101 protein-coding genes and 22 pseudogenes are annotated in these 115,343 nt (G+C 41.8%); 47 read left to right on the top strand and 76 right to left on the bottom strand.

Going from position 1 to position 115,343, the window contains the following annotated elements:
• Nucleotides 1-85: 85 nt before the first annotated feature.
• Nucleotides 86-1,312 carry a glycoside hydrolase family 10-like protein gene (locus RAM70_RS02930; RefSeq protein ID WP_312672220.1) on the bottom strand — a complete coding sequence of 409 codons (1,227 nt, stop codon included), beginning with the start codon at nt 1,310-1,312 and terminating at the stop codon, nt 86-88.
• Nucleotides 1,313-1,400: 88 nt separating this feature from the next.
• Nucleotides 1,401-2,528 carry an ABC transporter permease gene (locus RAM70_RS02925; RefSeq protein WP_190381512.1) on the bottom strand — a complete coding sequence of 376 codons (1,128 nt, stop codon included), beginning with the start codon at nt 2,526-2,528 and terminating at the stop codon, nt 1,401-1,403.
• A gap of 84 nt (nt 2,529-2,612) precedes the next feature.
• On the opposite strand from RAM70_RS02925, the gene RAM70_RS02920 reads away from it, so the two are divergent.
• Nucleotides 2,613-3,542 carry a 2OG-Fe(II) oxygenase gene (locus RAM70_RS02920; RefSeq protein ID WP_312672219.1) on the top strand — a complete coding sequence of 310 codons (930 nt, stop codon included), beginning with the start codon at nt 2,613-2,615 and terminating at the stop codon, nt 3,540-3,542.
• A gap of 74 nt (nt 3,543-3,616) precedes the next feature.
• Here the strand turns inward: RAM70_RS02920 and RAM70_RS02915 are convergent, their stop codons facing one another.
• Nucleotides 3,617-5,815, bottom strand: a complete 2,199-nt coding sequence (locus RAM70_RS02915; protein WP_312672218.1) for a phosphoketolase family protein — start codon at nt 5,813-5,815, stop codon at nt 3,617-3,619.
• 130 nt (nt 5,816-5,945) lie between these two features.
• Between RAM70_RS02915 and RAM70_RS02910 the strand changes: the two genes are divergently transcribed.
• From RAM70_RS02910 to RAM70_RS02890, 5 genes and pseudogenes are all read left to right on the top strand, one after another.
• Entirely contained in the window at nt 5,946-7,439 is a 1,494-nt protein-coding gene (locus tag RAM70_RS02910) for an SLBB domain-containing protein (RefSeq protein ID WP_045361027.1), read from the top strand.
• A gap of 120 nt (nt 7,440-7,559) precedes the next feature.
• On the top strand, nt 7,560-7,751 hold the full coding sequence (locus RAM70_RS02905) for a hypothetical protein (protein ID WP_045361025.1): 192 nt from the start codon (nt 7,560-7,562) through the stop codon (nt 7,749-7,751).
• Between the two features lie 46 nt (nt 7,752-7,797).
• Nucleotides 7,798-8,757 (top strand): aldo/keto reductase, encoded by a 960-nt coding sequence (locus RAM70_RS02900; RefSeq protein ID WP_045361023.1) that lies wholly within the window; start codon nt 7,798-7,800, stop codon nt 8,755-8,757.
• A 156-nt stretch (nt 8,758-8,913) separates the two neighbouring features.
• Nucleotides 8,914-9,146: pseudogene (locus RAM70_RS23065) on the top strand (IS1634 family transposase); the annotation flags it as partial.
• Nucleotides 9,147-9,198: 52 nt separating this feature from the next.
• Entirely contained in the window at nt 9,199-10,536 is a 1,338-nt protein-coding gene (locus RAM70_RS02890; RefSeq protein ID WP_312672211.1) for a helix-hairpin-helix domain-containing protein, read from the top strand.
• A gap of 3 nt (nt 10,537-10,539) precedes the next feature.
• Here the strand turns inward: RAM70_RS02890 and RAM70_RS02885 are convergent, their stop codons facing one another.
• Nucleotides 10,540-10,665: a hypothetical protein gene (locus tag RAM70_RS02885; RefSeq protein ID WP_274518359.1), complete on the bottom strand. Its 126-nt coding sequence runs from the start codon at nt 10,663-10,665 to the stop codon at nt 10,540-10,542.
• On the opposite strand from RAM70_RS02885, the gene RAM70_RS02880 reads away from it, so the two are divergent.
• The gene (locus RAM70_RS02880) at nt 10,651-11,685 is read left to right on the top strand and encodes a M42 family metallopeptidase (RefSeq protein WP_312672209.1); all 1,035 of its coding nucleotides are present in this window, start codon (nt 10,651-10,653) and stop codon (nt 11,683-11,685) included. The two genes, RAM70_RS02885 and RAM70_RS02880, sit on opposite strands and share 15 nt — an antisense overlap.
• On the opposite strand, the gene RAM70_RS02875 is transcribed toward RAM70_RS02880, so the two are convergent.
• Together RAM70_RS02875 and RAM70_RS02870 are read right to left on the bottom strand one after the other, a co-directional pair.
• Complete coding sequence (locus RAM70_RS02875; protein ID WP_190381889.1) at nt 11,682-12,173, bottom strand: hypothetical protein; 492 nt, start codon at nt 12,171-12,173, stop codon at nt 11,682-11,684. The genes RAM70_RS02880 and RAM70_RS02875 overlap by 4 nt on opposite strands.
• Before the next feature lie 16 nt (nt 12,174-12,189).
• Entirely contained in the window at nt 12,190-12,399 is a 210-nt protein-coding gene (locus tag RAM70_RS02870) for a hypothetical protein (protein WP_288002300.1), read from the bottom strand.
• A 142-nt stretch (nt 12,400-12,541) separates the two neighbouring features.
• On the opposite strand from RAM70_RS02870, the gene RAM70_RS02865 reads away from it, so the two are divergent.
• Complete coding sequence (locus RAM70_RS02865; RefSeq protein WP_312672206.1) at nt 12,542-14,119, top strand: hypothetical protein; 1,578 nt, start codon at nt 12,542-12,544, stop codon at nt 14,117-14,119.
• Here the strand turns inward: RAM70_RS02865 and RAM70_RS02860 are convergent.
• From RAM70_RS02860 to RAM70_RS02805, 13 genes and pseudogenes are all read right to left on the bottom strand, one after another.
• Nucleotides 14,099-14,263: pseudogene (locus tag RAM70_RS02860) on the bottom strand (IS66 family transposase); the annotation flags it as partial. The gene RAM70_RS02865 and the pseudogene RAM70_RS02860 sit on opposite strands and share 21 nt — an antisense overlap.
• A 128-nt stretch (nt 14,264-14,391) precedes the next feature.
• A pseudogene (locus RAM70_RS02855) lies at nt 14,392-14,577 on the bottom strand (IS66 family transposase); the annotation flags it as partial.
• Nucleotides 14,578-14,732: 155 nt separating this feature from the next.
• Nucleotides 14,733-15,444: pseudogene (locus RAM70_RS02850) on the bottom strand (IS1 family transposase); the annotation flags it as partial.
• Nucleotides 15,445-15,665: 221 nt separating this feature from the next.
• Nucleotides 15,666-15,752 (bottom strand): transposase-like zinc-binding domain-containing protein, encoded by an 87-nt coding sequence (locus RAM70_RS23060; protein ID WP_422392696.1) that lies wholly within the window; start codon nt 15,750-15,752, stop codon nt 15,666-15,668.
• Between the two features lie 49 nt (nt 15,753-15,801).
• Nucleotides 15,802-15,948, bottom strand: a complete 147-nt coding sequence (locus RAM70_RS02845) for a hypothetical protein (protein ID WP_190381879.1) — start codon at nt 15,946-15,948, stop codon at nt 15,802-15,804.
• Nucleotides 15,949-15,951: 3 nt separating this feature from the next.
• Nucleotides 15,952-16,122, bottom strand: coding sequence for a hypothetical protein (locus tag RAM70_RS02840; protein WP_190381878.1), 171 nt, complete (start codon nt 16,120-16,122; stop codon nt 15,952-15,954).
• A gap of 52 nt (nt 16,123-16,174) precedes the next feature.
• Nucleotides 16,175-17,609 (bottom strand): annotated as a pseudogene (tnpC, locus tag RAM70_RS02835) (IS66 family transposase).
• 124 nt (nt 17,610-17,733) lie between these two features.
• Nucleotides 17,734-18,486, bottom strand: coding sequence for a hypothetical protein (locus RAM70_RS02830; protein ID WP_045361010.1), 753 nt, complete (start codon nt 18,484-18,486; stop codon nt 17,734-17,736).
• Between the two features lie 182 nt (nt 18,487-18,668).
• On the bottom strand, nt 18,669-19,712 hold the full coding sequence (locus RAM70_RS02825) for a DNA cytosine methyltransferase (protein ID WP_312672204.1): 1,044 nt from the start codon (nt 19,710-19,712) through the stop codon (nt 18,669-18,671).
• Nucleotides 19,713-19,970: 258 nt separating this feature from the next.
• Nucleotides 19,971-21,632, bottom strand: coding sequence for an NAD(P)H-quinone oxidoreductase subunit 4 (locus RAM70_RS02820; protein ID WP_045361001.1), 1,662 nt, complete (start codon nt 21,630-21,632; stop codon nt 19,971-19,973).
• Nucleotides 21,633-21,756: 124 nt separating this feature from the next.
• Entirely contained in the window at nt 21,757-22,458 is a 702-nt protein-coding gene (locus RAM70_RS02815; RefSeq protein ID WP_045361000.1) for an ABC transporter ATP-binding protein, read from the bottom strand.
• Nucleotides 22,459-22,812: 354 nt separating this feature from the next.
• Nucleotides 22,813-23,550, bottom strand: coding sequence for a septal ring lytic transglycosylase RlpA family protein (locus RAM70_RS02810; protein ID WP_045360999.1), 738 nt, complete (start codon nt 23,548-23,550; stop codon nt 22,813-22,815).
• Nucleotides 23,551-24,535: 985 nt separating this feature from the next.
• Nucleotides 24,536-25,252, bottom strand: coding sequence for a DUF8619 family protein (locus RAM70_RS02805; RefSeq protein ID WP_312672201.1), 717 nt, complete (start codon nt 25,250-25,252; stop codon nt 24,536-24,538).
• A 692-nt stretch (nt 25,253-25,944) separates the two neighbouring features.
• Here RAM70_RS02805 and grrP point away from each other — a divergent pair.
• A complete protein-coding gene (grrP, locus tag RAM70_RS02800) occupies nt 25,945-26,844 on the top strand; it encodes an extracellular substrate binding-like orphan protein GrrP (RefSeq protein ID WP_045360997.1) in 900 nt (299 codons plus the stop codon).
• 14 nt (nt 26,845-26,858) lie between these two features.
• A complete protein-coding gene (gene grrA, locus RAM70_RS02795; RefSeq protein ID WP_045360996.1) occupies nt 26,859-27,233 on the top strand; it encodes a GrrA/OscA1 family cyclophane-containing rSAM-modified RiPP in 375 nt (124 codons plus the stop codon).
• 59 nt (nt 27,234-27,292) lie between these two features.
• On the opposite strand, the gene RAM70_RS02790 is transcribed toward grrA, so the two are convergent.
• The 4 genes from RAM70_RS02790 to RAM70_RS02775 form a co-directional block, all read right to left on the bottom strand.
• Nucleotides 27,293-28,393 carry an alkene reductase gene (locus tag RAM70_RS02790; RefSeq protein ID WP_045360995.1) on the bottom strand — a complete coding sequence of 367 codons (1,101 nt, stop codon included), beginning with the start codon at nt 28,391-28,393 and terminating at the stop codon, nt 27,293-27,295.
• Between the two features lie 642 nt (nt 28,394-29,035).
• Entirely contained in the window at nt 29,036-30,880 is a 1,845-nt protein-coding gene (locus RAM70_RS02785; protein ID WP_312672196.1) for an AAA family ATPase, read from the bottom strand.
• A gap of 83 nt (nt 30,881-30,963) precedes the next feature.
• Entirely contained in the window at nt 30,964-32,865 is a 1,902-nt protein-coding gene (locus RAM70_RS02780) for an ArsA family ATPase (RefSeq protein WP_080754334.1), read from the bottom strand.
• 12 nt (nt 32,866-32,877) lie between these two features.
• Complete coding sequence (locus RAM70_RS02775; protein WP_190380341.1) at nt 32,878-33,561, bottom strand: GvpL/GvpF family gas vesicle protein; 684 nt, start codon at nt 33,559-33,561, stop codon at nt 32,878-32,880.
• A 92-nt stretch (nt 33,562-33,653) separates the two neighbouring features.
• Between RAM70_RS02775 and RAM70_RS02770 the strand changes: the two genes are divergently transcribed.
• Complete coding sequence (locus RAM70_RS02770) at nt 33,654-33,986, top strand: gas vesicle protein (RefSeq protein ID WP_045360991.1); 333 nt, start codon at nt 33,654-33,656, stop codon at nt 33,984-33,986.
• Nucleotides 33,987-34,109: 123 nt separating this feature from the next.
• Here RAM70_RS02770 and RAM70_RS02765 read toward each other — a convergent pair whose 3' ends face one another.
• The 10 genes from RAM70_RS02765 to gvpA (RAM70_RS02720) form a co-directional block, all read right to left on the bottom strand.
• On the bottom strand, nt 34,110-34,373 hold the full coding sequence (locus tag RAM70_RS02765; protein ID WP_002796986.1) for a gas vesicle protein GvpG: 264 nt from the start codon (nt 34,371-34,373) through the stop codon (nt 34,110-34,112).
• Between the two features lie 14 nt (nt 34,374-34,387).
• Nucleotides 34,388-35,122 carry a gas vesicle protein GvpF gene (gvpF, locus tag RAM70_RS02760; RefSeq protein ID WP_045360990.1) on the bottom strand — a complete coding sequence of 245 codons (735 nt, stop codon included), beginning with the start codon at nt 35,120-35,122 and terminating at the stop codon, nt 34,388-34,390.
• A 15-nt stretch (nt 35,123-35,137) separates the two neighbouring features.
• Complete coding sequence (locus RAM70_RS02755) at nt 35,138-35,611, bottom strand: gas vesicle protein K (protein WP_045360988.1); 474 nt, start codon at nt 35,609-35,611, stop codon at nt 35,138-35,140.
• A 200-nt stretch (nt 35,612-35,811) separates the two neighbouring features.
• Complete coding sequence (locus RAM70_RS02750) at nt 35,812-35,946, bottom strand: hypothetical protein (RefSeq protein ID WP_274518358.1); 135 nt, start codon at nt 35,944-35,946, stop codon at nt 35,812-35,814.
• Between the two features lie 63 nt (nt 35,947-36,009).
• Nucleotides 36,010-36,318 (bottom strand): hypothetical protein, encoded by a 309-nt coding sequence (locus RAM70_RS02745; protein WP_045360987.1) that lies wholly within the window; start codon nt 36,316-36,318, stop codon nt 36,010-36,012.
• Nucleotides 36,275-36,685, bottom strand: coding sequence for a gas vesicle protein (locus tag RAM70_RS02740; RefSeq protein ID WP_287999815.1), 411 nt, complete (start codon nt 36,683-36,685; stop codon nt 36,275-36,277). Before RAM70_RS02740 ends, RAM70_RS02745 begins: the two co-directional genes overlap by 44 nt.
• Before the next feature lie 30 nt (nt 36,686-36,715).
• Complete coding sequence (gene gvpN / locus RAM70_RS02735; protein WP_045360986.1) at nt 36,716-37,756, bottom strand: gas vesicle protein GvpN; 1,041 nt, start codon at nt 37,754-37,756, stop codon at nt 36,716-36,718.
• A gap of 1,335 nt (nt 37,757-39,091) precedes the next feature.
• Nucleotides 39,092-39,730 carry a gas vesicle protein GvpC gene (gvpC, locus tag RAM70_RS02730; protein ID WP_045360983.1) on the bottom strand — a complete coding sequence of 213 codons (639 nt, stop codon included), beginning with the start codon at nt 39,728-39,730 and terminating at the stop codon, nt 39,092-39,094.
• A 442-nt stretch (nt 39,731-40,172) separates the two neighbouring features.
• Complete coding sequence (gvpA, locus tag RAM70_RS02725; protein WP_002735503.1) at nt 40,173-40,388, bottom strand: gas vesicle structural protein GvpA; 216 nt, start codon at nt 40,386-40,388, stop codon at nt 40,173-40,175.
• A 374-nt stretch (nt 40,389-40,762) separates the two neighbouring features.
• Nucleotides 40,763-41,005, bottom strand: coding sequence for a gas vesicle structural protein GvpA (gvpA, locus tag RAM70_RS02720; RefSeq protein WP_425311603.1), 243 nt, complete (start codon nt 41,003-41,005; stop codon nt 40,763-40,765).
• A gap of 638 nt (nt 41,006-41,643) precedes the next feature.
• Between gvpA (RAM70_RS02720) and RAM70_RS02715 the strand changes: the two are divergent.
• Nucleotides 41,644-42,214 (top strand): annotated as a pseudogene (locus tag RAM70_RS02715) (IS701 family transposase); the annotation flags it as partial.
• 297 nt (nt 42,215-42,511) lie between these two features.
• Here the strand turns inward: RAM70_RS02715 and RAM70_RS02710 are convergent.
• Nucleotides 42,512-43,369, bottom strand: coding sequence for an IS5 family transposase (locus tag RAM70_RS02710; protein WP_312675779.1), 858 nt, complete (start codon nt 43,367-43,369; stop codon nt 42,512-42,514).
• Nucleotides 43,370-43,512: 143 nt separating this feature from the next.
• On the opposite strand from RAM70_RS02710, the pseudogene RAM70_RS02705 reads away from it, so the two are divergent.
• A pseudogene (locus RAM70_RS02705) lies at nt 43,513-44,574 on the top strand (ISKra4 family transposase).
• A gap of 39 nt (nt 44,575-44,613) precedes the next feature.
• Nucleotides 44,614-45,333: pseudogene (locus RAM70_RS02700) on the top strand (transposase); the annotation flags it as partial.
• Nucleotides 45,334-45,630: 297 nt separating this feature from the next.
• Here RAM70_RS02700 and RAM70_RS02695 read toward each other — a convergent pair.
• The 3 genes and pseudogenes from RAM70_RS02695 to RAM70_RS02685 form a co-directional block, all read right to left on the bottom strand.
• Entirely contained in the window at nt 45,631-45,951 is a 321-nt protein-coding gene (locus RAM70_RS02695) for a hypothetical protein (protein WP_312672184.1), read from the bottom strand.
• 62 nt (nt 45,952-46,013) lie between these two features.
• Nucleotides 46,014-46,694, bottom strand: a complete 681-nt coding sequence (locus RAM70_RS02690) for a hypothetical protein (RefSeq protein WP_312672183.1) — start codon at nt 46,692-46,694, stop codon at nt 46,014-46,016.
• Between the two features lie 452 nt (nt 46,695-47,146).
• Nucleotides 47,147-47,941: pseudogene (locus RAM70_RS02685) on the bottom strand (IS701 family transposase); the annotation flags it as partial.
• Nucleotides 47,942-48,065: 124 nt separating this feature from the next.
• Between RAM70_RS02685 and RAM70_RS02680 the strand changes: the two are divergent.
• The 4 genes and pseudogenes from RAM70_RS02680 (at nt 48,066) to RAM70_RS02665 (ending at nt 51,385) form a co-directional block, all read left to right on the top strand.
• Nucleotides 48,066-48,923, top strand: a pseudogene (locus RAM70_RS02680) (IS5 family transposase).
• A 152-nt stretch (nt 48,924-49,075) separates the two neighbouring features.
• Nucleotides 49,076-50,137, top strand: coding sequence for an ISKra4-like element ISMae42 family transposase (locus RAM70_RS02675; RefSeq protein WP_080754230.1), 1,062 nt, complete (start codon nt 49,076-49,078; stop codon nt 50,135-50,137).
• 281 nt (nt 50,138-50,418) lie between these two features.
• Nucleotides 50,419-50,781, top strand: a complete 363-nt coding sequence (locus tag RAM70_RS02670; protein WP_312672182.1) for a helix-turn-helix domain-containing protein — start codon at nt 50,419-50,421, stop codon at nt 50,779-50,781.
• A gap of 19 nt (nt 50,782-50,800) precedes the next feature.
• On the top strand, nt 50,801-51,385 hold the full coding sequence (locus RAM70_RS02665) for an IS630 family transposase (RefSeq protein WP_312672180.1): 585 nt from the start codon (nt 50,801-50,803) through the stop codon (nt 51,383-51,385).
• Between the two features lie 59 nt (nt 51,386-51,444).
• Here RAM70_RS02665 and RAM70_RS02660 read toward each other — a convergent pair.
• The 3 genes and pseudogenes from RAM70_RS02660 to RAM70_RS02650 all read right to left on the bottom strand — a co-directional run.
• A pseudogene (locus tag RAM70_RS02660) lies at nt 51,445-51,920 on the bottom strand (IS701 family transposase); the annotation flags it as partial.
• 517 nt (nt 51,921-52,437) lie between these two features.
• Nucleotides 52,438-52,707, bottom strand: a complete 270-nt coding sequence (locus RAM70_RS02655; RefSeq protein WP_312672178.1) for a hypothetical protein — start codon at nt 52,705-52,707, stop codon at nt 52,438-52,440.
• Between the two features lie 392 nt (nt 52,708-53,099).
• The gene (locus RAM70_RS02650; protein WP_312672176.1) at nt 53,100-53,531 is read right to left on the bottom strand and encodes a hypothetical protein; all 432 of its coding nucleotides are present in this window, start codon (nt 53,529-53,531) and stop codon (nt 53,100-53,102) included.
• A gap of 207 nt (nt 53,532-53,738) precedes the next feature.
• Between RAM70_RS02650 and RAM70_RS02645 the strand changes: the two are divergent.
• A pseudogene (locus RAM70_RS02645) lies at nt 53,739-54,953 on the top strand (ISL3 family transposase).
• Here RAM70_RS02645 and RAM70_RS02640 read toward each other — a convergent pair.
• The 3 genes and pseudogenes from RAM70_RS02640 to RAM70_RS02630 all read right to left on the bottom strand — a co-directional run bounded on the left by RAM70_RS02640 (nt 54,887) and on the right by RAM70_RS02630 (nt 56,901).
• On the bottom strand, nt 54,887-55,498 hold the full coding sequence (locus RAM70_RS02640; protein WP_312672174.1) for a hypothetical protein: 612 nt from the start codon (nt 55,496-55,498) through the stop codon (nt 54,887-54,889). The pseudogene RAM70_RS02645 and the gene RAM70_RS02640 overlap by 67 nt on opposite strands.
• 525 nt (nt 55,499-56,023) lie before the next feature.
• Nucleotides 56,024-56,449, bottom strand: a pseudogene (locus RAM70_RS02635) (transposase family protein); the annotation flags it as partial.
• Between the two features lie 101 nt (nt 56,450-56,550).
• Nucleotides 56,551-56,901 (bottom strand): helix-turn-helix domain-containing protein, encoded by a 351-nt coding sequence (locus RAM70_RS02630; protein ID WP_376750876.1) that lies wholly within the window; start codon nt 56,899-56,901, stop codon nt 56,551-56,553.
• 231 nt (nt 56,902-57,132) lie between these two features.
• Between RAM70_RS02630 and RAM70_RS02625 the strand changes: the two are divergent.
• A pseudogene (locus RAM70_RS02625) lies at nt 57,133-57,339 on the top strand (IS1 family transposase); the annotation flags it as partial.
• Here RAM70_RS02625 and RAM70_RS02620 read toward each other — a convergent pair.
• Together RAM70_RS02620 and RAM70_RS02615 are read right to left on the bottom strand one after the other, a co-directional pair.
• Complete coding sequence (locus tag RAM70_RS02620) at nt 57,324-57,701, bottom strand: hypothetical protein (RefSeq protein ID WP_312672172.1); 378 nt, start codon at nt 57,699-57,701, stop codon at nt 57,324-57,326. The pseudogene RAM70_RS02625 and the gene RAM70_RS02620 sit on opposite strands and share 16 nt — an antisense overlap.
• A gap of 588 nt (nt 57,702-58,289) precedes the next feature.
• A complete protein-coding gene (locus tag RAM70_RS02615) occupies nt 58,290-58,466 on the bottom strand; it encodes a hypothetical protein (RefSeq protein WP_312672170.1) in 177 nt (58 codons plus the stop codon).
• 69 nt (nt 58,467-58,535) lie between these two features.
• Here RAM70_RS02615 and RAM70_RS02610 point away from each other — a divergent pair, with 69 nt between their 5' ends.
• The 3 genes and pseudogenes from RAM70_RS02610 to RAM70_RS02605 form a co-directional block, all read left to right on the top strand.
• Nucleotides 58,536-58,766, top strand: coding sequence for a hypothetical protein (locus tag RAM70_RS02610; RefSeq protein ID WP_376750875.1), 231 nt, complete (start codon nt 58,536-58,538; stop codon nt 58,764-58,766).
• Between the two features lie 2 nt (nt 58,767-58,768).
• Nucleotides 58,769-59,029 carry a hypothetical protein gene (locus RAM70_RS22850; RefSeq protein WP_376750874.1) on the top strand — a complete coding sequence of 87 codons (261 nt, stop codon included), beginning with the start codon at nt 58,769-58,771 and terminating at the stop codon, nt 59,027-59,029.
• Between the two features lie 313 nt (nt 59,030-59,342).
• Nucleotides 59,343-59,435, top strand: a pseudogene (locus RAM70_RS02605) (response regulator); the annotation flags it as partial.
• Here RAM70_RS02605 and RAM70_RS02600 read toward each other — a convergent pair.
• Nucleotides 59,436-59,618 (bottom strand): hypothetical protein, encoded by a 183-nt coding sequence (locus tag RAM70_RS02600; protein ID WP_190381875.1) that lies wholly within the window; start codon nt 59,616-59,618, stop codon nt 59,436-59,438.
• A gap of 276 nt (nt 59,619-59,894) precedes the next feature.
• Here RAM70_RS02600 and RAM70_RS02595 point away from each other — a divergent pair, with 276 nt between their 5' ends.
• The 4 genes from RAM70_RS02595 (at nt 59,895) to RAM70_RS22845 (ending at nt 63,901) form a co-directional block, all read left to right on the top strand.
• The gene (locus RAM70_RS02595; RefSeq protein ID WP_312672167.1) at nt 59,895-61,466 is read left to right on the top strand and encodes a hydantoinase B/oxoprolinase family protein; all 1,572 of its coding nucleotides are present in this window, start codon (nt 59,895-59,897) and stop codon (nt 61,464-61,466) included.
• Between the two features lie 154 nt (nt 61,467-61,620).
• Nucleotides 61,621-62,667, top strand: a complete 1,047-nt coding sequence (gene tsaD, locus RAM70_RS02590; RefSeq protein ID WP_045359418.1) for a tRNA (adenosine(37)-N6)-threonylcarbamoyltransferase complex transferase subunit TsaD — start codon at nt 61,621-61,623, stop codon at nt 62,665-62,667.
• Nucleotides 62,668-62,787: 120 nt separating this feature from the next.
• Nucleotides 62,788-63,669: a tRNA pseudouridine(55) synthase TruB gene (gene truB, locus RAM70_RS02585; protein WP_045359415.1), complete on the top strand. Its 882-nt coding sequence runs from the start codon at nt 62,788-62,790 to the stop codon at nt 63,667-63,669.
• 25 nt (nt 63,670-63,694) lie between these two features.
• A complete protein-coding gene (locus tag RAM70_RS22845; RefSeq protein ID WP_376750907.1) occupies nt 63,695-63,901 on the top strand; it encodes a hypothetical protein in 207 nt (68 codons plus the stop codon).
• A 258-nt stretch (nt 63,902-64,159) separates the two neighbouring features.
• On the opposite strand, the gene RAM70_RS02580 is transcribed toward RAM70_RS22845, so the two are convergent.
• The 4 genes from RAM70_RS02580 to RAM70_RS02565 all read right to left on the bottom strand — a co-directional run bounded on the left by RAM70_RS02580 (nt 64,160) and on the right by RAM70_RS02565 (nt 67,840).
• Nucleotides 64,160-64,432: a hypothetical protein gene (locus tag RAM70_RS02580; protein ID WP_045362989.1), complete on the bottom strand. Its 273-nt coding sequence runs from the start codon at nt 64,430-64,432 to the stop codon at nt 64,160-64,162.
• Nucleotides 64,433-64,532: 100 nt separating this feature from the next.
• Complete coding sequence (hisC, locus tag RAM70_RS02575) at nt 64,533-65,579, bottom strand: histidinol-phosphate transaminase (RefSeq protein WP_045362987.1); 1,047 nt, start codon at nt 65,577-65,579, stop codon at nt 64,533-64,535.
• Nucleotides 65,580-65,670: 91 nt separating this feature from the next.
• Entirely contained in the window at nt 65,671-66,891 is a 1,221-nt protein-coding gene (ispG, locus tag RAM70_RS02570) for a (E)-4-hydroxy-3-methylbut-2-enyl-diphosphate synthase (RefSeq protein WP_045362985.1), read from the bottom strand.
• A 34-nt stretch (nt 66,892-66,925) separates the two neighbouring features.
• Nucleotides 66,926-67,840, bottom strand: a complete 915-nt coding sequence (locus RAM70_RS02565) for an alpha/beta fold hydrolase (protein WP_045362981.1) — start codon at nt 67,838-67,840, stop codon at nt 66,926-66,928.
• A gap of 425 nt (nt 67,841-68,265) precedes the next feature.
• Here RAM70_RS02565 and RAM70_RS02560 point away from each other — a divergent pair, with 425 nt between their 5' ends.
• Together RAM70_RS02560 and lysS are read left to right on the top strand one after the other, a co-directional pair.
• Entirely contained in the window at nt 68,266-68,835 is a 570-nt protein-coding gene (locus RAM70_RS02560; RefSeq protein WP_045362977.1) for a TIGR04376 family protein, read from the top strand.
• 106 nt (nt 68,836-68,941) lie between these two features.
• Nucleotides 68,942-70,663, top strand: a complete 1,722-nt coding sequence (lysS, locus tag RAM70_RS02555; protein ID WP_190381536.1) for a lysine--tRNA ligase — start codon at nt 68,942-68,944, stop codon at nt 70,661-70,663.
• A gap of 190 nt (nt 70,664-70,853) precedes the next feature.
• Here lysS and RAM70_RS02550 read toward each other — a convergent pair whose 3' ends face one another.
• Together RAM70_RS02550 and RAM70_RS02545 are read right to left on the bottom strand one after the other, a co-directional pair.
• Nucleotides 70,854-72,500, bottom strand: a complete 1,647-nt coding sequence (locus RAM70_RS02550) for a DUF3685 domain-containing protein (protein WP_190381535.1) — start codon at nt 72,498-72,500, stop codon at nt 70,854-70,856.
• 58 nt (nt 72,501-72,558) lie between these two features.
• Entirely contained in the window at nt 72,559-72,999 is a 441-nt protein-coding gene (locus RAM70_RS02545; RefSeq protein WP_004268517.1) for a Fur family transcriptional regulator, read from the bottom strand.
• 530 nt (nt 73,000-73,529) lie between these two features.
• Between RAM70_RS02545 and RAM70_RS02540 the strand changes: the two genes are divergently transcribed.
• A complete protein-coding gene (locus tag RAM70_RS02540; protein WP_312672161.1) occupies nt 73,530-74,126 on the top strand; it encodes a PEP-CTERM sorting domain-containing protein in 597 nt (198 codons plus the stop codon).
• 617 nt (nt 74,127-74,743) lie between these two features.
• Here the strand turns inward: RAM70_RS02540 and RAM70_RS02535 are convergent.
• A complete protein-coding gene (locus RAM70_RS02535) occupies nt 74,744-75,214 on the bottom strand; it encodes a DUF29 domain-containing protein (RefSeq protein ID WP_312672160.1) in 471 nt (156 codons plus the stop codon).
• A gap of 74 nt (nt 75,215-75,288) precedes the next feature.
• Between RAM70_RS02535 and RAM70_RS02530 the strand changes: the two genes are divergently transcribed.
• Nucleotides 75,289-75,714: an IS630 transposase-related protein gene (locus tag RAM70_RS02530; RefSeq protein ID WP_312672158.1), complete on the top strand. Its 426-nt coding sequence runs from the start codon at nt 75,289-75,291 to the stop codon at nt 75,712-75,714.
• Here RAM70_RS02530 and RAM70_RS02525 read toward each other — a convergent pair.
• Nucleotides 75,648-76,862 (bottom strand): annotated as a pseudogene (locus RAM70_RS02525) (ISL3 family transposase). The gene RAM70_RS02530 and the pseudogene RAM70_RS02525 overlap by 67 nt on opposite strands.
• A gap of 245 nt (nt 76,863-77,107) precedes the next feature.
• On the opposite strand from RAM70_RS02525, the gene RAM70_RS02520 reads away from it, so the two are divergent.
• The 3 genes from RAM70_RS02520 to RAM70_RS02510 are packed head-to-tail and all read left to right on the top strand — an operon-like array spanning nt 77,108 to nt 78,116.
• Nucleotides 77,108-77,590, top strand: a complete 483-nt coding sequence (locus tag RAM70_RS02520) for an IS630 family transposase (protein ID WP_235614858.1) — start codon at nt 77,108-77,110, stop codon at nt 77,588-77,590.
• Nucleotides 77,591-77,607: 17 nt separating this feature from the next.
• The gene (locus RAM70_RS02515) at nt 77,608-77,853 is read left to right on the top strand and encodes a transposase (RefSeq protein WP_312675775.1); all 246 of its coding nucleotides are present in this window, start codon (nt 77,608-77,610) and stop codon (nt 77,851-77,853) included.
• Between the two features lie 17 nt (nt 77,854-77,870).
• A complete protein-coding gene (locus tag RAM70_RS02510) occupies nt 77,871-78,116 on the top strand; it encodes a transposase (protein ID WP_376750906.1) in 246 nt (81 codons plus the stop codon).
• A 367-nt stretch (nt 78,117-78,483) separates the two neighbouring features.
• Here the strand turns inward: RAM70_RS02510 and RAM70_RS02505 are convergent, their stop codons facing one another.
• Both RAM70_RS02505 and RAM70_RS02500 read right to left on the bottom strand, forming a co-directional pair.
• Nucleotides 78,484-79,911 carry a phosphoglucomutase/phosphomannomutase family protein gene (locus tag RAM70_RS02505; RefSeq protein WP_190381496.1) on the bottom strand — a complete coding sequence of 476 codons (1,428 nt, stop codon included), beginning with the start codon at nt 79,909-79,911 and terminating at the stop codon, nt 78,484-78,486.
• Between the two features lie 68 nt (nt 79,912-79,979).
• The gene (locus RAM70_RS02500) at nt 79,980-80,324 is read right to left on the bottom strand and encodes a hypothetical protein (RefSeq protein ID WP_312672156.1); all 345 of its coding nucleotides are present in this window, start codon (nt 80,322-80,324) and stop codon (nt 79,980-79,982) included.
• A 354-nt stretch (nt 80,325-80,678) separates the two neighbouring features.
• Here RAM70_RS02500 and RAM70_RS02495 point away from each other — a divergent pair, with 354 nt between their 5' ends.
• The 5 genes and pseudogenes from RAM70_RS02495 to RAM70_RS02475 form a co-directional block, all read left to right on the top strand.
• Nucleotides 80,679-81,512: a photosystem II manganese-stabilizing polypeptide gene (locus tag RAM70_RS02495; protein WP_288000037.1), complete on the top strand. Its 834-nt coding sequence runs from the start codon at nt 80,679-80,681 to the stop codon at nt 81,510-81,512.
• A 129-nt stretch (nt 81,513-81,641) separates the two neighbouring features.
• Nucleotides 81,642-82,877 (top strand): DNA methyltransferase, encoded by a 1,236-nt coding sequence (locus tag RAM70_RS02490; RefSeq protein WP_312672154.1) that lies wholly within the window; start codon nt 81,642-81,644, stop codon nt 82,875-82,877.
• A pseudogene (gene tnpC, locus RAM70_RS02485) lies at nt 82,874-84,309 on the top strand (IS66 family transposase). Before RAM70_RS02490 ends, tnpC (RAM70_RS02485) begins: the two are co-directional and overlap by 4 nt.
• 125 nt (nt 84,310-84,434) lie before the next feature.
• A pseudogene (locus RAM70_RS02480) lies at nt 84,435-85,669 on the top strand (RNA-guided endonuclease InsQ/TnpB family protein).
• Nucleotides 85,670-85,680: 11 nt separating this feature from the next.
• Nucleotides 85,681-86,365: pseudogene (locus RAM70_RS02475) on the top strand (IS30 family transposase); the annotation flags it as partial.
• Here RAM70_RS02475 and RAM70_RS02470 read toward each other — a convergent pair.
• The 3 genes and pseudogenes from RAM70_RS02470 to RAM70_RS02460 form a co-directional block, all read right to left on the bottom strand.
• Nucleotides 86,357-86,806 (bottom strand): annotated as a pseudogene (locus RAM70_RS02470) (helix-turn-helix domain-containing protein); the annotation flags it as partial. The pseudogenes RAM70_RS02475 and RAM70_RS02470 overlap by 9 nt on opposite strands.
• A gap of 299 nt (nt 86,807-87,105) precedes the next feature.
• A pseudogene (locus RAM70_RS02465) lies at nt 87,106-87,282 on the bottom strand (helix-turn-helix domain-containing protein); the annotation flags it as partial.
• Between the two features lie 73 nt (nt 87,283-87,355).
• The gene (locus RAM70_RS02460) at nt 87,356-88,633 is read right to left on the bottom strand and encodes a recombinase family protein (RefSeq protein WP_045363009.1); all 1,278 of its coding nucleotides are present in this window, start codon (nt 88,631-88,633) and stop codon (nt 87,356-87,358) included.
• A gap of 216 nt (nt 88,634-88,849) precedes the next feature.
• Between RAM70_RS02460 and RAM70_RS02455 the strand changes: the two genes are divergently transcribed.
• Nucleotides 88,850-89,239, top strand: coding sequence for a SpoIIAA family protein (locus RAM70_RS02455; RefSeq protein ID WP_045362950.1), 390 nt, complete (start codon nt 88,850-88,852; stop codon nt 89,237-89,239).
• A 102-nt stretch (nt 89,240-89,341) separates the two neighbouring features.
• Nucleotides 89,342-91,060 carry a methyltransferase domain-containing protein gene (locus RAM70_RS02450; protein ID WP_045362947.1) on the top strand — a complete coding sequence of 573 codons (1,719 nt, stop codon included), beginning with the start codon at nt 89,342-89,344 and terminating at the stop codon, nt 91,058-91,060.
• A 110-nt stretch (nt 91,061-91,170) separates the two neighbouring features.
• Here the strand turns inward: RAM70_RS02450 and RAM70_RS02445 are convergent, their stop codons facing one another.
• The 8 genes from RAM70_RS02445 to RAM70_RS02410 all read right to left on the bottom strand — a co-directional run bounded on the left by RAM70_RS02445 (nt 91,171) and on the right by RAM70_RS02410 (nt 100,297).
• A complete protein-coding gene (locus RAM70_RS02445; protein ID WP_312672150.1) occupies nt 91,171-94,311 on the bottom strand; it encodes a BPTD_3080 family restriction endonuclease in 3,141 nt (1,046 codons plus the stop codon).
• A gap of 29 nt (nt 94,312-94,340) precedes the next feature.
• Entirely contained in the window at nt 94,341-94,670 is a 330-nt protein-coding gene (locus tag RAM70_RS02440) for a XisI protein (protein ID WP_004162692.1), read from the bottom strand.
• Nucleotides 94,658-95,074: a XisH family protein gene (locus RAM70_RS02435; RefSeq protein ID WP_312672147.1), complete on the bottom strand. Its 417-nt coding sequence runs from the start codon at nt 95,072-95,074 to the stop codon at nt 94,658-94,660. Before RAM70_RS02435 ends, RAM70_RS02440 begins: the two co-directional genes overlap by 13 nt.
• Nucleotides 95,075-95,265: 191 nt before the next feature.
• A complete protein-coding gene (locus RAM70_RS02430; RefSeq protein WP_159292797.1) occupies nt 95,266-95,484 on the bottom strand; it encodes a DUF2283 domain-containing protein in 219 nt (72 codons plus the stop codon).
• 10 nt (nt 95,485-95,494) lie between these two features.
• Nucleotides 95,495-95,749 carry a DUF4258 domain-containing protein gene (locus RAM70_RS02425; protein ID WP_312672143.1) on the bottom strand — a complete coding sequence of 85 codons (255 nt, stop codon included), beginning with the start codon at nt 95,747-95,749 and terminating at the stop codon, nt 95,495-95,497.
• A gap of 65 nt (nt 95,750-95,814) precedes the next feature.
• The gene (locus tag RAM70_RS02420) at nt 95,815-96,042 is read right to left on the bottom strand and encodes a type II toxin-antitoxin system Phd/YefM family antitoxin (RefSeq protein WP_045362936.1); all 228 of its coding nucleotides are present in this window, start codon (nt 96,040-96,042) and stop codon (nt 95,815-95,817) included.
• A 68-nt stretch (nt 96,043-96,110) separates the two neighbouring features.
• Complete coding sequence (locus RAM70_RS02415) at nt 96,111-96,674, bottom strand: hypothetical protein (protein ID WP_045362934.1); 564 nt, start codon at nt 96,672-96,674, stop codon at nt 96,111-96,113.
• An 11-nt stretch (nt 96,675-96,685) separates the two neighbouring features.
• Nucleotides 96,686-100,297, bottom strand: coding sequence for a DUF559 domain-containing protein (locus RAM70_RS02410; RefSeq protein ID WP_312672142.1), 3,612 nt, complete (start codon nt 100,295-100,297; stop codon nt 96,686-96,688).
• A gap of 106 nt (nt 100,298-100,403) precedes the next feature.
• Here RAM70_RS02410 and RAM70_RS02405 point away from each other — a divergent pair.
• Together RAM70_RS02405 and corA are read left to right on the top strand one after the other, a co-directional pair.
• A pseudogene (locus tag RAM70_RS02405) lies at nt 100,404-101,582 on the top strand (RNA-guided endonuclease TnpB family protein).
• A 122-nt stretch (nt 101,583-101,704) separates the two neighbouring features.
• Complete coding sequence (corA, locus tag RAM70_RS02400) at nt 101,705-102,865, top strand: magnesium/cobalt transporter CorA (RefSeq protein ID WP_045362932.1); 1,161 nt, start codon at nt 101,705-101,707, stop codon at nt 102,863-102,865.
• Nucleotides 102,866-102,924: 59 nt separating this feature from the next.
• Here the strand turns inward: corA and RAM70_RS02395 are convergent, their stop codons facing one another.
• From RAM70_RS02395 to RAM70_RS02375, 5 genes are all read right to left on the bottom strand, one after another.
• Nucleotides 102,925-103,101 (bottom strand): hypothetical protein, encoded by a 177-nt coding sequence (locus RAM70_RS02395; protein ID WP_008199960.1) that lies wholly within the window; start codon nt 103,099-103,101, stop codon nt 102,925-102,927.
• A 141-nt stretch (nt 103,102-103,242) separates the two neighbouring features.
• Nucleotides 103,243-104,067: an ABC transporter permease gene (locus tag RAM70_RS02390; protein ID WP_045359832.1), complete on the bottom strand. Its 825-nt coding sequence runs from the start codon at nt 104,065-104,067 to the stop codon at nt 103,243-103,245.
• Nucleotides 104,067-104,576, bottom strand: coding sequence for a tetratricopeptide repeat protein (locus RAM70_RS02385; RefSeq protein ID WP_045359834.1), 510 nt, complete (start codon nt 104,574-104,576; stop codon nt 104,067-104,069). The genes RAM70_RS02390 and RAM70_RS02385 overlap by 1 nt, the downstream gene beginning before the upstream one ends.
• Before the next feature lie 24 nt (nt 104,577-104,600).
• On the bottom strand, nt 104,601-105,113 hold the full coding sequence (locus RAM70_RS02380; RefSeq protein ID WP_312672139.1) for a hypothetical protein: 513 nt from the start codon (nt 105,111-105,113) through the stop codon (nt 104,601-104,603).
• A 112-nt stretch (nt 105,114-105,225) separates the two neighbouring features.
• Nucleotides 105,226-105,711, bottom strand: a complete 486-nt coding sequence (locus tag RAM70_RS02375; protein WP_002769830.1) for an allophycocyanin subunit alpha-B — start codon at nt 105,709-105,711, stop codon at nt 105,226-105,228.
• A gap of 232 nt (nt 105,712-105,943) precedes the next feature.
• Between RAM70_RS02375 and RAM70_RS02370 the strand changes: the two genes are divergently transcribed.
• The gene (locus tag RAM70_RS02370; RefSeq protein ID WP_190356574.1) at nt 105,944-106,729 is read left to right on the top strand and encodes a slipin family protein; all 786 of its coding nucleotides are present in this window, start codon (nt 105,944-105,946) and stop codon (nt 106,727-106,729) included.
• 155 nt (nt 106,730-106,884) lie between these two features.
• On the opposite strand, the gene gorA is transcribed toward RAM70_RS02370, so the two are convergent.
• Nucleotides 106,885-108,237, bottom strand: a complete 1,353-nt coding sequence (gorA, locus tag RAM70_RS02365; RefSeq protein WP_312672133.1) for a glutathione-disulfide reductase — start codon at nt 108,235-108,237, stop codon at nt 106,885-106,887.
• A 175-nt stretch (nt 108,238-108,412) separates the two neighbouring features.
• Here gorA and dacB point away from each other — a divergent pair, with 175 nt between their 5' ends.
• Nucleotides 108,413-109,837 carry a D-alanyl-D-alanine carboxypeptidase/D-alanyl-D-alanine endopeptidase gene (gene dacB / locus RAM70_RS02360; protein WP_312672131.1) on the top strand — a complete coding sequence of 475 codons (1,425 nt, stop codon included), beginning with the start codon at nt 108,413-108,415 and terminating at the stop codon, nt 109,835-109,837.
• A gap of 219 nt (nt 109,838-110,056) precedes the next feature.
• Complete coding sequence (gene glgA, locus RAM70_RS02355) at nt 110,057-111,535, top strand: glycogen synthase GlgA (RefSeq protein WP_312672130.1); 1,479 nt, start codon at nt 110,057-110,059, stop codon at nt 111,533-111,535.
• Between the two features lie 211 nt (nt 111,536-111,746).
• Here the strand turns inward: glgA and RAM70_RS02350 are convergent, their stop codons facing one another.
• From RAM70_RS02350 to trmB, 3 genes are read right to left on the bottom strand one after another with little or no spacing between them, the layout of a single operon-like run.
• Complete coding sequence (locus tag RAM70_RS02350) at nt 111,747-112,547, bottom strand: tetratricopeptide repeat protein (RefSeq protein WP_045359844.1); 801 nt, start codon at nt 112,545-112,547, stop codon at nt 111,747-111,749.
• 19 nt (nt 112,548-112,566) lie between these two features.
• On the bottom strand, nt 112,567-113,175 hold the full coding sequence (locus tag RAM70_RS02345) for a hypothetical protein (RefSeq protein ID WP_190381441.1): 609 nt from the start codon (nt 113,173-113,175) through the stop codon (nt 112,567-112,569).
• A 33-nt stretch (nt 113,176-113,208) separates the two neighbouring features.
• Nucleotides 113,209-113,844, bottom strand: a complete 636-nt coding sequence (gene trmB, locus RAM70_RS02340; protein WP_312672127.1) for a tRNA (guanosine(46)-N7)-methyltransferase TrmB — start codon at nt 113,842-113,844, stop codon at nt 113,209-113,211.
• A 65-nt stretch (nt 113,845-113,909) separates the two neighbouring features.
• Between trmB and RAM70_RS02335 the strand changes: the two genes are divergently transcribed.
• On the top strand, nt 113,910-114,998 hold the full coding sequence (locus RAM70_RS02335) for a metallophosphoesterase family protein (protein ID WP_287999420.1): 1,089 nt from the start codon (nt 113,910-113,912) through the stop codon (nt 114,996-114,998).
• Nucleotides 114,999-115,343: the final 345 nt, after the last annotated feature.

Genomic DNA, 115,343 nt, shown 5'->3' with positions numbered 1-115,343 from the left:
TTTTTCTTAATTTAAAGATAAACTTAAGAAACTATAGCTAGGTTAGGGCAATAATTTCGCTTAAAATCAGCAATTTTACCTAATTTTAGCTAGGATTAGCAGACTGGAGTATTTCCCGAAAAATCCTGCGTCGATAGGAAGGAGATTCATTACTCATATTCCATAAAGTTTCGTAGAAAAAGAAAGAAACGCCAAAATTTTCTTGTCTCGATTTTTCCACTTGTTGAGTAATATTAACCATCGGAATCGGACGACCTTTTAAACCAGATAAAATCCCAATAGCCACGGGAATAGATTCTCTAGCTTGCTGTAATTCTGGTTGCGATAATTCCCAGTCAAAGGCGTTCATATCAGTTCGATACACTTGCACTACTAATTCATCAATCAAGTTTTTTTCTTGCCATTTTTGCCAATCTAAAAGATAGGATTCTAGGGAGAAAGTGTAGGGATTAGGAGATAGGGAAATAATCGCTCTAGGTTGCTGCTTTTTAATCGTCTGGGCTAAACTATTCATATAGTCAGTAATTTTATCGGCCCGCCATTGAATCCATGCTTTATCTTGGTAATCTTGCGGTGGTAATTGTCCAGAATGTTCCCTTTGATAGAGCTTAATCGTGGTTTCATCATAGCCAAAATCGGCGGGATAACCAAAATGGTCATCAAACTGAATTCCTTCTATATCGTAGTTAGTAATAATCTCGCTGACTAAATCGGTAATAAAGTTTTGTACTTGCGGATGTAAGGGATTTAACCACACACGTTGATGCACTTTTCCTTCCCACCAAATCACACTTTTATCCTGTCTTTGGGTTAACCAATCGGGATGTCGTTTGGCTAATTCTGAATCCGCAGGAGCCATAAAACCAAATTCAAACCAGGGAATAATTCTTAATTTTTTCCGATGACCTTGGCTAATTATTTCCTCTAAAAAGTCGCGATTTTTTAAAGACTTATGGGGATCGATCGCTCGTCCTGTGACTTTTGCTGCTACCTTAGAAGGATAGAGTGTATAACCCCAATTCCAGACCGTGGGATAAATAGTGTTAAAGTTTAAATCAGCCAACCTATCAAGGGCATCTTTTAGGGTTTGCGGTTTAAATAATACCTCACTATCGATATTAGTTAACCAAACTCCACGAATTTCGGGTTTTTCTTGGGGTTGATTGGTGGATTGTGCCGGATAATTAAAGGTTATCGTCATGATACAAGCAAAGATAATTAAAAATATTACCCAGCTTATTTTTCCGTATCTTTGACTATAAATCACCAAACTATCGGCGAAATTATTAAAAGTTTTACTGATTCTATTCATAATGGGAAGTGGGGAGACTTTTCAGTTATCAGTTCACTGATAACTGTTTACTGATAACTGATAACTGATAATGGCTAAAATAACTAAATTATCTCTCTAAATTGCGAGGATCTAGAGCATCGCGTAAACCATCACCGAGTAAATTAAAAGCTAAAACGGTGAGAATAATTAACAAAGCAGGCGGCCAAATTAACCAGGGTTGTAGAACAATAATTGAGGCATTGGTAGCCAGAGAAAGCATATTTCCCCAACTAGGATCCGGCTGTTGAATTCCCAAACCAATTAAACTTAAAACCGATTCGGCCACGATAAACCCCGGCACCGCTAACGTAGCAGAAATAATGATATAACTGGCAGTTTGGGGCAGCACATGACGCAGAATAATATAAAGGGGTTTTGCTCCCATAGCTTTGGCGGCCTGAATAAATTCCTGTTCTTTCAGGGATAAAACTTGACCGCGAATTACCCGCGCTAATCCCGACCAACTGATAAAAGAAGTAATCAGGACGATTAATAAAAAGCGCTGGGTACTGGTTAATCCTGCGGGTAAAACGGCCGCTAGGGCCACGAGTAAATATATGCCGGGGATAGTCATTAAAACTTCCACAAAACGCATTAAAATCCCATCTAACCAACCACCAAAATAGCCAGAAACGCCACCGACAAATAAACCGATAGGGAAAGAAATTAAAATCCCGACCAAACCGATAAATAAACTAATTCTGCCCCCGAAAATCAAGCGACTAAAACTATCGCGTCCCGATTCGTCGGTTCCCAATATATTGATTCTACCATCGCCGATGACCCCGAACAGATGGAGATCAAAAGGGATACCGGGGAATAAAGTTACTTCCTCCCATTTTGGCGGTAAAGGTAGGCGAATTTGACCGAAATTATAGGTTTCACCCTTAACCAAGAGACGTAGCGGCAAGGGGTTGTTAAAATCTCTCATTAGCTTCCGCTCACCAGTTTCTATATTAATAGCACTTTGAGTGGTGGGATAGACGTGGGGGCCAATCCACTCACCCTTGTTACTTCCCGACTGCGAGCGCCAAAAGATTTGGGTGGGGGGTAGGAGAGACTGACCGGGTTGGGAGGAGTAGGGAGAGTAGGGAGCGACAAAATCCGCCGCCATTACGCTTAAATAGAAGATTAACAGTAAAACTGCTCCCCAACGGGCGAGAGGATTATCTTTGAGTTTGTGCCACCAGTCCATAGGCGATGAGGTCAATAGGAGAGTTAATCTTTATTTTGCTAGTTTGATTGCTACAATTTATCATACCAACAAAAAAGCTGTCTAATGTTTATTAATCCCCTTGTTTATGAGAAATCTTCTGTCTATCGTCAAGATTTTGAGACAGCGCAACCGTTTAAGCATTTGGTCATCGATAATTTTTTAGTTGGGGAGCAAGCGCAAATTTTGCTGGAAAATTTTCCCAGTTTTAATCCGCAAAAAGCCATTAGTGAGTTAGGAAAAGTTGGCGGCAAGGCAGTTAATGAGGATTTAATCGGTTTAGGGGGTGTTTACCAACAGTTTGGCCGCTACGTTCAATCTCAAGAGTTTTTAGAGTTAATTTCCCAATTAACCGGTATCGATAATTTAATTACAGACCCTAGTTTTTATGGGGGTGGAACCCACGAAAATTTACATGGTCAAGAATTAGACCCTCACATTGATTTTAACCTCGATGAGCGTCACTGGTATCATCGCCGCTTGAATTTATTAATCTATTTAAATCCCCAATGGCAAGCAGATTGGGGAGGGAATCTCGAGTTACATTCCAATCCTCGTCAACTGGAAGAAAATAGGATTAAATCTTTTGTACCTATCTTTAATCGTTGTCTTATTTTTGAAACCAATGAACATTCATGGCATGGATTTTCTCAGATTAATTTACCAGAAAATCAACGGCATTTATCCCGGAAATCTCTTTCTATCTATCTCTATACCAAAGAACGTCCTATCGAAGAATTATCACCATCTCATACAACTTTTTACATCCCGCGCCCGCTGCCAGAAAATATTCAACCCCATCAAGTTTTAAGCTCGGAAGATTACCAACAAATTAAAATTTTACTGAAAAGACGGGATGATTTAATTCGTTTTTATCAAGATAGAGAACTGAAAGAATCGCAGGATTTAGTTAGTTTAAAATCCCATATTAAGCGCTATCTATCTCTCCAATATCCTCGCCTATGGAAAATTATTAAAAGTTTACCTCGTTGGTAAAAGTGACCTGAGAAAAAAATCCCTACTTTCCAATCAAAGAAAGTAGGGAATAATCAAAAAAACTAACTGGGAACTTAGCCTAATAACTGGGTAGCACGGGTAGTTAAAGCATTGGCAGTTAAGCCATTATAGGCCATAATTTCCCCGGCACTGGCGGTGGTTTCTCCCCGTTTCCAAGCGAAGACATCCCGACGGGTATTACTGCGTAACATAATCGGTTCTAACATGGCGCTTGTACCACCAGTTACTCCGATTAAAGCATCACCAGCAAAGAGACTGTCAAAACCAGCATCATCAAGGAAATTATTATCAGCTTCTGAGCTAGTTTCACTCATCACATCGCTAGGACGGTAGAGACGACGGGGATTAATTACCGAGACAATTTTTACCCCGATTCCCGCCGCTTCTAACTGTTGGGCAGACTCAAAGACGGGTAATAAAGTCATATCACCAATGACGGCAAAAACGACTTTTTTGCTGCCTTCCGATTCCTGGAGAATTACGCCGCCTTTTTCCAAAGCTTGACGGGTTTGCTCAAAGGTGGTTCGCACCGGTAAAGGCGATTTACTAGCAGTGATTGTAATGCCTTTATTGCTGGTTCCTAAAGCCCATTGATAACAGACTTGAATGCTGTTAGCATCGCAGGGAAAGAGAGGAAAAATATTACCATTTCGCATCATAGCGGCGAAATAATTTTCAATCTCTGGGCGTTGGTGTGTCCAACCATTACGCCCTTGCTCTAAGGCTCCGGCGGTGAATAAAGTAATAGTAGAAGGGGTGGGACGACGTAACTCCGCCATCGCTTGGGTTACAGTCTGCCAAATCGGTAAACCATTGATAGCAAAAGACTCGTAGGAACACCATAAAGTCCGCCCTCCCAAGAGAGATAAACCGACGGCTAATCCAGCACAGGCATCCTCGCTTAAAGGCTCATAAACTTGACCGTTAGGTGCTTGGAAATAGGTCTCATCGGTGGTGGGGTGAATAATCTTTAACCCGACGTTAATATTATTAATTCCCGAAGCGGCATTACCATCAGCATTTGTGACGACAAAATTGGGGTCAGCTTTACCCACAGCTACCACTAATTCCCCCATGGCAGTGGTGGCCACTTTTTTATCGCCACCCACAGTATATTCGGTCATCGGTAAGGTTCCTAAATCCGGCAGAGGGAAGACTTTTTCCGTTACCACTGTTTCCACTGCCGGACCGCCTCCAGAGCGCTCGAAATTAGTACGAACAATTGCCCAAGCTTCAGGGGGTAAAGCGCGTTCCTGCAAGGCACTAACGATATAATCTTTTTCTAAAGAATCCCCGGGGTAAAGATTATGGGAAGCCGCTCCCCGTTTGTGAACTCCCGCCCCTTTAAGTTGTTTAATAATGATCACCGTTAGTTTACCACCTAGGGCTAATTGGGCGGCTTTATCCGTGGCCATTAACACCGCTTTCATGAACTCCAGACGCTGGTTAAAAGAGAATTTGGTGCTATCTACATATTCCCCATTTTGATTAGCATCATCGAAGTCTTTGGCATTAATGAGAATCACTTCCTCGAAACCATTACCGCGCCAATAGGCTTCCATTTCGGCGTTAGTTTTCAGGGACACCATGCTATGGTGTTCTTGGGAATAGCCATTCCAAACTAAAATCGGCAGAAAATTGGTAATTTCTGGATAAGCAGTGTGAAAATGACCAAAACTACTCATAATGTAGGGTTCTCCTAAACCACCATCCCCGATAGTCACAGGGAAAAGAGTATTAGGGTGTAATTTGGCCGCCGCCATGGCAAAATGTTGGCCTTGGCCCAAAGGACCGGCCGGCCCGAGCAGTCCGGGGATTTGTCCAGAAAGATGCCCTAAAAGTCCGTGTTTTTCCCGAAAACGTTCTCCCAATTCGCTGACGTTGCTGATGCCCATGGCTTCCAGAGAGCGATCGAGAAAGACGTTACTATAAAAACCGGGGGCATGATGGCCCACTTCGGTGAAAATATTTTTCTGGCCTAACATCATCAAAGAGGCAATCACGTCGGCGGCGCTGGCAAAACCGCCGGGGTGTCCCGATTCTTTGGTAGCGGTGATTTGTAGGGTGAGGTAACGCAAAGCATCGGCGGCTAGGAGGGTTTGATAGATAGCATTCGGGTCATTAGCGGCAATAATAGCGGTTTTTCCCTCAGCGATAGCGGCTTTTCCTGCATATTTATCAAATTCCGGTAAGGAAGCCCCAAAATATTTTATCCCTTGACAAAAATCGGGAATTGTGCTAGTAGCTGTCATAAAATTAATATACCCCTTTACATACAGGCAATCGTTAAAACTATCTTACAGTTAGCGGTAACTCTCGATAGATGCGATGCTACAGGGGGTTTCCATAGGCGATCGACTATTTGTGCTACACTGATCGCCAATGTCAACGATAAAATTAATCCTATTAATAATGTTAAATAGCAGCCAATTACAGGATTTAATCAGCCAATCACTACGTTATCTGTTAATTATCGGCACTATTGCCCCCCTAACTTCCTTAGAAGCCCGCCCAGTCCAAGCCACTCCTCCTAGTAGTCCCGCACCCCCTAAAGAAGCGATTGCCCCTATCCCCGCAGAAAGCAAAGAGTACACCTTGGGAGAAGGGGATAAAGTGCGCGTCACCGTTTACCAAGTGGCGGATTTAAGCGGCGATTTCCTTGTTTTAGCCGATGGAACCCTAACTTTACCTCTGATTGGTAGCGTCAAAGTGGAGGGAATGACCGTCACCGAAGCCGGCCAAACCCTGGCTAAACGTTACACCACCTATCTCAAGCGTCCCGTGGTTACTGTTAGCATTCTCACCCCCCGGCCTCTGCAAATCGCCATCGCGGGGGAAGTCAATCGCCCGGGTACCTATACAATTAACCCCGAACAAAGCCAAAAAACGCCCCTATTGACCGAAATAATCCGGCAAGCGGGGGGAGTGACTACGGTGGCCGATATCGGTCAAGTTCAAATCCGACGCAACCTCAAGGGACAAGAACAGCTAATTCAAGCCAATCTCTGGCAATTAATCCAAAAAGGCGATACAACCCAGGATATTAGCCTCAGAGATGGCGATAGCATCGTTATTCCCACTAAAACGACCCTTAGCGTCGGCGAAGTCAATCAATTAGCCGATGCCAATTTTGGACTAGATAGCGATCGAGAAATTAATGTTACTGTGGTGGGAGAAGTTTATCGTCCTGGCTCCCATCGTATTGTCCCCAATCAAGTTAACACCGTCACCACAGAGAATAATCGCGGAATTCGACGACAACCGGCCCGACTAACCCAAGCTATCCAACAAGCGGGAGGCATCAAACCTCTGGCCGATATCCGACAGGTGCAAGTGCTGCGTTACACCCGTGACGGTTCCCAGCAGAAAATCCCGGTAGATCTCTGGAGTTTGCTCGATAAAGGTGATATGACCGGCGATATCTTTCTTCAAGAAGGTGATACGGTGATTATCCCCACCGCGACTGAAATCTCGGCCAAAGAATCGGAAACCCTAGCATCGGCTAGTTTTGCCCCTAAAACTATTAACGTGAAAGTGGTCGGTGAGGTGAAAAAACCGGGGATAATTGAAGTTCCTCCCAATACCCCTCTCAATCAGGCAATTTTAACCGCAGGAGACTTTGATAAGCGTCGCGCCAATCAGTCCACAGTGGAATTAATTCGTCTCAATCCTAACGGGACTGTCACCAAAACCTCAATTAACATCGATTTTTCCCAGGGTATCAACGAGAAAACTAACCCGATTCTCCGCAATAATGATGTGGTTGTGGTTCATCGCAGTGGTCTGGCCTCTGCTACCGACACCCTCGGCACGGTTTTAAGTCCCTTTACTGGTTTGACAGGCTTTTTCAACGGATTTTTTAATCTTTTCCGTTAAAAAAGTTCACTTTAACCCGATGTCATGAGCTAAGTAATCGAGCTAATAATAGATATAGAAACGGCAAAAAGTCGTGAGCGGTCACGGCTTTTCTGCTCGATAGACTCAGGAAAGAAAACTATGATTTTTCTCCTTACTTTAGCCCTAATCTCCCTCTCGATTAGCTATGATGTTCACGGCGAAATAATTAGCCTCAGTACCCGCTTATTAGGTATTTTTTGTGGCTTATTAAGTTTGTTCTTTACACCTCTACTGGTAAAAGTTTTTATTCTTGTCACCTTAGTCCTCTTCTACTGGGATTTTCCGCCCTAAACCCGACTGAAACCCCGATCATACCTCACCCATCAAAAAAACTGTTATGCAAAAACGCTATCTCGGTCAGACTAATATAGAAATTACTCCCCTTCTCGTGGGTACTTGGCAAGCAGGAAAAAAGATGTGGGCAGGTATTGAAGATGGAGAAAGTATTAAAGCCATTCGTGCCGCTTTTGAGGCAGGAATTACCACTGTAGATACAGCCGAAATCTACGGGGAAGGTCACTCGGAATCCATTGTCGCTCAAGCTTTGGCCGATGTGCGAGAACAGGTAGTTTATGCCACCAAAGTTTTTGCTAATCACCTCAAATACGAGGAAGTTATCGCCGCTTGTCATCGCTCTTTAAAAAACCTCCAAACCGATTATATAGATCTTTATCAAATTCATTGGCCCAGTGGCTCATGGAACACGGAAATAGTGCCTATTTCTGAAACTATGGCCGCTCTTAATTATCTGAAAGCCCAGGGAAAAATTCGCACTATAGGGGTTTCCAATTTCTCCCGCTCTCAACTGGAAGAAGCCAGTCAATACGGCAGAATTGAGAGTATTCAACCTCCCTATTCTCTGTTTTGGCGCTCGGTAGAAAAGGAAATTATGCCCTATTGTCTAGAGAATAATATTTCTATTTTGGCCTATTCTCCCCTTGCCCAAGGTTTATTAACAGGAAAATTTAGAAACGGTTATCAGTTAGCATCGGAGGATCATAGAATTAAAAATAAACTCTTTCATGGCGAAAACTTTCAGAGGGTACAAGCGGCTTTAACTCAATTAGAACCGATTGCTAACCGCTATAATTGTTCCCTAGCTCAATTATCTCTTGCTTGGTTAATTAAGCAACCTCAAACTAATGCAATTGCTGGGGTAAGAAATGCCGCTCAAGCAGTTAATAATGCTCAAGCAATGACAATTAATTTAACCCCAGAAGACCTAAAATTAATTGATAATATTGGTCAACAGGTGACTGATTGCTTGGATGATAATCCTGTGCTGTGGAATTTCTAAAAAATATACCTGAACTTTTTTCGTATATATATACTACAATAAGCTAAAACCTTTATTCATCAATGGATACAGCCATTGATTTTTCAGAATGTAACCATGTTGATTGTAATATTTATTAATAGACAAGAATTCTCTCTATTGGCTAAAATGGTAGTCATGTATATAGAAAAAGTTCCCCCCACCGCCGTTCTTCGACTAGATTGCTACCGAGAAGGAAATCAAGTCAAAAAAAGAACCCTTGCCAAACTCTCAAAATTACCCGATGATATTATATTATCGACAATCTGAAACTGGCTCTCAAAGGGGCAAAACTGTCAATGACTGAAGGCATTCTCAATTACTTTGAAGTGATTAAAATTCTTCCTCATGCTCATCTGATGGCTATGCTTTATCTTCCTATGGCTACCGTTGCAAAAATCTCTGGAGAGTTGGGTTAATAATATGGTTAAAATTATCGGTCGTCAATTCTTGGGAAGGCAACCCGTTTACGATATTGGTGTGGAGAAAGATCATAATTTTTTGCTGGGCAACGGGTTAATTGCCTCCAATTGTTTTAATAAATCTCACTCTACCGCTTATGCTTACGTCACCTATCAAACCGCTTATTTAAAAGCTAATTATCCTGTGGAATATATGACAGCGTTACTAACTGCTAGTAGCGATAATCAGGATAAGGTGGAAAAGTACCGAGAAAACTGTCAGAAAATGAATATCGATGTCGAACCTCCCGACATCAATCGATCGCAAAAACATTTTACCCCGATTGGACGCAAAATTCTCTTCGGTTTGTCCGCAGTTAGAAATCTGGGCGAAAATGCGATCGAGGCTATTTTAAAAGCGCGGGAAGCAGCGGGAGGAAAGTTTACTTCTTTAGGTGATTTTTGTGAGCGTGTTGATTTACGAGTAGTCAACAAAAGAGCTTTAGAAACGCTAATTTATTGCGGTGCTTTTGATAAAATTCAACCGAATCGCCATCAATTAATTGAAGATTTAGAATTAGTAGTTGCTTGGGCGCAAAAACGCACCAAAGAGAAAGAAAGTGGTCAAATGAATATTTTTGATATGCTAGGGGGTAGCACAGAAAATAAACAAGAGTCCGAGTTTGAACAGTCTCCCAGTGCAACGGCAGTAGCAGATTTTTCCCTACAGGAAAAGTTAAAACTGGAAAAAGAACATTTGGGTTTTTATGTTTCCGAACATCCTTTAAAAGCTTTACAAAGAGCCGCTCAAGTCCTATCTCCTATCAATTTAGCTGACTTAGAAGAACACAAAACCAGAAAAAAAGTCAGTGCGATTGTCCTATTAAATGCCGTTAAGAAAATTATGACCAAAAAAGGGAATCCTATGGCCTTTTTAACCCTAGAAGATGCCTCGGGACAGTCGGAAGCGGTGGTTTTTTCCGATACCTACGAACGTCTGCAAAAATTATTAGTAGAAGAAGCAACTTTAATGGTGTGGGGAAAAGTTGATCGCCGAGATGATCGGGTACAATTAATTATCGAAGATGCGGAACCGATCGAAACCATTAAAATGGTGATGGTTAATTTATCCCTGCAAGATGTCGTCAACCAAAATCGTCAAAATCTTCTTAAAAGTATTCTGCAATCGGGAGACAAACAAAAGGCAAAAGTTCCCGTTATTGCCACCATCGGTGCGGGAACTCAGCGTCAATTTGTGCGTTTAGGACAAAACTATTGGGTAGAGGATGACAATTCAGTGCTAGAGTCTCTGAAAGTTGCGGGTTTTCTGGCTAATTCTGCACCTCTGATTAATCATTAAATGCTAACTGGCAATCACCCAAGAGTCATGGCTGCGCCAATATTGTTCCTCTAAAACCTTCTCGATTTCCTGTTTCGATAATAATTCTCTTTCGACCCACAAATCAAGACAAATATGGATTTTGATCACCTCTTTGACACCATTGCCACTCTTGTCCTCCATCATTCTCCTAGTGGAATGGAAACGGAAATCGATCGCTTTTTACTAGAACGCTTTCAAGAGTTAGGATTAGAAACATGGCAAGATCAAGCGGGAAATGTCATCGGAAAGATTAAAGGACGGGATTCGACTAAAAAAATTGCTATTACTGGTCATAAAGACGAAATTGGTGCTATTATCAAGGCAATTAATCCCGATGGTACTCTGCAAATTCGCCGACTCGGGGGAGCTTTTCCTTGGATTTACGGAGAGGGAGTGGTGGATATTATCGGTGATAGGGAAACCAGATCGGGGATTCTCTCCTTTGGTTCCCGTCATATTTCCCATGAATCCCCGCAAAAAGTGCAGCAGGAAAACACTCCCGTCACCTGGGAATCCGCATGGATAGAGACGAAATTGACTCCGGAAGAATTAGAAGCTTGCGGGGTGCGCGTCGGTAGTCGAGTCGTGGTGGGAAAACACCGAAAACAACCCTTTCGACTAAAAGACTACATTGCCAGTTATACCCTCGATAATAAAGCTTCCGTGGCGATTCTTTTAGAATTAGCGGCCAGAGTAATTAACCCCGCAGTGGATATATATCTCGTTGCCTCGGCTAAGGAGGAGGTAGGAGCCTTAGGGGCCTTATTTTTTACGGCAAATAACCGCTTAGATGCTTTAATTGCCCTAGAAATCTGTCCCCTCGCTCCTGAATATCCGATTAAGGATGGCAGCAGTCCTGTGTTATTGTCTCAGGATGGTTACGGTATCTATGATGAGGAATTAAATCAAGAATTACGAATTGCAGCCGAAAAGGCGGGAATACCCCTGCAATTAGCTATTATTAGTGGTTTTGGTAGCGATGCCTCCATCGCCATGAAATTCGGTCATATAGCTAAGGCCGCTTGCCTAGGTTTTCCCACCCAAAACACCCACGGTTATGAAATTGCCCATTTAGGAGCGATAGCTAACTGCCTTAGCATATTAGAAGCTTATTGTCAAGTAATTTAGCTATTTTTAGCAAAAAACCAGAGCATCAATAGAACAACGGCGATCGCCAGTCCGCTAAAAACAGTATTTTTATGCTGCTCTAACTGCATGGGTGGGGGGGATTCTTCTTTTTTCTGTTTATTTGTTCCCTTTTTAAATTGTGCTGTACTATCGGGAAGTTGATCTAAATCGGGAATCTTCGTCATCCACTCATCCGGGCGTTTGAGACGGGGAGCTTCGATAATATAAAGTAAACGCTTGGCCTGTTCGCGAATTTGATAGATAGGATGGGTAATCAGTTGCCTACAGATTTCACTCGCTTTCTCCCCCTCTCCTAACCCCTGATGGGCAGAAATTAACCAAATTTGGATCTCACCCCCTGCTCGGGAGCCTAAGGAAATTAAGGCTAAAGCCGCATTTAATTGCTGGATACTAAGACGATATTGTCCACGCTCAAAAGCACTGATTCCAGCTTGATAAAGGTCTTGAAAAGAAGGATTTTCGGCCACGGGGTCAAGATTGAGATCAATAAAATTTTACATAAGTATAGCAAGAGCTAAGAAGCAAAAGGAAACTCTGATCAGTATCAGATGGGTTCTTCGTTACTAGGTCCGGTTCGATTGGGGGGCATAAATCGATTAAATCCTTATCTGGCAAGAGACTTAATTGATTAGTTCGCTCTAGAGCGAAAACAATTGACAAAATAAGGGTTTCATCTCTTATAACCCCGTCTATTACCTAACACAAACCGAAGAACCTCACTGATACTGATTACTGTTTACTGATCACTGAAAAGCTCCCAGCCTCCGCCATTGAGAATGAGAATCTCGGACAAAATTTGCTACACTTTCTGCTAAACCTGTTCAAGCTGCACGATATGAAGGAGAGGAACTTTCTGTTACTAACTATATTAGCGATCGCCACTATACTAATTAGTCTAGTTTTAGGAATTGTATTTGACAAAAAAGCGGCCTTGTTAGGGATTTTTGCAGTTCCCGCCATGGTCGCTTCTTTTATCTATCCCCGTATGGGATTATTAGCCCTGATCATCTATCTTCCCCTGAATAGTACCTTCGCTTTGGCCGTGGCGAGAGTTTTTCAGCTAAAGGGCAACCTAATTGACGCAGATACATCCTATGCTCTCTACAAAATCGCCAAAGATGCCTTTTATTACGGTGCTTTAGCGGCAATTTTAATTAAAACCAAAACTTTTAAGCAATTATACCCCCAAATCAAACCTTTTCTCATCGCCGCTTTGATTTTACTTGCCAGCAGCTTGATAACTTTTCTTTTTGTCAATCTGCCCCAAGGAGAAATTGCTGTGGGAATTGTGGGATTAAAAACCCTCCTCAGTTATATTCCCCTAGTTCTCTGTGGCTACTATCTAATCGAGCAAAAAAGGGATTTGTTCGAGGTTAATCGGCTTTTAATCGTGATGATCTTAATCTGTTGCGTTTTAGCTCTAATTCAATACTTCTTACTCCTACAAGGTATCTGTCCCGATAGTGAATCCCTCAATCAACTGGAAGTTATTGCCCCGAAATCAGACACCCAATCTTATCCGAATATTAGCGAAAAAGCCAGCCTGAGAGCTCAATGTTTTGTCGGGGGTTCGGTATTGTATAATCCCGAGCGAGGCTTAATTCGTCTCCCCGGCACACTTTCTGATCCTTGGCAATGGGCTTGGTTTTTAGTATCTAGTAGCACCATCAGTTACGCAGCCAGTTTTAGTGATCCGCAAAAAAGATGGCGCATCGCTGGTTGGGTAGCAATGGTTTTAGTCTTCCTTGCGACTCTGGTTTCTGGACAAAGAGTACCTTTCTTGCTAGTACCTTTGTTTTACTTGGTTCTTTTTATTGCTACTAGCAAAAAGAAACGAAAGTTACCATTAAAATTGGGAATCTTGGGGCTGCTTTCCCTGCTTGCGGTGACGTTAATTCCCTTTATTCGGGAAAGAGGGCTAAATTTTATCGTTCGCTGGCTATATTCGTCTCCAATTGACTTTGTAGTCAATCAAATGCAGTGGATATTCAAATATGTACAGCTTTTTGGTTTTGGTTTAGGCAAAGCCACCAGTGGCGCTCGTCATGTAGCGGGAGAAGAAGGGATAAGACTAATTGAAACCTACTATGCTAAACTCCTCTACGAAGGCGGTATCGTCGGTTTTATCGCTTTTATGGCACTGGTGACAATTCTCTGTATTCTAACCTTTAAAGCCTATTTAAAAGTAAAAAATCCTGCTTTAAAGCATTGGGGTCTTTGTATCTGGATTTTCCTACTTTTTATTAGCTATAACCCCTACTATTATCCTCTCTCTGTCGAGCCTGTTTCTGTTTACTATTGGTTATTCGCCGGACTATTGCTAAAACTGCCAGAAATCAGTGAGAAATTGGAAGATGAGGAGAGATTTCTCGTAACCGTTCAGGGGGGGATGTCAAGCAGCCAGTGTCATTGACTCAGTGGAAGAACTCTCCTGGGGCAGCACAGAGGGAGAAGCACTGCCCCTCCTAGAGGCGCGAATCGCCTCAGTCATGAATTCCAAGACATTGCGGTTTTGAGAACGCAGACTCGTCACTACTGTCAGCATCCGCTCCACAAACACAGTAAGCTGCCCGCGCATTTAAATTGCTTGTTGAGACGAGGCAAGAGGCACTCTTGCAAGAGGCAACAGTAAAGGGATTGGGGGAGATTCGGCTAATCTTAAGAATAAGCGCTTTAAATGCGTCTTAGCTTACCTGCCTCGCTTTGAGAGCCAAAGCTAGGGCGCCGCCACAGCACCGCCGGACGAATTGCTCTTTCAGCCGCATTGTTGGTCGGCTCTAACCCTGACCCTGTGACAAACAACCACAGGGCTGGCTCCACTTTCAGCAGTTGCCGACAAGTACGGACTGTTTTGGCCAAAGGGTTTTTTTCGGCGTTGTCAGATGTAAAGATGAATCAAGCAAAAGTGTAGGGAACTGGAACATCCTTAAACTTAAGGTAATGAATTAGAAGCGGTAGTGGGACTTAGGCGTTTTCGGTCAGCAAAAAAGGCTCAAACCATTACGGGACAAAGGGTTAACCTCGATTTATGATTTTCCTTGATATATCTGGGTTTCAGCGATTTTGGGCTTCTCGAAGTAAATCCCAAGCGGGGATTGGAGTTGAGGCTTTTCTCGATTTGTTTTTTGTCTAAGTCCCAGTAGGGAATTTTCTAACATTTTGACACATTTTGAATAGCAGAGAGTCTGACGATGAAGACGCGCTAAGTAATGACGTAATCTTGTATTTTCTCCCTCTACCCTTGTCCTATAAGTTTTGCTAACAATCTGAGCGACCTTAGGGATAAATATTGGATACACTGGATTTCCATCACTTACCCAAAAATAACATTGCCAAAATGAGATAGCTTGCCATAAACGTTGAAATGTGTCCGCACTATGTTGCCGAAGGCACTCGCCTTGCGAGACCACCAATTACCCATCCAAGAATTCCAGATCGAAAGTGGTCAACAGCCGTCCAGAGCCAGATTTTGTTCTTTTTTTTACCAACAAAAGTTTCTAATTCATCTAGTTCTCCCACTTCTGGAATCGTTTCTGAATTATAGGAATCAGGCAGCAGTTTTCCCACTTGTTTGACCCAATCCATAATGGTTGTTCGTGAGAATCCTGTCACTCTCTCAATGCCTCGAAATCCCATGCCATTTACCTACATTTTCAGACAGCTACCCTTAACATCATCCCTATAGCCCTTTGTTTCCTAGCTGTGGATGAACTGACGACCACAGTTTACACATATATAGGGTCTGCTGAAAAAGTTTTTCGTGGGGGCAGGGTGTGGCCCCCCCAACCCCCCCGACATCGGGGGGGTGGGGTGTGGGGTGTAGGGTTTTACCCATTTTCAGACGGTCAATTACCTAATTTTCAGGGAAAAAGTCCCTGAATTTTCGCCCTGATCACTCTCGGCTGGCACTTTTTGAGGTCAAAAAAGTCTAAAAGTCTTATCCAACAAGGTTTTTAGATTTATTCAGCCAACCCTATATAGTTTTGTTTTTGACCACGATGACCATTTTTATTGATGTGGTCACTTTGACATTCTGGACATTTCATCGTTTTTTTTCCTTCATTGAGTTTCTATCTATTTTGCCTTCTCATCTCTTCATCTGACAACGCCTAAAATCTCGCGCTCTATATCGCTACCAGTAGGGGGAATCCGGCGCGGGTCGTTTTTGGTTACTTCGCTCACGCTAAAATATCTGCTGATCTTAGACTGAGGATCATTCCAATTAATTTTAGTAGAAGCCATTGGTTATTCTTCCTCTTTGTTTGATGACCATTGCGCTAAACCCGCACCAATTAAAGCGCTAGGAGAAGACAAAGCCAGAATTAACTTTTCCTCTGGGAGAACTAAACTTAATGTAATAGCACTAATTAAACCCGTTGAGATAAAAACTAAAGCAATTTTGTTTTTTTGAGACATTCTGTACAAAATAAAGGAAAAACAAGGGCTAACAAAATGTAAATATTCAGGTCTAGGGGTTGACAAAGAGAGAAAAATCAGCAGTGGGGATAAGAGAGACAACCGTATTCAAGGGGTGATGGACAGAGGCCAAAGCCTGACGGAAGAAAGTTAAAACCGAACGGCCTTGAGCGCGACAAGACTGAATCACGGTCAACAAACGAGCAGTATCGACAAAGCCACTGAAGGAGCGAGAACCACCAGCTATCTTGCGCTTGGTTACTCCTAGGCGTAGGGAACGCTCCGCTCGGTTATTGTCGGGAGGAACTTCTGGTACGTCAAGAAAATACCAGCACTGATGGGACTTGTCCAGCAAGGATTTCAGCAATAAACCCGCAGCATAACCCGCCTGGGGTCGCCACACTGCTAAAGCTTGCTCTAACCGCAGTCGAAAATCCCTGACCCAGTGGTTATAGATAGACCGAGCGCCGGTTTCTCGATATTGCAGATGTTGCCTAAAGGCTTCCGTGAGTGATGAGGAGTTTTCAGTTTTTCTACCTGCTTAAAATGCCGCAGTAAATGGGCCAGACATTTCTGCTGGGCGGCCGCCCCATAGCCATTGTAGACACTGAAATCATCGGAGATTAATACCCCAGCAAAACTTTTTCCCAGCAGATGCTCTAATTCTTGTCGCGAGCGGGTGTCCCCCGCCTGGAAGAGGGAAAAGCCCACACCACTAATATTCCACAACCATTCTTTGATGCCCTTAACTAACCACGGTGATTCCTCTACGTGGACTTGGGGTTGTTCTCTGACCCACTCTTGTAGTTCTCTGACTGAGGGTTCTACCGCAGAAGCTCAACGTTGTGTGGTGGCTTGTAATGTCCCTATCCCTACTTCTATTCTGCCAATTTCTCGCCAGCCATTCTTGCTGTTTGCTGTAGGATAGATGCCCATAATGACTCATCCACCCCAACAGGGCTTGTAAGCTTACTCCCAAATCTTGACCGGGTACTACGTCTTCTGGCAAAACCCCGAAAACTGGCCCGCCACAATCAGCACAGTAGGCACATTCTTGCTTATACTCTACTATTTCTATTGGCCTTTCTACTAGCTGGGCTACTATCAAAGTGCGTTGTCGGCGTTCACCCGGGGCGAGATGGCTACTGCCACAATGGGGGCACTTTTCGGCTTTGACGCTCTCAGTGCGGTCTATTCGTCCAAATCCTTTGCGGGTTTTTCCCTCATGCCCTTTTTGCCCGGACGGGGCTGCGTCCCTCTTTCTTTTCGCCTTCTTTGACTTTTTCTGGCTTTCTTAGCCAGTCTGTGGAGGGGGGTTTCGATGAGGTTTTGCTATCCTTATCTAGATGACCCTTCAGCTTCTCGATGGTTTCGCCTTGTTTGACTACTAACTTCTGTAATTTCAGCACCATTTCCACCAGTTGTTCTGGGGTCAGGTTTTTCAGGCTTTCCCTGTCTAGTAGCTGCTGCGGTTCTTTTTGCTTCATCCTCTCAATCTACACTTTTTTCTGTTTTTGTCAATCCCCTGACCTGAATCCTTACCAGACATTTAATTAGTAAAAATTATTAAACAAAGGACAAGAGAGCCATTTATTATCCTGATTTACGTTATTATTGGTCAAGTAAACCATCTTTAATTTCCCTTCTGATCTCATCTAAGTATTGGGAAGCTTGCTGATAATTAGTATGATTTTGATCGTTTATTTCTAACCCTTCTGCTAATTGAAAATTTGATGTAGTTTTTAAATCGTTTATTTCTAACCCTTCTGCTAATTGAAAATTTGATGTAGTTTTTAAATCGATAAATTTAGGGATAGGCAGCCCGATAGGAATAGCTTTTGGATAGCTAAAATAGGTGGCAAAATCTAAGTAGCCTAGTTTTTCATCAATTACTATCCATTCTTGATCGATTAACTGCATTTTTGGTTCTTTGACACCAAAAGCATATAGAAAAGCTGCCGCATAAAAACCAGCATGGTAAAAGAAGTTATCTGTATTATGAGAACTACTGAAAGAGGTGGTCAGTGTAAAATCTCTTTGTCCAGTGCAAATACGATCAGAAAAAATGTCATCAATTGACTTTTTTAACACTTGATCAAACTGATAGGTTTCTTGCTGATTAAGTGCGGGGGGTATTTCATAGTTATAAAAACAAGTCAACCAAAATGTATTATTTTTGCCAGAAAACTCCAGTCCAGATTTTTCTAGAGTGAAAGGTATATTTTTCTCGTCTTCTAAATCTCTTCTAGAATCTGATACTTGTTGGTAAAAGCATCGATAACTAAATTCACCGTCTTTACCACGATAATTAATTTTTCGGAGACGAATAGCATTGATTAATTTAATCCAGTCAGACTTCAGCATAAACAGCAATCGCATTGATCAAATAATTAACTATTATTATAGCAGTTATCTTAAGGGTGAGATAGGAAGTTTTGGTTTTGGGGAGCCGGTCGTCGGTCGTCAATACCAAATTAGGTTATACTTCATCTTGATAAGAAACGCTGTCCTATACCCAACCCCCTAGACAAAATTGTTATTGTTCCTCAGATTGACAATAGTTCTAATTGTCTCCCCTGTAGGTCTTTAAGGCTGATATTTTCTTGAGAATCTCTGGATAAATCTAAAGCTTTAATCACCTCTTTTGCCACTGCTTTTACCACGGGAATAGCCACAGAATTGCCGAACTGTTTATAAGCTTGGACATCGCTAACAACAATCCGAAAACTATCGGGAAATCCCTGTAATCTTGCCCATTCTCTGGGGGTCATTCTGCGGACGAATAATTTATTTACCTCTCCCTTAATGCGAGTAACCGGAGTAAAATTATTCAGTCTTTGATCGATAACTAAATTTCTTTCTTTTCCCATACCTCCCACTACAATAGCATTAGCGATACCATCGGGAGAAATAATCTCATAACCGAACCCATTACCTTTATTTTCGTGTCTGGCCCTGTGTTTAAACAAAGTTTCTAAATACTGATTAGAGAGATAATATTTAACGCTGACTTCCTTTTCTTCTAGGATATCTTTGAGACAAGTTTCTTGATGGGTTGGTTGGGGATAGGAAAAATGGTAAATATTTAAATCTTCTCGAAAACCGACGATAAAAATTCGGGGACGGTTTTGAGGAACCCCAAAATATCTGGCATTTAAAATCTGGGGACTAGGGACAAAATAATGGAAATCCTTTTCTAGTATATCTAAAATAGTTTTTAAAGTTTTACCTCGATCATGATGGACTAAACCCTGGACATTTTCTAAGATAAAAGCTTTCGGTTTCTTTTCGTGTAGGATCCGGGCAACTTCAAAAAATAAGGTTCCGCGTGCATCTTCAAAACCGTGTTTTCTGCCGGCGATACTAAAGGCTTGACAGGGAAACCCGCCGCATAGTATATCATGATCGGGGACAGTTTTTACCTCTAATTTTCTGATGTCTTGATTATCGGGTAAATGACCATAGTTAGCCAAGTAAACCTTTTGGGAGTGAGGATCGATTTCCGAGGAAAAAACGCATTGACAACCGAGATTTTCTAGGGCGATTCTAAATCCTCCTATACCGGCAAATAAATCAATAAAAGTCCACATATTTTCTCTATTCTAAGCTTTTGTTTTGATCCCAGAGACGATATTATACTAAATCTGGTTATTAAAGACTGATTATTTATTCCCCTTTTTGCATGAGTGCATGAGTAGAAAACGGGTTTCTCGGAGAAACCCGTTTTCTGTGCGTATTAAACCAGCTATCTTAGATTTTAGTATAAATGCTCGCATCTTTTTCCTCGCCAAAAAAATCAGGAGCAGAATTTCTACTCCTGATAACCTATTAACCTTAGACTTGCCAATTTATTGGAAGATGCTGGCAACCTTGGCGCTTACATCCGCTTGAGTTTCAGCGTAGATATTTTGACGAGTAGCGGCGATTTCTGTGTAAGCTTGACGCACTTCCGAGTTAACTGCCACCGTTTTGACATCGTAGATACGGGTAGCTAGTTGGGGATAAAAACCGATAGCGACAATCAAAGCGAGGAAAGAGACAGCGATAAAGATTTCTCTGGGTTTAGCGTCAATATATTCTGATTCGTCAGGAAGGACACAGCTAGTACCGAAACAAACTGCTTGTTCGTTACTTTTGTTGGGGAGAATGTTAGTAATATCGCAGGAAGAACCATCTCCGTAGAAAACTTGACGGAGCATGGAGAGTAGATAAATGGGGGTGAGGATTAAACCAACGGAAGCGAGGAAGACAGTCACAACCCGGAAGGTTTGGCTATAAACGTCACTGCTAGTGACACCGATGAATACAGTAATTTCACTGGCAAAACCGCTCATTCCGGGTAGCGCTAGGGAAGCCATGGCGCCGGCAGTAAAGAGAGCGAAGACTTTCGGCATCGCTTGGGCAATCCCACCCATCTCGTTTAAAGCTAAGGTATGGGTGCGGTCGTAGGTGACACCAGCAAGGAAGAATAAGACGGCGGCAATTAAACCATGGGAGAGCATTTGTAACATAGCGCCGCTAATACCCACATCGGTAAAGGAAGCAATCCCTAAAAGGACAAATCCCATGTGTGAAACCGAGGAATAAGCGAGACGGCGTTTCATGTTTTGTTGACCGAAGGAAGCGAAAGCACCGTAGATAATATTAACGACACCGAGAATCGCTAGAATCGGGGCAAAATAAATGTGTGCATCGGGTAGAAGCCCCATATTAAGACGGATTAAACCATAACCACCCATTTTGAGGAGAACACCAGCGAGAATCATCGATACAGGTGCAGAAGCTTCACCGTGAGCATCGGGGAGCCAAGTATGGAGGGGGAAGATGGCGAGTTTGACTCCGAAAGCGATTAATAAACCAGCGTAAAGGACTAATTCTAAAGCGAGGGGATAATCTTTAAATCCTAATTCCGCCATATCAAAGGTCATCGCACCACCACCGTAAAGGGCCATGGCTAGACCGGCAACGAGGATGAAGATAGAAGCGGCGGCGGTGTAGAGTAAGAATTTAGTGGCGGCATAACGACGTTTTTGACCACCCCAGATGGAAACGAGTAGATAAACGGGAATTAACTCGATTTCCCACATTAAAAAGAATAATAATAAGTCTTGGGCGACGAAAACACCAATCTGAGCGGCGTAGAGCAACAGCATCAGGAAGTAGAATAAACGGGGTTTGCGGTCCACTTGCCACGCGGCCAAGATAGAAAGGGTTGTCACCAATCCTGCTAATAAAACTAACGGTGCCGAGATACCATCTACCGACACCGCCCAACTTAAACCTATTTGGGGAACCCAATCGATTTTTTCCACTAATTGTAGGTTGGGGTTGCTTAAATCATATTTTTGTAAAAAGACGTAGCACATTAAAACAAAGTCTGCTAGTCCGACTCCAAGAGCAAACCAACGAACGGTTTTTCCTTCCTTGTCGGGGATTACAGGGATTAGGAAGGAGGAAAGCAAGGGGAGCAAAATGATGGCAGTGAGCCAGGGGAAGTTAGCCGTTAGCATGGCAGTAAGAAAAAATACCTATTTCGTTATGTGTTCATTTTATGCGACTTTGTAAAATTTTGTGAATATTTTTTGTCCTACCTTTACCATAGGCTTTTATCTATAATTGGCGCATCATCATCGATTAACCCAAATAAGCTTGTTTGACCCGCTCATCCCTGAGTAAATCCCCGGCTTCTCCTGCGATAGTCAAGCGTCCCGCTGCCAAAACATAGCCGCGATTGGCAGTTTCTAGGGCTAAATTGGCGTTTTGTTCCACTAACAGGATAGTTACTCCCGATTTGTTTAATTGACGGATAATACTGAAGATTTCTCGCACTATCTGCGGTGCTAGTCCTAAACTGGGTTCGTCTAGTAACAATAACTTGGGACGACTCATTAAAGCTCTTGCGATCGCAAGCATCTGCTGTTCCCCACCGCTTAGGGTTCCCGCTAACTGCTCTCGGCGCTCCGATAGTCGGGGAAACAGTCGCCACTGCTCTTCGATATCGCTTTTTACTCCTAGGCGATCGCTTCTCGTATAGGCCCCTAACTGCAAATTTGTCAAGACTGTTTGACGCGCTAAGATTCTTCTCCCTTCCGGACTATGGGCAATTCCCCGTTTAACGATTTCATGGGGTGGTAAATGGGTAATATCTTGACCCTGATAAATTATTCGCCCGGTCTTTGCCGTTAAAATCCGAGATATCGTCTTTAGAGTCGTCGTTTTTCCTGCTCCGTTCGCTCCAATCAGGGTGACAATTTCCCCCTTTTCTACCCTTAAGCTAACCTGCTGTAATGCCTTGATTCCGCCATAATTAACCGATAAATCGCTAATTTCTAACATAAACCCAGTCAAATCTCAATAGGATCACTATAGCAGTGATCAGTTATCAGTGATCAGTTACCAGTTACCAGTTACCAGTTACCAGTTATCAGTTATCACTGATCAGATGTGAGTTTTTAGTCAGTCCCGATGAAAAAATTTTCACCCCCACAGATGAAAGAGGTTTCCTTCCCTACACCCCACACCCCACACCCTACACCCTCTTTCAAGTCAGGGATAAGGAGGAATCCCGATCATTTGTACTGAATTTTCCAAGACGCATTATTGAGTGAGGGGTATTGAGTAGCATTAACAGTGCTGTCTTTTCACTGCTTACTGTTTACTGATAACTGTTTACTGATAACTGATAACTGATTATCTGCCTAAAACTTCCAAGACAACTGGGGCAACTCCCGATTGGAAGACACCGATAATCGCTGCCGCACCTCTGGAAAGGTCGATGACGCGACCACCGCTAAACGGACCGCGATCGTTAATTCGCACCACCACCGAGCGCCCATTACGCAGATTAGTTACCCTAACCTTGGTGCCGAAAGGTAGATAGCGATGAGCGGCGGTTAAACCACTAGAGTTAAAAGTCTCACCACTAGCGGTGCGACGACCATGGAAACCGCGACCATACCAGGAGGCCATTCCCTTTTTACGGGGGCGACTGCTGGTTTTTACCTCTGGACTTGTTTTTGGCTTCTCTGGCGGTGTGACTGAGGCAGGATTGCTGGCCGGGGCCGGCTTGACTTGATTGGGTTGTGATTGGGGTTGTACCGTCGAAGGAATGGCCTCTTGGGGCCGGGGTGTAACGCTTGCAGGGACGGTATTTTCTTTGTCCACTAGGGACTCCAAAGTTTTCAGAATTTCGTTAGCATTATCTTGAACAGAACGTGATACTTTAATATCTGAATCAGTTGTTCGACTATTAGAAAAAGCGGACAGAACGGTTTGAGTAGTTGACTCGATAACAGTTTGACGGTCTACGCTAATATCCGTCAGGCTGTTGCTGTGTCCTGCTGTCTGGGAACAAATTATCGAGGCTGTAGTCCCCAATACCGTGAGAGCGGTTACAGCTTGTAGTTTGTTGATCAGTTGTTTATTCATAGACTTTCTTAATTGTGCGTTAGCAAGTTCCCAATGCAAAGCTGAAGGAATTTGCTAACATTCCTTTTTGTTTGCAGAGCTAACTTGGTTGCGTTCTGTTCAACCGTATCACGGAAAATCGGTTGGTCATTACGAGAATTTATATCGTTATCGGGCAAGAGAATCAAAAATTTAAATAAAGGGTTGACTTGCGCTAAAAACCAAGTTAAGATAAAGGGTTTTTAATTTTTTGTGTCCTAGAGGGGATCAAGGTTAGGAAAACTAAGGGAATTAGTGAAATTTCGAGAGGTAATAATGCTAGTATTGACAAGGCTTTCAAGGATTATCAGCCCTCCCCGATTTCCCTCTATAGCTGCAGATAATGGTTAATAAAACTGTTTTCTTCGCTACAAAAAACCAGATTTTTAAGATCAATGTTAAATCGGGCTAAAGGTCAAAGATTAAAAATTGTAATAGGGGCTTGACAAAGAACTAAAAATAAGCTGTTATTAGCCAAACTTAACAATAGGCTCAGAAATGTTAATGGAGACTAATAAGTAGTCGTGCCAAATTAATTTCTTAGTCGAGACAGGGCTCTCTTAGGTTTGCTGGGTAAAATGTATTCTAAGATACAGTCCTACTAGCGAGCGAGTGGAAAGAACCACAAAGACACAAAGGACACAAAGATTGATCGCTCCTATATAAGTTAAACTGATCACACAAAGAATAAGAGCGTCGAGACAGGAGACAGGAGACGGGAGACGGGAGATAAGTAGTCGTGCCAAATTAATTGCCATTTTTGAGATAGGCACTGTTGCAATAGTGCCAGAGGGTTAGTGGATGTGTAATTAATTTTGCTTAGGTACTTACTAAATCCTGTTTAAAGGGTATAGAGGAGCAGGGAGCGCCGGAGTGGGGAGAAGGAACAAGAAAGAAGCAAACTTTTTGCCGCAAACCCTATATAGATGGCCCAGAAACCGCTGTCTTTTTAGCGATCGCCGAACAATTAACGGGTTTTGCGTCTTCGGATGACATTATTAGAATAACGAGAAGGTTTTGGCCGGGGTTCTTTTCCCCCTCCTAATTCTCGGCTAACTTGCTGGAAAATATCCCGTCGCAGGACAGGATATTCCCCTATCCACTGGTCGAGTTGGGGAAGATGAACATCAGAAAGCTGATTGATATCGCCTAAATCGGGATCTCGAGACATTAACAAAGCTTCGGCTACCATCCCGGGACGGATCGATTTATGAATGCGTTTGAGGGGAGCGCGAACGATCGCCGAAAACCCAGTTTGATCACCGATTTCCAGATTAATACAGCGTTGGCGATTTTCGATAATCTCTAATTCCCCGCGTTTATTGACCCTTTCTTCTTCCCCGATTAATTCCTCGGTCACAAAAGCATCGAAAACGCGACCGCGCCAAAACCCCCCGTAGGGAAGACGACGATAGGTGTTATTGCGAACACTGGCCCAATAAACTGGACCCCAGAGCCAATATAAACCGGCGATAATGTCGAAAATCAGTTTAATCGTTTTAATCGTTAAACCACCAGGGCCGAATAAATTACCGATTAACCAAGCTGCGGTGAGAGCGATGACAGAAATGAATAAACGACGCAGAAAATCAGACCATTTACCCCAATAGTGAGCGTACTGGGGACCTGTGGCGATAATCGGGACAATTTGCTCGATCGATTGACGGGTAAGGGGAACCAACATTATCAGTTATCAGTTATCATTGACTCTTGTATTCCATCTGTCGCCGAAACTCATAAAACCCGATATCTGCTATGGCTTTGACTAATTGTTGCTCTACTGGGGGAGACCCCAAGACCGCACTGCCTCAAGTATTGCACATCAGCTTTTAGCTGACAAGACAAACCTGAACCTCTAGGTGTGTTGACGGCGGTTACTCTATCGATAGTGATTTTATTGTAGTGGTGATAGCTCAAACCTTTGCTAATTGGGCATTGTAGTCATGAATAAAATACCAAAGGGCTCCCCAACGTGATTCTCCATTTGGCTCTTCTCGACTTTGTGTGATAATTTTTGCTGATGGAATCGTGAAGTGCTTATTGGGCAAAACTTTTAGGACTATTTCGCCGAAAAAACTATCAGTATAGACCTCGTTTTCACACAGAAACCAGAAGAGCCAAGTCATCATCAAGCTAAAGGTTTAAAGACTGATTTTTTACCCACTTCTACTATCAAATTATTACCAAAATTACCGATCGAATTATCGAATTTAAGTCTCCTTTTTAAGGGGGATTTAGGGATAGCAAACTTTTGTAGTCAGATTTGGGAGAGTTGCTATAATTTGTCAAAGTTCACAGAAATTATTATGGAAACCCTGAAGATTTTTTAGCGACTTCTAGTATAGTTATGTTTGTACGGGAGCAAGCACTCGATTTATGAAGAAAATTTTACAGTTAGTGGGACTAGGTTGCCTATTACCTATGTTCCTCGCCAGTGCAAGTTTAGCGGAAACAGTGGTGGAAAAAGTGGCTCGCACGGGATTTTTGACCGTAGGAACCCGTTTTGATGCGATTCCCTACTCCTACATCAATGATAAGGGGGAATTAGTCGGCTATTCTATGGATGTGTTGGAACGAATTAGAAAACGATTGGAAACTCGTCTCGGTCGTCCCGTCACCCTGCAAATGATTGAAGCTAACCAACCCGGAGAGAAAATTAATCTCATTCGTAGCGGGGAAATCGATATCGCTTGTAGTACGGCTTTTACTTGGGAAAGGGCGAAAGTTGTCGATTTTTCCATCAGTTACAGCATTTCTGGGATTAGGATTTTAGCTAAAAAAGGTAGCAATCTCTCCACTCCTCAATCCCTAATCGGTAAACGCATCGCCTTGGTTCCCACTTCTGCGGCCGTCGATGTGATTAAATTAGTACAACCGCAAGCGACAATTGTTACTACCTACAGCACCATAGAAGAAGCGATCGAAGCTTTAAAAACCGGTAAAATCGACGCAATAGCGGGGGATAGCATTTCTTTAGCGGGAACAATCCTCAGAGATAACCCTAAAATCTACGAAATCGTCCCCGAAGAAGCTCTAGCTAATTTTGGCATTGCTTGCATGGTTCCCGAAAATAACTCTACTTTTTTGGATGATGTCAACTATGCCATTGTTAAAATGATGCAGGATTACATCACCAATGATACGGCCACCGTTAGTCAAATCGATCGCTGGTTCGGTAGTCAAGGCATGGTTCCTATCCCCCCAGAATTATTAAAGGGGTTTTTTGCCTTCAAAGTTATCGAACACGCCCAAATTAATCCCCAAGAAGCCAAATAGGAGCATAAATTCAGGTGAATATCAGCAATAAAACTGGTTTAGTCGGCTTTCTTCTCGCTTTATCTGCTTTCGGTCTGACTAGCACTGCCCAGGCCGCCTCGGACGAGGCTAACCCCATTGAGGCGCGTTTAAGTCGTCTATCTAGCGCTGTACGCGAACGAGTTAACCAACTGCCGGAAGGTACTGCCGATCCTAGTTTACAAGCTTTAGGCTGGGGAGATGGTGGCAATCGCGGTTGGGGGAATAGTCGTGTCGGTGGTTGGGCAGATGGTCGCGGTGGTAGTTTCGTTAATTCCCGCCCTTGGCGCAATGGTTGGTCTGACGGTGGTGGTTTCTTTAATTCCCGACCGCGCTGGGGTAATGGTGGCGGTTTCTTAAATCGTTGGTAAGTAAGGTTGGGTGAGGGGTTAACTTTATCCTCGTCCCAACCCCGGTTTTACGAGAAAATCTAGGGTTTATAACTGGGAAAATCGATATAACCTTCCTTGTCAAAAGAATACCAATCTTTCATCTCAGCATCGGGATTAAGGGGCCAATTATTGGCGAATCTTTCCACCAAATCGGGATTACTGATATAGGGGCGACCGAAAGCAATTAAATCCGCATCTCCTAACTGAATAGCGGCTTCAGCAGTTTCTTTTGTATAACCACAATTGCCGATTAAAGCACTATTAAAAACAGCCCGAAACTCGGATAAAAGCATCGGTTGACCCTTTTCGTGAAAACCAAAAGCCAAGCCATCTAGCAGATGCAAATAAGCTAAATTGTACTCATTTAATCTTTGGGCAATATAGAGAAAAGTTTCTCGAAAATCCTCGGAACCCATGTCATTATAAACTCCATTGGGAGACAGACGCACCCCCACTCGATGACTGGGAAAAACAGTTAAAATTGCCTCGACTACTTCCTGCAAAAAACGATAACGATTTGCCAAACTGCCTCCGTACTTATCCTGACGCTGATTAGTGGCCGATTGTAGAAAAGTATCGATTAAATAACCATTAGCCCCGTGAATTTCTATGCCATCAAACCCCGCTAATTTTGCCCTCTGAGCGGCTTGACGGTAATCGGCGACAATTGCGGGGATTTCCTCGGTTTCTAAGGCTCTAGGGGTCTCGTAGGGCTGTTTACCTATGGGTGTATGCAACTCCCCCTTAATCCTAATTGCGGAAGGGGCAACCGGTAAAGCCCCATTTTCCTGAAAACTAGGATGAGAAGCGCGACCACAGTGCCACAATTGACAGAAAATTGGTGTTCCTTTTCTTTGGGCGATTTTTGTCACCATTTGCCATGCTTGCACTTGTTCATCGGTGTAGATACCGGGGGTATTTTGCCAACCGTTAGCTTGGGGAGAAATTACCGTCGCTTCTGTAATCATTAATCCCGCACTGGCCCTTTGCCGGTAATACTCGGCCATTATCTCATTGGCCAGACGTTTTTCTCCGGCTCGCGCTCGCGTCATGGGAGCAAGCACAAGACGATTTTCTAAGTTTAAATCTCCCAATTTAAATTGACTTAAAAGAGTCAGGGAAGTAGTGAAGGCAGTCATCGAATTTGCCGATAGAGAATTTAGGTTAATTTTACCGCAATTATTTAAAACCAGACAATCGCACCCAAGGATGATTGACTGTCTATCTGCGAGATTTTCCCTCTCCTAATTGAGGAAAATTAATCGGATTAACTAGCTGAATATAATTAATATTGTTCATAAATATGACTATAATTACAAGTTATTTAATTTATTCATTGTCGAAAATTAAAGAGACATAAACTATATTTTATGGTGGTTGATTCATGATAAATTTCTTGGCAACTTCGGCGGCAATTTTGGCATCAGAAATATTGCTTAAATCTCAAGAGATAGGAACCTCAACTATCCGATCACCCCAATAATACCATAGATACATCTGTCCCAACTTATGTATGAGGGGACTACCCCCATTCCATCACCTCCTTGACCATTTCTCTCAAGTCATCGTTCTTGGTTTTTCCCTCCCACTTGTCATAAACTAAACTTATACCAATATGGGTGGTGAATCATTTTATCTAAAAAAACTGTCAGTAGAAAAGGAGCGAACCGTCAGTTAATTAGACCCGTTATTGCAGACATTTTGGCAAATTTTTCTTTTTAGGATGGTTTTCCTGAGTTGAGATTATCCCCCCTTACTTTAAGTAAAGGGGGAAAAAAAAATCAATTGGCACGCTGTTCAACCAACAGTTGGTAAGCATGATTAAAATCAGCCGTTGTAATGCGAATATCAGCCGGGTCAGTCATTCCCTGATGGCGATAACGACGAATTGCCATCAGTGCCGCTTGGTTACATAATAACGCTAAATCTGCACCATTCCAGCCTTCGGTTGCCTCGGCCCAATGGCCTAAATCCACATCCTCTAAAGGACGTTCATCATTATGAACCCCCAGAATTGCTAAACGACTAGAGGCATTCGGTAAATCAACTTTTAACTGTAAATCCAACCGTCCCGCTCGCAATAAGGCCGGATCTAAGGCATCTGGGCGATTAGTGGCTCCAATCACTAAAATCGTTGCCCCCGTTTGCAACCCATCTAACTCCGTGAGGATTTGTCCCACAACCCGGTCACTCACTCCTGAATCCCCACTATAACGACCTCTTGCTGGCGCTAAAGTATCAATTTCATCAATAAAAACCACACAAGGGGCTGCCTGACGAGCTTTGGCAAACAACTCACGCACCGCTTGTTCACTCGCACCCACCCATTTACTCAAAAGCTCAGGTCCATTAATACTAATAAAATTAGCTCGCGCCTGAGATGCAACCGCTTTGGCCAATAAGGTTTTTCCCGTTCCAGGGGGACCCCAAAGTAAAATACCTTTGGGAGCTTGGGCTTTGGTTTGCGTATATAATTGCGGATGGAGTAATGCCCCTTCCACGGACTCCTGTAGGGTTTGTTTAATCTGTTCAAGTCCGCCAATATTGTCCCAGTCCACATGGGGAGATTCCACTTCCACAGACCGCAATACCGCCGGTTTAACTTCTTTTAGGGCTTGCAAAAAGTCGGCTTGGACCACCGTCATTGTTTCTGGAATTTGCGAGTCAATCGTAGGAACCTGGCGTCGCAAAGCACTATAGGCCGCTTTCTGGCAAACGGCTTTTAAATCTGACCCGACAAATCCCACCGCATTATCGGCAATCAGAGCTAAGGAAACTGATTCATCTAGGGGCATGGAACGGGTGAGAATATGGAGGATTTCTAAACGGCCTTTACGGTCAGGCACCCGAAAGAGGACTTCTCGGTCAAACCGTCCAGGACGACGGAGGGCAGGGTCAAGATGGTCGGGACGGTTTGTCGCCGCTAGAACAATCACCCCTTGGCTTTGGGCAAAGCCATCCATTAAACCCAGCAATTGGGCCACCAGTCTTTTTTCTACTTCCCCTTCAACTTTACTGCGATCGGGTGCCATGCTATCAATTTCGTCAATAAAAACGATACAAGGCGCATTCTTACTGGCTTTCTCAAAAATTCCCCGCAGTTTTTGCTCGGCTTCCCCATAATATTTGCTGATCACCTCTGGTCCGACTAAGGCAATATAGTTAACACCGAGTTCTTCGGCCAAAGCACGGGCAGTCAGGGTTTTACCGGTTCCGGGTGGTCCGACTAAGAGAACGCCGCGAGTAGGTTCAAGTCCTAATTTGGCCAACAAGTCAGGGCGTTTCAGAGGAATGGCAATTAGTTCTTTGAGTTCTTTAATCACTTCCGTCAAGCCACCAACATCTTTAAGGGAAGCAGTTGTGGATCCTTCGGGCGGTGTCATAGTGTCTTCAATCCCTGAATCAGTGGAGGATGAGCGATGGCGATTGACCTCAAAATCATCCCCACCAGCATTGTTCGGGCGATAAACTCCCCCTGTACGGGGAATACCGCCAGCACGGGGAATATTACTCAAGGGACGGGAATTAAATTGCATTTCGGTTTTAATTTCCCCTTTCTCCAGTTTCTCTTCTAAGATTTTCGCCAGTTCGACTAATTGCTCAAAGCCTTTGAATAATTCTGCCATAAAATTTCTCCTGAGTCAAGTGAAGGATGGGTACTGGGTGATAGATGGGGTTAAGAAGTCCGACTTGATCAGACTAATTACCTTTAAAATAACAGATCTGCTGCGCCTTTTACCCGGGCTAGAGGTTCTACTGACCGGGGTAAACTGGGTAAGCGGATCAAAGTTTGATCTGGGAATAAATCCCGATCAATTTCCTCATTAGCGTGATAACGATTCTGCACGACATAACGTTGATAGACTCCCATTTTTTTCAAAGATGCTGTCAATCGCAGTTGTTCGGCAACGATGGCATCTTGGGCTTGCAAAACTCCAATAAATTCTGTATGTTGGGGGTCTTTTAGTTTTTTCTGGGCATACATCACTTGTTGTCTTAAGGTTCGCAATCGTCCCATTAAATCTACACGCCCTAAGACATTTTGATACTTCATCCAAAGCTTAAAAATCCAACTTAACCAATCTCCTAAAGCCGTTGGCATTTCCAAAAATCGCAGGAGATGACCGGTAGGAGCCGTATCTAAAATAATCAAATCTTGTTGTTTCTGGTCTAATAACTCCATTACTTTTACTAGGGACAACATTTCATCAATTCCTGGCAGAGATTGGGCTACAATTTGTCGCCAAGCTTCTGGAGTATAAGCTAGTTTGATGTTTCCTTCTTCCTTACCTTCACCACTAATCATTTCTGCCAGTTCCCATAAATAATCATCCCGAAATTTTTCTAAAATGATATTAGCATCAACTTCTTGACCACTTAAATTAGCAGTTAATTGTGTGGATTGATGTCCTAACTTTGTCCCAAAGGCATCTCCCAAAGAATGAGCCGGATCGATAGAAATAATTCTAATTTTTTGATCGGGATGACGATTCGCTAACGCCCAACCAATGGCCGCGGCAACGGTGGTTTTTCCCACCCCCCCTTTGCCACCAATGATAATGAGTTGGCGTTTGTCGTCAATAAAATCACTAAAACTCGGCAGAATTTTTTGCGGCCATTGAATAGGAGGCGGCGCCATAAATTCTACTTTTTCGAGGATTTTAATTTGACTCATGATCTGATCTAATGCTTCACCTCCTAGGGGTTCTTTTGCTTGTTGGGGCAGGGTGAAAATTGTCTCTTGACCTGGAATTTTTAGGAATTTATCGAGGAGTTGCTGTTGCTCACTATAGCGATCTAAATTTTGATTAGGATCCGTTAGAATTCGATTAATAAATAAGCTGCCGCAGGGAATATTTAAGTGATGCAAACTATTGAGTAATCGTTCGGTTTCTAATAAACTCATCGGTTCAGCAATTGCCACAATTAAACAAAGGGTAAAATCCTGATTTTGTAGGAGTTGCTTGCCTTCGGTTAATTCTGATTGTGTTTTGACCAAAAAGTCATCCACCTCATCGGCATTGTAGGTTTTTGAAAAGGTTTGCGAAATAACACGATGTTTTTCTTGAAACAACTCTAAAGAATTGAGAATAATCTCTAAAAAGTCTTTAATTTCCAATAAATTTAAGGTATGACCAGAGGGGGCCATATCAACAACAATTCGATCTACAACATTCTCTATTAGTAATCGTTGAATTTCTAATAGACCCATGATTTCATCTAAACCTGGCCAGTCTAAATCCCAAACAGGAGTTAAATCTTCTCCTTCAACAAAACTGCCCCGTTCTACTAAAAGTTCTAAAAATTTTCCGTATTTTTCTTTAAATTCTAAGAGCAATTTTTCCGCATCTAATGCCCTAACTTTTAAGTTGGGTAAGTCTTTTACAGGTGATGCTTCATCGCTAACTTCTGTTTGCAATACATCCCCTAAAGAATGAGCAGGATCGGTTGAGATTAACAGGATTTGTTGCTCGGGAAATAATTTAGCCCAACGGCGAGCAAATCCACAGGAAAGGGTAGTTTTTCCTACTCCTCCTTTGCCACTAAACATAACTAAATGTCGAGTGTCATAAGGACTTAGAGAGTTATTTACCAAGTTAAAGTTAGTCATAGAGAAATCAAGTTAAGTAAAGTGATAGGGGGGAGAAACTTGTCCTAATTGTAATTCCCAACGGGGGCAGGCTTTCTGCCAATGCAAGACTTGCTCGATTAGTAAAGGTTCTTCTTGAAAATCAACTAAAAGATAAATTCGTGATTCTGTCCCTGGAGCAGTAATAATCCTCGTTGATGAATAGCTTTGGTTGACTAAATCCACGAGATTTTGCCATTCTGAACCTTGCAAAGTATAAAAATCTTGTTGGGCTTCATAAAGCTGTTTTTTGGCTAAAAAATATTGTCTGCCTCTGCTTTCAGAAGAGAGTACAGGCTCCTCTAGCTTACGGGGAATACATTTTAAAAGATATTCTCCTTTTCCCTCAAGTTCTTCAATTTTTTCTTGATATTCTTGGGCATGAGAACAAAGATGAGTCAGTAAATTTTCTGCCTCTAAAAAAGATGTGCCAAAACGTAAGGGTAAAATAGTGGTTTGTCGAAATAATTCACAGATGACTCGATCATGACATAAAACCGATTGAATCAAGCGTTCATCATCATTTTGTAAAGTGTCTAAACAAACTTCGGGTTCGACTACGGCCGAGAGAGAGCCAACAGTTATCAGTAACAATGGGTTCGCCATTCCAACGGGTAATTTTAGGCTTTCTATGGGGGTTTTCAAAAAAGCGTAAGTATATAGATTGTACAATTTCATAGGGTTGACCGAAAGAAAATTGACGATTTTTTACAAATTTTTATATTGGGGCGTTGATATGCTAGAATATTCTAAGTTATTCAGGGATTGTTATGACAACCACTCGTCCACCCAGACCAATTAGATCTAAAATTAGCACCATGCCTCGGAAACAATCTGAAGCAGATCACCAACTTGAGCTTTACAAGTTAATTACTGAAAAACAACGTATCCAAGAAAAATTAGAAATGATGGAGCGGCAGATTGAGCAGTTAAAAAGTCGTCTCACGTCTGTGACAGATCAAATTGAGACTACAGAACAAAGCATTCAAAATTTGCGTACAGTCAATCCTCCTAGTGTAGCTAAAAAGCCTGATTCCCCCAAAACTGTTGCTCACTCCTCTAATAATTCCAGTAATTTCCAAACTTTTTACCTAGAATATTAAGGCTTAACCAAGGGCTAGTTCTGACCAAGCTTCAACGAGTTCTTGAGCTTGTCAAATCCGCCCTTACTAAGCTTACAATTTGTGATTTTGTTCATGATCTATGTGGTGGGAAAGATTGCAAGTTTAGAGAGAAGATTCAGATTCGTTTTCTGCCTCTTCTTCTTCTTCTAAGGCTTGAATTTTTAATAAAAGTTCTTCTTCCTGAATTTCAAACTCCTCCTCAGAAATGTTGCCCATATCGTAAGATAGTTGTAAGGATAATAACAATTTGTGCAAATTTTCCGCCTCATCATATTCTATATCTGCACGCTCTTGAATTTTCTCCCCAATCCAGATCAGACCCCCAATAGGACCGGTAACAGGAAGAAATAAAAGATCGAGAAACATAACTAATACTCTCCTTAGACAAGTTGGGCAAAGGTATAGGGTGCGGTTAGATTGTTATAGCGAATTTTTAGGCGATCACCAAACTGCTGATCGATCGCTTCCACCTTTTGGCTAAATTCCGGCTCTTCGTCCCAGGGAATTAAATAAGCTGCATTGTAAATCATGTCATCCGTCATCGGATCGCTTTCAATCACCTCTTGGGCGCAATGATTTAATTGCTCTCTAAAGACTTGAATAATGTCTTGTTTCCGTTGCAATACAGTGGCTTCAATGAGTTGACCTATATGGATAATTTCTTCCATATTTAAGTTTTTACCCATCATCGCATCCCGTTCTTGCTTTAACTTAGGATTAGACTCCAAAGCCGCTTGTAATTCCCACTGATTATCCCAAAAAATCTTAATGCTAACTTCTCGCTGGCCTGACAGTTTAGCAAATAATTCTTTCAGTTGGGTTTTATAGGGAGCAATTAATTGTTCGGTGACGGATTCCCAGGTTTTGATAACTAAGCCAAACCGCAGGGGCAACAACGTTGTAAACCCTGCTTCCATGACAGTTTCTAATACTTTTTCATGGCAAATTAAATAGCGACGGGATGCCAAATACTTCTCTTTATGAGCAGCGGAGTAGAGAAAACTAAAACCATCAATCATCTCACTGTGAACTGGCTCATTATCAATCCCTTGCAAAACCAGTCCGTCAGGAACTGCTTCGGGAAATATTCCATACAAATAAAGACCCACTGTCATCAGTATTCTCCCAAATTAAAGCGGCTGAGAAGTTAAAACCAAACGAAGCTTGAGGTGAATTAGATCTAGTTGAGCTAAACCCAGATCAACATTTCCTTCCACAACAACTCCTGTATTGAGGAGTCTATCCACTAATTCCAACACAGAAGGCTTAATCCCCTCCTCTCCTGGGTAATAACTCCCTGCTTCAGGTAAAAGAGTTCCAAACTCTCCTAGGTGGACATTTAACTCTTCTGGCTCAACCTCAAAAATTTCACACAAATAGAGAATTTGTTCTTGCAATTTTTGGATACTTTCTGCAGCTCTATCTAAATCAGACTCACTGAGAACCCCTTTTTCCATCCGGCGAATGATTTGGGCTTCGAGCAATTGGCGTACCAGTTCCACGACAGTTAACAGTAAAGGGGCTAAACCAGCTTGGCTATTACTTTCTGGACGGGTCAGCAAGGCTTGATTATCAGAATCGTAAGGTGTGCAAGCAAGGGTCATGGTTGGAATTGGTAAATGAGCAGTTTTTGACGGTGAGTGTCTAGTGGGGAGCTTGGCCAAGAAATTTTATCTGAGGGAAGAAATGATGTAATTAAACAATGTCAATTTTCCGCTGCCTTGTGAAGATTCAAGTGAGGAACTTCTCCGACAGGAGGAATGTGCTTGCTCATTTGGACTGGTATCATGGCTCTCCATCGCCCCTAATTGGGGTATTTTAAGGCTTGAAGTTCAGCTTCTAGGGTTTGAAGTCGGCGTGAAATTTCCAGGTTTTCTGCTAATAAAGCTTGGGATTGGCTAGGGAGGTAGGAGTCGCCTTCCCACCCATTAATTTCCATCTCCCTTGCTCTATCAACAGAGGCAATCGTTAACTGGTGTAAACTTCTTTACCGTTTGAAGATTCAATTGAGGAATTTCAATGTATATAAAGAATGTGACTGATCGTTCTGACTGATATCACGGCTCTCTATTGCACTTAATTTGGCTAAGGATTTTAAGGCTTGAAGTCGCCGTGAAAGTTCCAGGTTTTCTGCGAATAAAGCTTGGCATTGGCTAGGGAGGTAGGGATAACCTTGCAAGCCGTTAATCGCCGTTTCCCTTGCTTTATCAAGGGGGGCAATCGTCTCGTGTAAATTCCCTAACCTTTGAGGATTCAAGTGAGGAATTTCACGCATCTGAGGAATGTGCTTCATCGTTCGGACTGGTATCATGGCTCTCCATTGCACTCAATTGGCTTAAGGATTTTAAGGTTTCAAGCTCAGTCTCCAGGGTTTGGAGTCGGAGTGAAAGTTCCCGATTTTCTGCTAGTAAAGCTTGGGATTGGCTATGGAGGTAGGGATCCCCTTCCCACCAGTTGATTCCCATTTCCCTTGCTTTATCAACAGAGGCAATTAACAAACGAATGCGGATATTTAGAAGTTCAGTGGAGGCGATCGAAACGGAAATATCGCCAGCAATCACAATTCCTTTATCTAAAACTCGTTCAAGGATATCCGCCAAACTCGAACCTTGAGTTGCTGTTTTCAGGGATTTGTTTGATTGGGTTTTGAGCGAGCCAGCAAAAGTGGAAGAAGTCACGGTTGGTTTCACCCAATTAAGAATATAAAATTAGTCTTTTTGCTTCAGCAAGTTCGTTCGTAGTAAAGATTGAATGGCTTTTAACGATTGATTTCCTGTCAAAGGCTCAGAAGTTGACGCTTGGTCATCGGAAGGCTCCTCTTCCTCTACAACGGATAAGGATTCTACCAGATTGTTGTCGAGGATTTCCCATAAAATAGCTCTTGAGCTATCAATAGGTAAGCTTGTGCGGGACAAGAGAACATCCGCACAGATATCACGGAAGTCGGCATCAGCGGAGTTAGCCACAATATCGTGAGAGGCGCAGACTTTAGCAATCATTAAACAAGAGCGCAAACCCGACGTTTTTTCAGTCGCAGTTTTCAAGCGAAAGGTTTTGACGAGGTTGACAATAAATAAAGCATCTTCTCGACCAATCCCCGTTTTTTGGGCAAGAATTTCAGTCTGAGTCAGTTGATCTGGTTCAGGCATATTAATGGTTACCAACCGATCCATTAAAGCATCTTGGGTAGCATGAACCCCACAATATTCTTCTGGGTTGGAGGTGAAAATTGCCCGAAATTGAGAATTGACTTGTAGGTAATCGGGTTGATGGCTAGTGGGCGGCAGGGTGAGAATTTTTTCTTCCAAGGCAGAGAGTAAAACGTTGTTGACCTCAGGTCGAGAACGATTGAACTCATCATAAACTAGGGTAAACCCCTCTCGACAGGCCATTGTTAACCGAGAATCCACCCAATTGTGTTTTAGCTCGTCTTCAACTTTGAGAACGCTGTGGATATAGTTATCCATCAGTTTTTTGTGGGTATAACCAGACTGGCTACCAATTAAATCGGAACTGGTAAAGTCATCATCGCCAAAGATCAGCATCACGGGTCTGGCTAAACAATTGGCCAGGTGCATTGCCAAGGTTGTTTTTCCCGTTCCTGCTGGACCACATAGATGGATGGAAAAACCAGCGTTTAGATAACGTAAGGCGCGAGTGGCAACTTGATCAATCGAAGGCGTAACAACAAACTGACCAGGGCGAAGGCAGAGGACGGATCTTCTTGTTTGAGTTTCAGTAAATGTCATAGTTGAAATCTAGTAAATACCATTGTTGACATCCTCACCGCCGTAAACGGACGGTGATTCCTCACCACGCCACCTTTTTAGGATGGTCGCTGAATGGGGTTGACGCTTCACCAAAAAATGCTTAATTGCTTAAGTCTGACACTTTCTCCACGTCCATTTAAAGTCTCCGAATGCCCGACGGCGACTGATTTAATTTTGGTTTATACATACCGACCTGCGGTACGTTTTGCCTCTAGCATGGAGTTCCCATCGTCCGTCAGCTTCCCCTCACTCATCGTTGACCCTGAGCGAAGCCGAAGGGTCAACCCGTTGCAGGAATTTCAACCTAGTATATTTATTCGGTCGTATCTATGATAGGGCGGGTTTTTTAGACCACTCAGATTTTAACACAAAGCCGTCCTAAAACGACGGGGTTTTCAACCCAAATTTTCGATAATCCCCGCCTTAAGCCCACGGGTATTCTCGATCTAACAACTGCTGGTTCAGGTTTCCCCTTAATAACCGAGTAGGCAAGTAGGCTTGTGTTACCCGAATTTTACGGCAAGTTTAATCGTCTTTGGCTTTTAAGGCTTACCTCATAATAATATCACAAAAAATTAGGAACTGTCATCAATTAGATCTAGAACTTTGATTCTGAAGGTATTTCAGGATATTCATTAGTCAAGGGGCTAAGGTTCTAAAACCCTTGTCTAGATTACTTTTCCAGACTTGAACAATGACAATCCCAGATGCAGTCCTTTTGACTTACCTCCTTTGTCAATAAAAGACTAATAATGACAACATTAACCATAAACTAAGTGAAGTTTTTTGACATCCTCACCGCCGTAAACGGACGGTGGTTACTCACCACGCCACCTTTTTAGGATGGTCGCCGAATGGGGCTTCGACGGTGAGACTTCGGACGTTCGGCGATATCAGTCGAGCGGACGGTGAGGCTTCGACGCTGAGATCACGGCCGAAGCCTGAGGGAAGCACAAGGGTCAACCCGTTGCTGGAATTTCAACCTAGTATGTTTATTGGAGGAATATCTATGATAGGGTGGTTTTTTTAGACCACTAAAATTCTAACACAAAGCATCCCTAGAAGGGGAGGGGTTTTCAACCCAAATTTTCGGTAATACTTTTTAATTTACCAGATTCCTAGAGCAGCCCAAGCAGTAACCCACCACTCCTAAGTCGAGTCTAGAAACTTAAAAAAGCAGAACCAGCATGGTAGGTTTAAAACCAAAGGCTTATTGTTGTATTTTCAGACAGTCCTCTAGTTTATTCAGAAAAATGGACTAGAGGGTTTTTACTCTAGCCCTAGGCTTAAGTGGGTTGGAATTAACCTAGAGATTTATTTGCCAAAAACGTAGATAGACAAATCTTGACGAAACTGACGCAATTCGTCTTTTAGCTGTTTCGCTTCCGCTAAACGTCGTTCTTGAAATTGACTTAAATCATCCTTCACCTGTTTAGCTCGATCCAGATGAAGTTGACGTAAGTCGTCCTCTAGCTGTTTCGCTGCCGCTAAACGCTGTTCTTGAAATTGACTTAAATCCTCTTTCAGTTGTTTAGCTCGATCTAGATGCTGTTGACGTAAGTCGTTCTCCAGCTGTTTCGCTGCCGCTAAACGTTGTTCTTGGAATTGACTTAAATCGTCCTTTAGCTGCTTGGCTCGATCTAGACGCTGTTGACGTAAGTCGTTGTCTAGCCGTTTCGCTTCAGCTAAACGTTGTTCTTGAAATTGACGCAAATCCTCTTTTTGCTTTTCCGCCTGAGCTAAACGCTGTTTTTGGGTAGCTGTTAAAAATGCGAGGCTTTCTTGTTGAACTTTTTGGAAAGATTGGCGCAAAGCAGTTGCCTGTTCCTGCGCTTGGTCTTGTCTTTTCGTTTTGACATCCGACAGAAAAGCTTGGACTTCTCGCGAGAGTTCAGCTACTTCTTCAGCAATCGATAAACGCTCCTGGCGGAACTTTTCCATGAGAGCAGGCATGGGGTTGTCCTCAATTACTAAATACTATGGAATGGATTAGACCCAATCACCCGTTAAAAAAACCTTCACGGGGACTGGGGGGAGAGACAGTATATTTCGACTTTTCTTAATTATCCCAAAGTTGAGGTAGGGGACTACCCCAGACTAAGGGGCGCAACTTCCTACCCAAAGAATTGCTTTCTATTCAGAAAAATAGTGAGCCTTACACTCTGGTGATGGGCGGTAAACCTAGCTACAAAGGTCGAAATCACGGTTACAAAAATAATTTGTATGGGTCTAGCTTTGTTTTCGCTATCCTTTGCCGTGCCAACCTGATCAATTATAGACTATTGCGCCCCAAGAGAGGGGTAACTAAACTCAATAGGGATTTAAAGAAAAGCCGAGAATCTGGAAAACCCAGTCGGGTTTTAACTCAGCCGATGGTAGAATCTGTGATAGATTCTTAAGCAGGAACCGCCGCAGATTGGGTCAGACCAACAGCTTCAGCATACTTGAGGTAGGTTTCAACCGAAGCGATGACTACACGAGCTTCAATCGCTAATAATTCGATGCCCACCAGAGAGACGCGAGCCCAGGCATCAATAACGATACCTTTGTCAAGGATACGATCAATAACTTCAGCCAAGCTAGAGGAAGAATTAGTTTTTTCAACTGCCATGGTAATAGACCTTTTTGTTAGTTGTGTAGAAAGTGTACAGCGCTGATCCAAATGTTGAGATAGCGAACCACCGCATCTCAAGGAGCGCAGCTTCCCAACCCCAAATGACTTTCTATTCCGAAAAATAGTGAGCCTCACACTCTGGTGATAGGGGGTAAACCTAGCTACAAAGGTCAGAATTGCGGTTACAAAAATAATTTGTATGGGTCTAGCTTTATTTTCGCTATTCTTTGCCGTGCCAACCTGATCAGTTATAGACTATTGCGCCCCAAGAGAGGGGTAACTAAACTCAATAGGGATTTAAAGAAAAGCCGAGAATCTGGAAAACCCAGTCAAGTTTTAACTCAGCCGATGGTAGAATCTGTGATAGATTCTTAAGCAGGAACCGCCGCTGATTGGGTCAGACCAACAGCTTCAGCATATTTGAGGTAGGTTTCAACCGAAGCGATGACTACACGAGCTTCAATCGCTAATAATTCGATGCCCACCAGAGAGACGCGAGCCCAGGCATCAATAACGATACCTTTGTCAAGGATACGATCAATAACTTCAGCCAAGCTAGAGGAAGAGTTGGTTTTTTCAACTGCCATGGTAATAGACCTTTTTGTTGTTTTCATAGAAGGTTTACAGGGCTGAAATCATCAAGGTTTCAGAAATCCATTTGGTTGGTTTTCTTGCCTTCATCACTTCAGCATTTGAAGAATAACACTCTTGTTTTGTCGGTGTCAATACCTAATATCAAGTTTTTTGTTAAGAAATGTGGTGAATTCTCAGTTTTGTGCTTAAGAAATGTGGTCAATTCTCAGAAAATGCGGGTTAAGGTCATTGCTGGTACCCTTTTTTCTGAGCAAAACTTCCCATATTGGACAGCAGGGCGAGCGCACCTATAGCGGTTTTCAGTCTAATAAGGTATAGTAAATCCCTTGATAGATAGGCGTTTCAGCGTTTCAATCGGGACTCACTTCTGTGAAAACCGCTATAAAAACAATACAAATACAAGAACCTTGCAGGGATAACTGGACTTGCCCCCAAGAAAAATAATCAAACCCTTACCCCAAGGTAGTCTTGGCGATTGTTCGACTACCCTTGACTGGCTACCATCGACTCGGAAGGTTAACTGGATCGTCTTTTGAGTGATCGCACCTATGCTTTCCTGATCAAGCGATCGCTGGCTCTATTGGGACTTAAACGCTCAACAAAGGTTTAATCGAGTATAATCGTTACAGAATAAGCACTTAACGTTGAGAAATCGGCGATGAAAGAGACAACCCCTAGCGATGCCCCCCTGCTTTGACCGATGGTGTCGGCGGTTTGACAATTGCTTCAAAAACGAAGCGCAAAAAAACGGCTTCAGACAATATTTAGGAGGATTATTAGGGGAAAGTGAGAGGAAAAACCTCCCTCAAATGGCCAATAATGCCGTCGGAGTAGTTTATAACCGATTACATCACTTTTTGACCGAATCGCCCTGGTCAGACCGTCAGGTAAATGAATGTCGCTTGCAAGTGATGAACCAATGCCGCCAGACGCAAATCCCCCGAGGATTTACGCTGATTGTCGATGACTCAGGACATCGAAAAAGTGGCAATCTGACCGCCGGAGTTGGCAGGCAGTACTCGGGAGAAATTGGCAAGACAGACAACGGAATAGTCGCCGTCACTACTCATCTCTACGACGGCAAAAAAAGTGTACCCCTAGACATTGAAATTTATCAACCGGCTAGTTCCTTAGCCGAGGGGAAAGAAGACAAAGAATTTCAGAAGAAACCAGAGATAGCGATAGATTTAATTGACCGGAGCTTAACCAGAGGCTATCGGGAGCAAGTCAGTTTTGCAGAAGAGTGCGCTGGAGACCGGTAGAAGAATCGAGTAAAATAGGGATATATCAGAACTCTTGCAAATTAATTATATGTTATAATGATGGGTTAACTAATTTTCCCCAAAAAATTAGTTAATCAGTACATTCGTCCTGAATGAAAACTTGAAGTTTAACTTTTAACTCAAAACTCTTTAGAGCTGCTTTAATTTGGTTATCAAAACCTCTTTATTTAAGCGGCACAAACTATCTCAATTTTTATAATTGAGAATAAATTCTCCTTGACTTGATTAATCTTTAGGCAACTTTTAAGAAGCTGCTATACCTATCCCTAACTCACAGTTATAAATAGCCGCCAACAAGTTAACTCTTAAACTATATCTTCGACGACGATTCCGATATTTACAGGATAAGATTTTAAAGATTTTGAGTTTCCTATTTATAGGTTCAATGATAATCCTTTCTTTGGCTAAAGCCTTGTTATACTCTTTTTCTAACTCTGTTAATTTTCTATTTTTCGGTTTCTTTTTCGGTGTATAACTATTACTATGGTATGCAGCTATTCCCTGATAACCACTGTCTTCTATGCTGGTAGTTAAAGGATGAAAACGAACTCGACTTTTTTTAAATAAACTAAAATCATGACCTCTGCCTTTCCCACAAAAGACACAGATAATTTCCTCTGTATTTTGATCAGCTACTAATTGGGATTTTAAAGTATGATAACCTCTTTTACCCCCCAAAAAATCTTTCTGTTTCTTTTGGGGGCGTTCAATGGGAGTTTCCGTTACATCCATTACCGTTACGACCGGTATCTCTGCTTGATTGAGTAAAGCTTTTTTTCCTTTTAAACGGAAGTTTCCCGATTGTAAAAGCATTTTTTCCGTCTTATTTACAATCCGACCTATAGTTGATTCTGATAGTTCCCAGCTTGTACCAATGTGAAAATATGTTCTATATTCTCGCCAATATTCTAACGTTACTAAAACTTGTTCTTCTATAGATAGTTTAGGTTTCGGTCCCCTTTTAGATGGTGAATTAGAGTCGGCTTCAACACTTTTTACTGATTCTACCATCTTTCTATATGTTTGTTTATACACACCGAAACGGCGTTTGAATTGTTCATCTGATAAGTTTTGATAATCCATAATTTTGCTAATAAACATAGCAAAATTATAGATGATTTCCTGACCTAAGATCACATTTTATTCTTTTTTCCACTTCAATCTAAGAATTGAGAAAAAAGCAAAACCTTATATTAGACCATAAAAAAATTATGCAAGAGGTCTATCAAAGGAGGAAACGGTCAATGAACCCAGAAAACCAGAAAAAACTCCAAGAATACGCCCGAGGAATCGCCGAAATTCTCTATCAAGAGGCCGCTCCCGAAGACTTAGCCAGTTTAGGGGATATTGAAAAAACGATCCGACAACAGACTTTAGATTATGTTACCCCCCAATTAGGAATTTTTTTATCGAAAAAACAACGGGAACAAAAGCGGGACGAGAAAGAATTCTAAAAAGTATAATCGGTCAACTACCCGTCACCGAAAAACAAGCGGAGTATTTACATCTGGAATCCCATCAAAGAATTAGTCCAGCTTTAGAGGAATGTTGTTTAAGGTTAAGTGCCACGGTTTCTTACAAGAATGCAGAAAAGGCTCTACCCAAATACACGGGAATAAAAGTTTCCGAGAAAACGTTACAAAGAATTGTCGAGCGCCACGAGTTTCCCGAGGAAGAAGTAAGAGAAACTATCAAAGAAATCAGCTTGGATGGTGGGAAAGTACGCTCTTTGAACGGAGACAAAAGGAGAATCGTGCGTTTGGAAAGATTACAAGGCGATCCGGGCAGATAATCTAGTGACCAAAGCCACGTTCAGGGAAAACGAGGTTTGAATCGAGTGGGTAAATCGGCAAGAGTTGTCCGATCCTCTAACCTGTCTAGGAGACGGTCATCCGGGGATATGGAAAATCATCGGACAGATCGAAGCCCCAGTCGAAAAACGAGAGGTTTTAGATTGGTTTCATCTGGTGGAAAACCTGTATAAAGTCGGAGGTTCCCAGAAGAGAATTCAAGAGGCGGAAAGCTTGTTATGGAAGGGAAAAGTCGAGGAAACTATCGCTTTATTCTCTTCTTTATCGAAAAAACAAGCGGAAAATTTCTGTAATTACTTGAGAGAGCATTGTCATCGAATAATCGATTATTCTTATTTTCAAGAGAACGAAATTTGTTCGATTGGTTCAGGAGCGGTGGAATCAACGATTAAACAAATCGATAGACGCTTGAAAATTTCGGGAGCGCAATGGAATGAAAGGAATGTACCTCAAGTTCTCAAACTTCGTTGTGCGTACCTGAACGGAACACTTTGAACGAGGCTTGGTACGTTTGTTCTGACAAAATTGACTTGCTCCCGAGGCTATCGACCGAAAATTGTGTTAATTGATGCTGGCTATGGCAACAACACGAGTTTTCTAAAAGCCCTAGAAGAAAGAAAGCTAAAATACTTAGGAGGAGTAGCCAAAAATCGAAAAGTAATTATTGAAAAAGAAGGGGGTGGAGAAGAAAAAATCCAGCTTGAGCAACTAGCAAAAAGCTTATCAGAAGGGGATTTTGAGAAAATAACTATTCAGCTAGAGCGAGAAAAAACGGTTTGGGTAGCAGTATTCAGTGCGAAAATATCTAGCCGAGAAGGAGAAAGGAACTTTGCTATCGTCATCAAGGCAAGTTCAATTGAAAAAGCTACAGAGGTGGACTATTTCATCACCAATGTAGTTGAGGCAGATACAGTAACAGCGTCGTGGATAGTGAGGACTTACACCGAAAGAAATTGGGTGGAAGTATTCTACCGAGAATCGAAGGGATGGTTAGGGTTAAGAGAATATCAAGTCAGGGATAAACGAAGCTTACTTCGTCATTTTATCTTGGGGTTTTGTGCCTATACATTTATCTTGTGGCATAAGTTAACTGGGGGATTGCAAAGGCGGTGGGCGAATCGACCTTTAAACACTTTTGTGGAAGCCTTGGAAACTTTTCGGACAGCGATGTCTTTCCGTTTCTTTGAGTGGCTGACCGAGAATCTGGATGTGTTTGCCGCTTACAAAGCCAGTTTAGGTCTTGTTTGGGCTTAAAATTTGTTTAAGTCCCACTAGGACGGATGCCCGGGTCGGGAAGGTAAGACTTGCTAAGCTAAAACGCACTTAAACCACCTAAAATCAGTAGATGGAAAAGTTTGAATAACCAGAGTATTTAGTAACATCTGATACAAAATACTTAGAGAAATTAATTAAGAAAACTTATGTTTAAGAAAAAAGACTATTGCTAAGTAGTCGTGCAAAATTAATTTCCTAGTGAAGATAGGCAAGAGGCACTCTTGCAAGAGGCAAGAGGTGTTTAGATATGTGTAATTAATTTTGCTTAGGTACTTATTAGCCAGAAGGCAAATAGATGGTATCAACAACTTGATAGATTTTATCAACGGCTTGCCTTAAAAACGAGAGCATTTGTTGAAAAGTAAATAACTCTCGATAAATTAAGCGTCCCCCACGTCTCGGAAAACAAACTTTTCGCCATAATAAATTAACCCAAATATTAACAAGAAGAAAGGAAATTCCGATAAATAATAAGCGAATAACTGGCTTTTTATTGGGAGTTTTAAGGCGACAAATATTTTTAATTCTATAGCTAGTCTCAATGCCAAAACGTTGACGATAAGCAGTATGAATATAATCTAGTTTAATAGATGGCAAATAAACTACATATAGCGGTAAGCGATTGAGTGAGATACAGACTAAGCTTTGCCTAGCATGGTTTATAGCTCGTGACACTGTACCTCATACGACTGCACACCGCTATAAGCAAAATATTCAATTCCATGCTGGTTTCTTTTGCCTTTTTTGTACTTACAAACTATCCATAAATCAAAAGTTACACAATTATTTTGGTCTTGCCCCATAGTATAAGTAGTTTGATAACTTTTATTTCCTTGAATCAATTGCTTAATTCCCCCTGTTTTACCTCGAATAATTGCTGGCATAATGAAAGGTATTTTCAAAGCTTGTAGCCAACGAATAACAGCAATACTAAAAAAGCCTCGGTCTAAATAAAGAGTTTTAAAATCTATCTTTAGAAGAGAGCCTAATGCTAATAAATAGGTAATAATGGCGACAGTTGTGTCCGTATTCCGAATTCCTCTAATAGCTAAAGTTAATCTTTTTCCTTTTTTAATAAGATATAAGGTCGCATAAGCATAAAATGAGCAAGTTCCCTGTTTAGCCTGACTTCGGTAAATATAAGGTTTTTCGCTATCAGATGGTTCACCATAATAAGGAATTAAATTTAGGTCAATTGCCAACTTAAGCTTTCTTTTTTTGATTCTTGGCAATACCTGACTTTGTAAGGCTAGATTAACTTGGGATTCTAAAGTATCAAAATCATTTATTTTGTCTAAATGATGGCGAATATTTCGACCACAGCTAGAATTTTTAAGCATTTTAGCTGTGTTTTAAATGCTGTCGCAATTGCTGGCCGCCCTGACTAATATTTGATACAAGTCTGAGGCAGTAAATCCCCCCTGAGTTTCGAGAGGAATATGTTGAATTAAACAATCAATTGTTGTTGGTAATGTTTCTGATTCTGTTAGTAAAAATTGGCAGTTTTCGTTAATCAATTTTCAAATTTATTGCTGAAGTTTATTGATTTTATTATAACATTTTTATGTTTTTTTTGAGCGATTTTTTCTTTAATTAGTCAATTTAGATATAGATAACTTTTACTTATCATTGACCAGTGCTTAAGTACACGAATACTAAAAATACTAATTTTTTAGCCCCTATCATTTAGCGATCGCTATTGGACAAAAACTTTTCCATCTACTGAAAATAGAAATAGTAATTTTGGCTCTCCTAGACTGGTTATAGCAAATTAGTGGGACTTAAACAAATTTTAAGCCCAAACAAGACCTAAACTGGCTTTGTAAGCGGCAAACACATCCCGATTCTCGGTCAGCCATTCAAAGAAACGGAAAGACATCGCTGTCCGAAAAGTTTCCAAGGCTTCCACAAAAGTGTTTAAAGGTCGATTCGCCCACCGCCTTTGCAATCCCCCAGTTAACTTATGCCACAAGATAAATGTATAGGCACAAAACCCCAAGATAAAATGACGAAGTAAGCTTCGTTTATCCCTGACTTGATATTCTCTTAACCCTAACCATCCCTTCGATTCTCGGTAGAATACTTCCACCCAATTTCTTTCGGTGTAAGTCCTCACTATCCACGACGCTGTTACTGTATCTGCCTCAACTACATTGGTGATGAAATAGTCCACCTCTGTCGCTTTTTCAATTGAACTTGCATTCATGACGATAGCCAAGTTCCTTTCTCCTTCTAGTTGAGATATTTTCGCTCTGAATACCGCTACCCAAACCGTTTTTTCTCGCTCTAGCTGAATAGTTATTTTCTCAAAATCCCCTTCTGATAAGCTTTTTGCTAGTTGCTCAAGCTGGATTTTTTCTTCTCCACCCCCTTCTTTTTCAATAATTACTTTTCGATTTTTGGCTACTCCTCCTAAGTATTTTAGCTTTCTTTCTTCTAGGGCTTTTAGAAAACTCGTGTTATTGCCATAACCGGCATCTATTAACCCGATTTTCGGTCGATAGCCTCTGGTTAAGCTCCGGTCAATTAAATCTATCGCTATCTCTGGTTTCTTCTTAAATTCTTTGTCTTCTTTCCCCTCCTTTAAAAGACCTCTTGCATATTTTTTTTATGGTATGATATAAGGTTTTGCTTTTTTCTCAATTCTTAGATTGAAGTGGAAAAAAGAATAAAATGTGATCTTAGGTCAGGAAATCATCTATAATTTTGCTATGTTTATTAGCAAAATTATGGATTATCAAAACTTATCAGATGAACAATTCAAACGCCGTTTCGGTGTGTATAAACAAACATATAGAAAGATGGTAGAATCAGTAAAAAGTGTTAAAGCCGACTCTAATTCACCATCTAAAAGGGGACCGAAACCTAAACTATCTATAGAAGAACAAGTTTTAGTAACATTAGAATATTGGCGAGAATATAGAACATATTTTCACATTGGTACAAGCTGGGAACTATCAGAATCAACTATATGTCGGATTGTAAATAAGACGGAAAAAATGCTTTTACAATCGGGAAACTTCCGTTTAAAAGGAAAAAAAGCTCTACTAAATCAAGCAGAGATACCGGTCGTAACGGTAATGGATGTAACGGAAACTCCCATTGAACGCCCCAAAAAGAAACAGAAAGATTTTTTGGGGGGTAAAAGAGGTTATCATACTTTAAAATCCCAATTAGTAGCTGATAAAAATACCTAGGAAATTATCTGTGTCTTTTGTGGGAAAGGTAGAGGTCATGATTTTAGTTTATTTAAAAAAAGTCGAGTTCGTTTTCATCCTTTAACTACCAGCATAGAAGACAGTGGTTATCAGGGAATAGCTGCATACCATAGTAATAGTTATACACCGAAAAAGAAATCGAAAAATAGAAAATTAACAGAGTTAGAAAAAGAGTATAACAAGGCTTTAGCCAAAGAAAGGATTATCATTGAACATATAAATAGGAAACTCAAAATCTTTAAAATCTTATCCTGTAAATATCGGAATCGTCGTCGAAGATATAGTTTAAGAGTTAACTTATTGGCGGCTATTTATAACTGTGAGTTAGGGATAGGTATAGCAGCTTCTTAAAAGTTGCCTAAAGATTAATCAAGTCAAGGATAATTTATTCTCAATTATAAAAATTGAGATAGGGAGCAAGTCAAAGCTGAAGAACAAATAAACTACTTGACAAAAGCATCAATTGGGTATGGGATAGAGAAAAGAGTGGGGAAAAGACAAAAATGACTCCAGAGCAACAACAAGAACTTAACCAACATATTCAAGCGATAGCCAAGATTCTTCATCAGGAAGCTGAGGCTGAAAAAATCCAAACTTTAGAGGGAATAGAGACGACAATAAGAGAACAGACCTTAAAATATATAACTCCGAAACTAGGATTTTTTTTTGTCACAAAAACGACAGGAACTCAAGCCGGGAGACCGAGAAAAATAAAAAGCATCATCGGAGAATTATGCCTGACAGAAAAACAAGCAATCCGTTTAAATATTCCTCGTAATAACCAAATTAGTCCTTACTTAGAACGCTGTTGTTTAAGAGCTAGTGCCAATGTTTCTTATGAAAATGCCGCCAGAGATCTTCAATTTTATACAGGGATGAAGGTCTCGGCTAGGACTCAACAACGATTAGTCCATCGCCACCAATTTGCCGAAGAAGAATCAGGAAACCCCGTTCAAGAAATTAGTCTAGATGGAGGAAAAGTGCGCTTAAGAACCGAAACTAAGGGAGAGGCTTGTATCTGGAAAGATTATAAAGCAATCTGTGTTGATACTTTCCTAAGAAAAGCTTGGTTTGGAGAGAATGAATCGTTAATATATTGGGTTAATCAACAACCTTTATCTGACCCCCTTACCTGTTTGGGAGACGGACATCCCGGTATTGGGAAAATTGTGAAAAACTGGGATTGTCCAGGAGAAAAAAGAGAAATACTTGACTGGTTTCATTTGGTAGAAAATCTTCATAAAGTCGGCGGTTCAGTGAAGAGATTGAAAAAAGCAGAAAGTTTATTATGGCAGGGCAAAATTGAGGAAACAATAGCATTAATCTCTCCTTTAAAAAACGAACGAGCTGAAAATTTCTGTCGTTATTTAGAGATTCATCGTCATCGAATTGTTAATTATAATTACTATCAACAAGAAGAGATTTGCTCTATTGCTTCGGGAGCCGTTGAATCCACGGTTAAACAGATTGACCGACGACTGAAAATTTCTGGAGCCCAGTGGAATGAAGAAAATATCCCTCAAGTGCTTAAACACCGCTGTGCTTACCTAAATAACAGTCTTTAGCTATTGAATAGTATTTATGTTCTGACAAAACTGACTTGCTCCCATTGAGATAGTTTGTGCCGCTTAAATAAAGAGGTTTTGATAACCAAATTAAAGCATATCTAACGAGTTTTGAGTTAAAAGTTAAACTTCAAGTTTTTATTCAAGACGAATGTACTGGTTAACTAATTTTTTTGGGAAAATTAGTTAACCGCTCATTATAACATATAGCGGTATGCACTTGCATGAGGTACAATAGAAGAGGACAATAAATTATAGACCTAGGCAGGAGCCACGACCCGATGAAGCCCTATTCTTTAGACTTGCGACAAAAGATCATCGAGACCTACGAGGAGAATAACCTCTCACAACGTGAGTTAGCCAAAAGATTTAGAGTAGCTTTAAGCTTTATCCAGAAACTAATCAAGCAGTGGCGTGAAACAGGAAATCTAAATCCCCGACCGCATGGTGGAGGACAAAAACTCAAGCTTAAGAGCGACGAAATTATCTTGCTGGGCGATTTAGTCCAAGAAAAGAAAGATGCCACCTTAGACGAGTTAAGAAAACAAATTGAGGAAAAAACACAGACGGTGGTGAGTAACTCAACAATCAGTAGAATTTTAAAACGGCTAAATTTAACTCAAAAAAAAAAGCTTACACCCTAGGGAAAGAGACACGGAAAGAGTGCAAAAATTAAGAGAAGAATATTGGGAGAAAATCCGAGATGTTAGAGCGGAAGATTTGGTTTTCGTTGACGAGTCTGGCTCTAATCTAGGGATGACAAGACTTTATGGCAGGGCTGAAAAAGGTCAGAGAGTGTATGATTCAGTTCCGTTAAACCGAGGAAAAAACGTCACGATAATTGGAGCGATAGCGCTCAAAGGCTTGCTGGCTTTTATCAATGTATTTGGAGCCGCAAATGGTTTAATATTTGAAGCATTTATTGCTACATTATTAGTTCCAAACTTGTGGAAAGGAGCTTGTGTATTAATGGATAATGCTTCGATTCATCAAAAAGAAACCCTCGAACCAATTCTTCAAGAAGTCGGTGCTAGACTGGAGTTTTTACCTCCCTATTCTCCCGATTTTTCTCCCATTGAAAACTGTTGGTCGAAAGTGAAAATACTGATTCGTTCTATGTCACCTCGTACCTATGCTGATCTAGAAAAAGCGCTCGTTCAAGCCTTTAGTCAGATTACATTGCGAGACATCCATCACTGGTTTACCCATTGTTGCTATTGCGATACCCCTTTTAAAGAGCCTACCTAGTCATCCATGCTGTACCTCATTCAACTGAAACCCGCTATATAATTAATTTGCAAGAGTTCTAAAGAACTAGCGTGTTGATAAATTTCAATGTCTAGCGGTACACTTTTTTTGCCGTCATAGAGATGAGTAGTTACGGCGACTATTCCGTTGTCTGTGGGAGCCAATTTCTCCCAGGTACTGCCTCCCAACTCCGGCGGTCAGATTGCCGCTTTTTCGATGTCCTAAGTCATCGACAATCAGGGAAAATCCTCGGGGGATTTGCGTCTGGCGGCATTGGTTCATCACTTGCAAGCGACATTCATTTACCTGACGGTCTGACCAAGGCGATTCGGTCAAAAAGTGATGTAATCGGTTATAAACTACTCCGACGGCATTATTGGCCATTTGAGGGAGGTTTTTCCTCTCACTTTCCCCTAATAATCCTCCTAAATATTGTCTGAAGCCGTTTTTTTGCGCTTCGCTCTTGAAGCAATTGTCAAAACGTCCACACCATCGGTCAAAGCAGGGAGGCATCGCTAGGGGTTGTCTCTTTCATCGCCGATTTCTCAACGTAAAGTGCTTACTCTGTAACGATTATACTCGATTAAACCTTTGTTGAGCGTTTAAGTCCCACTAGCTGTTCTATCTTCAAACCTAACTGCGCTACTAGCTGTCTGACGCTGGCGGTCGTTCTCTCCCAATCCTCTGCGCCAATTCCTGGTATCAACCGTAGGTGCTTTTCATCCATGCCCCTTAGATTAGCAGATTTCGTCCCCCCCTGAACGGTTACGTAATGACAGACTTAGTTGATCACCTCAAAGCGCAATCCCTCTCGGAGAAAGGAATTGCACTCTCAGATGTTAGTCACGACTATTGAAAATAGCTATTAACGCGATGTGCAACTAAAAACGACAGAATCAGGGTTCCAGAGGATACTTTATCTCTGCTAATTTCTGAAAGCCTTGTAAATCAAGACTAAAAATATAGTTGCACATCGAGTTATTAGCTATTTTTTCCTGGACTCTAGCCACTATTTTCAGAGATTGCTGTAATGCGGATTCGTTGACATCCGTTTAGGTGGATTGACGGACCAGAAATTGTCGTTGATAGTCTAAAAACTCGCCATGCCATTCCGCAAAACGCCGCTCCCCATCTTTGACTAAAAATTGGCGGTAGGCTTCCGAGGAAATCCAAGGCTTTGTTGGACGTTGTTGGTCCCAACGAGCTTGGTATTCCGCCGTTGATTGACGGCAGTAGTTGTGATAATTTTGGTGCCATTCGCGATAGCGCCGTTCTCCATCCCGCACGAGGGCCTGGCGATAGGCTTCTGAAGATAGGCTCATGGTGTTACTCCTTTTCAAATCCCTTGAGGGCTTGGCCATAATTATAACACAATGCGTGAACTACCCAGCGCTGACCTCTCGTCAAGGTTTCTTTGCTATCTCAACTGCTGGATTTTGTCCCGCTTTGCGTTGCTACCCTTTTCTGCTATCGGTGATTTGAGCGTGAATTTTGGCTACTTTCAGTAGATGGAAAAGTTTGAATAACCAGAGTATTTAGTAACATCTGATACAAAATACTTAGAGAAATTAATTAAGAAAACTTATGTTTAAGAAAAAAGACTATTGCTAAGTAGTCGTGCAAAATTAATTTCCTAGTGAAGATAGGCAAGAGGCACTCTTGCAAGAGGCAAGAGGTGTTTAGATATGTGTAATTAATTTTGCTTAGGTACTTATTAGCCAGAAGGCAAATAGATGGTATCAACAACTTGATAGATTTTATCAACGGCTTGCCTTAAAAACGAGAGCATTTGTTGAAAAGTAAATAACTCTCGATAAATTAAGCGTCCCCCACGTCTCGGAAAACAAACTTTTCGCCATAATAAATTAACCCAAATATTAACAAGAAGAAAGGAAATTCCGATAAATAATAAGCGAATAACTGGCTTTTTATTGGGAGTTTTAAGGCGACAAATATTTTTAATTCTATAGCTAGTCTCAATGCCAAAACGTTGACGATAAGCAGTATGAATATAATCTAGTTTAATAGATGGCAAATAAACTACATAAGCAAAATATTCAATTCCATGCTGGTTTCTTTTGCCTTTTTTGTACTTACAAACTATCCATAAATCAAAAGTTACACAATTATTTTGGTCTTGCCCCATAGTATAAGTAGTTTGATAACTTTTATGGCTCTTCGGTAATTGTTATGCAAATAATTAACTTAAAATAAAATTCGATGATAGTGCTTACGCTCAAAAATAGCTGAAATCTATACAGGGAGAAATTTTAGACACAAACAGGTTAATACCAAAAGATAGACAATTGAGTTAAGATTTAATATAATAGCCAAAAACCAGAGTATTTTACTTATGATACTTGACAAATTTTTGAACCTAGAAGGAACCTCTATTCAAGGCTATCGACACCTAGAAAATGTCGGTATAGTTTGACGAATCGAATCGAAAAAGAAAAAAGCAATCTGTCCTCGTTGTGGGTTAGAGAGCGATAAACTACACCAAAATCATCGACATTTAGTCAAAGATTTACCGCTCTCAGGCCAACCAGTGTACCTACAAGTTAATCGTCGTCAATTTAAGTGCGATAATTGTCAGAAGCCCTTTAGCGAAGAGTTAGATTTTGTCGCCAGTAAACGAACCTATACGAAAAGACTAGCCGAGAATATACTTGAACAATTAAAATCAGGAGATATTTTAAATGTTAGCCGAAGAAATGACGTAACGGAAGAAGAGATTCAAAGAATGCTAGAGGACATCGCTGAAGAAATTACCGAGCCAGATTTATCGGAATTAAAAAGACTAGGAATTGATGAAATCGCTCTAGTGAAGGGACAAAAAAATTACTGTGCAGTTTTAGTAAATTTAGATACGGGAAAACTAATAGCTATTCTGGAGAAGCGAACACAAGAAGAGTTTAAGAAAACCCTTACGGGCTGGGGAAAAGAGGTGTTAGAGCCAATTGAAGAAGTAAGCATAGATCTTTGGTTGTCCTATAAAAATCTGGTAAAAGAATTGATGCCGTCGGCCGAGGTAGTCGCTGATAGATTCCATGTAATGAAACAAATTAATCAAGAGTTAGACGAACAGAGAAGAGCGGAAAAAAGAGCCGTAGAAGCGCGGAAAAATAAAAAACAGAAAGCGGAAAAAGAAGCGAAGCTAGAAGTTTTAAAGCGAAGTAAATATAGCCTGTTAAAAAATGAAGAAGATTTAACGGAACCCCAAAAAATCAAACTAGAAGCTATCAAAAAAACTTGGCTAAATTTGAAAGAGATGCACGAATTAAAGGAAGAATTCAGAAGGATTTACGAAACCTCAAAGAATCCGACAGAGGGAATGCTATCCATCTCGGAATGGTTGGCAAAATCCTCCAGTGTTTTTACCAAGAGTTGTCAAACAATCCGAAACTGGTTTGGAGAAATCATTAGTTATTTCGAGCGAAGGACAACGAATGGATTAGTCGAGGGAATCAACAATAAACTTAAACTAATAAAACGAAGAGGCTATGGCTTTAGAAACTTTCGAAATTTTTGGGTTAGAAGTATGTTGTCTTGGCATCTTGTCTGTTGATTTAGCATAAAGAGTAACGAAGAGCCACTTTTATTTCCTTGAATCAATTGCTTAATTCCCCCTGTTTTACCTCGAATAATTGCTGGCATAATGAAAGGTATTTTCAAAGCTTGTAGCCAACGAATAACAGCAATACTAAAAAAGCCTCGGTCTAAATAAAGAGTTTTAAAATCTATCTTTAGAAGAGAGCCTAATGCTAATAAATAGGTAATAATGGCGACAGTTGTGTCCGTATTCCGAATTCCTCTAATAGCTAAAGTTAATCTTTTTCCTTTTTTAATAAGATATAAGGTCGCATAAGCATAAAATGAGCAAGTTCCCTGTTTAGCCTGACTTCGGTAAATATAAGGTTTTTCGCTATCAGATGGTTCACCATAATAAGGAATTAAATTTAGGTCAATTGCCAACTTAAGCTTTCTTTTTTTGATTCTTGGCAATACCTGACTTTGTAAGGCTAGATTAACTTGGGATTCTAAAGTATCAAAATCATTTATTTTGTCTAAATGATGGCGAATATTTCGACCACAGCTAGAATTTTTAAGCATTTTAGCTGTGTTTTAAATGCTGTCGCAATTGCTGGCCGCCCTGACTAATATTTGATACAAGTCTGAGGCAGTAAATCCCCCCTGAGTTTCGAGAGGAATATGTTGAATTAAACAATCAATTGTTGTTGGTAATGTTTCTGATTCTGTTAGTAAAAATTGGCAGTTTTCGTTAATCAATTTTCAAATTTATTGCTGAAGTTTATTGATTTTATTATAACATTTTTATGTTTTTTTTGAGCGATTTTTTCTTTAATTAGTCAATTTAGATATAGATAACTTTTACTTATCATTGACCAGTGCTTAAGTACATAAATACTAAAAAATACTAATTAGACCTCTTGCAAAAATTTTTTATGGTATAATGGAGGGTTTATCTATTTCGTCTTTGAACTTCTAAATTTATGATCTTTCCACCATTATTTTTCCACAGATACGGTTAATCAACTCTCAATACATTATTCGCACGACAAAGATATCTAGCTTGTTATTCTCAGCTAAATTAAAAGAATATAGTTAGTTTTTTGCTTAGGCTTTTGAACCTAAATCGTTATTGTAAATTCCAGCGATTAAATGACTTCTTAATCCAAATTTATATCGGCGATTTCGATAGGGGTAAGAGAGAATTTTGAAGATTTTTAAACAGCGATTAACATTTTCTACAGCTACTCTTATTCTCCCTAATTCCCGATTATATTTCCTCTGCTCCTCCGAGTAATTCTTTCCTCTTGGTTTCCTAATAGGAATCTCACTTAGTTCATGAATTTTTACAATTCCTTGGTAGCCTTTATCTGCTAATAATTTTATTGTTTTAGGTAATTTTACTTGACTTTTTTGGAATAATTTAAAATCGTGCATTCTTCCTTTTCCATGCCTTAAACACATTATCTTCTTCGTTTTTAAATCAATAATCACCTGCGTCTTCAAAGTATGTTCCTTTTGTTTTCCACTATAAGTAGTCGTGCAAAATTAATTTCCTAGTGAAGATAGGCAAGAGGCACTCTTGCAAGAGGCAAGAGGTGTTTAGATATGTGTAATTAATTTTGCTTAGGTACTTAAAACCCTTTTTGCCCTTTCTTTGGTCTTTCAATAGGACTTTCCATCACATCGATGACTAGAACGGTGTCTGGGTCGGATAATTTTCTTAATTCTTTTTGTCCAGGTAGGGATAATTTTCCCGATTTTATCAATAAGTTTTCGACTTTATGCACAGTTCGACAAACCATCGACTCTGAGACTCCCCACTCGCACCCAATGTGAAAATAAGTCCGATATTCCCGCCAGTATTGAATAGCTATTAAAACCTGATCTTCTGGGATTAATCTACAAGGACGACCCAGCTTATTCTTCTTTTTTTCGTATTCTTTAATGATGTTAACAATCAGATAGAAATTTCGGCGACTCATTCCCGTTAAACGCTTAAATTTCTTTCGACATAACCTATTCGTTTCGGCAAATTTCCTACTCTTATTCTGTTTTTTATCTATTAAGGACAGATTTTAAACAGTATCACCAAAAAACTCTTTTATTACGCTGGCAACACTATCTCATTGTGGCGATCGCTGTCTCGTGAGAGTATTGGCAAAAATAAATAACCCTTTATTATATCACGAAAGACTTTTGCAAGAGGTCTAATATTTATCCCTGACGGGGATCAGATTGTTAGCAAAACTTATAGGACAAGGGTAGAGGTAGAAAATACAAGATTACGTCATTACTTAGCGCGTCTTCATCATCAGACTCTCTGCTATTCAAAATGTGTCAAAATGTTAGAAAATTCCCTACCGCTTCTAATTCATTACCTTAAGTTTAAGGATGTTCCAGTTCCCTACACTTTTGCTTGATTCATCTTTACATCTGACAACGCCGCCACTACCTGTCCGATGGCCGTAGCTGTACTTCCCAGCACAACGATAAAGTTGAAGAGCAGCAACAAGGGAAAAGTGAAGATAACCAGCAACCAAGGCATCTGGCCACTTACTGTTCCCAGACTCATGACCCCGGCACAGCCTAAGGTAGCGATCGCCACTCCTAATAATTTATCTCGGTAACTCACAGACAGGCTACCCAGGAATAAATTAATCAAAAATGCGGCCAGAGCGGGTAAAATGAAGGGCTTGAGATTACCCATCAAGAGGCCGATGAGCAAGGGTAGGGCTATGGCGATCGCTGACTGGATACCATAGAAGAACCTTAGTTTACTCAACTCGGGGTGAATTTTCTTCATGACTGTAAATGGGGGTTGCTGAATAAATCTAAAAACCTTGTTGGATAATATTTTTAGGCTTTTTTGAAATCAAAAACTGCCAGCCCTTGCAGTGATCGGGGGGGAAATTTAGGGACTTTTTCCCTGAAAATTAGGTAATTGACCCCCTGAAAATGGGTAAAACCCTACACCCTACACCCGTTCGGACCTCGGCGTGAGCTTTTGTCGAACGCTGAGCTCACGGCCGAAGCCTACACCCCACACCCCACACCCGTTCGGACCTCGGCGTGAGCTTTTGTCGAACGCTGAGCTCACGGCCGAAGCCTGCCCCCAGGAAAAACTTTTTCAGCAAACCCTAAATAGGATTAGAGATCGCGTTGACAACCAAACCGATAACCACTACTGCCAAGGTGAAGGAAAGAAAAGAGTGAAAGAGGGTCAGGCACCGGACATAAAAAAATACTTTATGCTTCATTTTTGAAACTACCCGGTTGTCGGCAGAGATGTCTGAGCAGACTATTGATACTCTCAATGTTAACCTTAAACCGTATCCCCTCAATATATCGGGGTCAGGAGTTATTCTGGTATTCATGAACAAGCAAAGTGATTGAGAGAAGACTGCTCACGAATAATAGTTGCCAAAGAGGGAATATTACCAAGTTGGGAAATGCGGTCACGAACATACTCAAAAAAGCTGATTCCTAATTTCCGAGTAGTAGCAACAAGGGACATAAAAGGAGTGCATCCCACTTTTGCCATGAGCATAAATACTTAAATCTGGTTTTCTGAGATGGAGCTACACTATGAGTAGATCACCTACATAGTAAGAGACTTATGGATACTGACAAAAAAGCCCAAATTCAAGCTCACGCTCAAGCTATCGCCGCCTTATTGTATGAAGAAACTGACCCGGAACAGGTGAAAACATTAGCAGGGATTGAGGAGGTAGTGCGAAAGCATCTGCTTGAGCATGTCAGTCCAGAGAGCGGGATTTTTTTATGGCCACAAGTAGTGGCACAACGAGTGGCCGCAAACGGAGTATCGATAGCATTATTGGACGATTGAGTGTGAGTGAGAAACAAGCTCAAAAACTGGAGATCAAAGCCTACACCCAATGGAGCCTCTATCTGGAAAAGTGTTGCTTGTTGTTGAGTGCCAATGAGTCGGGTGCATCTCATTTTTGTAAATCTAGCAAGTTGGGATTTTTACGGGGAAACTCTCGGCTAAAATCGGAAGTAATGCCCGATTTTATCACTCAATCCCAGCTTTTGGGGGGTTCTACCCCCCAAACCCCCCGTTGGGGCCGTGGCGCGGCCACTGAGCCTTGACATTGAGCCTTGACATTGAGCCTTGACATTGAGCCTTGACATTGAGCCTTGACATTGAGCCTTGACATTGAGCCTGTCGAAATGTGTCGAAATGTGTCGAAATGTGTCGAAATATGTCGAAATGTGTCGAAGTGCCGCCCCCAAACCCCGGAGCGCATTAGTTTTTCGGTGGGATGCTTACAGGCAGCTGCTGATATATCTGTAATGATTTAAGATTCACTGATAATTGCTGATTGTCGGTATTTCGGCAAATGTGAGATGCACCCGTCTCGCCATTTGTCAAGGGTTTTTAGAAAAAAATCGAGCCGATACTAAAGATATATCTTCCCAAGATCTGATCAAAGCGATCGATGACTTGGGAAAATTAGCACAATCGGACAAACCTCAATTCAGTCGAGTCGGATAGTTAACTAAGTTTTTCTTCAGGAAAAGTTGCTTGAAACTCATCGAGTAACTCATCCAACTCCTCAAGAGCTTGATTGACATCCAATCTCAAACCCCCAATGTCGGGTTGATCGCGCAATTGCAGTAAATAATCGCGTTTATTAGCCATTTGTTTCACTTTATCGATCAAGCTGGTTTTATCCATAATTCACCCTCTGGTACTGACTGCGATTATATATCAGTCAGCCCGTATCAGTAGCTTTCCCGCAAAAATCAAAAATTTTCCGTTAGGTGAAGAGACAGGAAACTCCGAGACAGGAAGAGAAAAAAGACAATATACAACTATAAAATCCATAAAACCTAAAATTATGTCAAATTTATCTAATATTTTCGATATTTTAGCCAGATAGCGGCTCGATAACCTGCTTTTGCAGGGGATATACTAATAACTAATCACTGATCACTGATAACTGACTTTCCTATGTCCCCTCTCAATTCTCACCGCACAGAAATAACTACCGTTGCCGATCCTATTTATCTAGAAATCTTTAAAAATCTCTATCAATTTATTGCCGAAGAAATGGGGATTACTCTGCAAAATACGGCGGCAAGTGTCAATATTAAAGAGCGCCTAGACTTCTCCTGTGCTATCTTTGATGAGATGGGAAATTTAATCGCTAATGCTCCTCATATTCCCGTCCATTTAGGCTCTATGTCCGATAGTGTCAAAAGCTTAATTCAGGATAAAGGCGAGACGATTCTTCCGGGGAACGTTTATCTAGCCAATAATCCTTATAATGGCGGTACTCACCTGCCAGATGTCACAGTAATTAGTCCTATTTTTGACCACCAAAATCAGGAAATATTATTTTATCTTGCCTCCCGGGGACATCAAGCTGATATCGGTGGAATTACCCCCGGTTCTATGCCTCCCCATTCTGTCCATATTAGCGAAGAAGGAATTTTATTCGATAACTTTTTGCTGGTAGCGGCGGGACAGTTTCGGGAACAAGAATTAATTAATCACTTAAGTAATAGTCCTTTTCCTGCGCGCAATATCGCCCAAAATATTGCCGATTTTCAAGCACAAATAGCCGCTAATGCCAAGGGGGAAAGAGAATTACATAATATGGTTAATCGCTACGGATTAGCTATGGTTAAAGCCTATCAACAGTTCGTTCAAGATAATGCGGAATTAGCGGTTAGAAAAGCTATATCTGTCTTAAAAGATGGTGAATTTACCTATTATCTGGATAACGGTGCTGTCATCAAGGTCAGAATTAGCATAGATATTGATAATTGTCAAGCAACCATCGATTTTACTGGCACATCTGACCAGTTAAATAATAATTTTAATGCACCCCTAGCAGTGACAAGAGCGGCGGTTTTATACGTTTTTCGTACCCTTGTGGAGGAGGCAATCCCTTTAAATGCTGGCTGTTTCAAACCCCTCCATTTAATTATCCCATCTGGCTGTTTTCTTAATCCCGTTTATCCGGCGGCCGTAGTAGCAGGAAATGTAGAAACTTCCCAGGCAATAGTTAATGCTTTATACGGTGCTTTAGGCATTCAAGCAGCCAGCCAAGGGACGATGAATAATTTCACTTTTGGCAATCAAGAATATCAATATTATGAGACTATTTGTGGCGGTTCTGGTGCGGGGGCAAATTTTGCGGGAACCGCTGCCGTGCAAACCCAGATGACTAATTCCCGTCTCACCGATCCAGAAGTATTAGAAATGCGCTATCCTGTGTTAGTAGAAAGTTTTAGCATTCGCCACGATAGTGGCGGTAAGGGACAATATTCTGGAGGTGATGGTGTGATTAGAAGAATTAAATTTCAAGAGGCTATGACCGCCAATATTCTGTCGGGGAATCGCCTGATTACCCCCTTTGGACTGGCGGGAGGAAAAGCTGGTAAAATAGGACGTAATGCCGTGGAAAGAAACGATGGAACTATCGAAGAATTGCCCGGTACTGCGACTGTAGAAATGAACCCTGGTGATATTTTTATTATTGAAACCCCCGGCGGTGGTGGCTATGGAAATTGCTGAACGATAACTTTAATTAAGTACCTAAGCAAAATTAATTACACATATCTAACTACCGATTGCCTTTTACCTATTGCCTACTGCCTATTGCCTATTGCCTATTGCCTATTGCCTATCCTAACCAAAAAGTTAATTTTGTCCTATTACTGATTAATTCATGACAATTATCTTAGCGATCGAAACCAGTTGCGATGAAACGGCTGTGGCTATTGTTAACAATAACCTGGTGTTGAGTAGTGTGGTTTCTTCTCAAATTGATCTCCATCGTCTCTATGGCGGTGTCGTGCCAGAAATAGCCTCGCGACAACACCTAGAAACCATTAATTTTTGTCTAGAAAAAGCTTGGCAAGAAACGGGGTTAAATTGGTCAGAAATTGATGGAATAGCCGCCACAGTTGCCCCCGGTTTAGTAGGTGCTTTAATGGTGGGAATGACGGCGGCCAAAACCCTGGCTATTGTCCACGATAAACCCTTTATCGGCATTCATCATCTCGAAGGTCATATCTATGCTTCCTATCTCGCTGAACCCGATCTTAAACCCCCTTTTTTATCTCTTTTAGTCTCTGGGGGTCATACCAGTTTAATCCATGTGCAGGCCTGCGGTAAATATCAACAATTAGGAACCACTAGAGATGATGCAGCCGGAGAAGCTTTTGATAAAGTGGCACGATTATTAAACTTAAGTTATCCGGGTGGTCCGATAATTGATCGCATGGCTAAAGATGGTAATCCCCAAGCTTTTCCCTTACCTGAAGGTAAAATATCTTTACCAACCGGCGGTTTTCATGCCTACGATTCCAGTTTTAGCGGTTTAAAAACTGCTGTTTTGCGCTTAGTAGAGAAATTCGAGCCAGATAATTTACCTGTAGCTGATATAGCCGCCAGTTTTCAAGATACAGTAGCCAGAAGTTTAACCCGTCGGACAATCAATTGTGCCTTAGATTATGGCTTAAACACTATTGCGATCGGGGGAGGAGTGGCGGCCAATAGTGCCTTAAGAAATCATCTGGAAACTGCCGCCAAAAATCATCATTTAACCGTCTATTTTCCGCCGCTTAAACTTTGTACCGATAACGCCGCTATGATTGCTCGCGCTGCTGTTGATCATTATGATCTTGGTCATTTTTCTGACCTTTCCCTCGGTGTTCGTTCCCGTTTACCTTTAAGCGAAGTTATGCAATTATATAATACGTCAGATTTTTAGCTATCAGCCGTCAGTATTCAGAATTGAGGAGATTGCTTTTATCTATTCTCCCCGTCTCCTGTCTCGGAGTCTCCTGACGACCGTCTCGACTAGGAAATTAATTTTGCACGACTACTTAAAATGTTTGGCTTTTTAAATCTCAATAAACCCCCCGATTGGACTTCTCACGATTGTGTGGCCAAAGTCCGAAAAATTCTTAAGACTAAACGAGTCGGTCATGGGGGAACTTTAGATCCTATGGCTACGGGAGTTTTACCGATCGCCGTCGGGTCCGCCACCCGATTACTGCCCTATTTACCCGAAAATAAGGCTTATCGGGCAAAAATCCAGTTAGGACTCAGCACCGATACCGATGATATTACGGGAAAAGCGATCGCTACTTGTCCCTGTGCCGATTTAACTTTAGAGGCAGTTAAGCCCCATTTAGCGGAATTTATTGGCAATATTGCCCAGATTCCGCCAATGTATAGTGCTATTCACCAGGATGGTCGCCGTCTCTACGAATTGGCTCGCAAAGGGGAAATAATCGCAGTGGAGCCTCGTCAGGTCAAAATTGACCAAATTACGGTTTTAGGCTGGTTAGAGGGCGAATTTCCGCAAATAGAGCTAGATATTCACTGTGGATCGGGGACTTATATTCGTTCCCTGGCCAGAGATTTGGGCAAGGTGTTAGCTGTGGGTGGCACTTTAGCCAGTTTAACTCGCACGGAAAGCTGTGGTTTTCAATTAGCTGATAGTATTAATCTGGAAGCTTTAATGGCTAATTCTGAGGGTTTAATTTCGCCTCGCATTGCCTTGGCGCATCTAGACTGGATTTCTTTGACACCAGAGAGAGTTATCGATTGGTTTCACGGCAGAAAAATTAATCTAACCGATACAAATGTTATGATCGGTTCTCTGGTTGCTGTGGAGTCTTTAGAGGCTCAATTTCTCGGCATTGGTGAGATAGTTGTCCGAGAAGATGAATACTACCTACAGCCTAAAATAGTTATTCAGCAATAGGGTTAATAATAAACACTTTTTCTATATCTTAAGTAGGGTTTGCGGCAAAAAGCTTTTCGGTGGTGGCAGGGTGTGGGGTGTGGGGTGTGGGGTGTGGGGTTTTATCGATTTTCAGGTGGTCAACTACCTAATTTTCAGGGAAAAAGTCCCGGAATTTTCCCCCCGATCCCCGCAATGGCTGGCACTTTTTGAGGGAAAAAAGTCCAAAAGTCTTATCCAACAAGGTTTTTAGATTTATTCAGCAGACCCTAAGTATGCTTATCTGGACAAACTAAGCTTTTTTATCAACAGTAGGCCTCTTGCATAATTAATTTTTCATGGTTCAAAAACGGCAAAAATAAGGATTAAATGGCATAAAATCTGTAAAGAGACCATTTAATTGATTATGATTCATTCTTAATTCTCCTGACTACTGACTACTGACTCCTGACTCCGTTCGGACTTCGGCGTGAGATCAGTCGAACGCTGATCTCACGGCCGAAGCCTAACCCTAACAACAATTTTTGATTTTTACAAGAGGTCTAGTATAAACCCACTGATTATGATTTTTTTTGCCCACGATTTTTTTAGAAGCGACCAAAGATTTTAGACAAAGATTGAGCATAGAAACGGGACGATTTAAGCGTTGGCTCAATTCTTGAACTGTGATTCCTTGGGGATAAAATTGCATAAGTTCAAAAATTTGTGCGCTAGTATTTAATCCTTTTGTGGGACTAATAATCTTGATAGCCAAGGCTAGTAATCGGGAGAAACGACAGGCCATTAGACCCTTGTTTGTCGCTGCTTTGTTCCGATCAATCTAGCCTTTTTTTGAGAAGTTATTAGGGGTTAAAGTGTTAATAAAATCTTGACGGAAATAGAGATTAATTTGTTCCCATAATCTCTTGAATAGCAGATAAAAGGCGATCAATCTCCTCATCAGTGCCGATAGAAATCCGTACATAATTCTGAATGCGAGGATGTTTAAAATATCGCACTAATATCTGACGCTCTTTGAGTTGAGTATATAACTCACTGGCACTAATCTGGGGGGGAGAAGCGAGGATAAAATTAGCTTCCGAGTCAAAGACAATAAATCCCAACTCGCGCAAAGAAGTAATTAAACGGCTGCGGGTTTGACGGACTTTTTGCCAAACTTCCTCAAAATAATTATGGTGTTTTAAAGCTGCTGTGGCTAAAGTTTGAGCGATGCGATCTAAATTATAGGAATCACGCACCTTATCCATCTGTTCGATAATTGCCCTGGAAGCAAAACCGAAACCGACTCTTAACCCCGCTAAACTATAACTTTTCGACATGGTGCGACTAATGATGACATTATCGTAACGGGAGAGAAAATCAAGATGATTGTCATCACTAAAATCCACATAAGCTTCATCAATTAATACCACTCCCGACGCATTAGCACAGGTTGCTTCTAAATAGTCGCGATCAAGATGTTTACCGAGGGGAGGATTAGGAGAAGCGAGAAAAATTAATTTCGCTTCCGGACAAATAATCGGTCCTGCTAATTCAAATTGATCATTAGTGGGAAATTCGATAATATTTGCCCCGTGTACCCGGGCAATTGTCTCGTAAAGGGAATAGGTTAAATCCAAAAAAGCAACGCTTTCGCAGGGGTTAACAAAGGTACGCAGGGCGATATTAAGGATATCATCAGACCCATTACCCGCGATAATGCGATCGGCTGTTATGCCGTATAATTCCGCCGCCGTTTGCCGTAACTCTTTGGAGATAGGATCGGGATAGAGTCGGACTTTCTCTAATTGCTCTTGCAGGTGGGCAAAAATTTCCGCCGGTGGGGGATAGGGATTCTCATTGGTGTTAAGTTTGGTAAATCCCGCGCTTTGGGGCTGTTCTCCCGGAGTGTAAGCGGGGGTTTGACGAACACAATCGCGTGTGGGTAGCATGAACTCTCTGGAGCGGCAATTTCTAGCAAGCTTTTTATTATAGCTGATTATCAGGGGTTGAACAGATATCAACCCCTACCGGTAAAACTAATTAAGGTTCTACCCAACGGCCATCGGCTTTAATTAAATTAATCAACTCGGTGACACCTTCACTTTCGGGGACGCGTTTAATTTCCTCGCGACCGCGATAAAGGGCAATATAACCGGCCTGTTTGCCCACATAACCATAGTCTGCGTCGGCCATTTCTCCAGGTCCATTGACAATACAACCCATAACGGCGATATCGAGTCCAGTCAGGTGTTTAGTCGCTGCGCGCACTTGCTGGAGGACATCTTCTAAATTAAAAAGAGTGCGACCACAGGAAGGACAGGCAACGTATTCGACCATGGTTTTCCGCAGTCCTAGGGCCTGGAGAATACTGTAACAGACGGGAATTTCCTTTTCGGGAGCTTCCGTCAGAGAAACGCGAATTGTATCACCGATACCGTCCGCTAAGAGAGTGGCAATCCCGGCAGTGGATTTAATTCGTCCGTATTCCCCATCTCCTGCCTCAGTAACCCCCAAATGTAGGGGATAATCCATCCCTAACTCGTCCATGCGCTTAACCATGAGACGATAGGCGGCCACCATCACCGGCACGCGGGAAGCTTTCAGGGAAATGACCAGATTGCGAAAATCGAGGGATTCGCAGATGCGGATAAATTCTAAAGCCGACTGTACCATTCCTTCGGGGGTGTCGCCGTAGGTAAAGAGCATTCTTTCGGCCAGAGAACCGTGGTTAACGCCGATTCGCATCGCTTTGTCTTGATCTCGCAGGGAAATCACTAAAGGTTTCAGGGTTTCGGCTATTTTTTCGCCAATTTCATCAAATTCTGCTTGACTATACTCGCTGCGGTCGGCTTTCGGTTTCTCGAAAACGTACAAACCGGGGTTAATCCGCACTTTATCGACGTGTTTGGCCACTTCTAGGGCGATTTTCATGCCGTTGTGATGCACATCGGCTACTAAAGGCACAGGTTGATAGGTGGCCAGCAGTTTTTCCCTAATTTTAGCCAAAGCGGCCGCGTGGGCTAGACTCGGCACGGTGACGCGGACAATTTCACAACCGATTTCATGGAGGCGACGGATACCGGCCACGGAACCATCTATATCAAGGGTATCCTCGTTAATCATCGACTGCACGACCACGGGATAACCACCACCGATGGTAACGCTACCTACCTGGACGGGACGGGTTTTGCGTCGGTGAATCGTGGTGTCGAATTCGGAGGCAGTTGCGGGAGGGTTGAGCGTCGATTCCAAGGTTTGCATAGGACTATCACCAACAATCACTCTCCCTATTCTCTCAAAGAACAGGAACAGATTCTAGCCACTCTAATAAAATTGGGTTAAAACGGTCAGGACATTCATCCTGTAAACAATGACCGGCCCGTTCAAATTCTACATATTTAATCCTAGGATTAAGGGAGACAAAACCTGGAGCTAACTGGACGGGAACCATGCGATCTTGCTTGCCCCAACATAATAAAATCGGGATTTGTAAGCGTGGTAAAATTAACTTTGCTGGTGGACAATATTCGGGATGATTGACAGCTTGTGCTAGGGAAATAAAGGCCTCGGCTGCCCCCTCATCTAGGGTTGGGGCGGCGATAATTTGTACTAATTCCTCGCTGACTGCTTTCTTGTCTTCGTAGGCGATTCCTGTCCATTTTTTCAAGACTTGCGGACGACGCAGATAGTAAAAAATCGGTTTTAATAGCCAAGGAGAAGTGAAAAAGTTTTCGATGGGAGTGACGATATTTAATAACCAATCGGCGATCATTTCCCGCCGACGGCTGACATCGGGTAAACTGAGCATAACTAATCCGGCTACCATTTCTGGGTATTTACCCCCTAGGGCCATACTAACTAAAGAACCGATCGAATTTCCCACTAATACCACCGGTCTATTGATAAAAGTTTGCCAGAAATCGTGTATCTGTTCCACCCAGAGATTAACGGTATAGGGAACCTGCACTTTGCGCGAACCACCAAAACCTAATAAATCTACCGCGTAAACTCGATGATTTTGGCTGAGAATAGGAATATTATGGCGCCAATGTTCGATCGCCGCTCCAAATCCGTGCAGTAAAATTAAAGGGGGATTATCGGCATCTTGGGGGTTTTTTGCCGGCATAAAACTATAACGAATTTGCCAACCGCGCCACACCCAATCCCGTTGATAACCGATGCGTTCTGTCCAAGCTGGTGAAGTTGTCACTTAAGTCAAACAATTAAGAGGGTTTCAGGAAATATCACTCTAGTTTTATTATACTGGTTTCCCCGTCCCTAACCCGCAGCCGAATAACATCTTTGTACTACTTTTCCCACATATATTTAGGGTTTGCTGAATAAATCTAAAAACCTTGTTGGGTAAACCTTTTAGACTTTTTGTCAATCAAAAAGTACCAGGCATGGGAGTGATCAGGGGGAAAATTCAGGTACTTTTTCCCTGAAAATTAGGTAATTGGCCACTTCAAAACCGGTAAAACCCCACACCCCACACCCCACACCCCACACCCTGCCACCACCGAAAAACTTTTTCAGCAGACCCTATTTAAATCTAGGGTTGATCTAGCCTATGCTAAAAAGAGGGGGATTAAAATCGCTCCTAAACTTTAATGGCAAAATTAGGATATTGCACAGATGGGCAATCTATTTGATGATGTCAGTCGCTTTCTTGAAACCCAACTGGAAGAATTTCTCAGAAGTCATCCCCAATTAGAATTACAGGCGCTGGTGGAACAACTGCGCGAACAGGAGCGCGATACTGCTAAACTGATTAGCGCCCTAGAAAATGAGCGTCAACGTCTCGAACAGCAAATTTTGGCCACTGCCCAAGATATCCAAACTTGGCACGCTAGAATTGATAAGGCTAAGGCCGCTGGACGGCAGGACTTGCTGAAGGCTGCTAGTGAACGCGAGGCAGCCCTCTTCCGTGAGGGTAATCAACTTTGGGGACGGATGGAAGGGGTGAAAAAACGTCTGACTCAATCCCAAGAGTTACTGCAACAGATCCAACAACGTCGTCAAGAAGTGCAAATTAAAGCCGAAAAAGCCCCTAAAAATCAGTCGCGTGACTGGGAAACCACTTTTTGGGATCAACCCCAAGAATCGGACTATCAGCGCTCGAACTACGATAATCTCGATCTAAAATTTAAAGAATGGGAAATGGAAGAAGAATTGAAAAAATTAAAGCGAGAAATGGGACGATAATTTTTCAGTGAGCAGTGAACAGTAAACAGTAAACTGATAACTCACATCTGATAACTGAAATCCCCAACAACTAAAAATTTCCCAGAATTGTTCCTCTTAGAAAACGATGGCATCTCAAGCACAAAATCCTGAAAATCACCCCTCCTCTACCCTCGAAGAAATCCGGGCCGCTCGTTTAGAAAAAGTGGCAGGATTGCAAAAAGCTGGCTTAAATCCCTACGCTTACCAGTGGAAATCCACTGCTCACGCTCAACAATTACAAGAGCAGTACGCTGACTTAGCACCGGGGGAAGAAATTAGCGCTGAAGTAGCAATTGCTGGTCGGATTATTGCCCGAAGAATTATGGGTAAACTAGCCTTTTTTAACCTGCAAGATGAAACGGGAACGATTCAATTATACCTCGATAAAAAACGCATTAGTGAAACCATGGCCGCTGTGCCGAATGCCTTTAACACGGTGATTAAACTAACCGATACGGGGGATATTTTAGGAGCAAAAGGCACAATTAAACGCACAGAACGCGGGGAATTATCTATCTATGTAAACGAGTACGAAATTCTCACCAAATCCCTCTTACCTCTCCCGGATAAATGGCACGGTTTAACCGATGTAGAAAAACGTTATCGACAAAGATATGTGGATTTAATTGTTAATCCCGAAGTGCGACAAACTTTTCGCCGTCGCGCCCAAATTACCGCTGCCATTCGCAGATATTTAGACCAAGAAGGTTTTATTGAAATTGAAACTCCCGTGCTACAAAGTGAAGCGGGAGGAGCCGATGCTAGACCGTTTATCACCTATCATAATACGCTGGAGATGGAGTTATATCTCCGCATTGCCACCGAGTTACATCTAAAAAGATTAATAGTGGGTGGTTTTGAAAAAGTCTTCGAGTTAGGCAGAATTTTTCGCAATGAAGGGGTTTCTACTAAACACAACCCCGAGTTTACTTCCATCGAAATCTATCAGGCCTATGCCGATTATTATGACATGATGGAGTTAACCGAAAACATTATTGTTAATGCCGCACAAGATGTTTTAGGTACGCTGAAAATCACCTATCAAGACAGGGAAATTGACCTAACTCCTCCTTGGCGACGAGTGACCATGCACGAATTAGTCCAAGAAATAACCGGGGTTGACTTGAATAGTTTTGAGGATTTCGAGTCGGCTCGTATTGCCGCAGAAAATGCCGGCATTGGCGTTCCAGAGGACTGTAAAACCATCGGTAAGCTCCTAAATGAAGCTTTTGAACAAAAAGTCGAAGAAACCCTAATACAGCCCACTTTTGTGCTAGATTTTCCCGTGGAAATTTCGCCTTTAGCTAAACCTCATCGCTCAAAAACTGACCTCGTAGAAAGATTTGAATTATATGTGGTTGGACGGGAATTAGCTAATAGTTTTTCTGAGTTAACCGATCCCATCGATCAACGGCAAAGATTAGAAGCACAGGCACTCAAAAAAGCGGCTGGAGATTTGGAAGCGCAGGGAGTTGATGAGGACTTTTTAACCGCTTTAGAATACGGAATGCCCCCCACGGGAGGCTTAGGAATTGGCATCGATCGCCTGATCATGTTATTAACTGATTCTGCCAGTATTCGCGATGTGATTGCTTTCCCCTTATTAAAAAGTCAAAGTACAGCGATTAAATCTTTTGACTACGATGAGGAAAAAAAAATTCTGAAAGTGGAATTTAATCACGGTGGTATCTATCTTTATCATGATCTACCTTTGGCAGTATATAAAGATTTTCAGTCTGCACCATCGAAAGGACAGTTTTTTGTCGGACAAATTCGCGATAAATACAGTTTTGACAAGGAATTGTAAAAGTTAGGGTCACTTCAGTTAAGTAGATAGGTGTTAAAAGTTGTCAGACACCCCCCTTATCAAGGGGCAGGGTAGGGTTGATTCATGAATCAACCCTACTATGAATCAACCCTAGGGGCAGTGGGGATCAGAGGCAAAATCCATCTTCAATTTAATTATAACTACTTACTTATCAGTTATCAGTTATAATTCATGATCCCTTTTTACCTTTGACTTCCTGCCAAGTGTTACCGACTCCCTGTAAAACCCCGCGAATTACTAACCCAATACCCCTACCGATAACTTGGATAAGGATATAGACTACTCCCTTACCCACCACCCGAAAAAAAGCGCGCAAACGAGGGGATAAAGAGTCTCTTAATTCTAAGGCGATCGAAACTAACCAGGGTATGCCTGTTAAACTGTTTAATTCTTCCTGTCGGGGGGAATAAATGGCCAGAGATTTGATTTGTCCCTCGCTATAGTGAAATAATTGATATTGACTTTCAAAGATATCTTTGGGTTCTTGCCAGTATTGTTGCCGTCGGTATTTCCAAGATAATTCATTGCGGATTTTAGCTAATTTTCTGGCGATGAGAAATTCTGAACGGTAAAGTTTTTGTTTGACTCTTTCGGCTTCCGAGAAGTTATTGAGAATAATTACTGTCACTGCATTGGCAAGATTATGAATGAGATTTTGCAGGAGAATTTCGGCTCTGGCGATGGTTTCAGGAGCATTAGCCCGGTATCCTACTCCGTCAATAGTTAGACTATTTTCGTACACTAAATAGGAAAATAAGTCAAGAGCAAAAGGAATTTTATTGAGGATTTCTGTTTGAATTGCCTCTCTTTCTTCCAGAATAATTTCGTTAAGTCTGCCTTTACTAATTTCCTCATAAACCGAGGCATTAATTTCTAAAAATTTACGCGTAACTTTCTCCCAGATATCGTAAATAATCAGATTTAAGCGACTGGTTAATTCGCCGCTAGTAACCTGTAAATATCTCATTTCATCGACATTTTTACGAATTTCATCGAGAACTAAATACAATAATTCCCGTTGCCGATTATCCTGTAAAACATCAATTTCAAAACTAATCTTGGTTCTATTAATTAAAGGCGATCGAATGACTGCTAAAGTGGACTCAAAAACCGCCGAAACACAGAGGGGACGCTCGCGGCTTAAAATTGGTAATTCTCGATCGATATTGTTAATTATTACTGGGGGTGTCACTGCAGCTGAATTGTAAGAGCTACCTTCCAGGGGAATTAGTTTTCTGACTAGCCATAGGGCTGCTAAAAGTTCTCGTTTTCTCCCCTGCCAATAAAAGCGATCAAAGCCGGATAAAGACTGTTGATTGAGATGGAGATCAATTAAATGTAATTCACTTTCGATGCGATTTAATCCCGTTCTTCCGGCAGTGATTAACCAATGACTAGGGGCTAAACTTGCACGGGTAGCAATGGTGAGAGGAGAAGGGGCAACATCGTGGGATTCATCCCGGGAAATTTGCCCTAAAATAGTGATAAATTGTTCTAGGTTTGTGCCTTTGGGAATATAACCAGCGATGCCTAATTCTCTGGCGATTAGTTGCTGTCGGGAATCGAGAGGAAAGGTTAATAAAACAATTTTACTTTCGGGATAGCGAGAGTGGAGAATTTCACAGTAGGACCAATCAAAGAGAGGATCGATAATAATAATTTCGGGGGAGGGATTCAGAGTCAAAGCGAAAATTGTTTCTAAATCCCCTTCGGTGACGATACTAATATTTTCTATCTGCGACAAGGCCTGCACCAGACCCAAGCGGAAAATCGGGTCATTATCGATGATAATTAGGGTGAGAGGGCGATCGATCACAAGAGTTGCAGCCTGTCAACGGATACTATTCACAGGGCTAATTATACAGTTATCTGGCTCATTTGTTTTGTTTATAGCCATAGAAATCGATGCGATAATCGGTAATTTTTACCCCCGTCGATGCCTCAATCTGTTTAATTAATTCCGGGGGAAGTTGGATATGCACATCGATGATTTCTTGACTGTCCAGACAATTGACGTGACTGTGGGAATCGCTGATGTTGCCGTAGAGTCTGCCGTCCCAGCGTTCCACAGATTCGATAATGCCTTGACCGGATAGAGCCTCTAGGTTTTGGTACACTGAAGTATGACCGATGTTCTTTCCTTGCAGATTGAGACGATCATAAATTTCTCGCGCTGATAGGTGTTCCTGCGCTTGCCACAGCAATTCTAAAATATAGCGACGCTGACGACTAACCCGCATTCCTAAAGTTTGACACCTTTCGATCGCATCTTCTAAACACCGGATCGGTTTTTGTTTTACCTCCAAATTGTCCATAGTTGCGTCCGTTGACCTCCGCCCTAATACATAGTCATTACCAGTTTAGCTTAGTCTTTCGATCGATGTCCACATTGCTCCAGTTTTCAGCCCATCTTCAAACTGAGATAAAAAATCAGCAGCGCCAGATTCGAGTAGATTTGCGGGCGAATGAGTGGAAAGAACCACTCCAGACACAAAGGACACAAAGATCGATCGCTAAGCTGTTAAGCATTTAAATTGCTTGTTGAGACGAGGCAAGAGGCAAGAGGCAAGAGGCAACAGTAAAGGGATTGGGGGAGATTCGGCTAATCTTAAGAATAAGTGCTTTAAATGCGTCTTAGCTTACTATATAAGTTACACTGATCACACAAAGAATAAGAGAACCAACCATTTACTTATCTATATAAATAGGATTGAATATTTCCATAAAAAATCCTCTTGAAAAATATTTTGATCAACCTTAACTTTAAGGGGTACATTAATTTATTTTTAGGGCCATGGCCACCAAATCGCCAAAATTATTCGAGTCATTGCGGTCATAGACCGCAATGACTGTCACTACTGTTAGCCTCACCCTAGCCGCTGCTTCTGGTGCTAGTGCCGCAACAGTGTTCGGTTTCCAAGACGCTTACGATCCCATTAATTGGACATTTACCAATAGTAATGCCGACGGGTTCGTCAATACCGGCGGCGCTCCCGCGTCCATTAGCCTGACTGGGGGGGACAATGGTTCTGGCTTTTCTGGAACCACAGACTACACCACCACTGCGGCTGCGGCTGGGACGGTGACATTTGATTGGAACTATTCGACTGCGGATGTTTTGGTGGATTTTACCTGTAGCAATCTTCCTAATAGTTTCTGTGACCCTTTCGTTGTCCTCGTCAACGGGGTAGGGACTATCCCACTCAATCCTTCTGGAGGTAGCCCTCAGAGCGGGACATCGACGTTTAACGTCCTAGCTGGCGACAGTTTCGGTTTCCGTATTGCCACTGCGGATAACTTCTTCGGACGGGGTAGTGTGACGATTTCTAACTTTTCTGCCCCTGCCCCTGCCCCTGCCCCTGTTCCCGAACCCTCAACTGTGCTGAGTTTGCTGGTACTAGGAGGCTTAGGCGCTGGACTGAAGTACCTTAATCGCAATTGATATCCCAAAAAACAGGGGACTAGGAGTTGACCTCTCCTCCTAGTTCCCAACTTGATTAGCTGTTGACTGTCTGCGAGTGCCAGAGTTTGGAGCGGGGAGAGTTACACAATTCTGGCTTTAAGTCAATAGCCTTTACAAAACTTCAAAAATTGCAACATAAAAAAAATTTCATCACTGGCGGCTTTTTTTGGGCAAGAGAATCGATATAGTCCCCTGATTGTCTTGGTTTTCCGTTGATTTAAAGCTTAAAGGTTAAACTAAGCCCACAGCATACCACGATCATACCATATTATTAAATGTAGGCAACCCCGATTTACAGCCAAATTTTGGCAAATTCTGGGAAAATCAAAATCTTGTAACTTCCTTGTTACATTTAACTAATCGCCCAAATTATTTAAATATTTTAATTGATTATCTTAAGTTTATAATTTTTACTTATTTTTGAAGGCTGATTAACTAGGGTTGGGCAAAAAAGCTTGTAAGCTCTATTTAAAGTCAGTCGAATCGCTTAGTATCGGGAGACAGATGTGACTTGTATAGCTTCCCAGTTTTTGAGATTTGAAGACTTTTTAGAAGCATTTTGAAAGCGTCTTAGCCGATGGATTAAATATGAATTATCAGCCATAGAAATCTTCATCAAGAATCTGTTCTAAGGAAAAAGGGCAGTCTAAGGGATATGCTTCCTCTGGAGGAATCGCAATTCCCAAGTCAGCCAATTTACTTTCCTTGATGGCAATTTTGCGACCTTTAGGATAGGTTTTATCGATGGCGATTGCTACATGAGATTTCAAAGAAGGGGTGTTTTCTAGTAAGGCGATAACTCGTTCCCTGTGTTCGACAATGGAGCTATACCAGCTAGATTTCATGCTTTCAGGGACAGATGATTGTACTTTTAATTTCAGTAAATGAGCCAGCAAAATCATTAAATTTTCTTCCAAGGCATTTTTATCTGATTTACCCAATTCTTTTAACTCCTCAACCAAATGAGATACATCTAATGCCTGAAAATCTCCTTGTTCTAACTGACCTATTGTTGTTATCAGCCATAATTGAAAATCTTGTTCATAGAGTTCTGATTTAGTTATCATGATGTCTTCGATAATATAGCAAAGAGCGGGATAGTTAGGACATAATAGAGAAAAAGAAATGAGGAGAAGCTTTCATGGCAGCACCCTATAGTGATGATTTAAGACAGAAAGCAGTGAGTGCCGTAGAGCGAGGGGAGAAAAAAAGCCATGTCTGTCGCACCCTCAATATTAGTCGTAATACATTAGACCTATGGCTGAAACGGAAGAAACAAACTGGGACGGTGGCCGCTAAAACTAACTATCGTCGAGGGCCGAAGCCCAAAATTGACGATTTAGAAGCCTTTCAAAAGTTGGCCGAACAATATGGGCATTTGACCCAAGAAAAAATGGCGCAAAAATGGGCTAACCCAGTCAGTAGGATGAGAATTGGTCAAGCGCTCAAAAGAATTGGATTTACTAGAAAAAAAGGCTCTTCGTTACTCTTTATGCTAAATCAACAGACAAGATGCCAAGATAACATACTTCTAACCCAAAAATTCCGAAAGTTTCTAAAGCCATAGCCTCGCCGTTTTATTAGTTTAAGTTTATTGTTGATTCCCTCGACTAATCCATTCGTTGTTCTTCGCTCGAAATAACTAATGATTTCTCCAAACCAGTTTCGGATTGTTTGACAACTCTTGGTAAAAACAATGGAGGATTTTGCCAACCATTCCGAGATAGATAGCAGTCCTTCTGTCGGATTCTCTGAGGTTTCATAAATCTTTCTGAATTCTTCCTTTAATTCCGGCATCTTTTTCAAATTTGGCCAATTTTCTTTGATAGCTTCTCGTTTAATTTTTTGGGGTTCCGTTCAATCTTCTTCATTTTTTAATAGGCTATATTTACTTCGCTTTAAAACTTCTAGCTTCGCTTCTTTTTCCGCTTTCTGTTTTTTATTTTTCTGCGCTTCTACGGCTCTTTTTTCTGCTCTTCTCTGTTCGTCTAACTCTTGATTAATTTGTTTCATTACATGGAATCTATCGGCGACTAATTCAACCGATGACATCAATTCTTTCACCAAATTTTTATAGGGCAACCAAAGGTCTATGCTCACTTCTTCAATTGGCTCTAACACCTCTTTTCCCCAGCCTGTAAGCGTTTTTCTCAACTCCTCTTGTGTTCGCTTCTCTAGAATAGCTATTAGTTTTCCCGTATCTAAATTTACTAAAACCGCACAGTAATTTTTTTGTCCTTTGACTAGAGCGATTTCATCAATTCCTAGTCTTTTTAATTCCGATAGGTCTGGCTCGGTAATTTCTTCAGCAATGTCCTCTAGCCTTCTTTGAATCTCTTCTTCCGTTACGTCATTTATTCGACTAACATTTAAAATATCTCCTGATTTTAATTGTTCGAGTATATTTTCGGCTAGTCTTTTCGTATAGGTTCGTTTACTGGCGACAAAATCTAACTCTTCGCTCAAGGGTTTTCGACAATTATCGCACTTAAATTGACGACGATTAACTTGTAGGTACACTGGTTGTCCTGAGATTGGTAAATCTTTGACTAAATATCGATGATTTTGGTGTAGTTTATCGCTCTCTAACCCACAACGAGGACAGATTGCTTTTTTCTTTTTCGATTCGACTGGTCAAACTATACCGACATTTTCTAGGTGTCGATAGCCTTGAATAGAGGTTCCTTCTAGGTTCAAAAATTTGTCAAGTATCATAAGTAAAATACTCTGGTTTTTGGCTATTATATCAAATCTTAACTCGATTGTCTATCTTTTGGTATTAACCTGTTTGTGTCTAAAATCTCTCCCTGTATAAATTTCAGCTATTTTTGAGCGTAGGCACTATCATCGAATTTTATTTGAAGTTAATTATTTGCATAACAATTACCGAAGAGCCGTAAAAAAAAACTTATGGCTACAGAGAAAGAGATGAAGAAGCCCGAAAAGAGTTTCTCCAAAAAATCAGAGGTTATGCCCCGGAAAGATTTGTCTATATTGATGAAGCTGGAATAGATAACACCATCGATTATCCTTATGGATATTGTCACAAATCAGAAAGATTTGAGGCTTTAAAGTTAGGTCACTGTAGCGAACGAGTTAGTGTGATCAGCGGTTGGTGGCGTGGTTCCACGATCGCGCCAATGGTGTTTGAGGGGTACTGTAATACAGAGTTGGTGTGTGAGTGGATAGAACAATTGCTATTACCCGAACTACTACCCGGTCAAATTATCATCATTGATAACGCCAGTTTTCATCCCAAAGAGAGAATCAAAAAATTGTTAGCTAAAGCGGGATGTGAAGTGCTATTTTTACCCGCCTATTCTCCAGACCTCAACAAAATTGAAAAGTTCTGGGCTAGATTGAAAAACTATGTTAGTCAGATTATCAATGATAGTGAAAACCTTGTGGATGCTGTGAGTAAAGCCTTCAGGCATCTGTCCTAACTAACTCGTTCTATGCCATATTACCCGAACTACTACCCGGTCAAATTATCATCATTAATAACGCCAGTTTTCATCCCAAAGAGAGAATCAAAAAATTGTTAGCTAAAGCGGGATGTGAAGTGCTATTTTTACCCGCCTATTCTCCAGACCTCAACAAAATTGAAAAGTTCTGGGCTAGATTGAAAAACTATGTTAGTCAGATTATCAATGATAGTGAAAACCTTGTGGATGCTGTGAGTAAAGCCTTCAGGTATCTGTCCTAACTAACTCGTTCTATGCCATATTACCCGAACTACTACCCGGTCAAATTATCATCATTGATAACGCCAGTTTTCATCCCAAAGAGAGAATCAAAAAATTGTTAGCTAAAGCGGGATGTGAAGTGCTATTTTTACCCGCCTATTCTCCAGACCTCAACAAAATTGAAAAGTTCTGGGCTAGATTGAAAAACTATGTTAGTCAGATTATCAATGATAGTGAAAACCTTGTGGATGCTGTGAGTAAAGCCTTCAGGCATCTGTCCTAACTAACTCGTTCTATGCCATAGTCAGATTATCAATGATAGTGAAAACCTTGTGGATGCTGTGAGTAAAGCCTTCAGGCATCTGTCCTAACTAACTCGTTCTATGCCATATGTCCTAACTATCCCGCTCTTTGCTATAGTTAATATAGATTTAATTATACTCTATTTTGCCGATTTAGGTAAAATCCCCAAGTAAAAGAAAAAGGCAGCTCAAAAGAGGATAATTTCTGTGGAGTTTTAAGGTAAATTCATTCTCAAAAGTCTCTTTTATTGTTACTTCCTATATATTATTTCCCCATTCTTTGGGAATTTGAGCAACTTTCTCTTAACCAGTCCAGAAAACGGGTTTCTTGAAGAAACCCGTTTTCTATTAAGTAGCCCAAGATTTTGCCCAGGCGAGAATTTCCTGAACTCGATCGAGGGTTGAAGATTCACAGTAGAGACGCAAAACCGGTTCTGTGCCACTAAAGCGAATTAACAACCAACTGCCATCTTCTAAACGGAACTTATAACCGTCCATAGGATTACAATCAGTCACTTGTTTACCGGCAATTTCCCTTAAGGGTTCCTTATCCAAAGCAGTAATTAACTGAGTGCGAGCTTCCATATTAGCTAGGGGTAAATCAATACGATCATACTGAGAATGAAACCCAGTTTTATCCTGTAATTGCGCGTAAAGATCGCTTAAATCTTGGCCCGATTCCACCACCGCTTCCAAAACGTATAAAGCTGATAATAAAGCATCCCGTTCGGGAATGTGAGTACCATAACCGACACCTCCCGATTCTTCCCCACCAATTAACACAGGAGTGGTCAACATTCGATCGGCGATATACTTATAACCGATCGGAGTTTCAAAGACCGATAAACCGTATAAACTGGCTAATTTGGGGATTAAATCGGAACCGCTCACCGTTTTCACAATTTCCCCTCTCATTCCCTTTTTGCCGGCTAAATGCTCGATTAAAATCGGGATGAGATTTTGGGTGCTTAAAAAATTCCCCCGACCATCGATCGCCGCCACTCGATCGCTATCGCCATCGAAGACCAAACCTACTCGCAAAGGAGCTAAATTTGCGCTCTGAGCCAGTTTATCGATGATTTCCCTCAAATTTCTCGGTAAAGGTTCCGGAGAGCCGCCACCGAACAAAGGATCGCGATTGCCGCGTAATTCCGTGATCCCCACCCCCAAAAGACGCTCTAAACCGGTAGCCGCCGCACCGTGCATGACATCGGAATAAACTTTTAGTTGTCCCGATTTGATCGCCTCGGCAATAGCGGCAATATTAACTTTTTGGCGTAAACCCTGACAATAACCTGACCACGGTTCAAAAGTGCTTAATTTACCCGCCTTGTCGTTAAATTGCGGCGGATTAGACAATAAAGCTTCAATTTGTTGGGTAATTTCTGGCGAGACAGAACCACCAAAATAACCTTTAACCTTCAAACCGAGATATTTAGCCGGGTTATGACTGGCGGTTAACACGATCGCACCGAGAGCATTTTCTGAGCGAGCTGCCCAACTAAAAGCGGGAGTGGGAGCGTAGGATTGGGAGAGAAGCACATCAAAACCTGCTTTTTGCAGCGATTCCGCCGCAGTTTGAGCAAAATCCTCCGCCATAAACCGCCGATCATAGCCGACGATAATCGTCCGCGAACCCGTGATCTGACCATAATTATCCGCTAAAACCTGAGCCGCCAAGGGAGCGAGCAGAGCGACTCGCTCGAAAGTAAAATCGGCGGCGATAATCCCGCGCCAGCCATCGGTTCCAAATTTAATCGGGTTCACGGTGGTCATGATTTACGAACTACCCCTAAAATATCCATTTTCCCAATACTGTAACCCGCTCCGTAACCTCTGGAAACTCATTTTTCCCGATCATCGGTTTTTGCCGCCGAATCGAGCGCGCCGACTTCACTGGCTAATAATTTTTCCATTAACATTTGTAACTTCATCCGTTCTATATAGGGCCATCCCCCAGTTTCCTCGATATCCCGGAGTAATCCGTATAAGTCCTGACGGGTATTGGGTAAAGATGGCTCGAACATCTGCTCGCGAATCTGCCGATGTAAATTTTCTAAAGTTCGCAGCAACATTAACAAACCGTTACAATCTCCCTGCTGTTCTTGGGCGATCGCTGTCACCGTCGTTACAAGGGAATCTAGTTGGCTATCTAATTGGCTGTTATCTCGCGGCAATCGGCTATTCATGTTCCTATTTGAAAACAGTCACACCAATCATATCAGTCATCAGCTATGAGTTTCTTAGAGCCTTCTGACTTGAAAGAGGGTGTGGGGTGTAGGGTGTAGGGTGTGGGGTGTAGGGTGTAGGGTGTAGGGTGTGGGGAAGTGGGGAGTGGGGAGAACAAAGCTGCCTATTGCCTATTGCCTATTGCCTATTGCCTATTGCCTTCTGTCTCTCCTCTCCCTGTCCCCCATCTTCTCAATGGTCACTGATCTTTGATAAACTGAGTTTCGATGAATTGGCCCGACCGATTCGATAATTCATCAGGCTATGGATCAAGGGTAGTAATTGTAAAGATTGACAAAGAGAGGTTGACATAGATGAGATTTCGTGCATTGTTAGTTGCCTTTTTAGCCTTGTGCTTAGGGGTGTTGACAGCTTGTAGCGACGCGCCTAGTGCCGTCCTGAATAGAAACGAGCTAACCTATGATGAAATTTTAAACACGGGATTAGCTAACAAATGTCCCCAGATTTCCGAGTTTACCCGGGGTACTCTCCCCTTAGAAAGCGGCGAAAGTTATGTGGTGACAGATTTATGCTTGGAACCCCAAGAATATTTTGTCAAGGGTGAACCCATTAATAAGCGGGAAGCAGCCACCTTTATCCCAGGTAAACTCTTAACCAGAGATACCACCAGTTTAGAACAGATGACAGCGACCTTAACCGTAGGCGAAGACGGTGTTTTAACCCTCAAGGAAGAAGACGGTATCGATTTCCAACCCATTACCGTACAATTACCCGGAGGTGAAAGAGTTCCCCTCTTCTTTACCATTAAAGGTTTCACTGGCAAAACCGAAGCTGGATTTAGCTCTATCAACAGTTCCACCGATTTTGTAGGCGACTTTAAAGTTCCCTCCTATCGTGGCGCTGGTTTCTTAGATCCCAAAGGTCGGGGTGTGGTGACGGGTTATGATAACGCTGTCGCTTTACCCGCTAGTGCTGATAGTCAAGATTTCCAGCGTGCTAACGTCAAAGCGACGGAACTGGGTAAAGGTACTATGTCTTTACAGGTAACTAAAGTTGACGCTTCTACTGGCGAGTTTGCTGGTGTTTTTGAAAGTGAGCAGCCTTCTGATACAGATTTAGGGGCAAAAGATGCTGAAGAAGTGAAAATTCGCGGCATTTTCTACGGTCGTCTCGAAGCTCGTGCCTAATTAATAAATTCAGAATTTCTGGAAATTAAGGCGAATTTCTCCCCAGAGAAGTTCGCTTTTTTTTGGCTCTCTTGGGGTTATTCAAGGGTTACAATAAAGATTGACCTCGCCCTGGAGGAAGAGTTGCTAATGCCCAAGAAAACGAACAAGAAAACGGAAGCCAAAAGTTACAACCATGGCGAGGAACATCCCCAGCGTCCCGATATTGGCACGGAACCCCACTTCAAGAAAAAGAAACCCCCTGTCACCTATCGTTATGATTCCTCTTTGTCCCCGGAGTTAAACTGGGATGAAAACCCCGCACGAGAACAAGCTGAGGCTTTAATTGAGCAAATTCTCGCGGCAGAAGATTTAGAAACCGCCAAAATAGCAGCGCGTAAACTCAAGGCAATCGGTGAACCGTTTTTAAATTGGACAGGAAAGGCCGAAAGGTTATCTTTTCAAGTGCCAACTTTACCCCTATTTGTCCATGAACGTTTATCCACTAGGGCAATTATTGAAACCCTGAAATCCCACAAGGTGGAAAAAGGGGAACAATTGAATCTATTTAATGACCCTAAATGGTCAATTACTGACCAGATTCTCCGAGCTTATGAGTATCACGATAAATGGGTAAACCGGATGATTCTCGGTGACTCGTTGGTGACGATGAACTCCCTACTGCAATACGAGGGGATGGGGGGTAAGGTGCAGATGATTTATATTGACCCTCCCTACGGGGTAAAATTTGGTTCTAATTTTCAGCCTTTTGTGAGAAAACGCGACGTTAAACACAACGATGACGATGATTTCACCCGCGAACCGGAGATGGTGCAAGCTTATCGAGATACTTGGGAATTAGGGTTACATTCTTATCTGAGTTATTTACGCGATCGTTTGTTGTTGGCCCGGGAGTTGTTGACTGATAGCGGTAGTGTTTTTGTGCAGATTTCCGATGAGAATGTGCATCATGTTCGGGAGTTGATGGATGAGGTTTTTGGTGGGGAGAATTTTGTTTCAACAATAGTTTGGAAAAAGGGAACACCAAATAGTAAAACGATTAGAAACGCCTTTAATTATTTATTATGGTACTCTAAAAATATAAATCAAGTAAAAGCTAACAAACTATTCTATCAAAGAACTGGAATAGAAGGAACGACAGAAGATGCCCAAAAATTAGCTTTATGGGGTGAATTTTTAAATGGAGAAATTAGAACTTTAACTACTGAAGAAAAAAGAAGTATTTTAACAACAAAAGATAAATGTAAAGTTTTTAGATTTGATAAAATTATTGAGAGTGTAAATGTCCAGAAAGACGATTTGAACTGTAAGGATTCAGGTCAGGGGATTGACAAAAACAGAAAAAAGTGTAGATTGAGAGGATGAAGCAAAAAGAACCGCAGCAGCTACTAGACAGGGAAAGCCTGAAAAACCTGACCCCAGAACAACTGGTGGAAATGGTGCTGAAATTACAGAAGTTAGTAGTCAAACAAGGCGAAACCATCGAGAAGCTGAAGGGTCATCTAGATAAGGATAGCAAAACCTCATCGAAACCCCCCTCCACAGACTGGCTAAGAAAGCCAGAAAAAGTCAAAGAAGGCGAAAAGAAAGAGGGACGCAGCCCCGTCCGGGCAAAAAGGGCATGAGGGAAAAACCCGCAAAGGATTTGGACGAATAGACCGCACTGAGAGCGTCAAAGCCGAAAAGTGCCCCCATTGTGGCAGTAGCCATCTCGCCCCGGGTGAACGCCGACAACGCACTTTGATAGTAGCCCAGCTAGTAGAAAGGCCAATAGAAATAGTAGAGTATAAGCAAGAATGTGCCTACTGTGCTGATTGTGGCGGGCCAGTTTTCGGGGTTTTGCCAGAAGACGTAGTACCCGGTCAAGATTTGGGAGTAAGCTTACAAGCCCTGTTGGGGTGGATGAGTCATTATGGGCATCTATCCTACGCTTGCACAGCAAGAATGGCTGGCGAGAAATTGGCAGAATAGAAGTAGGGATAGGGACATTACAAGCCACCACACAACGTTGAGCTTCTGCGGTAGAACCCTCAGTCAGAGAACTACAAGAGTGGGTCAGAGAACAACCCCAAGTCCACGTAGAGGAATCGCCATGGTTAGTTAAGGGCATCAAAGAATGGTTGTGGAATATTAGTGGTGTGGGCTTTTCCCTCTTCCAGGCGGGGGACACTCGCTCACGAAAAGAGTTAGAATATCTGTTGGGAAAAAGTTTTGCTGGGGTATTAATCTCCGATGATTTCAGTGTCTACAATGGCTATGGGGCGGCCGCCCAGCAGAAATGTCTGGCCCATTTACTGCGGCATTTTAAGCAGGTAGAAAAACTGAAAACTCCTCATCACTCACGGAAGCCTTTAGGCAACATCTGCAATATCGAGAAACCGGCGCTCGGTCTATCTATAACCACTGGGTCAGGGATTTTCGACTGCGGTTAGAGCAAGCTTTAGCAGTGTGGCGACCCCAGGCGGGTTATGCTGCGGGTTTATTGCTGAAATCCTTGCTGGACAAGTCCCATCAGTGCTGGTATTTTCTTGACGTACCAGAAGTTCCTCCCGACAATAACCGAGCGGAGCGTTCCCTACGCCTAGGAGTAACCAAGCGCAAGATAGCTGGTGGTTCTCGCTCCTTCAGTGGCTTTGTCGATACTGCTCGTTTGTTGACCGTGATTCAGTCTTGTCGCGCTCAAGGCCGTTCGGTTTTAACTTTCTTCCGTCAGGCTTTGGCCTCTGTCCATCACCCCTTGAATACGGTTGTCTCTCTTATCCCCACTGCTGATTTTTCTCTCTTTGTCAACCCCTAGACCTGAATATTTACCGAAATTTTGGGTTAAAGCCCCGTCCTTTTAGGACGGCTTTTTAAACTATATCTTGTTAACTTAACTTTTATTGTGCTATACTGATTTTGTCTAAGTCCCCCCTGCGTAAAATGTTTGTCTTAGAGTTTAAAGTTAAAGCTAAAACTCAACAGTATCAAGCCATAGACGATGCTATTCGTACTGCTCAATTCATCCGTCACAAATGTGTAAGGTTATGGATGGATACAAAAGGTACGGGTAAGAACGATTTATACCGATATTCTCAAGAATTAGCTCAGGACTTTAAATTTGCCGATGAACTTAATTCAACTGCTAGACAGGCAAGTGCTGAACGTGCTTGGAGTTCAATTAGTCGTTTTTACGACAACTGTAAACGTAAAGTATCAGGCAAAAAGGGGTATCCTCAATTTAAAAAATCTCGCTCTGTTGAATACAAACAATCAGGATGGAAGCTTCTTAGCCCTAAAACTGTTAAGTTCACTGACAAGAAAAACATTGGTGTTCTTAAGTTGGTAGGAACTTGGGATTTAGGGTACTTTCAAGAATCCGATATTAAACGGGTTAGGTTGATTCGGAGAGCGGACGGTTATTATTGTCAATTTGTCCTTTCTTGTGACGTTAAAGAAGATGTTAAACCATCAGGTAAGTGTATTGGCTTAGATGTAGGTTTGGCTTCTTTCTATACAGATCACAATGGCGACAAGGTTGATAATCCTCAATTCTTGAGAAAGTCTGAGAAACGATTAAAACGACTTCAAAGGCGATTATCTAAAAAGAAAAAGGGAAGTAAAAATCGTCAAAAAGCTAGACAAAGATTAGCTAAAGCTCACCTTAAAGTAAGTAGGCAACGTAAAGACTTTGCTGTGAAATTAGCAAGGCTTCGGCCGTGAGCTCAGCCGAACGGTGCGTAGTTCACTCTAGCGATGTGATAGCCTACGAGGATTTAAGAGTTAAGAACTTAGTCAAGAATCATTGTCTAGCTAAATCGATCAATGATGCGGCCTGGTATCAGTTTCGGGAATGGATAGAGTATTTTGGGGTTAAATTCGGCAAGATAACGATTGCTGTCTCACCGAATTATACAAGCCAAAACTGTTCAAACTGTGGTGAAACTGTCAAAAAATCTTTATCGACTAGAACCCATCAGTGCAAATGTGGATGTGTTTTGGATAGGGATGAAAACGCCGCAATCAACATCCTTAAAAGGGGACTAAGTACGGTAGGGCATACCGGAACCTTTGGGCTCGATCCAATAAACGCTTGGGGAGAGAATACCTCTACTTTTTCAGAAGCAATTCTGTCTAAGCAAGTAATCTCTGTGAACCAAGAATCCCCGTCTCTTTAGAGCGGGGAGTGTCAAGAGCCAGTCAAGAATCTCTCAGTCACGAAACCATCTATCAAATGATCTATCAGAACTATCAAGGATGTGGGGAGTACTGGAAATATTTACGCCGGGGGCTTTGTCAAAGAAAGAGTCGAGACGGAGCAAAAAGTAAGCGTGGAGGGATTCCGGGTCGTGTGGATATCTCCGAGCGACCAGCAATTGCTGAACAGAAGACCGAAATCGGTCATTGGGAAAGTGACACAATGATTGGAGGAAATCATCTAGGGGTTCTCGTTACATATATGGACAAAGCCTCGAAATTTCTAGTAGCAGGATTGGCCAAAAACAAAACCGCATCGGAAATCAACCCTTGTCACAGAAAAACTTTTCCAAGAGATTCACCCTGACAAAAGAAAAACCTTTACTTGTGACCAGGTCAAAGAATTTTGTGGACATCAAGAGTTGAGTCAGAAACTAGGAGCAGATTTTTATTTTGCTACTCCTTACCATTCTTGGGAGAGGGGATTAAACGAGCCTACCAATGGACTGTTAAGACAATTTTTTGCCAAGGGAACGAATTTCAAAATTGTTAAGCCAGAGCAGGTAGAAAGAGCCGTAAACTTGATTAACAATCGTCCTCGAAAATGTCTTGACTATCGTACCCCGAATGAGGTATTCTATGAAGCTAGATCAGACAGTGATGCAATTCAGACTTGAATCGGCCAAGCTTTGTCTAATCGTCTCAATCGACACTTGTTCAACTACTTTTAGTTCTACCATTTTATCCGCCAGCATTTGAAGAGTCCAACTCCTTTTTTCCCTTGGGGTTTCACTACAAGCAATCGCCATTAGATCGGCTTCTTTTTCCCCATCAATTATTCTCGGACGACGTTTTTTTTGCTCTCGTCGATTTAGGGCTGATTCTATCCCTTCTTCAACAAACCTTTTTCTGATCCTTTCAATAGTCGCATGACCAATATTTAATGATTCACTAATCTTACTATCTGTCCATCCTCCTCCTTCTTGATTAATATCTGCCTTCAGTAAAATTCGGGCATGATTTATTTTATAAGCTGCCGTTTTCCCTTTGTTAGTTATTTTTGACCGATCGCTTCTTTCTGATGGGGTTAAATCCACAATATATTTTTTAGATGGCATTTTTTGGTCGCTCAGTTTTAGTTAACAATACAGGGAGCATCTCATTTATGCAAGTGAGTAATTATACTTGTCCCTAAAACTGGTTTCTAGCAAGACTTTCAAAATAGCTTGACATAAAACCTGATTTAGGGGTTACAAAGGTGAGATGCTCCCAACAATACAGCTTAATCATCATCTACTAACGTCTTCTTAGAGCGGTCTCGCAGAGCGAGTGCGGCGGCAACGCCGCTATCGTGACCGGCTGAAGTCTTTTTTCAATATTACCTCTTTTTCGTTCCTCAATACAAACTTGATGACTTAGTAGGCAATAGTCCCTGAATATAACCTCGTGTCAGTCCTTTTCCTGTAGCTTTATAGGTTTCTTGGCATAAATTCAATGAATAATTCCAAAACCAACGACAACAACCAAAGCTTTTTGCTAAGGCTATTTCTTGCTCGGTATTAGGCTTAAGTCTGAATTTGTACGCTTTGTACATAGTTGTTATCAAGAAACTATATTTATGATCAGATGGTTTTTGAGGAATTGTCTATATACTGGTCAGCATTCAGTTAAAAAACGAAGATTAAACGTAAATGCCAATTATTAGCCGTTTCTCTCTCGATTTCGATGCGACGGATAAACTCGCGAAAATAAAAACGGCGCTCGATTTCCGATAAATCTCGCCAAAATTGCGGAAAAGCAACGGCACGAGCGATAATAGTCAGGTTATCGGGGGGTAATTGGTCTAAACGTCCTTGTATCTGCGCGATCTCGTTTTTCAGTTTATAGGCCCGTAGATTAGCCGTTTCTTGATCTAAAATTCCCGCCGCTTCTAGGGAGGGCAATTGCGACAAAATATCGTTTTTTTGCCCTATTTCCTCGCTCATTCCCCGTTTGATCGCCTCTAAATCTGGTAAAGATATCTGAGCGATCGTCGGTGGTAGGTCTTGACAAATGCGCTCGATTGTGATATCAAGAATTTTTTCATAAGCGATCGCCGAACATTTTTTTGTCCGGGGACATTGCAAAGGTCGCAAATAGAGGTATTCTAGGCTTTTTCCTCGCGCTGTGACTTTGGTAATCGTCATCCCCGATTGACATTGACTACAGACGACTAAACCCGCTAAGGAACGCGGGGCGCTGGCACTGCGGGGGGGTAATTTGCGATTATTTCTCAGGATGCGATCGATCTGGGCTGCTTCTTCCCGGGAGATCATCGGGGTGTGGGTATCGGGGATAATATCTTGACCTAGATAGCACAAATCACCGCGATAAACGGGATTAGTTAGCCATTTATGGGCAGTAGCTACCGATATCTTTTTGCCGTAGCGTTTTTCTAGATACCGCACCGTGGAACGCAGGGAAGCGGAAATCAAAAAGCGATCAAAAAAGTCTTTGACTACTGGTGCGGTACTGCGATCGAGTATATAACGCTCCTTGCCACGACGATAACCGTAGGGTGCTTTTCCGGGGGGAGGCAAAGCTTGCAGACGATTGTGAGCGTGACCTGCTTTTAAACGGTTACTTAGTTCGTTTTTTGATATTTCTTGCAGAATCTTGGCAAAATTCAGCTTATAATCTGGTTCTTCTAGGGCAATTATATCTATGTCGAGGGCTTCTAAGGATTGTAAAATTTTGCTAACTTCCGTGCCATTGTCTCCCAATTCTGCTAGACGACGCAGGATCAGCAGTCGGGGGGGAGTACCTTGACAATCGCGGAGAAGTTGCTGCCGTTGTGAGCGATCGCCAAAATCTTGATATACTTGTTCGGGAGAATAGGCCCAAATCGAGGTATCGGGGGGACTATCGAGCAGGGGGTTAGTATAGGTGTAGGCGATAATTTTCATGCTTTCCCAAAATTCTTGTCTAGATAAGCTGTTAAGCATCGATAACAGTTATCTTAATGGTGAGATAGGAATTTTTCGTTTTGGGAAGTTGGTTGTAGATACCTGTTTGTACGATAAGTTACGGTGTCGCGATTATAACTCGTCTAGAGATGTGAGTAAAACCGTTTATTCGTGATAGTATGTAGTTAGACTTCGACCATTTGGGAGAGGCAAACTATGATAGATTATAATTTAGATGCGGCGCATAGCATTCTCTATATGCAACCTAAGTCTGCGCTCGCGGCGGAAGATTTTGTTAAAATTGCGGCGGCAGTCGACCCCCACATTGAAGCCACTGGCGGCCTTGCTGGCGTAATCATCGAAGTTCCTAAGTTCACTGGTTGGGAAAGTTTTGGCGCCTTGGTCGCTCATTTCCGGCTGATACGCGACCATCACAAGTACGTCAGTAAAGTTGCCGTGGTGACTGATTCCACTTTGGTTAAACTGATTGAAAGTCTGGCTTCCCACTTTGTCGCGGCTGAAGTCAGGCAGTTCCCTTGGGGGGAAACTGAGGTAGCGACCCAATGGATATTGGGAGGCTCTACACTACCCCTAGTGGTCTCCTGACTTTTCAAACATCCTCTGAATCTTGAACTGCTATACTATCTGGGGACTTAACAAAATTAGGTCCCTATTGTGTTGTTTTGAGCAACTGAGTTGAAGAGAAAAATGCCGATCACTTCCCTTACCAATCTGGACTACTATGACCGGGTGAATCCTGACCTATTGCGCTTACTACCGCCGGATGCCTCAGTGATTGTGGAAGTGGGTTGTGGCACAGGCGCGTTGGGGCAGTATTATAAGAAAATTAATCCAAATGCTAATTATATTGGCATAGAACTGAATGCGCAAGCGGCCGAAATTGCGAAAACTCGGTTGGATCAAGTCATTGTGGGCAATGTCGAGGCATTGGATTTAGGGACTATCATTCTGCCCAATAGCGTAGATTGTTTGATTTATGGTGACGTTTTAGAACATTTACAAGACCCCTGGCGAGTATTAAATCAGCAAATTACTTGGCTTCAACCCGCCGGCCAAGTCTTAGCCTGTATTCCCAATATTCAACATTGGAGTATTCTAATTAATCTGTTAAGAGGGGTCTGGGAATATGAAGATGAAGGGTTATTAGACCGCACTCATTTGCGTTTTTTTACGTTATTGAGTATTAAAAAATGGTTTGCTGAAGCAGGATTACAAATCTATGAGATTCAGACACGAGGACAGAAAAATGAGAATTTTCAAACTGCTCAAAAACTATTGGCTCCCACCCTTCAATCCCTTGGCATTAATGCCGAACAATTTGCCATTCAAACAGGAGCCGTTCAATATGTAGTCAGAGCCTTAAAATCTACCCAACCACCTCGCCCTTTACTGATACAAACCATGATTATGGCTCCCCTCGCCTGCGATCGCGTCCGGGTCTTAGAACCGGATCAGTTCAGTGCCACCATTCCAGGTGTAAGAACCGTTTCCAGTGTTAAATCGGCGGATTTAGGCATTGCCCGACCGGAGGAGGAAAAAATCTTTATTTGGCAACGGGGATCTTTACAACCGGATGAACTGGCCAAAATTCAGACCCTTTTAGGCAAAGATTATTTAATTATTGCCGAAATGGATGATGATCCCCGTTGTTGGCCAGAACATGAACAAAATCAATTTTTAACCTATCGGGCTTGTCATGGTATTCAAACCACCACAGAGCCGTTAGCAGCATTTTTTCGCACTATTAATCCCAATGTGGCTGTTTTTCCCAATCAATTAGCCTATCTTCCCCCCCAAAGGGAATATCCCCAAAATAATACCGTTAAGCTCTTTTTTGGGGCCTTAAATCGTCAAGCAGACTGGCAGGCTATTTTACCCACCCTCAATCAAGTCTTAGCCGACTACGGAGAGCAAATCTCTGCCCAGGTGATTCATGATCGAGAATTTTTTGAGGCATTAGCCATTACCAATAAAGTTTTTGAACCCTTTTGTGATTATGAGCGCTATCAAGCCCTATTAAGAACCTGTGATATTGCCTTGTTGCCCCTCAATCCGACAGCCTTTAATAGTATGAAATCTGATTTAAAGTTTATTGAATGTGCGGGTCATGGCGTGACCGTTTTAGCTAGTCCTACGGTGTATAAAGCGTCTATTCAATCCGGTGAAACGGGTTTAATTTATGATTCTTTAACTGAATTTTCTGCACAATTACGACAATTAATTGAAAATCCTTCTTTTCGGCAACAACTGGCTAACAATGCCTATCAATGGGTCAAGCAAAATCGCTTACTGGCTCAACATTACCGCCGGCGATGGGATTGGTATTGTCAGATGCGGGACGAATTACCCCGTTTAACCCAAGAATTATGGCAACGGGTTCCGGAGTTACGTCAGAATGTTAACTAATCTTCTTTCATTCATAGGTAAGCAGGACAAAGACCCTAGCCAAATGGCAGCCAAAGGAATAGAGTGGTTATGGCAATGGCAGCGAGAGAGGAAATTATATCATCATTCATTTATTGATTGGTTAATGCTTCGATTTCTCTGATTGCTTCGTCAATTCCTTCTTTAACTTTGCTCAATCCAGTTAAAAAGTATTGCCAATGACCGTGTTTGCCGTCGGCATTAATGGCATTACACCAGCGTTTAGCGGCTGCTTGCTTGACTTCCCTCAGTTCGTCCCATCCTTTAGTTTCTAGGATTAAATAGTTAGATTTAGCTGTCTTCAGACGGATAATAAAGTCTGGGATATAATCATGGTCTTCCCCATTATGAAAATAGGGAATACTAAACCCTAAGCGTTCATTTTTAACAAAGGCTGCAGTGGCGGGATGATTGTCAATAATATAGGCGGCTGCCTGTTCCCATTGATCGGTATCAGCCACCACACAGTTAAGGTGAGACTTGACTACCTCTCTCACAGGTTTGCCGGTGAAGAAGTTAATATCATCGGTTGAACCGTTGCCTCGATGTGTCTCATATTTGGGTATTTCTGGGGTTTCTCCGGCGCCGGTATCGGGATAAATGGACTCCGAGAGTTTTTCAATTACCCAACCGTAATAGGGGGAAAGAAACAGATCGAGAATGTGAGCGGGTTCTACTACTTTAACCTTTTCCGTTAGGTAGCGATCGCATATTTTTCTTAATTGGGGAAACAAGACATGAGGGGGTGCTTGACATTGCTCGGTTTGGCAGTAAGTGCGAGTTAAATCGGCCGCTAATTCAAAGACTAATTCTTGTAATCTTTTTCCCTGACGGTAAGGGTTGAGATCAAGGCTTTCTAGTTTGCCCGGACCAGATAGGCTATGACGACCTTGGTTATTAGCCAGAGTAGCTTTAACTTGGACTTCGGGGGCAATTTTGAAGGGGTTGATTTCTAAAGCGGCGATGGCTGTCCAATCAACGGTGACTCGGTTTTGTACGGCTTGGGTATAGCCTTTAACTCTGGGAAATTCTAGGCGATATTGGGATTTTTGCGGCACTGAGTAAACATGATAGCGTTTTTCTGGCTGAGGTTTTGCTCCTTGGGGATTAGCTTTAAAGGGAACAACTTCAAAGGGAACTCCGAAAATTGTTGAGGTTTCTTCGGCAAATTTGTTATCCTCGGTGAGGTCATAACTGCGCCTTCTTAACCCCCTACCTACCACCTGCTCACAGAGTAATTGGGATTGAAAGGGACGAATCCCAATAATATGTTTTACGGTCGAACAGTCCCAACCCTCCGTAAGCATTCCTACAGAAATTACACATTTTATATCGCGACCGGGGGGGTGAAACGGTCTAGCTAATTTCTCGGCTAGTTGGGCAAATCCTTCGGGATAAATATCGCGTCCTTGGTCATCTTTTGTCCATTGAGTTTTACCAATGGTGTCTAAAGTAAAGCGCATCCATTTACTTTCATCGGATTTACTTTCACCCGATTCTAATTCTTCAACTACCTTAGAATCGACTCTAATCGTGTTAGTTTCTCCCTCGGTATTACGAAGCGATCGCAGGTTAGAGGAGGGTAAATCATCTGGTTTGATATCTTCTGCTATCCATTCATAGAGACATTTAGCAATCTTGGTATTCTTACAGACAATAATAAATACAGGCGGTCTGGGATCATCGGAGGCTGCCCATTCTTGTTTGATTTGTTCCCACTGTCCCCCTAATAAGGTGATGGGATGTTGCACATATTTGAGGATAGCTTCCGGTGTAGGATTTATTCCTTTACCCCGTTCAGATCGGGTCATTTTCTTCATTAACCATTCCCAGATATTAAAGTAAGCTAAATCTGAAACGGCTGCGCCGGTGGTATCTCTAACGGGTAATTGAGGAATTTTAACTAAACCTGCTTCAATGGCATCCATTAAACTAAAATCACTGACGACCCACTCAAAGGGTTTATTAGTATTCTGTTTAGAAGATTTTAAGTAATAGGGAGTAGCGGATAGATCCACACAGAAATTAATGCCTCGATATTTGTTAATTCTATCTAAACCCTCAAGCCAAATCGTGGCTTCTTTTTCTTGATATTTTTCCGATTCTTGCTCATCGCCAGCATCATTTTTATCTGGAGATATCCGAGATATCCGATAAGCATGATGCGCCTCATCATTAAAAACTAAAATGTTACCTTTATTCCCCACTTCTTGGGTTAATATTCGTTTAATCCAAGCGGCATCACTTTCTAAATAGCGGGTAATTTCTACCTTGACTTCTTTAAGATTTCCCTGTGTATCGTATTTCTCCCCTCCCTCAGCGACTTTTAACCGACCTAATGCGATTTGTTGTCCTAAAGTTTCTTGGGTTAGATATCTTGTTCCCCTAGCAGTTTCGTTTTTAGCGGCAATCTTAATCACTTCGGCGGCGGTGGTTTTGACTCCCACTTTCACCACTTTGGCAGTGTCATTACCGGCAGTGGCAGGCGCTCGCTTTTCAAAAATATGCCAATTTGTCACCAAGACTTTACCCTGTCTCAGTTTGTCCATCAGGTGAGAGGGTACGAGGTCACGGGTGCGATATAAAGAAGCTTCGCCGTTGTCGGGGTTGAGTTCCTGCAATCTGCTTTTAATGGTGATATTGGGACAGACAATCAGGACAACATCGGAGAATTTAGCGTTACTGCGATCTGCTACTTTGTTGAGGATGGACCATGCTGTTAACATCCCCATCACTGTTGTTTTACCGCTTCCAGTTGCCATCTTACAGGCGTAGCGGATGAAAGCTTTCAGGGTGGTGTCAATGGGGGTGTCTTGGGGAATGTGAATCCCTTGGCGAAAGTCGGCCCGTGATTCAATCAGGAAAATGATGGTTTCTACTGCTTCTTTTTGAGCAAAAAATAGGCGATGTTCTCTTCCTTCTCGGTTCCAATAGTCCAATAGTTCTAAGGTAGTACGACTGACCCCGGGATAGTTTTCTTTTCTCCATTCTTTGACTTTGTTCCTGATGCGGTTAACCAAGGTCATTTCATAACCAGGAAAAAATTCATCGGGGGGTGAAAGTTTGAGAACTTTTCCTAATTCCCATTCGCTGTCACCTTCCCGGGGGGGATAGACAATAGCCGGTCTTCTCCCTTCTTTTAATTCCGGTTCATAACCTTCTCGGATGAACCAATAACGGGAGGGTTCATCAAAGGGGGAATTAAGGATAGGTTCGTTGACTTCGTAGGACATAGGGTTATTTAGGATTTTTTTCTTATGTATTAACTCAAGGCAAACTCGGTTAAACTACGTTTATAGGGAGCCTGAAAACCTAAGACTATATCTTGTTTGGGAACACCAGCCGCGATTAATTGATTGGCAATGCCGATTTCTGTTCCATCTCTTTGAATCCAGATTTTGTCATCTTTTATGTCAAGATGAATAATCACACCATAGATTCGCTTTTGCTCTTTCCACCCAATATTTAAGACTTGGTAATGATGGCGTTTTGTGTCAAAAATAAGTTGAGTTTCTCTGTCATTTTTGCTGTCATTAACTGAATGTTGGGTGAGAATGTCTTGAATCAGTTGAGAGTAGTTTATTCTTTCCATAATACCGCCTCTTGTTTGAGAGAATTAAAGATTAAAAGTTTAATTTTATATTCGGCTACAGCGTCTTGAATAAATTGACGAGAGAAAAAGTCCTCATAGGTATCTTGAGGAATTGCTAGATAAAGAATCCTTTCGGGTTGTTCCTGTTTTAATGCTAACCGATAATTGAGGATTTGTCCTAATGCAAGATGAAATTCGGTGACTTCAGATGCGCCTAAAAAAGATTTAATCTCTAGGGCAATTTTTTGACCTGCCTTTTCGGCGGCAATTAATCTTTCCGCGCCTAAGTCGATGTAAAATTCTACGTCATTGACTTTCAGATAAAGGGGATCATGGGTGATATTCCAGCCATCTTTTTCGAGGGCAATACACACGGATTGATGAAAAATATCTTTGGCTGACATAGAATTTTCTAAGTATAAGCAAGCTCGATAAACGGCTGATTTAACTTCATCAAGGGTTCATCAAAAGGTGAGTTGAGGATGGGTTCGTTGACTTCGTAGGGTAGGACATTTCGATTTTGGATTTTGGATTTTGGATTTTGGATTGATTAGTTTTCTAGCAGGTTTTGAGGTTGTCTCATATTAACTCCTTTTTAAGCAGCTCGAAAAGGAATATTCTCAAGGATGACTTGGGGTACATTTCCTGTTCCTAAAACATCTTTAGCGTCGAGAATTTCAATGCCAACTAAAAGATCATTATCACCAAGGTTTAAGGTGATTTCATCGTTTAACTGAAGATTTCGACATTCATGTTTTCCCTCTACAAGTCTAATATAAAGGGCATCAATTTCTGCATCGTAGGTAATTTTCATTTTGTCTCCTTTAAAAATAGTAGGTGTAAACAGTAATGACAATCAATTCTTGTTCTGTTTCTGTAACAATGGAAACAACTTTTTTTAGAGGGTAAAATTTTCCTTGCCAATAGGAATTAGTCTGAATTATAGTCTGATATTTATCCCTTCCTTGTTTGGCACTTTGTCGAGTCCCATAACGAATTGCTCCAATAATTTCTTGTTCATTTGTTCCTCGTTCAATACATTGTTCTCGAGCGTGTTTTGTTAATCTAATTGGTTTCATTGTTGATTTTTAAGCAACTCTCTAACCACTAATATTTAAGCTATGAGTATCCAATAGTAATCTCATTAGATATAATCCTTAAAGTCCTCTAATGGTTCATCAAAGTCATCACCAATGGAAATTATATTTTTGTCACTACCAAATAAAGGAGGACGTTTAGGTATGGTTTGAGGTGATACTAATTTTACCATTGGTTGATTATTTCTGGTAATAATTATTTCTTCTCCTGTGGCTGCTTTTTCTAGGAGTTGATTGATTTGCGGTAAGGCTTTATTTATGTCGATCGTTTCCATTTTGGGTACACTTCATCAAGGTTGTTCATCAAAGGGTGAGTTGAGAATCGGTTCGTTGACTTCGTAGGTCATTTTCTAATCAAATATCTTTCGTCTAGTTTAGTTATGCCATTGGGAAGTGTTTCTATAGGCCATTTATCTGGGGGCAAGTGTGCAGTTTTTTCTAAATATTCCTTAAAAATCGTATTAGCTGAGTCACTGCACAGAATAAAGAATAATGTAAATTTTTGTTCTGTAGATTTTTTTAATCCTATGTATAGATTCTCCTGTATCCACCTCTTATTTTTATCAGGGAATATTTCAGATGATCCAGGATACCAACCAGTATAGCCTACCGGATTCACCACCAACCATAGATGTTCATCGGAGTTTATTTTTCTGGATATTGTTCCCTTTACTGTTATTTTGTGATTAATAAGTTTTTGGTCTTTGGGAGGATCAGTAATTGTTCCTGATATATCTTTTTTGTGTGAAAGCCATATACCAAAACTCACCCCCACCCCAAATGCAGTACCAAGCATCGTTAAAAAAGTGATAAGGATAGTTAAAAATTTTTGCCCATCATCTAAAGCATTTAGCCACTCAAATATTTTAGCTACAAATTCTGTTTTACCTGGAGGAGGAGCAGTCATAATAAATCATCCTACAAACTTTTAACCACTAACAACTCATTCCCCCGGTCATCAATCACCTTAACGGCAATTTGCCGATGTTCTCCCACGGCAAAAGGTGCGCTGGTTGTTCCTGCTAGATGTTCCCAGACTGATTCCTCATAGGTTCCCTTTAAAGCTTTCTTAATCGAATCCCAAGCGCCGGTACGGGGAAAAAATGCCTGATTGACGTGGAAACATAGGCCGTTGTAGTCAGTATCGAGAAACCAAGCGGGGACATTCTTACCCGGTTCCGAGTCCACTTTCATTGTAACCGGGTCAAACACATCCAACCCCAATAACTCCACTTGATATTTACCCTCAGGGATGGGATTAATCCTAATCTCTGGCAGTCCACAGACGCTGAATATCTGGGAACTCCTCATGTTTTTGAGTAAATCCCCCATCAGCAGGTCTGGAGTTGCTTGGATGTAAGTCGCGGGAATCCCCACCGTATCCTGACAGTTTTCTACAAACTGACGAGCGCTAGGAGCGATCGCAAAGCCAAGGACGAACAGATGAGCGTATTGTTTATGATAGGCTTCCCCAGCCGCTCTGTAAACGGGCTGTTCTGCGATCGCTCCGTTCTCCGGTCCGAATAGAAACGCCACCGGTTTCTGGGAGAGGGGAAGCTGATTCAGGTTTACTTCTAGGGCCTCATCTACCACCTCCCCCAAGGTAGCACCTTCTAAATCACTAGCTTTGACCATTGCTTCGGCCGATAGATTCTGGGTTCTTGTCGGCTGTCGCACGTTGTTTAGGGTGATGGTGCGGTTCCCAGACAGACGTAACACGGGAGATTTCCGCAGAATTTCCAACATCCGTTCTTCATAGGGACCGCTATTGTCGATTACCACCGCTGCGCTTTCCGGTTCGTCTTCCATCTCCACCGGAGGCGGTATGGTTCCCTCGATGGTGAAGGGACTACACACCCGCACAATACTGTTATCTACTTCGGGACGGTCAACTAAGATTTCCGATTCGGGGGGTTCATTGTTAGCGATACTTTTCAGGGTGATGTGTGGGACTATTCCCCCAATTTCTTCCCCTTTACTGTTCTGTTTTCTCTTGTAGATAAAACCCCCCGTCGGTGAGTTATTATCTTTCAGTTGATACCAAGGAAAGGTGGCGGTTAATAGTCTCTGTCTGGCTAAGGCTAAGGGTACTCTACTGACATCACAGGTTATCCATCTTCTCCCCCATTGTTCCGCAACGTAGGCGGTTGTCCCACTTCCACAATTATGAACGGTACAAACTTCAGTAATAAAAGAGTGGACAGTTTCAATCTCTAAATCATAGACTGTTTCCGTCGTTATTTCCGATTCTAAATCTTTAATTTCACAGGGTATTTGTTCCCTGCCAAAATAAACAATATCGCCGATTTTTAAAGTATCAGCCCGTCGCCATTCTTTGTAATGATCTTCTGAAGGTTCAACCGCAGCCAATGGGGCTTTAATTGTCTCTAATACTCCCGTCAAATTATGATAAATTTCTTGATTATTGAATCGCAAAATATTTAATCCCAAAGAGTTTAAATAAGTATCTCTTTCTTGGTCATAAACTGTCGCATCTGGCCTATAATGGCTATCTCCATCTACTTCAACAATACAACCTTTTTCTCTTGCATAAAAGTCGTTAATATAACGTCCAATAGGATGTTGACGGCGGAATTTAACTCCTAATTGATTTCCTTTGATTTCTTGCCATAATTTAGCTTCGGCTGGAGTCGCTTCTTTTCTCATTTCTCTAGCTAAAGCAAAATTATTTTTAGGAATATGTTCCCAATTGCGATCGCATCCATAACCGGTTGTCCGTTTTTGACATAAGACTCGATGATCTCCCGTTACCCAGAGGATTTGCTGACAAAGGTGGTGACGAATCCCGATCATTTTCCCTTGATGGGTTTTGCTGATAGTACGAAGAATCCGATGAGGTTGCAGATCGTGTCCGATGACATAATCTCCCGGTTGTAATTTTTCTATTTCTAAAGCCTCTAAAGCCCCCCCTTGCCCTCCTAAAGCCCCCCCGATGTCGGGGGGGTTGGGGGGGTAGCTCCCCGGTATCTGAGAGTTTACCCCCCCCTGCCCTACCTTCAAAGGGGGGGAGTTAGTTGGTTGGTGGGGAATAAGGATTTTTGTACCTTTTCTTAGACAGGTGATATCTAATACTAAATCGCCGGGGTCGGTGGTCATTAATAGACAGCGTTGGATGACTTTATTTGATGTTTGAACTACATAACTAGCTTGATATGCACCTTCTGTATCATTCCAAAAATTAGTAATTCTTGAAACTGGATAATCATCATGATACAAAACATAAGTCAAGGCTTTACTTGTTTCATAAAGACGATTATATTTAGCTAAATTATCCATTCCTTCTTTATTAGTGCGCCAGCTTTTTCCTGTACCAGGCGAATATTTAGTTCCGTTAAATTCAAAAACAAAATCACCAGTAGTAAAATAACCACTTGGCCTTAAATCTAAAGGGATAAAAACTTTACTACCTTCAGGTATTGTATCAGGAGTATTTCTTTCTTCTGTTGTCATTGTGCGTCTTTCTCCATTAGGTAACTCGATATATCTCCAATGATGATCTTCTCGCCAGTCTTTAAAAGCAAATAAAGAATGACATTTTAAATTTTTAATACATTTTGCATAGAAAATAATATGATCCCCTACTGTTTCAATAGTAGATGTATTACCCATTGTCATTTTTTTTGTTTTATAAGTAATATTTGCTACAAAATTCTCCCCACCAAAAACCTCATCCATCAATTCCCGAACATGATGAACATTCTCATCGGAAATCTGGACAAAAACACTACCGCTATCAGTCAACAACTCCCGGGACAACAACAAACGATCGCGTAAATAACTCAGATAAGAATGTAACCCTAATTCCCAAGTATCTCGATAAGCTTGCACCATCTCCGGTTCGCGGGTGAAATCATCGTCATCGTTGTGTTTAACGTCGCGTTTTCTCACAAAAGGTTGAAAATTAGAACCAAATTTTACCCCGTAGGGAGGGTCAATATAAATCATCTGCACTTTACCCCCCATCCCCTCGTATTGCAGTAGGGAGTTCATCGTCACCAACGAGTCACCGAGAATCATCCGGTTTACCCATTTATCGTGGTACTCGTAAGCTCGGAGAATCTGGTCAGTAATTGACCATTTAGGGTCATTAAATAGATTCAATTGTTCCCCTTTTTCCACCTTGTGGGATTTCAGGGTTTCAATAATTGCCCTAGTGGATAAACGTTCATGGACAAATAGGGGTAAAGTTGGCACTTGAAAAGATAACCTTTCGGCCTTTCCTGTCCAATTTAAAAACGGTTCACCGATTGCCTTGAGTTTACGCGCTGCTATTTTGGCGGTTTCTAAATCTTCTGCCGCGAGAATTTGCTCAATTAAAGCCTCAGCTTGTTCTCGTGCGGGGTTTTCATCCCAGTTCAACTCCGGGGACAAGGAGGAATCATAACGATAGGTGACAGGGGGTTTCTTTTTCTTGAAGTGGGGTTCCGTGCCAATATCGGGACGCTGGGGATGTTCCTCGCCATGGTTGTAACTTTTGGCTTCCGTTTTCTTGTTCGTCTTCTTGGGCATTAGCAACTCTTCCTCCAGGGCGAGGTCAATCTTTATTGTAACCCTTTAACTTAGTGTCAGATCCTAAAAACTAGGTTATCATAAATATAGATGTGCGATAACAACTATGTACAAAGCATACAAATTCAGGATATACCCCAATACCGAGCAAGAAATAGCCTTAGCTAAAAGCTTTGGTTGTTGTCGTTGGTTTTGGAATTATTCCCTGAATTTGTGTCAAGAAACCTATAAAGCCACAGGAAAAGGGCTGACACGAAACTATATTCAGGGACTATTGCCTAGTCTCAAAAAAGCTTATGAGTGGCTTTGAACTTATCGCAAGCTTATCAGAATTTTTTTGAGAAACGGGCTAGATTGCCGAGATTCAAATCTAAACATGGTAAACAATCAATTAGCTATGCTGCTAAGGTCAAATTTGAAGGAGACTACCTAAAACTCCCTAAGATTGGCTTGGTTTATTGTGTTCGTCATCGGGAATTTGAAGGAACAATTAAAACCGTTACTATTTCAAAAAACCCAGACGGTAAATACTGCGCTTCTATTTTAGTCGAGCGAAGTCGAGACGTTGATGACGGACAATCCTCCCTTGCCCCCCTTGATAAGGGGGGTGCCGAAGGCGGGGGGATAGATGGTAAAGCTATAGGAATTGATTTAGGATTAACTCATTTTTGTATTACCAGCAATGGCAGTAAATATGATAATCCTAGACATTTAGCCAAACATCAACGTAATCTAAAAAGGAAACAACAGAGGCTATCCCGTAAAAAGAAGGGAAGTAACAACCGTCAAAAAGCTAGATGTAAAGTAGCTAAAGTTCACTCTAAAATCTCAAGATGTCGTGAGGATTTTCTCCACAAGCTATCCCGTAAGATAGTTAACGAAAACCAAGTTATTGCAGTAGAGAATCTCAATGTCAAAGGCATGGTACGCAATCATAATTTAGCTAAGGCTATTAGTGATTGTGGTTGGGGAATGTTTTGTACAATACTTAAATACAAGGCAGAATGGGAAGGAAAAACTTATACCGAAGTTGATAGGTTTTTCCCTAGTTCTAAAACTTGTCATGTCTGTCTAAATCAAGTGGGTAGTTTGCCGCTTGATGTTAGAATATGGACTTGTGAACATTGTCAGACAACTCATGACCGGGACATTAATGCGGCGATAAATATTAAAAATGAAGCCTTACGGATATTATCGTTAGGAAAAGCGCGATACTGCCTATAGAGGGGATGTAAGACCAAAAGCTGGGCGTAAGTCCGTCTTGAGGCAATCCCCCGTGAAATAGGAAGCTCTCAACGACCTTGAGAGTAGTTCACCAGTCTGGGCTAATCTTAAAGTTAGATAAAAATTGCGGCATTTTTGAGCAATCAATGCTAAGAAAAAGGCCAACAGCGATCGATCTCAACTATGAGCAATAACAAAAGATTAACTAGGTATAAAAAAGGGCGAAAATCCTCCCGGACAAAACCCCACCTTTACGATTATCACTATAACCAACCCGGGACGATGCCAGGGTTAATCACCATCGATGAAAATGCCGTTGCTACGGAGATATTTTTAATTAATTATAATTCTCAACAAGCCACTAGAGTTAATAATCTCTTACCTCAAGACTGTCTTAAATATTTATCCAATGATTCCATCTCTTGGATTGATATTGTCGGTTTGGGTAATGAAGATAAACTGCAAGAGTTGGGGGAAATTTTTCATTTACATCCCTTAACCCTTGAGGATATAGTCAGTATTCCCCAAAGACCAAAAGTGGAAGAATGCGAGAATTATATTTTAATTATAGTGCCAATGGCTATCCTAATCGATCATCAGGGTTTTTTGTTAGAACAAATCAGTTTAATAGTCGGGAAGAATTATGTTTTAACCGTGCAGGAAGAAGGACAATACGATTCTTTAGAGGGAGTTAGGGAAAGAATCCGTTTAAATAAAGGTTCCATCCGGCAGCAAAAATCGGGTTATTTAGCCTACGCAATTTGGGATGCCATTATTGACGGTTATTTTCCTGTTTTAGAGTCCTACGGAGAAAGAATCGAGGAGTTAGAAAACAAAATTTTAGCTAGTCCCACGGAACAGACTTTATCAAAAATTTACCAACTACGTCAGGAATTACTCTCCCTGCGACGGGCAATTTGGCCGCAAAGAGACATCCTCAATGCCCTTTTACGCGATGAGTATATCGTCATCGATACAACGATTAAACCCTATCTACGCGACTGTTATGACCATCTGGTACAAATCCTCGATGTTATCGAAAATTACCGAGAATTTGCCAATGGTTTAATGGATTTTTACCTGTCTTCCGTGAGTAATAAAATGAACGAGATTATGAAAACTTTAACGGTAATCTCGACGATTTTTATCCCTCTCACCTTCATTGTCGGTATTTATGGCATGAACTTTAATACTGATAAATCCCCCTATAATATGCCGGAATTAGAATGGTATTGGGGCTATGTGTTCGTCTGGGTATTGATGCTAACCGTTGCTTTCAGTTTAATCATTTTCTTTTGGCGACGCGGCTGGTTTAAGAACCTATCGACAGCGAAGAAAAGATAAACTGTTAAGCAGATTAGGCGGACCGGACCTCATTGCCGGCATCTAGCAAGAGAAAAGGGCTATTGCAGAGAAATCAATAATTTAGTGTCTGCGGTATTTTTTAACACTTTCAGTTGATGGCTTCTAATTTTGTCCAACCAACTATAGTGCTGGTTGCGACATTGATAGACGATATCGATGTCACCAATCTCTGACTTAACCTGAGCCAAGTAGTTTTCTAGTTCGCTAATTTTCATAACCAATCTCGCTTGCACTGAAGGACATCAACCCTAAACCAAGAATTATCCCTAAAGGATAGGGGTGACTACAGTTATTATTATAGGCCGATCATAATTCTTAAAAAAGTTCTTATCTAACAAAGTTAGCTAATGTCAGGGTTAGATGATATCGGCGAAGTTTTTTTCTAGTCGTCGAAAATACCAAATACCACTGACTAGCAAGAGAACGACTAGGGCCAAGGATAGCAGGAATCCGGGCCAATAGATGCCGGCATCACCTCCGATAATCGCCCAACGAAAACCATCAATGACTCCCACCATGGGATTGAGAGAGTACAACCAACGCCATTTTTCTGGAACTATATTACTACTAAATCCTACGGGAGAAATATATAGCCCAAACTGAATGATAAAGGGAACGATATAACGAAAATCTCGAAATTGAACATTTAACGCTGATAACCATAAACCCCCACCCATAGAGGTAGCAAAAGCCATGAGAATGAATAAAGGTAGGGTTAAAATGCGCCAACTAGGTAAAAAATTATACCAAGCCATTAACCCTAACAGAATCATTCCTGAAAGCAAAAAATCAACGAAACTGACAATAACGGCACTGGTGGGAACAATTAACCGGGGAAAATATACCTTAGAAATTAGATTAGCATTATCAATTAAACTATTACTAGCTTCAGCAAGAGAACTGGCGAAAAATTGCCAGGGTAAGACCGCCGCAAAGACCAAAATTGGATAGGGGGCAGCGCCATCACTAGGCAAACGGGCTAATTTACCGAAGACAAAGGTAAATACTAACATGGTTAAAAATGGCCGCAGTAATGCCCAAGCAATGCCGATAAAAGTTTGTTTATAACGAACTAAAATATCGCGCCAAGCCAGGAAATAAAATAATTCTCGGTATTGCCATAAATCCCGCCAATATTGTCTTTCACTTCGCCCAGCTTCAATAATTAATTCTTTTTTCATTACTTTTGAGGTTCTGGAGGTTTCTGTTTAGAAGCTTCTGCGATTGCTTGATTTAAACGAGTTAATTCTTCTTTAAACTTCGGTTCTTGGGGATAGGTTTTGACTAATTTTTCCAGGAGACTTTTAGCTCCAGAAACGTCTTGAGTTTGTAATCTTGTTCCATAAAGAACTAGCATAACTTCGAGATTTTCGGGATATTTTTGATATAACTTTTCTAAAGGTTCTCTGGCTCCGATAAAATCTTTTAACTGTAAACGAGCTTGGGCCAGTCCTTGCAAAGCAGTGGGGTTATCCGGTTCGCGTTCGAGAATTTTCTCATACCCTTTGACCATTTCTGCTAATTTTTCGGGGGGAATAGTTGCCTCTTGCCCGGGTTGATTGCCTTGGGGGGAATTAGAATTATTATTTTTCAATAAACCTAAAGTTGGCACAATCATTAAAGCCAGAAATACTAAACCGGAGGAAACAATTAAGACTCGTTTGAGGGTATCGTTATTTTTTTTGGGCATACTTTTTAAAGATTAGAGATAAGATTAATCAGTAGTAACTTGATGAAATTCGTGACCCCAAAGATTATAAGCCCAAATTCCCAAGCCAAAACTACCTAAGCAGAGAATGGTGATCATCAGGAAAACTTGCCACCTATTGTAACCTGCTTCCTGAAGTTCTAGACGACCGAGGATAGCAGCAGCTAACAGAATTAAAACTCGACTAAATACCGCCCACTTGTGGAAGATAAAGACTACCGCCAAAGACCAGCCGAGAATTGATAATACAGCGCTAATATCGTTTTTAAACCAACTGCGGAAAAATACCGGCATTAAGTCACTAAACAGAGTTAATCCTAGGGCAATTGAGAGGATAACCCCTACCGCTAGGATATAGATGATGATTTCTAGCCATTCGCTGGTGAGAGTCCAATTCATCTCATCACCGCGGGCAAGTAACCAATCACTCCATGATAAACGCTCATGGGCGATCGACCAGCCAAACAGCCCATAGACCGATGGTATTAGAAAAGTAAGTAGTATAATGCGCCAAAACATAATCAGTTATCAGTTATCAGTTATCAGCACTGAAAAAAGTCAAGCCTGAACCCTGAAAGAGACGAAAATTGCCCCTTTTCAGACTTCAGGCCCCTGGGATTGTCCCGATCGCTTAGGACATATACTGGATGATAAAGTCGAAGTAGGGGGCTGCTGCCACGGCATCTTCTTGAGTCAAAAGAGCTAAAGCGGCCTCTTTGAGACAACGAATCGCTTCCACCATGCCGGGGATGGGAACATTAAGAGAGTTATACATCTCTTTGACCCCAATCAGGCCGGTTTGTTCGATCGGTCCTTTGTCTCCAGCTAATACCCCATAGGTAACTAGACGCAGATACCAACCATAATCGCGCAAGCATTGATTATATTGACGCTGACCGTAGGCGTTACCCCCCGGCGCTCTATAATCAGGACGTTTCTTGAACAGTTGTTTTTGAGCCTGATCGACGATTTTTTTCTCATTTTCAGCGAGAGTCTCGGCAATGCGAATTCTCTGCTCACCGGTTTTTAAAAATTGCCCGATACCCTGTAGTTCACCACTACTAGGATAACGAAGTTCGTCGTCGGCTTTGAGGATGACTTGGCTAACTACGCTCATAATATCAAGGTAAATTCTGATAACATTCTGTAGTTTATCTCAGGTCGGGGTCTGGAAGTCGAGTCATCCCTGCTGGTTAGGCAATTCCTAAAAATTGTAATATTTCGTTATGAGTTTCCCCGACAGCCCGGTTACTCTCTAGAATGAATGTATTAGTGGTCAGGAGCGAGGAGATGGCAATTGAGATGTCACCGCACACTGATTAACTTGAACCCGATAAGTGGTAATTAATATGGAATTTTTAGCACCCTTGCTATTGATAGCGGGCATTCTGGGATTAAATGGCTTTAAAATCGATCGAGAATACCAGCGTGGTGTTATCTTTCGCCTAGGTCGTTATCAAGACACCAAAGGCCCCGGACTGTACTGGATCATTCCCCTAGTTGACCAAAAAATGCAGCTGGATATTCGCACCAAAACCGTCGATATCGCCCCGCAAGAAACTGTCACCGCCGATAATGTCACAATTAAGGTTAATGCGGTTCTCTACTATCGCATTATCGACCCTAGCAAAGCGATTAATAAAGTCGAATCCTATCCCGCGGCCGTTTATCAAGCGGCCATGACCACTTTAAGAAATGTCGTCGGTCAAAATCATCTCGATGATGTCTTGCAAAAACGGGACAAAATCAATCAAGCGGTCCAACAAATTGTCGATGAAATTAGCGAACCCTGGGGCATTGATATCGAACGGGTGGAGATGAAAGATGTGGAAATTCCCACCGGTATGCAGCGGGCCATGGCCAAGGAAGCGGAAGCATTGCGAGAAAAACGGGCCCGTTTGATTAAAGCTGCCGCAGAACAGGAAGCCTCCTTAAAATTAGCGGAAGCTTCCCAATTAATCATGGAAAACCCCGCCGCCTTGGAATTACGCCGCCTACAAATGTTAACGGAAATTGGAGCGGAAAATAACACCAGTACCGTGATTATGCTCCCCTCTGATATCTTAAATCTCGCTCAAAAATTAACCGAAAAACCATCACAAAATGGCTCAGTTGTCAATAGCCAAAAAGGTTGATTTTTAATCATAAAGATTGGGTGTGTTAGGTTGGTTTAAGTAAGTGGTTATAATTAAATTGAAGATAGATTTTGTCTTTGATCCCCCCTGCCCCCCTTAATAAGGGGGGTAGCTGACAATTTTTAACACCTATCTAACACACCTAAAATTGTTAATTAACGCATGGTGACGAATTCCTCGGCAGCACTGGGATGAATGCCGACAGTGGCATCAAAATCGGCTTTTGTCGCCCCCATTTTTACGGCAATGGCTACTCCTTGAATAATTTCGGCGGCGTGATCTCCCACCATGTGCGCGCCAAGGATTTTACCACTTTCCTGATGGACAACTAATTTCATCAAAGTTTTGTCCTCTCGGCCTGGTAAAACATTGTAACCGGGGCGGAATTTAGACCGATAAACTTTAATTACCGTGTCACCATATTGTTTTTTTGCTTGCAATTCCGTTAATCCCACCGTCGCCGCTTCAGGAGTAGAAAATACTGCCGAAGGAACGTTTTCATAACTCATTAACCGGGGTTTATTACCAAAGACTGTATCGGCAAAAGCTCGCCCCTCATTAATCGCCACGGGAGTTAAATTAATTTTATCGGTACAATCGCCCACGGCGTAGATATTATCTTCACTGGTTTGGCTATACTCGTTGACGACAATTGCCCCTTTTTTTACCTCGACATTGACATTCTCTAAGCCCAATTTTTCCAGCTTAGGAATTCTTCCAGTAGCGGCTAATCCTAGGGCATCAACAAAGAGCATTTCTGAGGTTTCTTTCCCCTGAATATGTACCTTTAACCCCTCTTCAGTTTTCTCGATCGAAGTGGGGAAAGTTTCGGGCATAATTTTAATTCCCTGACGGATCATTTCCCCTTGAATCTCATCGCGGATATCCTCATCAAACCCTCTTAAAATCTTGTCTTTACGGATTAACTGCACCACTTCTGTCCCTAATCCGTGCATAATACCGGCAAATTCTACCCCAATATATCCCGCCCCTAAAACTATAATTCTTTTCGGTTGTTCTGGCAGTTGAAACATGGCATCAGAAACTACTGTATGTTCGATCCCCGGAATATCAGGTTTAACGGGATGTCCCCCCACGGCAATTAAAATTTTATCGGCAGTAATTTTCTGATCTCCCACCTCTAGGGTATGGGTATCAATAAACTTGGCATAATTAGGAAAAAGCGTCACTTGAGAATTATCGAGCATCTTTTGATAAATGCCATTTAAACGGATAGTTTCCTGATTAACGGCACTAATTAATTTTTGCCAATTTAACTGACTCTCTACCGGACTCCAACCGTAACCTTCCGCATCCTTAAATAGTTGCGGAAAACGACTAGAATAAACCATTAATTTTTTGGGAATACAACCGCGATTAACACAGGTTCCTCCCAAACGATCGTATTCTGCTAATCCCACTTTTGCCCCGTATTCGGCTGCCCGTCTAGCGGTGGCAATACCACCAGAACCACCACCAATCACCAATAAATCAAAATCATAACTCATAAAAATATCCTCGCGAATAAATAGAAATTTGACGGCATCAAAAAACTTTCTGGGCAAAAAAGGATAGAGAATATCTCGGATCAATCCCTAACTGAATCTATCGAGTAACTAGGACAATATAGTCACTAATGCTGCTAAATTAGAGCCAATTTGACTACTGCCAAGACTTAATTCTATGCTAACACGCCGCTCGAAATTATCTTTTCTCTTGGGAACTTGTTCCCTATTTCTCTGGGTAAACCATCCCGTCACCCTCGCAACCCCCATCAGTCAAGACAATTCCCCCCCTTCCCAGTTTATCTGTCCCGCAGACTTAGCCACCAGGATCGATCGCATTTTGGCCCGACCCGATTATCAAGGCGCTTATTGGGGAATTTTCGTAAAATCCCTTAATTCTCAGGAAAATCTCTATAGTCTCCACGAAAATAACTTTTTTACTCCCGCTTCTACTGCGAAATTATTAACCACTGCCGCCGCTTTCAGCAAATTTAACCGCGATTATCGTCTGAAAACCCCCATTTTAGCCCAGGGCAACCCCCCCGATTTAGAAACTTTAACCTTAGTCGGGAGGGGAGATGCAACCATAACCACAGAAAAGTTAGAAAAATTAGCAGAAAAGTTAAGAGCAAGGGGAATTAACTCAATTTCTCGCTTAATTGTCGTTGCTAGTCCTTTTGTCGTCTCCGATAGTCAAAAAACCTGGGAATGGGAAGATGTCTTTTTTGACTATGCTGTACCCGCTTCTAGCTTGGTTTTAAACGAAAATTCCGTCACTTTAAAGCTTTTACCGCGACAATTGGGGCAAAGCTTAGATTTACAATGGTCTGATCCCATTGCCGCTAAACAATGGCTAATTGAGAATCAAACCAGCACCGCAGGGCAAGGAAGCCCGAATACTCTGGCAATTAAGGGCAATTTAGCCAATAATCGCCTAATTATCACTGGTTCTCTGGCTATTGATAGTCAAGATGATTTTAATTTAGCTATTCCCCAACCCTCGGAATATTTCCTGGCTCGCTGGCGTAATATCCTTGAAAAAGCGGGAATTACCGTTAAAAACGCAGAAATTAGTTCACAGATTCTCGGCCATGAGATCACCAATTTAGAATCAGAACCCCTAGCATATTTGGTGGAAAAAGTCAATAAAAATAGCGATAATTTACTAGCCGAAACCCTACTACAAATGCTCGGCGGTGTGTCGGGATTGCAAGAAACTTTAACAAAACTGGGAATTAACAGCGATAGTTATAAAATCGGCGATGGTTCGGGGCTATCACGACAAAACCTGATTAAACCTAAGACTTTAGGGCAAATTTTACAACTAATGGCAGAAAACCCTGATTATCGTCGTTCTTTAGCCATTGGCGGCATTGATGGCACTTTAACCAATAGATTTCGCCAGACTCCCCTAGAAGGACGATTACAGGCAAAAACCGGGACATTAACCGGAGTTGTCGCCCTCGCTGGTTATCTAGAAACCGCCGACAATCAACCCCTAATCTTTAGCATAACCGTCAATAACAGCGATCAACCCGCCACTACTCTCAGAAACGGCATCGATGAGGTGATTTTGCTCCTAGGACAGTTAAAACGCTGTTAATCTTTAGGAGATAGGGAGATAGGGAGATAGGGATTTAGGGAAATTTCAGCTAAATTCCCCACTCCCCAATTCATAATTCATAATTCATAATTCATAATTCCCACTTCCCCAACCCGCAACTAATTCGATTGATCGAGTCATTTAATCACAGAAGCTTGTATACTTTTGTAAAAATTGCTTCTAGCTGACCTGTAGATTAATCGAGGGAGTTATTGATATATGTATATAGTTCAGGTTGCCTCTGAGTGCGCCCCGGTGATTAAAGCTGGGGGATTGGGGGATGTGGTATATGGATTGAGTCGAGAATTGGAAATTCGCGGTCATTGCGTGGAGCTAATCCTACCCATGTATGATTGTATGCGCTACGACCAAATTTGGGGCTTACACGAGGCTTATCGCGATCTGTGGGTGCCTTGGTACGATGGGGCAATTCACTGTAACGTTTTTTGTGGTTGGGTACACGGGCGCTTGTGTTTCTTTATTCAACCCAATTCGGGGGATAATTTCTTTAATCGCGGTACTTACTACGGTTGTAAGGACGATAATATGCGTTTTGCCTTCTTCTCTAAAGCCGCTTTAGAATTTTTGCTCAGAAGTAATAAACGTCCCGATATAATTCATTGTCACGACTGGCAAACCGGTTTAATTCCGCCCTTACTTTTTGAAATTTATAAATATCATGGTATGGGCAATCAGCGCGTTCTCTATACCATCCATAACTTTAAACATCAAGGATTTGGCGGTGCGGAAATTCTCCGGGCAACAGGATTAAATAACGATACTTACTACTTTAGCTATGCCCGAATGCGCGATAACTTCAATCCTTTTGTGATTAATTTTATGAAAGGTGGCATCGTCTTTTCCAACTATTTCAACACCGTCTCACCTCACCATGCTTGGGAAGCACACCACACCGATGTTAGTTACGGTTTAGGTCATACAATTCACCTGCATCAACACAAATTTACCGGCATTCTCAACGGTTTAGATTACAATATCTGGAACCCGGAAGTGGATAAATTTATTGCTGCACCCTACGGTATTGATAGCTTCTCCGAGAAGGCAGGCAATAAAAAGGCACTGCGAGAAAGACTCTGGTTAAGAGATGAGGCAGAAAAGCCCTTAATTTGTTATGTTGGTCGTTTAGATGACCAAAAAGGCGTACATTTAGTTCACCATGCCATGTATTATGCCTTAGCTCGCGGGGCGCAATTTGTCCTCTTAGGTTCCGCCACCGAATCGTTAATTAATAACTGGTTCTGGCACGAGAAAAATCACCTAAATAATAACCCTGATGTCCATATTGAATTGGGCTTTAATGAGGAATTATCTCACCTCATTTATGCGGGGGCCGATATGATTCTGGTTCCCAGTAATTTTGAACCTTGCGGACTGACACAAGTAATCGGCTTAAAATACGGAACCGTTCCCATCGTCCGGGGAGTTGGTGGTTTAGTTAATACGGTTTTTGATCGCGATTATGACACCCATCACCAACCGGAAGAACGCAATGGTTTTGTCTTTTTTGATCCCGATAATAATGCCCTCGAATCAGCCATGTCCCGGGCATTAGAATTGTGGTACACTCAACCGGAAGAATTCCAAAAATTAGCGATTCAAGGTATGGAATGCGATTACTCTTGGAATGGTCCCGGGGAAGAATACGTTGCCCTCTATGAAATGATTCGCCACAAATAAACTGCATCTTGTCCCTAGCAATTCCCTGGCATTTGTCAACAGAAATTCAAGGAATAGATTTGTTGAAATTACCCGGGGAATTGCTAGACTTTTGACCGATTCCTGACTCCTGATGACCGACTCCGTTCGGACCTCGGCGTGAGCTCGGTCGAACGCTGAGCTCACGGCCGAAGCCTAACACCACCAACAAACTTTTTGCCGCAAACCCTACCTAGTAGAGCAGAAATGTTAACTTTGCTTGGTATTCTTGGGTGAGGGGATGACTAACTCCTAAAATCTGAAATATGGCTAACATGGCTTTTCTTGCCCCATCCTGACGATATTTTCTACTTTCTCCCACCACGCTGATCAGTTTATCTAAAGCGGCGGCATAATCTTCTTTTAATGCGGAATTAATCCCAGTAAAAAATATCGGATCGAGGGGATTATTTTCTGGTTTTAACTGTTGAAATTCTAGGAGAGTTTTCCAACCTTTGATCGGTGGATTTTCTTCTTTAATAGCACTGATTAATCGGTAAGCATCTGACCATTTTTCTAGACGCATGAGAAATTTTACCGCCATAATAACTAATTGCGGTTCGTCGGGATATTTGGGAAAAAGACGATCGAATAATTGTTTAGCTGCGGGCAAATCATCGAGGGCGATCGCTTCTTGTATTTCTGCTAATCCTGTTGCTAATTCCGATTGTAAATCGAGACGGTAAAATAAGTCTCTAATTTGTTCTTCTGGCAAAGCACCGACAAAACAGGGTAACACTTCTCCCTTGCTGACAATTCGCACATCTGGAACTCCTTCTACATCGTATTGTTCGGCTAATTCGGGACTTTTATCTATATCTATTTTGGCCAGGATAAAATTATATTCACTTGCCAGTTTTTCCAGCATCGGTTTTACCAATTTACATGGTCCACACCACAGGGCATAAAAGTCTAAAATCACTGTATTTAGATAGGACTTCTCGATCACTTCACTGTCAAAATTTGTCCCATCTACATCGATAGAATATCCCATCTATTTCTCCTCTAATAACTTATTTTTCAGATAGTTTTGTCTCACTTACCTCTTTTACCCAAAGGGCTAATCCTCCCCCTCGTCCCCGGGCTGCCATCATTGTTTCTGTGATCAGGAAATAGGCAAAAAATGCCTGTTTTTTGATACTTTCCTGATAAAAATTAGCTTCACTTACCTGCCCATTTCTAATAAAACCTGAATAGAGAGAGCGATTAAATAGGGTTAGGTTGAGCCGGGTAAAATCAAAGGCGAGAAGACGGGTTTTAGGAAAAAACTTAACTGGACCGCTTACGGATAGTTTTACCGCCCCTAAAACTATCTGATTGCTGACGCTTCCAGAGATAAATTCTCCCGGTTCTAAGCTCTCATTTCTTTGGTAAGAGATGGTAATTTTTAACCAGGACGGTAGATAGCGACCCTTACCCAAAACAATTCCCGCTCTCTTTTTCGCTTTTTGAGTTCCTGTGATAAAGTATAATCGCCAAGTACCGACTAAAGCCTCAAAAGTAAGATTTTCTTTAGTTTTTTTAGTGTTTTTTTCTTTGGTTAAGAGAAATTCCAGCAATTGAGAGACGGGGGGGCGATGATTGTCCTCAAGTATTAGGGGTGAGTCGAGATTTCTAACCATGATTTCAGACAGTGCCAAGATATTTAGCTGAAGCTACCGAACTCGAAAAAGCGAGCGATAAACTGGTTGACCCTTATTATAAGTGGACTTTTCCCTTTCCGTCGGTACGGGGAAAATATTTTCCTCTAACCAGGGGGTTTCATGTTGCCGAACAAAATTGGGATGTGCTTGAAATCTCTCGGTCATTTCCAGGGCGATCGATTCCACATCCGACTGTAAAAAAACCCAGCCCCCAGCTACCATATACTTAGCCAAAGCTATTACTAATTCTGGCTGCACAACTCGACGCTTACTGTGACGCTGTTTAAACCAAGGATCGGGAAATTGAATCGACACCCAAAATAACTTATCTGCGGGCAAAGATTGCAGTAAAATTTCTGGGGAAACATTCATATTGCCAAAAACAAAAGCGAGATTACTTAATCCTAACCTTTCCCGTTCCTGATTCGCTTCAATTACCAAAGGTTGACGAATTTCAATCCCCAAAAAATTAATTTCTGGATATACTTGGGCCATTTGTAACAAAAATTTACCCCGCGCACAACCAATGTCAAGATGGAGAGGTTGCGTCATATCCTGATAAACTTGATTCCAATCGGGGGGAGCGATCGGATGGCGATATTTATGACTTAAGGGATTGACGTGCTGACGAACGCGAACTTTAGCCAAAGATATTTTCTCCTCATTTCTCCTCGATCGATCTAGTTTACCGATATTTAGCCCAATTCAATGCGATGAATTTCCGTTTCGCCATTCTCAGCGATCCTCATATCGCTTTACCCACAACCATTTTAAACCATTCTAATCGCTTTCATCTGGTGGAAGTGAGTATTCCCGCTTTAAAAATTGTTTTAGACCATCTCATCACCCTTAACCTCGATTTTCTGCTGATTGCTGGCGATTTAACCCAAGATGGTGAACCAGAAAATCATCGTTGGTTAGCCGATTGTTTAGCCACTTTACCCTTTCCCGTCTATGTTGTGCCGGGTAATCATGATGTTTTGAGTTTAACCGCAACAGAAAACCAGATCGGTTTAGCAGATTTTCCCTTTTATTATCAACAATTTGGTTACAGCGACCCCGAACAAATATACTACCAAAAAGAAATTTTACCCGGAGTGCAATTAATCGGTCTTAATTCTAATCAATTCGATGACCAAGGTAAACAAATTGGCAGTTTAGATGCAGAACAATTGCATTGGTTAAAACAGATTTTACCAGCGCTAAAAAACGATCTAGTGATGGTGATGATCCATCATAACGTTATCGAGCATTTACCCGGACAAAGCAATCATGAATTAGGTAAACGCTATATGTTGGCTAATGCGGTAGAACTACTCGATATACTACAGGAAAACGGCGTAAAATTGTTGATTACTGGCCATCTCCACGTGCAGGATCTGGCTTTTGCTAGAGGTATCTATGAAATTACCACCGGTTCCCTCGTCAGTTATCCCCATCCCTACCGGGTGCTAGAATATTGCGAAAACACGGTTGAATTAGCCATAGAATCCTTTCATCTGCAAAATATACCCGGATGGGAGAATTTACCCGCTATTTCTCGGCAATGGTTAGGCGATCGCTCTTATCCTTTTATGATGCGTTTGTTAACCTGCCATCCCCTCAATCTTCCCGTGAGTCTAGCGGAGGAATTAGCCCCGAAATTACGAAATTTTTGGGCAGATGTGGCCCAAGGTGACACAATCTTCGATTTTAGCGATTTTCCGCCCCTAGTACGCCGTTATTTCTACGCTTTCAGTGCCATCGATCCCCTCGGCAATCCTCATTTTATCGACAATCAAGCTGTAATTAGGGTTTGCTGAAAAAGCTTTTCCTAGGGGCAGGGTGTGGGGTGTGGGGTGTGGGGTGTGGGGTTTTACCGATTTTCAGGTGGTCAATTACCTAATTTTCAGGGAAAAAGTCCAGGAATTTTCCCCCTAATCACTCCAAAGGTCGGCACTTTTTGAGGGAAAACAAGTCTAAAAGTCTTATACAACAAGGTTTTTAGATTTATTCATCAAGCCGTAATTAGTTTCAAGCATCAGTTCAGTTATCAGCGATCAAACTTGCTGGTGGAGATGAGAGAATAGCTGCAACAAATAATTAACTATAGCTTATAGTTATAGGACTATCCGGCAGCGCAGCCGCTATATTGGCAGAAAATGTCA

It is taken from the genome of Microcystis wesenbergii NRERC-220 (assembly GCF_032027425.1).
In the GTDB taxonomy this organism is placed as follows: domain Bacteria; phylum Cyanobacteriota; class Cyanobacteriia; order Cyanobacteriales; family Microcystaceae; genus Microcystis; species Microcystis wesenbergii_A.
This window is presented reverse-complemented; position numbering and strand designations above follow the sequence as displayed.

Coding starts and splice junctions, on each gene's coding strand:
- RAM70_RS02445 (WP_312672150.1), bottom strand. CDS start 94,311: ATGTCCTACGAAGTCAACGAACCTATCCTTAATTCCCCCTTTGATGAA.
- RAM70_RS02640 (WP_312672174.1), bottom strand. CDS start 55,498: ATGCTTAAAAATTCTAGCTGTGGTCGAAATATTCGCCATCATTTAGAC.
- lysS (WP_190381536.1), top strand. CDS start 68,942: ATGGCATCTCAAGCACAAAATCCTGAAAATCACCCCTCCTCTACCCTC.
- RAM70_RS02430 (WP_159292797.1), bottom strand. CDS start 95,484: ATGAAAATTACCTACGATGCAGAAATTGATGCCCTTTATATTAGACTT.
- RAM70_RS02495 (WP_288000037.1), top strand. CDS start 80,679: ATGAGATTTCGTGCATTGTTAGTTGCCTTTTTAGCCTTGTGCTTAGGG.
- RAM70_RS02410 (WP_312672142.1), bottom strand. CDS start 100,297: ATGCCCAAGAAGACGAACAAGAAAACGGAAGCCAAAAGTTACAACCAT.
- RAM70_RS02690 (WP_312672183.1), bottom strand. CDS start 46,694: ATGCTTAAAAATTCTAGCTGTGGTCGAAATATTCGCCATCATTTAGAC.
- RAM70_RS02775 (WP_190380341.1), bottom strand. CDS start 33,561: ATGAAATTGTACAATCTATATACTTACGCTTTTTTGAAAACCCCCATA.
- RAM70_RS02610 (WP_376750875.1), top strand. CDS start 58,536: ATGGATACTGACAAAAAAGCCCAAATTCAAGCTCACGCTCAAGCTATC.
- RAM70_RS02820 (WP_045361001.1), bottom strand. CDS start 21,632: ATGCTAACGGCTAACTTCCCCTGGCTCACTGCCATCATTTTGCTCCCC.
- hisC (WP_045362987.1), bottom strand. CDS start 65,579: ATGCTACCCACACGCGATTGTGTTCGTCAAACCCCCGCTTACACTCCG.
- RAM70_RS02765 (WP_002796986.1), bottom strand. CDS start 34,373: ATGTTTCTCGATCTTTTATTTCTTCCTGTTACCGGTCCTATTGGGGGT.
- gvpN (WP_045360986.1), bottom strand. CDS start 37,756: ATGACATTTACTGAAACTCAAACAAGAAGATCCGTCCTCTGCCTTCGC.
- RAM70_RS02810 (WP_045360999.1), bottom strand. CDS start 23,550: ATGAATAAACAACTGATCAACAAACTACAAGCTGTAACCGCTCTCACG.
- RAM70_RS02890 (WP_312672211.1), top strand. CDS start 9,199: ATGGTTAAAATTATCGGTCGTCAATTCTTGGGAAGGCAACCCGTTTAC.
- RAM70_RS02375 (WP_002769830.1), bottom strand. CDS start 105,711: ATGAGCGTAGTTAGCCAAGTCATCCTCAAAGCCGACGACGAACTTCGT.
- RAM70_RS02395 (WP_008199960.1), bottom strand. CDS start 103,101: ATGAAAATTAGCGAACTAGAAAACTACTTGGCTCAGGTTAAGTCAGAG.
- RAM70_RS02880 (WP_312672209.1), top strand. CDS start 10,651: ATGGATTTTGATCACCTCTTTGACACCATTGCCACTCTTGTCCTCCAT.
- RAM70_RS02600 (WP_190381875.1), bottom strand. CDS start 59,618: ATGGATAAAACCAGCTTGATCGATAAAGTGAAACAAATGGCTAATAAA.
- glgA (WP_312672130.1), top strand. CDS start 110,057: ATGTATATAGTTCAGGTTGCCTCTGAGTGCGCCCCGGTGATTAAAGCT.
- tsaD (WP_045359418.1), top strand. CDS start 61,621: ATGACAATTATCTTAGCGATCGAAACCAGTTGCGATGAAACGGCTGTG.
- RAM70_RS02505 (WP_190381496.1), bottom strand. CDS start 79,911: ATGACCACCGTGAACCCGATTAAATTTGGAACCGATGGCTGGCGCGGG.
- RAM70_RS02535 (WP_312672160.1), bottom strand. CDS start 75,214: ATGATAACTAAATCAGAACTCTATGAACAAGATTTTCAATTATGGCTG.
- RAM70_RS02900 (WP_045361023.1), top strand. CDS start 7,798: ATGCAAAAACGCTATCTCGGTCAGACTAATATAGAAATTACTCCCCTT.
- RAM70_RS02425 (WP_312672143.1), bottom strand. CDS start 95,749: ATGAAACCAATTAGATTAACAAAACACGCTCGAGAACAATGTATTGAA.
- RAM70_RS02540 (WP_312672161.1), top strand. CDS start 73,530: ATGACTGTCACTACTGTTAGCCTCACCCTAGCCGCTGCTTCTGGTGCT.
- RAM70_RS02380 (WP_312672139.1), bottom strand. CDS start 105,113: ATGTTTTGGCGCATTATACTACTTACTTTTCTAATACCATCGGTCTAT.
- RAM70_RS02930 (WP_312672220.1), bottom strand. CDS start 1,312: ATGAATAGAATCAGTAAAACTTTTAATAATTTCGCCGATAGTTTGGTG.
- RAM70_RS02595 (WP_312672167.1), top strand. CDS start 59,895: ATGTCCCCTCTCAATTCTCACCGCACAGAAATAACTACCGTTGCCGAT.
- gvpA (WP_002735503.1), bottom strand. CDS start 40,388: ATGGCAGTTGAAAAAACTAATTCTTCCTCTAGCTTGGCTGAAGTTATT.
- RAM70_RS02420 (WP_045362936.1), bottom strand. CDS start 96,042: ATGGAAACGATCGACATAAATAAAGCCTTACCGCAAATCAATCAACTC.
- RAM70_RS02655 (WP_312672178.1), bottom strand. CDS start 52,707: ATGAGCCTATCTTCAGAAGCCTATCGCCAGGCCCTCGTGCGGGATGGA.
- ispG (WP_045362985.1), bottom strand. CDS start 66,891: ATGCAAACCTTGGAATCGACGCTCAACCCTCCCGCAACTGCCTCCGAA.
- RAM70_RS02440 (WP_004162692.1), bottom strand. CDS start 94,670: ATGGAAAGAATAAACTACTCTCAACTGATTCAAGACATTCTCACCCAA.
- RAM70_RS02905 (WP_045361025.1), top strand. CDS start 7,560: ATGATTTTTCTCCTTACTTTAGCCCTAATCTCCCTCTCGATTAGCTAT.
- RAM70_RS02630 (WP_376750876.1), bottom strand. CDS start 56,901: ATGAGTCGCCGAAATTTCTATCTGATTGTTAACATCATTAAAGAATAC.
- RAM70_RS02455 (WP_045362950.1), top strand. CDS start 88,850: ATGATAGATTATAATTTAGATGCGGCGCATAGCATTCTCTATATGCAA.
- RAM70_RS02790 (WP_045360995.1), bottom strand. CDS start 28,393: ATGACTGCCTTCACTACTTCCCTGACTCTTTTAAGTCAATTTAAATTG.
- RAM70_RS02460 (WP_045363009.1), bottom strand. CDS start 88,633: ATGAAAATTATCGCCTACACCTATACTAACCCCCTGCTCGATAGTCCC.
- RAM70_RS02770 (WP_045360991.1), top strand. CDS start 33,654: ATGACAACCACTCGTCCACCCAGACCAATTAGATCTAAAATTAGCACC.
- truB (WP_045359415.1), top strand. CDS start 62,788: ATGTTTGGCTTTTTAAATCTCAATAAACCCCCCGATTGGACTTCTCAC.
- RAM70_RS02915 (WP_312672218.1), bottom strand. CDS start 5,815: ATGACAGCTACTAGCACAATTCCCGATTTTTGTCAAGGGATAAAATAT.
- RAM70_RS02350 (WP_045359844.1), bottom strand. CDS start 112,547: ATGGGATATTCTATCGATGTAGATGGGACAAATTTTGACAGTGAAGTG.
- RAM70_RS02675 (WP_080754230.1), top strand. CDS start 49,076: ATGACTCCAGAGCAACAACAAGAACTTAACCAACATATTCAAGCGATA.
- RAM70_RS02335 (WP_287999420.1), top strand. CDS start 113,910: ATGAATTTCCGTTTCGCCATTCTCAGCGATCCTCATATCGCTTTACCC.
- RAM70_RS02500 (WP_312672156.1), bottom strand. CDS start 80,324: ATGAATAGCCGATTGCCGCGAGATAACAGCCAATTAGATAGCCAACTA.
- RAM70_RS02390 (WP_045359832.1), bottom strand. CDS start 104,067: ATGAAAAAAGAATTAATTATTGAAGCTGGGCGAAGTGAAAGACAATAT.
- RAM70_RS02845 (WP_190381879.1), bottom strand. CDS start 15,948: ATGGCTTCTACTAAAATTAATTGGAATGATCCTCAGTCTAAGATCAGC.
- RAM70_RS02490 (WP_312672154.1), top strand. CDS start 81,642: ATGCCCAAGAAAACGAACAAGAAAACGGAAGCCAAAAGTTACAACCAT.
- RAM70_RS02560 (WP_045362977.1), top strand. CDS start 68,266: ATGGGCAATCTATTTGATGATGTCAGTCGCTTTCTTGAAACCCAACTG.
- dacB (WP_312672131.1), top strand. CDS start 108,413: ATGCTAACACGCCGCTCGAAATTATCTTTTCTCTTGGGAACTTGTTCC.
- RAM70_RS02650 (WP_312672176.1), bottom strand. CDS start 53,531: ATGGGGCAAGACCAAAATAATTGTGTAACTTTTGATTTATGGATAGTT.
- RAM70_RS02925 (WP_190381512.1), bottom strand. CDS start 2,528: ATGGACTGGTGGCACAAACTCAAAGATAATCCTCTCGCCCGTTGGGGA.
- RAM70_RS02865 (WP_312672206.1), top strand. CDS start 12,542: ATGAAGGAGAGGAACTTTCTGTTACTAACTATATTAGCGATCGCCACT.
- grrP (WP_045360997.1), top strand. CDS start 25,945: ATGAAGAAAATTTTACAGTTAGTGGGACTAGGTTGCCTATTACCTATG.
- RAM70_RS02545 (WP_004268517.1), bottom strand. CDS start 72,999: ATGGACAATTTGGAGGTAAAACAAAAACCGATCCGGTGTTTAGAAGAT.
- RAM70_RS02910 (WP_045361027.1), top strand. CDS start 5,946: ATGTCAACGATAAAATTAATCCTATTAATAATGTTAAATAGCAGCCAA.
- RAM70_RS02415 (WP_045362934.1), bottom strand. CDS start 96,674: ATGACTGCTCCTCCTCCAGGTAAAACAGAATTTGTAGCTAAAATATTT.
- RAM70_RS02815 (WP_045361000.1), bottom strand. CDS start 22,458: ATGTTAGAAATTAGCGATTTATCGGTTAATTATGGCGGAATCAAGGCA.
- RAM70_RS02450 (WP_045362947.1), top strand. CDS start 89,342: ATGCCGATCACTTCCCTTACCAATCTGGACTACTATGACCGGGTGAAT.
- RAM70_RS02370 (WP_190356574.1), top strand. CDS start 105,944: ATGGAATTTTTAGCACCCTTGCTATTGATAGCGGGCATTCTGGGATTA.
- RAM70_RS02615 (WP_312672170.1), bottom strand. CDS start 58,466: ATGCTCATGGCAAAAGTGGGATGCACTCCTTTTATGTCCCTTGTTGCT.
- RAM70_RS02920 (WP_312672219.1), top strand. CDS start 2,613: ATGTTTATTAATCCCCTTGTTTATGAGAAATCTTCTGTCTATCGTCAA.
- RAM70_RS02805 (WP_312672201.1), bottom strand. CDS start 25,252: ATGTTGGTTCCCCTTACCCGTCAATCGATCGAGCAAATTGTCCCGATT.
- RAM70_RS02745 (WP_045360987.1), bottom strand. CDS start 36,318: ATGATACCAGTCCGAACGATGAAGCACATTCCTCAGATGCGTGAAATT.
- RAM70_RS02670 (WP_312672182.1), top strand. CDS start 50,419: ATGAAGCCCTATTCTTTAGACTTGCGACAAAAGATCATCGAGACCTAC.
- RAM70_RS02750 (WP_274518358.1), bottom strand. CDS start 35,946: ATGGAAATTAATGGGTGGGAAGGCGACTCCTACCTCCCTAGCCAATCC.
- RAM70_RS02785 (WP_312672196.1), bottom strand. CDS start 30,880: ATGGCAGAATTATTCAAAGGCTTTGAGCAATTAGTCGAACTGGCGAAA.
- RAM70_RS02840 (WP_190381878.1), bottom strand. CDS start 16,122: ATGTCTCAAAAAAACAAAATTGCTTTAGTTTTTATCTCAACGGGTTTA.
- RAM70_RS02830 (WP_045361010.1), bottom strand. CDS start 18,486: ATGCTGAAGTCTGACTGGATTAAATTAATCAATGCTATTCGTCTCCGA.
- RAM70_RS02385 (WP_045359834.1), bottom strand. CDS start 104,576: ATGCCCAAAAAAAATAACGATACCCTCAAACGAGTCTTAATTGTTTCC.
- RAM70_RS02435 (WP_312672147.1), bottom strand. CDS start 95,074: ATGTCAGCCAAAGATATTTTTCATCAATCCGTGTGTATTGCCCTCGAA.
- RAM70_RS02825 (WP_312672204.1), bottom strand. CDS start 19,712: ATGTGGACTTTTATTGATTTATTTGCCGGTATAGGAGGATTTAGAATC.
- RAM70_RS02580 (WP_045362989.1), bottom strand. CDS start 64,432: ATGGCCTGTCGTTTCTCCCGATTACTAGCCTTGGCTATCAAGATTATT.
- RAM70_RS02755 (WP_045360988.1), bottom strand. CDS start 35,611: ATGACCCTTGCTTGCACACCTTACGATTCTGATAATCAAGCCTTGCTG.
- gvpA (WP_425311603.1), bottom strand. CDS start 41,005: ATGAAAACAACAAAAAGGTCTATTACCATGGCAGTTGAAAAAACCAAC.
- RAM70_RS02780 (WP_080754334.1), bottom strand. CDS start 32,865: ATGACTAACTTTAACTTGGTAAATAACTCTCTAAGTCCTTATGACACT.
- RAM70_RS02530 (WP_312672158.1), top strand. CDS start 75,289: ATGGCAGCACCCTATAGTGATGATTTAAGACAGAAAGCAGTGAGTGCC.
- gvpC (WP_045360983.1), bottom strand. CDS start 39,730: ATGCCTGCTCTCATGGAAAAGTTCCGCCAGGAGCGTTTATCGATTGCT.
- gvpF (WP_045360990.1), bottom strand. CDS start 35,122: ATGACAGTGGGTCTTTATTTGTATGGAATATTTCCCGAAGCAGTTCCT.
- RAM70_RS02710 (WP_312675779.1), bottom strand. CDS start 43,369: ATGTTTATTAGCAAAATTATGGATTATCAAAACTTATCAGATGAACAA.
- RAM70_RS23060 (WP_422392696.1), bottom strand. CDS start 15,752: ATGAAATGTCCAGAATGTCAAAGTGACCACATCAATAAAAATGGTCAT.
- gorA (WP_312672133.1), bottom strand. CDS start 108,237: ATGAGTTATGATTTTGATTTATTGGTGATTGGTGGTGGTTCTGGTGGT.
- RAM70_RS02345 (WP_190381441.1), bottom strand. CDS start 113,175: ATGGTTAGAAATCTCGACTCACCCCTAATACTTGAGGACAATCATCGC.
- corA (WP_045362932.1), top strand. CDS start 101,705: ATGAGCAATAACAAAAGATTAACTAGGTATAAAAAAGGGCGAAAATCC.